Annotated in this window: 79 protein-coding genes (2 of these 79 running past the window's edge); 46 read left to right on the top strand and 33 right to left on the bottom strand. The window is 58.4% G+C overall.

The features are described from left to right. A protein-coding gene (locus tag EC9_RS01060; RefSeq protein WP_231745839.1) for a 3'-5' exoribonuclease YhaM family protein crosses the window boundary here: on the bottom strand, positions 1-111 show its 5' portion. 861 nt of this gene lie to the left of the window's left edge; the window shows 111 of its 972 coding nt (coding positions 1-111); its start codon is at positions 109-111; its stop codon lies off the left edge, out of view. 358 nt (positions 112-469) lie between these two features. On the opposite strand from EC9_RS01060, the gene proS reads away from it, so the two are divergent. Next, positions 470-1,984: a proline--tRNA ligase gene (gene proS, locus EC9_RS01055; protein ID WP_145341622.1), complete on the top strand. Its 1,515-nt coding sequence runs from the start codon at positions 470-472 to the stop codon at positions 1,982-1,984. Positions 1,985-2,160: 176 nt separating this feature from the next. On the opposite strand, the gene EC9_RS01050 is transcribed toward proS, so the two are convergent. The 4 genes from EC9_RS01050 to EC9_RS01035 form a co-directional block, all read right to left on the bottom strand. After that, positions 2,161-3,846 carry a glutamine--tRNA ligase/YqeY domain fusion protein gene (locus EC9_RS01050; protein ID WP_246105902.1) on the bottom strand — a complete coding sequence of 562 codons (1,686 nt, stop codon included), beginning with the start codon at positions 3,844-3,846 and terminating at the stop codon, positions 2,161-2,163. Between the two features lie 88 nt (positions 3,847-3,934). Then, positions 3,935-4,525, bottom strand: a complete 591-nt coding sequence (locus tag EC9_RS01045; RefSeq protein ID WP_145286216.1) for an RNA polymerase sigma factor — start codon at positions 4,523-4,525, stop codon at positions 3,935-3,937. A gap of 51 nt (positions 4,526-4,576) precedes the next feature. Beyond that, on the bottom strand, positions 4,577-5,662 hold the full coding sequence (locus EC9_RS01040) for a protein arginine kinase (RefSeq protein ID WP_145341617.1): 1,086 nt from the start codon (positions 5,660-5,662) through the stop codon (positions 4,577-4,579). A gap of 27 nt (positions 5,663-5,689) precedes the next feature. After that, positions 5,690-6,211 (bottom strand): UvrB/UvrC motif-containing protein, encoded by a 522-nt coding sequence (locus EC9_RS01035; RefSeq protein ID WP_145341615.1) that lies wholly within the window; start codon positions 6,209-6,211, stop codon positions 5,690-5,692. A 257-nt stretch (positions 6,212-6,468) separates the two neighbouring features. Here EC9_RS01035 and trpE point away from each other — a divergent pair, with 257 nt between their 5' ends. The 7 genes from trpE to EC9_RS01000 all read left to right on the top strand — a co-directional run bounded on the left by trpE (position 6,469) and on the right by EC9_RS01000 (position 20,267). Then, a complete protein-coding gene (gene trpE / locus EC9_RS01030) occupies positions 6,469-7,974 on the top strand; it encodes an anthranilate synthase component I (RefSeq protein ID WP_145341613.1) in 1,506 nt (501 codons plus the stop codon). A 493-nt stretch (positions 7,975-8,467) separates the two neighbouring features. Next, positions 8,468-11,884, top strand: a complete 3,417-nt coding sequence (locus EC9_RS01025) for a PAS domain-containing hybrid sensor histidine kinase/response regulator (protein WP_145341611.1) — start codon at positions 8,468-8,470, stop codon at positions 11,882-11,884. Positions 11,885-11,998: 114 nt separating this feature from the next. Next, positions 11,999-12,742, top strand: a complete 744-nt coding sequence (locus EC9_RS01020; protein WP_145341609.1) for a hypothetical protein — start codon at positions 11,999-12,001, stop codon at positions 12,740-12,742. Beyond that, entirely contained in the window at positions 12,739-14,250 is a 1,512-nt protein-coding gene (locus EC9_RS01015; RefSeq protein WP_145341607.1) for an ATP-binding protein, read from the top strand. Before EC9_RS01020 ends, EC9_RS01015 begins: the two co-directional genes overlap by 4 nt. A gap of 98 nt (positions 14,251-14,348) precedes the next feature. After that, entirely contained in the window at positions 14,349-15,605 is a 1,257-nt protein-coding gene (locus tag EC9_RS01010; protein ID WP_218934497.1) for a response regulator, read from the top strand. 108 nt (positions 15,606-15,713) lie between these two features. Next, positions 15,714-16,061 (top strand): ASCH domain-containing protein, encoded by a 348-nt coding sequence (locus EC9_RS01005; protein ID WP_218934496.1) that lies wholly within the window; start codon positions 15,714-15,716, stop codon positions 16,059-16,061. A gap of 204 nt (positions 16,062-16,265) precedes the next feature. Beyond that, positions 16,266-20,267, top strand: coding sequence for a PAS domain S-box protein (locus EC9_RS01000; protein ID WP_218934495.1), 4,002 nt, complete (start codon positions 16,266-16,268; stop codon positions 20,265-20,267). 228 nt (positions 20,268-20,495) lie between these two features. Here EC9_RS01000 and EC9_RS00995 read toward each other — a convergent pair whose 3' ends face one another. Continuing rightward, on the bottom strand, positions 20,496-21,626 hold the full coding sequence (locus EC9_RS00995) for an HD domain-containing phosphohydrolase (RefSeq protein WP_145341599.1): 1,131 nt from the start codon (positions 21,624-21,626) through the stop codon (positions 20,496-20,498). A 190-nt stretch (positions 21,627-21,816) separates the two neighbouring features. Beyond that, positions 21,817-24,495 (bottom strand): hybrid sensor histidine kinase/response regulator, encoded by a 2,679-nt coding sequence (locus EC9_RS00990; RefSeq protein WP_145341598.1) that lies wholly within the window; start codon positions 24,493-24,495, stop codon positions 21,817-21,819. A 619-nt stretch (positions 24,496-25,114) separates the two neighbouring features. Between EC9_RS00990 and EC9_RS00985 the strand changes: the two genes are divergently transcribed. From EC9_RS00985 to EC9_RS00970, 4 genes are all read left to right on the top strand, one after another. Then, on the top strand, positions 25,115-26,482 hold the full coding sequence (locus tag EC9_RS00985; protein WP_145341596.1) for a DUF1501 domain-containing protein: 1,368 nt from the start codon (positions 25,115-25,117) through the stop codon (positions 26,480-26,482). A gap of 63 nt (positions 26,483-26,545) precedes the next feature. Beyond that, on the top strand, positions 26,546-27,538 hold the full coding sequence (locus EC9_RS00980) for an aminoglycoside phosphotransferase family protein (protein ID WP_145341594.1): 993 nt from the start codon (positions 26,546-26,548) through the stop codon (positions 27,536-27,538). Between the two features lie 211 nt (positions 27,539-27,749). Beyond that, the gene (locus EC9_RS00975) at positions 27,750-30,137 is read left to right on the top strand and encodes a protein-disulfide reductase DsbD family protein (RefSeq protein ID WP_145341592.1); all 2,388 of its coding nucleotides are present in this window, start codon (positions 27,750-27,752) and stop codon (positions 30,135-30,137) included. Between the two features lie 159 nt (positions 30,138-30,296). Further along, positions 30,297-32,903 carry a TolC family protein gene (locus tag EC9_RS00970; RefSeq protein WP_145341590.1) on the top strand — a complete coding sequence of 869 codons (2,607 nt, stop codon included), beginning with the start codon at positions 30,297-30,299 and terminating at the stop codon, positions 32,901-32,903. Here the strand turns inward: EC9_RS00970 and EC9_RS00965 are convergent. The 5 genes from EC9_RS00965 to EC9_RS00945 form a co-directional block, all read right to left on the bottom strand. Next, positions 32,897-33,619, bottom strand: a complete 723-nt coding sequence (locus EC9_RS00965) for an RsmE family RNA methyltransferase (protein ID WP_218934494.1) — start codon at positions 33,617-33,619, stop codon at positions 32,897-32,899. The two genes, EC9_RS00970 and EC9_RS00965, sit on opposite strands and share 7 nt — an antisense overlap. After that, on the bottom strand, positions 33,616-34,572 hold the full coding sequence (locus EC9_RS00960; RefSeq protein ID WP_145341586.1) for a ThuA domain-containing protein: 957 nt from the start codon (positions 34,570-34,572) through the stop codon (positions 33,616-33,618). The genes EC9_RS00965 and EC9_RS00960 overlap by 4 nt, the downstream gene beginning before the upstream one ends. A gap of 88 nt (positions 34,573-34,660) precedes the next feature. Then, entirely contained in the window at positions 34,661-36,115 is a 1,455-nt protein-coding gene (locus tag EC9_RS00955) for a neutral/alkaline non-lysosomal ceramidase N-terminal domain-containing protein (protein ID WP_218934493.1), read from the bottom strand. Positions 36,116-36,161: 46 nt separating this feature from the next. Next, the gene (locus EC9_RS00950; RefSeq protein ID WP_145341584.1) at positions 36,162-36,950 is read right to left on the bottom strand and encodes a dienelactone hydrolase family protein; all 789 of its coding nucleotides are present in this window, start codon (positions 36,948-36,950) and stop codon (positions 36,162-36,164) included. Positions 36,951-36,982: 32 nt separating this feature from the next. Next, complete coding sequence (locus EC9_RS00945) at positions 36,983-37,180, bottom strand: hypothetical protein (RefSeq protein ID WP_145341582.1); 198 nt, start codon at positions 37,178-37,180, stop codon at positions 36,983-36,985. Positions 37,181-37,725: 545 nt separating this feature from the next. On the opposite strand from EC9_RS00945, the gene EC9_RS00940 reads away from it, so the two are divergent. From EC9_RS00940 to ilvA, 4 genes are all read left to right on the top strand, one after another. Beyond that, positions 37,726-38,775 carry a DUF1559 domain-containing protein gene (locus EC9_RS00940; RefSeq protein WP_145341580.1) on the top strand — a complete coding sequence of 350 codons (1,050 nt, stop codon included), beginning with the start codon at positions 37,726-37,728 and terminating at the stop codon, positions 38,773-38,775. A gap of 32 nt (positions 38,776-38,807) precedes the next feature. After that, a complete protein-coding gene (locus EC9_RS00935) occupies positions 38,808-39,302 on the top strand; it encodes a hypothetical protein (protein WP_145341578.1) in 495 nt (164 codons plus the stop codon). A 113-nt stretch (positions 39,303-39,415) separates the two neighbouring features. Further along, positions 39,416-41,320: a glycoside hydrolase family 97 protein gene (locus EC9_RS00930; RefSeq protein ID WP_218934492.1), complete on the top strand. Its 1,905-nt coding sequence runs from the start codon at positions 39,416-39,418 to the stop codon at positions 41,318-41,320. A 490-nt stretch (positions 41,321-41,810) separates the two neighbouring features. Beyond that, complete coding sequence (gene ilvA / locus EC9_RS00925; RefSeq protein ID WP_145341574.1) at positions 41,811-43,331, top strand: threonine ammonia-lyase, biosynthetic; 1,521 nt, start codon at positions 41,811-41,813, stop codon at positions 43,329-43,331. A 103-nt stretch (positions 43,332-43,434) separates the two neighbouring features. Here the strand turns inward: ilvA and EC9_RS00920 are convergent, their stop codons facing one another. The 3 genes from EC9_RS00920 to EC9_RS00910 form a co-directional block, all read right to left on the bottom strand. Continuing rightward, a complete protein-coding gene (locus EC9_RS00920) occupies positions 43,435-43,770 on the bottom strand; it encodes a type II toxin-antitoxin system RelE/ParE family toxin (protein ID WP_145341572.1) in 336 nt (111 codons plus the stop codon). Next, on the bottom strand, positions 43,767-44,036 hold the full coding sequence (locus EC9_RS00915; protein ID WP_145341570.1) for a hypothetical protein: 270 nt from the start codon (positions 44,034-44,036) through the stop codon (positions 43,767-43,769). The genes EC9_RS00920 and EC9_RS00915 overlap by 4 nt, the downstream gene beginning before the upstream one ends. Positions 44,037-44,132: 96 nt before the next feature. Continuing rightward, complete coding sequence (locus tag EC9_RS00910; RefSeq protein ID WP_145341567.1) at positions 44,133-45,263, bottom strand: pyridoxal phosphate-dependent aminotransferase; 1,131 nt, start codon at positions 45,261-45,263, stop codon at positions 44,133-44,135. A 164-nt stretch (positions 45,264-45,427) separates the two neighbouring features. Here EC9_RS00910 and EC9_RS00905 point away from each other — a divergent pair, with 164 nt between their 5' ends. Beyond that, complete coding sequence (locus EC9_RS00905; protein ID WP_145341565.1) at positions 45,428-45,991, top strand: DUF4416 family protein; 564 nt, start codon at positions 45,428-45,430, stop codon at positions 45,989-45,991. Here the strand turns inward: EC9_RS00905 and EC9_RS00900 are convergent. The 3 genes from EC9_RS00900 to EC9_RS00890 form a co-directional block, all read right to left on the bottom strand. Continuing rightward, positions 45,954-46,874 (bottom strand): hypothetical protein, encoded by a 921-nt coding sequence (locus tag EC9_RS00900; RefSeq protein WP_145341563.1) that lies wholly within the window; start codon positions 46,872-46,874, stop codon positions 45,954-45,956. The genes EC9_RS00905 and EC9_RS00900 overlap by 38 nt on opposite strands. 1 nt (position 46,875) lies before the next feature. Further along, a complete protein-coding gene (locus tag EC9_RS00895; RefSeq protein ID WP_218934491.1) occupies positions 46,876-47,484 on the bottom strand; it encodes a YceI family protein in 609 nt (202 codons plus the stop codon). A 154-nt stretch (positions 47,485-47,638) separates the two neighbouring features. Then, a complete protein-coding gene (locus EC9_RS00890) occupies positions 47,639-49,249 on the bottom strand; it encodes a 3-keto-disaccharide hydrolase (protein ID WP_145341559.1) in 1,611 nt (536 codons plus the stop codon). 106 nt (positions 49,250-49,355) lie between these two features. Here EC9_RS00890 and EC9_RS00885 point away from each other — a divergent pair, with 106 nt between their 5' ends. The 9 genes from EC9_RS00885 (at position 49,356) to EC9_RS00845 (ending at position 58,445) form a co-directional block, all read left to right on the top strand. Beyond that, complete coding sequence (locus EC9_RS00885) at positions 49,356-51,359, top strand: BatA domain-containing protein (RefSeq protein WP_145341557.1); 2,004 nt, start codon at positions 49,356-49,358, stop codon at positions 51,357-51,359. A gap of 531 nt (positions 51,360-51,890) precedes the next feature. Beyond that, positions 51,891-52,382 carry a hypothetical protein gene (locus EC9_RS00880; protein ID WP_145341555.1) on the top strand — a complete coding sequence of 164 codons (492 nt, stop codon included), beginning with the start codon at positions 51,891-51,893 and terminating at the stop codon, positions 52,380-52,382. A 66-nt stretch (positions 52,383-52,448) separates the two neighbouring features. Beyond that, a complete protein-coding gene (locus EC9_RS00875; RefSeq protein WP_145341553.1) occupies positions 52,449-54,692 on the top strand; it encodes a vWA domain-containing protein in 2,244 nt (747 codons plus the stop codon). Between the two features lie 266 nt (positions 54,693-54,958). Beyond that, positions 54,959-55,171: a flagellar FlbD family protein gene (locus EC9_RS00870; protein WP_145341551.1), complete on the top strand. Its 213-nt coding sequence runs from the start codon at positions 54,959-54,961 to the stop codon at positions 55,169-55,171. A gap of 38 nt (positions 55,172-55,209) precedes the next feature. Then, the gene (locus EC9_RS00865; protein ID WP_145341549.1) at positions 55,210-55,971 is read left to right on the top strand and encodes a motility protein A; all 762 of its coding nucleotides are present in this window, start codon (positions 55,210-55,212) and stop codon (positions 55,969-55,971) included. Between the two features lie 30 nt (positions 55,972-56,001). Next, positions 56,002-56,781: an OmpA/MotB family protein gene (locus EC9_RS00860; RefSeq protein ID WP_145341547.1), complete on the top strand. Its 780-nt coding sequence runs from the start codon at positions 56,002-56,004 to the stop codon at positions 56,779-56,781. Between the two features lie 2 nt (positions 56,782-56,783). Next, positions 56,784-57,335 (top strand): flagellar basal body-associated FliL family protein, encoded by a 552-nt coding sequence (locus EC9_RS00855; RefSeq protein ID WP_145341545.1) that lies wholly within the window; start codon positions 56,784-56,786, stop codon positions 57,333-57,335. A 24-nt stretch (positions 57,336-57,359) separates the two neighbouring features. Further along, positions 57,360-57,815: a flagellar motor switch protein FliN gene (fliN, locus tag EC9_RS00850; protein ID WP_145341543.1), complete on the top strand. Its 456-nt coding sequence runs from the start codon at positions 57,360-57,362 to the stop codon at positions 57,813-57,815. A gap of 3 nt (positions 57,816-57,818) precedes the next feature. Beyond that, positions 57,819-58,445 (top strand): FliO/MopB family protein, encoded by a 627-nt coding sequence (locus tag EC9_RS00845; RefSeq protein ID WP_145341541.1) that lies wholly within the window; start codon positions 57,819-57,821, stop codon positions 58,443-58,445. Between the two features lie 74 nt (positions 58,446-58,519). Here the strand turns inward: EC9_RS00845 and EC9_RS00840 are convergent, their stop codons facing one another. Then, positions 58,520-59,791 carry a toxin-antitoxin system YwqK family antitoxin gene (locus EC9_RS00840; protein WP_218934489.1) on the bottom strand — a complete coding sequence of 424 codons (1,272 nt, stop codon included), beginning with the start codon at positions 59,789-59,791 and terminating at the stop codon, positions 58,520-58,522. Between the two features lie 378 nt (positions 59,792-60,169). Here EC9_RS00840 and fliP point away from each other — a divergent pair, with 378 nt between their 5' ends. The 5 genes from fliP to EC9_RS00815 all read left to right on the top strand — a co-directional run bounded on the left by fliP (position 60,170) and on the right by EC9_RS00815 (position 64,348). Further along, complete coding sequence (gene fliP, locus EC9_RS00835) at positions 60,170-60,988, top strand: flagellar type III secretion system pore protein FliP (protein WP_145285212.1); 819 nt, start codon at positions 60,170-60,172, stop codon at positions 60,986-60,988. Between the two features lie 85 nt (positions 60,989-61,073). Continuing rightward, positions 61,074-61,343, top strand: coding sequence for a flagellar biosynthetic protein FliQ (locus tag EC9_RS00830; protein ID WP_145123813.1), 270 nt, complete (start codon positions 61,074-61,076; stop codon positions 61,341-61,343). Between the two features lie 40 nt (positions 61,344-61,383). Further along, positions 61,384-62,169: a flagellar biosynthetic protein FliR gene (locus tag EC9_RS00825; RefSeq protein ID WP_145341537.1), complete on the top strand. Its 786-nt coding sequence runs from the start codon at positions 61,384-61,386 to the stop codon at positions 62,167-62,169. Between the two features lie 81 nt (positions 62,170-62,250). Further along, positions 62,251-63,327, top strand: a complete 1,077-nt coding sequence (locus tag EC9_RS00820) for an EscU/YscU/HrcU family type III secretion system export apparatus switch protein (RefSeq protein WP_145341535.1) — start codon at positions 62,251-62,253, stop codon at positions 63,325-63,327. 376 nt (positions 63,328-63,703) lie between these two features. Then, positions 63,704-64,348, top strand: coding sequence for a peroxiredoxin-like family protein (locus EC9_RS00815; RefSeq protein ID WP_145341533.1), 645 nt, complete (start codon positions 63,704-63,706; stop codon positions 64,346-64,348). A gap of 35 nt (positions 64,349-64,383) precedes the next feature. Here the strand turns inward: EC9_RS00815 and EC9_RS00810 are convergent, their stop codons facing one another. Further along, complete coding sequence (locus tag EC9_RS00810) at positions 64,384-65,256, bottom strand: hypothetical protein (RefSeq protein WP_145341531.1); 873 nt, start codon at positions 65,254-65,256, stop codon at positions 64,384-64,386. 252 nt (positions 65,257-65,508) lie between these two features. Here EC9_RS00810 and EC9_RS00805 point away from each other — a divergent pair, with 252 nt between their 5' ends. The 3 genes from EC9_RS00805 (at position 65,509) to EC9_RS00795 (ending at position 73,412) form a co-directional block, all read left to right on the top strand. Beyond that, entirely contained in the window at positions 65,509-70,872 is a 5,364-nt protein-coding gene (locus tag EC9_RS00805) for a non-ribosomal peptide synthetase (protein ID WP_145341529.1), read from the top strand. A gap of 16 nt (positions 70,873-70,888) precedes the next feature. Next, positions 70,889-72,607, top strand: a complete 1,719-nt coding sequence (locus tag EC9_RS00800; protein WP_145341527.1) for an NAD(P)-binding domain-containing protein — start codon at positions 70,889-70,891, stop codon at positions 72,605-72,607. Between the two features lie 589 nt (positions 72,608-73,196). Beyond that, positions 73,197-73,412: a DUF4339 domain-containing protein gene (locus EC9_RS00795; protein ID WP_231745885.1), complete on the top strand. Its 216-nt coding sequence runs from the start codon at positions 73,197-73,199 to the stop codon at positions 73,410-73,412. Positions 73,413-73,462: 50 nt separating this feature from the next. Here the strand turns inward: EC9_RS00795 and EC9_RS00790 are convergent, their stop codons facing one another. After that, positions 73,463-74,695 (bottom strand): glycosyltransferase, encoded by a 1,233-nt coding sequence (locus tag EC9_RS00790; RefSeq protein ID WP_246105900.1) that lies wholly within the window; start codon positions 74,693-74,695, stop codon positions 73,463-73,465. A 137-nt stretch (positions 74,696-74,832) separates the two neighbouring features. Between EC9_RS00790 and EC9_RS00785 the strand changes: the two genes are divergently transcribed. Further along, positions 74,833-76,170, top strand: a complete 1,338-nt coding sequence (locus EC9_RS00785; RefSeq protein ID WP_145341524.1) for a hypothetical protein — start codon at positions 74,833-74,835, stop codon at positions 76,168-76,170. On the opposite strand, the gene EC9_RS00780 is transcribed toward EC9_RS00785, so the two are convergent. The 6 genes from EC9_RS00780 to EC9_RS00755 form a co-directional block, all read right to left on the bottom strand. Continuing rightward, positions 76,167-85,040, bottom strand: a complete 8,874-nt coding sequence (locus EC9_RS00780; RefSeq protein ID WP_218934488.1) for a type I polyketide synthase — start codon at positions 85,038-85,040, stop codon at positions 76,167-76,169. The genes EC9_RS00785 and EC9_RS00780 overlap by 4 nt on opposite strands. A gap of 173 nt (positions 85,041-85,213) precedes the next feature. Beyond that, on the bottom strand, positions 85,214-86,491 hold the full coding sequence (locus EC9_RS00775; protein ID WP_145341520.1) for a glycosyltransferase: 1,278 nt from the start codon (positions 86,489-86,491) through the stop codon (positions 85,214-85,216). A 73-nt stretch (positions 86,492-86,564) separates the two neighbouring features. After that, on the bottom strand, positions 86,565-87,479 hold the full coding sequence (locus tag EC9_RS00770; protein ID WP_145341518.1) for a hypothetical protein: 915 nt from the start codon (positions 87,477-87,479) through the stop codon (positions 86,565-86,567). 5 nt (positions 87,480-87,484) lie between these two features. Beyond that, a complete protein-coding gene (locus EC9_RS00765) occupies positions 87,485-88,552 on the bottom strand; it encodes a glycosyltransferase family 8 protein (protein ID WP_145341516.1) in 1,068 nt (355 codons plus the stop codon). Beyond that, positions 88,549-89,847 (bottom strand): hypothetical protein, encoded by a 1,299-nt coding sequence (locus EC9_RS00760; protein ID WP_145341514.1) that lies wholly within the window; start codon positions 89,845-89,847, stop codon positions 88,549-88,551. Before EC9_RS00760 ends, EC9_RS00765 begins: the two co-directional genes overlap by 4 nt. 103 nt (positions 89,848-89,950) lie before the next feature. Then, entirely contained in the window at positions 89,951-91,219 is a 1,269-nt protein-coding gene (locus tag EC9_RS00755) for a glycosyltransferase (protein WP_145341512.1), read from the bottom strand. Positions 91,220-91,267: 48 nt separating this feature from the next. Between EC9_RS00755 and EC9_RS00750 the strand changes: the two genes are divergently transcribed. Then, on the top strand, positions 91,268-92,122 hold the full coding sequence (locus EC9_RS00750) for a sulfotransferase domain-containing protein (protein ID WP_145341510.1): 855 nt from the start codon (positions 91,268-91,270) through the stop codon (positions 92,120-92,122). A gap of 7 nt (positions 92,123-92,129) precedes the next feature. Here EC9_RS00750 and EC9_RS00745 read toward each other — a convergent pair whose 3' ends face one another. Both EC9_RS00745 and EC9_RS00740 read right to left on the bottom strand, forming a co-directional pair. Continuing rightward, positions 92,130-93,023: a glycosyltransferase gene (locus EC9_RS00745; RefSeq protein WP_145341508.1), complete on the bottom strand. Its 894-nt coding sequence runs from the start codon at positions 93,021-93,023 to the stop codon at positions 92,130-92,132. Next, positions 93,020-94,147, bottom strand: a complete 1,128-nt coding sequence (locus tag EC9_RS00740) for a glycosyltransferase (RefSeq protein ID WP_145341506.1) — start codon at positions 94,145-94,147, stop codon at positions 93,020-93,022. Before EC9_RS00740 ends, EC9_RS00745 begins: the two co-directional genes overlap by 4 nt. Before the next feature lie 219 nt (positions 94,148-94,366). On the opposite strand from EC9_RS00740, the gene EC9_RS00735 reads away from it, so the two are divergent. The 3 genes from EC9_RS00735 to EC9_RS00725 are packed head-to-tail and all read left to right on the top strand — an operon-like array spanning position 94,367 to position 99,336. Then, positions 94,367-95,971, top strand: coding sequence for a cyclic peptide export ABC transporter (locus EC9_RS00735; RefSeq protein WP_246105899.1), 1,605 nt, complete (start codon positions 94,367-94,369; stop codon positions 95,969-95,971). Continuing rightward, positions 95,968-97,233, top strand: a complete 1,266-nt coding sequence (locus EC9_RS00730; protein ID WP_145341503.1) for an efflux RND transporter periplasmic adaptor subunit — start codon at positions 95,968-95,970, stop codon at positions 97,231-97,233. Before EC9_RS00735 ends, EC9_RS00730 begins: the two co-directional genes overlap by 4 nt. Positions 97,234-97,284: 51 nt before the next feature. After that, positions 97,285-99,336 carry an ABC transporter permease gene (locus EC9_RS00725; protein ID WP_145341501.1) on the top strand — a complete coding sequence of 684 codons (2,052 nt, stop codon included), beginning with the start codon at positions 97,285-97,287 and terminating at the stop codon, positions 99,334-99,336. Here EC9_RS00725 and EC9_RS00720 read toward each other — a convergent pair whose 3' ends face one another. Together EC9_RS00720 and EC9_RS00715 are read right to left on the bottom strand one after the other, a co-directional pair. After that, positions 99,337-101,214: a TolC family protein gene (locus EC9_RS00720; RefSeq protein ID WP_145341499.1), complete on the bottom strand. Its 1,878-nt coding sequence runs from the start codon at positions 101,212-101,214 to the stop codon at positions 99,337-99,339. Between the two features lie 367 nt (positions 101,215-101,581). Beyond that, positions 101,582-103,297 carry a DUF1559 family PulG-like putative transporter gene (locus EC9_RS00715; RefSeq protein ID WP_218934487.1) on the bottom strand — a complete coding sequence of 572 codons (1,716 nt, stop codon included), beginning with the start codon at positions 103,295-103,297 and terminating at the stop codon, positions 101,582-101,584. Positions 103,298-103,625: 328 nt separating this feature from the next. On the opposite strand from EC9_RS00715, the gene EC9_RS00710 reads away from it, so the two are divergent. Then, a complete protein-coding gene (locus tag EC9_RS00710; protein ID WP_145341497.1) occupies positions 103,626-104,057 on the top strand; it encodes a hypothetical protein in 432 nt (143 codons plus the stop codon). A gap of 365 nt (positions 104,058-104,422) precedes the next feature. Here the strand turns inward: EC9_RS00710 and leuS are convergent, their stop codons facing one another. After that, the gene (gene leuS, locus EC9_RS00705; RefSeq protein WP_145341495.1) at positions 104,423-107,260 is read right to left on the bottom strand and encodes a leucine--tRNA ligase; all 2,838 of its coding nucleotides are present in this window, start codon (positions 107,258-107,260) and stop codon (positions 104,423-104,425) included. Positions 107,261-107,703: 443 nt separating this feature from the next. Between leuS and EC9_RS00700 the strand changes: the two genes are divergently transcribed. The 5 genes from EC9_RS00700 (at position 107,704) to EC9_RS00680 (ending at position 113,020) form a co-directional block, all read left to right on the top strand. After that, on the top strand, positions 107,704-108,030 hold the full coding sequence (locus tag EC9_RS00700) for a hypothetical protein (protein WP_145341493.1): 327 nt from the start codon (positions 107,704-107,706) through the stop codon (positions 108,028-108,030). A gap of 21 nt (positions 108,031-108,051) precedes the next feature. Beyond that, entirely contained in the window at positions 108,052-108,891 is an 840-nt protein-coding gene (locus EC9_RS00695; protein WP_197452956.1) for a M48 family metalloprotease, read from the top strand. 207 nt (positions 108,892-109,098) lie between these two features. Continuing rightward, positions 109,099-110,373, top strand: a complete 1,275-nt coding sequence (gene glgC, locus EC9_RS00690) for a glucose-1-phosphate adenylyltransferase (RefSeq protein WP_145341491.1) — start codon at positions 109,099-109,101, stop codon at positions 110,371-110,373. Between the two features lie 137 nt (positions 110,374-110,510). Continuing rightward, complete coding sequence (locus EC9_RS00685; RefSeq protein WP_246105898.1) at positions 110,511-111,434, top strand: GGDEF domain-containing protein; 924 nt, start codon at positions 110,511-110,513, stop codon at positions 111,432-111,434. A 188-nt stretch (positions 111,435-111,622) separates the two neighbouring features. After that, positions 111,623-113,020 carry a POT family MFS transporter gene (locus EC9_RS00680; RefSeq protein WP_145341489.1) on the top strand — a complete coding sequence of 466 codons (1,398 nt, stop codon included), beginning with the start codon at positions 111,623-111,625 and terminating at the stop codon, positions 113,018-113,020. 311 nt (positions 113,021-113,331) lie between these two features. On the opposite strand, the gene EC9_RS00675 is transcribed toward EC9_RS00680, so the two are convergent. Further along, positions 113,332-114,288 carry an amidohydrolase family protein gene (locus EC9_RS00675; protein ID WP_145341487.1) on the bottom strand — a complete coding sequence of 319 codons (957 nt, stop codon included), beginning with the start codon at positions 114,286-114,288 and terminating at the stop codon, positions 113,332-113,334. A gap of 45 nt (positions 114,289-114,333) precedes the next feature. Here EC9_RS00675 and EC9_RS00670 point away from each other — a divergent pair, with 45 nt between their 5' ends. After that, positions 114,334-115,343 carry the 5' portion of a M20 family metallopeptidase gene (locus tag EC9_RS00670; protein WP_218934486.1) on the top strand. The gene runs 175 nt beyond the window's last position, so only the first 1,010 of its 1,185 coding nucleotides appear in the window; it begins with the start codon at positions 114,334-114,336; its stop codon lies beyond the right edge, outside the window.

The raw sequence follows: 115,343 nt of genomic DNA, 5'->3' as shown, positions 1-115,343 counted from the left end.
AATGTACTTGTTCCCCTGCCGATTGGCTCGCAACTGCTTGTCCGCAGCGCGATAAACGTCGTCGACTTGGGTTTGTTCCGAAAGCTGGTTGATAAAAAGCCGCTCAGACACCGATCGCTCCTTGGATATTCTTGTAACGTTTCCCGCCGCCCAACGTAGAACGCCCCACCGCCGCTGCCAAGTGCTGGCCCGATCAGAATCAGCCGCAGACCGCTGATTTCGGGGACAGAAGGGGCCGGAATCGGCCTCTCCCAAGCCTAGCCTTTGCCCAATTCTGCGCTTGTGTTTGGGCAAATCAGCCGCCACGCGATCGCTCGCCGTTCCCTCGGACAAACCGGACGCCAGCACCAGCCGGCGGATACCTCAAATTGAAACGCCGATTAGGCCGGGGCCTAGTCCCCCAACCCTCAGAATGTTCCTACAATGTTCGCTTTGACCAATACCCTCTTTATCCGAAGCCGAACCTGCCGTGAATAAAGCACCGAAAACCGCGATCACGCCCACCCGCGTCGACGATTATCCCGAATGGTTTCAACAAGTCATCAAAGCCGCGGATTTGGCAGAGGTGTCGCCGGTTCGTGGATGCATGGTGATCAAGCCGTGGGGATACGCGCTGTGGGAAAACATGCAGCGTGTTTTGGATGACATGTTTAAAGCGACAGGTCACCAAAACGCCTATTTCCCGCTGTTCATTCCGATGAGCTTTCTGGAGAAAGAAGCGGAGCATGTCGAAGGTTTCGCCAAGGAGTGCGCTGTCGTTACGCACCACCGCTTGGAACCCGACGGCAAGGGCGGCCTACAGCCAGCCGGCCCATTGGAAGAGCCGCTGATCGTTCGCCCAACCAGCGAAACGATCATCGGGTCGATGTATGCGAAGTGGGTGCAGAGCTATCGCGATCTGCCGATCTTGATCAACCAATGGGCAAACGTCGTTCGCTGGGAACTGCGGACGCGGCTGTTCCTGCGCACGGCCGAATTCCTGTGGCAGGAAGGGCACACCGTTCACGCGACCTCCGAAGAAGCGTTGGAAGAGACGCGGAAGATGATCGACGTCTACGCCGACTTCGCGGAGAACTGGATGGCGATGCCGGTGATTCAAGGCGAAAAGACCCCCGCCGAACGCTTCCCCGGCGCGGTTTCGACGCTTTCGATCGAATCGATGATGCAAGATCGCAAAGCGTTGCAGGCCGGAACCAGCCACTTCCTGGGACAGAATTTCTCGAAGGCTCAAGAGATCCAGTTCCAAGACCAAGACGGCAACATGCAGTTCGCCTGGACGACCAGCTGGGGCGTTTCGACGCGACTTGTCGGTGCGTTGATCATGACCCACAGCGACGACGACGGCTTGATCCTGCCGCCGAAGCTGGCCCCATCGCACATCGTGATCCTGCCGATCTATCGTGACGACGAACAGCGTGCTGCCGTGCTGGAATACGTCGGCAAGCTGCGTGAAGAACTGTCGGCGCAATACTACAGCGGCCGACGGATCAGCATCGAAGTCGACGACCGCGAAATCCGCGGCGGTGAAAAGAAGTGGCATCACGTCAAGCGTGGCGTGCCGTTGCGATTGGAGGTCGGCCCCAAAGACATCGACAAAAACGCTGTCTTTGTCGGCCGCCGCGACACCGGCGAAACCAAGTCGATGGACCGCGACCAATTGGTCGCCGATGTCGTCGGGATGCTCGATTCGATCCAGACGAACCTGTTCGACCGGGCGCTCAAAATGCGAGAAGAGAACACCCGCGATATCGACAACGTCGACGATTTCCGGGCCTACTTCACCGCCAAGAACCCCGACCGCCCGGAGATCCACGGCGGCTTTGCCAGCTGCTACTTCAGCAATGAAGACGACCTGGAACCACTGCTGAAAGAACTGAAGGTGACGATCCGCTGCGTTCCGCTGAAGGACAACGACACGCCCGGCACCTGCTTCCTGACCGGTAAGCCAGCCGAAAAGAAAGCGATCTTCGCCAAGGCCTATTAAGCAGCAAGAGAAGAGCTATCGAGTTTAACCGCGAGGGCATCGCCCCGCGCTTTTCAGGACCACGCGGCCCGATGGGCTCGCGGTTAAACGAAAAAACACAATGCGATCTGCTAGCGCGTGGCGGCTGATGTCACCCGCCGATACGAGGAACCACGTGCGTCGCGAGACGGGGCGGCTTAGCCCTTAGCTTTTGCCTTGGCCCAGCTGTCGCGGAGGCCTACGATCTGATTGAAGACTGGCTTTTCAGCTGTCGAATCCTTGTCGACGCAGAAGTAACCCTTGCGTTCGAATTGCACGCGATCCTCCGGCTTCAGCTCGACCAGGCTCGGTTCAACAACCGCGGTGATCGTCTTCAACGAGTCTTCGTTTAGGTGATCCAAGAACGATCCGCCAGCATCGTTCTTCTCGGGGTTCTCGACTTTAAACAAGCGGTCGTACTGACGCACTTCGATCTCTTTGGCGTGCGGAGCACTGACCCAATGGATCGTTCCCTTGACCTTCCGGCCCGACGTGTCGGCACCACTTTTTGTTTCGGGATCGTACGTGCAGAGGACTTCGATCACGTTGCCGGCGTCATCTTTGACGACATCGTGACAATCGAGGATATAGCCGTAGCGCAGTCGCACGGCGCCACCCTTCTTCAAACGGAAGAACTTCTTCGGCGCCTCCTCTTGGAAATCGTCCTGTTCGATGTAAAGCGAACCGCTGAACGGCAACTGCCGCGTGCCGGCGGTGGCGTCTTCGGGATTGTTGATCGCGTCGACCATCTCGACCTTCCCCTCGGGCCAGTTAGTGATCGTCAGCTTCAACGGATCGAGGACTGCGTTGCGGCGCGGAGCAACTTTGTTCAAGTGCTTGCGGAGCGCATTTTCCAGTCGCCCGGTGTCGATCATCGAGATGAACTTGGCGACGCCGATGTCATCACAGAAATCGCGAATCGATTCGGGGGTGAAGCCGCGGCGGCGGAGGCCACAGATCGTTGGCATCCGCGGATCATCCCATCCGCTGACATGCCCCTCGTTGACCAACTGCAACAGCTTTCGCTTGCTCATCACCGTGTAGGTCATGTTCAGCCGGGCGAATTCGATCTGCCGCGGATGATGAATCTCCAGCGACTTGCAGAACCAATCGTACAGTGGGCGATGGTTTTCGAATTCCAAGGTGCAGATCGAAAACGAGATCCCCTCGATCGAATCGCTCTGTCCGTGAGCCCAGTCGTACATCGGATAGATGCACCACGTGTCGCCGGTGCGATGATGGTGAGCCCGCGAGATGCGGTACATGACCGGATCGCGAAGATTCAAGTTCGGCGATGCCATGTCGATCTTCGCCCGCAGCGTCTTGCTGCCGTCGGGGAACTTTCCGGCTCGCATGCCGCGGAACAATTCGAGGTTCTCCTCGGGCGTGCGGTCGCGGCCCGGGCTCGGTTTTCCCGCTTCGGTGATCGTGCCGCGGTATTCGCGCGTCTGCTCGGGAGTCAGATCGCAGACATAAGCCTTCGAATCGGCGATCAACTTCTCCGCCCAATCGTACAGTTGTTCGAAGTAATCGCTGGCGTAGTGCAGCGAATCCCACTGGAACCCCAGCCAACGGACGTCGTCCATGATAGCGTCGACGTATTCGGTCTCCTCTTTCGACGGATTGGTATCGTCGAAACGGAGGTTGCACTTGCCGTTCATTCGCTGGGCCAAACCGAAGTTCAGACAGATCGCCTTGGCGTGGCCGATGTGCAGATAGCCGTTCGGTTCGGGGGGAAACCGAGTCTGCACAGTCGTGAAGCGACCGGCGGCAAGATCTTCTTGGATCGCGGTTTCGACGAAGTTCAGCGGACGGGCTTCAGGTTCGTTAGCCGAATCGTTCACGAGGGGACACTCCAGGCGGGGTCGAGCAGACGTAAAATCAGTACAGATCGGTAGATTATGACGACTGGGGCAGGCGTTCCGAAGGGGACTACCGCAGCTCGCCGGTCGCCCCGCCCTGCGACTCTTGCTTGGTTTCGATCTCTTCGAGAACCAGCTTCAAGGCAGCCCGAGCGCGACTCAACCGACTGCGGACCGTGCCGATCGAGATCTCCAGAATCTGAGCGATATCTTCGTACGCACAGTCCTGCATTTCACGCAATACCAAGATCACGCGATGGTCTTCGGTCAACTGATCCAACGCCGTGCGAACCGTCTGCACGCGGTCGTCGCGGATCATCGCGGCGTCCGGCGCGTCGACCTTATCGACCGGTTCGATCCCGCCCGATTCGCGAGCGTGTTCCAACGAAACCGTGCTCCGCTTGCGACGCCGGTGGCTCAAAGCGCTGTTGAACGCGATCCGGTACAGCCAGGTAAAGAACTGGCTCTGCCGTTGGAACGTGTGCAGTTTGACAAACGCCCGCACAAAGGCGTCTTGGACGACATCCTCCGCGTCGTCGGACGACCCGGTCACCTGCAGCATCGACGCGAACAAGCGATCCTGGTAGCGGCGTACCAATTGCCCAAAAGCCGCTCGATCACCCGCGAGCGCCTGGTCGATGAGTTTTGAATCGTCGTTCACGCGCAGAGGAGAGGTGGCCGGTACGGAAGGGGGGAGCGGACGTTACCTGCTTTAGTTTAGTTCCGCCGCGCCGTTGGAACCACTATCGCTTAAATGACGCTGCAGATAAGAGGCCCGTTCGACGTTCCGGTCGGCCGAACCAAGCGTGCGGCCGCGGAGTTTCTGCAGGTGCGCCGGCTGGGTGTGGATAAACAACTTATTAATCGTCGTGATCGGCAGGTCGTCGATCAGCCCCAGATTGATCCCCATCCGGACCTTCGACAGATAGTGCATCGTCTCTTCACTGCTGATCTTCTTGGCCGTGGTCAAAATCCCGCGGGCCCGACTGACATCGTCGTGCAGATCCTGCTCGCTCTCTTCGACCAAAAATCGCCGCGCCCGTCGTTCGTAATCGATCAACACCGGGATCACTTCGCTCACCTGTTGGACCAATTCTTCTTCGCTGCGCCCCAACGTGATTTGATTGCTGACCTGGTAGAAATCGCCCATATATTGCGATCCCTCGCCGTACAGACCGCGAACCGTCACGCTGATCTTTTGCAGGCTGCGGAAAACCTTGTCGATCTGACGGGTGATCACAAGCGCTGGCAGATGCAGCATCACGCTCACCCGCAGGCCGGTCCCAGCGTTGGTCGGACAGGCTGTCAGATAGCCAAACTTGGAGTGAAACGCATACGTGATCTCGCCTTCGATCAGATCGTCCAAGGCGTTGACCGTCTGCCACGCCTCTTGCAAACTGAGGCCGCTGTGCATGACCTGCATCCGCAGATGATCCTCTTCGTTGATCATCACGCTGAACTGTTCTCCGGGATCGATCGCAACGGCTCGCGCCCCTTCGGAATCGGCCAGCTCGCGGCTGATCAATTGGCGTTCGACGAGGAATTGGCGGTCGACCTCCGAAAGATCGTCGACCATCAGATAGCGGACATCTTTCCACTGGGCCAATTTTTCCATCTTGCCCCGCACGGTCCGTTCGATCGCTTGGCGGTCTTCGGGGCTACATTTTTTGATGAACGGAAAACCGGCCAGATTGCGAGCCAGCCGAATCCGGCTGCTGATCACAATATCCGATTCCGGCCCGGTACCGCGCAGCCATTCGCCGCATTGTCCCGCCAATTCATCCAACTTCGGATCCATGTCCACGTGCGTACCTTCAGTGATTGATTAGAGATCGCTCGATGTATCCGATTGACCCGATTCCAAAGTGCGAATGCGATCGCGAATCTCCGAGGCTCGCTCGTAGTTTTCCTTCTCGATCGCTTCCTCCATCTCGCGGCGCAGCTGAATCAATTCGGCTTGCCGATCGGCCGATGGAGCCAAGCGGGTGGGGCGTTTCCCCTTATGTTCGCGCGACGCATGGATGTTGATCAACAGCGGTTCGAGATCCTTCTGGAAGACCGTGTAGTCATACGGACACCCCAGCCGTCCGGCGTTGCGGAATTCATAGAACGTGATCCCACAGACCGGGCATTCCTGTTGGTCCAATTCCGCCAACTCCTCAGCGGTCTGCCCCAGTTTCAGCTGCTTTTCCAGATGATCGGCAACCAGGCTGGTAGGAGTCGACTGCTCCTTAGACAGATAATGCCGCGCGTGTTCTTCGCAAAGATGCATCACCTGGGGCCCACCTGGCTCGGTCAATTCGGTAATGTGAAAGGTCGCTGGCTTTTCGCAGTGTTGACACTTCATTGTTCACACGCCTTTCTCAAAACACCATCCTTATTAAGATATCACCTGCAATAACAGGCTTGCCGATTCTAACTGTCCCCCTTGAACCGTCAACCAACGCAACCGGCTGGTAGCGACCGGCGGCATTTCGCCCTCGCCGTTGTCTATTGTACGGGGCCGGGACGAATTACACGATCAGTCTTCAATCGAATCTCTCGAACCCGCCAGGCGGTCTGACGCTCTATGACAGCAAATTCCGCCAATCCTCGGTAAACGCAATGCATACGCCCAACGAAGATCAATTCACCCATCTGGCCAGCACCCACGATCTGGTCCCGGTCTCCCGCCGTCTGCTCAGCGACAGCTTAACGCCGGTGAGCGCCTTTCGGCTGTTGGACAACGGCCGCAGTGCGTGTCTGTTCGAAAGCGTGATTGGCGGCGAGAAAGTCGGCCGCTTCAGTTTCCTCGCCGTCGATCCGATCATGCGGTTCTGCGCCCACGGCCAATCGGTCTCGATCACGCGAGGCGACGCTTGCGAAACAAAAACCTGCGACGATCCGCTGGATGAATTCCGCGGACACTTGGCTGGCGTGACCTTTGCCGACACCGGCGATCTGCCTCCCTTTGTCGGCGGAGCGATCGGATACGCCGGCTACGATGTCGTCCGTTACGTCGAAAACCTTCCCAACGCTCCCGAAGACGATCGCCAGCTGCCCGACCTCGATTTCGGTTTCTACCACACCTTGGTCGTTTTCGACAACGTCACCAAGACGATGACGATCGTCGCCGTCGCCCGTCCCGCCGATTTTGATTCCCCCGCGGAAGCCTATCGCGACGCCAAGCAACGGATCGATGAAACCGTCGCCCAACTGTCGCGGCCGGTGCCGCACCTGGAAACCGCCGACGTCGAACAGAGTCACGACGAGCAGCTCGATATCTCATCGAACTTCACTCGCGAAGGTTTTGCCGACGCGGTCGAGAAGTGCCGCGAATACATCCGCGCCGGCGATATCTTTCAAGTCGTCCCCAGCCAGCGGTTTGCTGTCGACACGTCGGTCGATCCGTTTGAGATCTACCGCTCGCTGCGAGTCGTCAATCCAAGCCCGTTCATGTTCTACATGCGGACTCCCGAATGCACCCTGATCGGTTGCTCTCCCGAGATCATGACGCGCGTCGTCGACGGCGTCGTGACGGTCCGCCCATTGGCCGGCACCCGCCGCCGCGGCGCCACCGAACAAGAGGACCTGGCGCTAGAAGAAGAGCTGCTGTCGGATCCGAAGGAGCGCGCCGAACACGTGATGCTTGTCGACCTGGGGCGCAACGACATCGGCCGGATTGCAAAATTCGGAACCGTCGAATTGACGGAGGTGATGGTAGTCGAACGGTATAGCCACGTGATGCACATCAGCAGCGAGGTCCGCGGCGAATTGCGAGACGGGCTGGACGCGTTTGATGCGTTGAAAGCCTGCTTGCCCGCCGGAACCGTTTCGGGCGCCCCGAAGGTTCGCGCGATGGAGGTGATCGACGAACTGGAACCGCATCGCCGCGGCCCCTACGGCGGCGCCGTCGGTTATATCGATTATCGCGGCAACATGGATACCTGCATCGCACTGCGAACGATGGTCGTGCAAAACGACAAGGTCTACGTCCAAGCCGGCTGCGGCGTCGTCGCCGACAGCAATCCCGATGCGGAATACGAAGAAACGGTTAACAAAGCCAAAGGCATGGTCCGCGCGATCAGCCTGACTCTTTCTCGATTGAACGCAAACAAGCGGAACTCTTAGTCGACCGCGCCGCCAAGGCGGCCGCTTTTCCAAACTCTCGCTGCGGCAAACTCTTCTCGCTGCGGCAACCGGCTGTTCTCCAATACACATGGCTTCCCGCCGCCCCCTCCAGCGGACAGCAAAGCCCGTCATCGGGAGCGTATTAGGCGCAGACCTTCTTTTTTGACGCGCCCGTTTACGACGGCGCAACTAAACGTGTCCTATCTTTGCCAGGACCTTGATTCACACTGCGACGCTCCGACGGACCGGTTCGTTCGATTGTGATGATTGTCGGTTGGCACCTGCCCTGGCTGCTGCCGTCGATCGCAGGCCCGCCCCCCCTTCGTCGTAACCGTAGAGTAAATAGGCCGCTTTGAGCGAAGCACTGATTCACTGCTTTCCGAACCGCATTTGCAAACCGCCGTCAGGCAGTCTGTTGTGCGTCGGTTGCAATGGCGCAAGCTGGACCCAGAGTCGACCATAATTTTTCGCCGTTAAGACAATAAATGACGTAATGAATAGACAAACCACAGGCATCATGTGCCTAGCTGCCGCGTTCCTAGCGAACGCAGCAGCCGTAGTTGCGTCGGACGGGGCTGCTGCAAAACACAACCGATCGCATCTCGATCTCCCCACGGCAGCGATGCCGATGGCGGGAGAATTGCGCGCCGCCGGGCTGTTTCCCGATTCTTTGATCGGCTTGAGCGGATGCCATTTCGTCGCCCATTCGACTGCCAACATCGGTTCGTCAAACATTGTCGGACGCTCTCGAGTTTCCGACTTCTCGGTTTTCTTAGCCTATCTCGCGATTCCAGCCACCCTCGGTTTCTACCTGCTGTGCCGCAAAGACTGTCCGGTCTCCAGCGCGCTGTGGATCTTTGCCGGCTTCATGCTGGTGAGTGGTCTCAGCCACCTGGCGCAGACCGGCCGTGGATGGTGGCCCGCCGATCGACTCTCCCAACCATTGGAGACGCTGACCACACTGGCCTCCTGCTGCACGCTGATCGCCTTGGCTTGCCTGATGCCGAAACTGCGTCCTCTATTGTCCCAAGCCGAACAGGTCCGGCAGCTGCAGCGTCGGATGACGAAGCTGGACTTCGCCATCGAAGCGGGCAACTTGGGAGTCTGGGAATGGAACATCACCGAAGACCAACTGGACTGGGACGCCAAGACGCGTCAATTTTTCGACACCGATCCCGAAGCAACCACCTTCAAATACCAAACCTTCCTCGATTGCTTGCACCCCAGTGAACACGAACAAGTGGGCGTTCAGGTTGCCAAATGCATCGCATCGGGAACTCACTACGACACCACGCACTGCGTCGTGCATCGCGACGGTTCGATCCACTATGTGCATGTTTTAGGGAAACATATCGCTGACAAGGGAGAGCCAGAAAAGTTCATCGGTGTCTGCATCGATTGCACCGAAGCTCAACGCCAGCGCGACACGCTTCAGGCGAGCGAAAGCAACTTCCGAATGACGTTCGAAAAGATCGCCTTGGGGATCGCCCACGTAGCACTCGACGGGCGGTGGATTCGCGTCAACGAAGGGATATGCAAAATCCTCGGCTACAGCAGCCAAGAACTGCTGGCCAGCTACTTCCAAGACGCGACTCATCCCGACGACCTCGGCAAATGCTTGAACTTAGTGGAGCAAGCGATCGCGGGGCAGCGTGATTCGTTTTCGACCGAAAAACGCTACATCCGCAAAGACGGCTCACCGGTCTGGGTAAACGCAACGGTATCGCTGGTCCGCGACAGCAGCGGCGCTCCGTCGCACTTGATCGGCGTGGTGGAGGATATCCAACGCCGCAAGGACGCTGAAAAAGCGTTGTGCGAATCATCCGAAAGGACCCGCGCGATCTTAAATTCCGCTTTCGACGGGATCTTGACGATCGACCGATGCGGCACGATCGGGATGGTGAATTCGGCTGTCGAACGGATCTTCGGGTTCACCGACAAGGAATTGATCGGCACCAACGTGAGCAAGCTGATGACCTGGCCGTTGCCTCCTGAACACAACAAGACGCGCGAGATCGTCGGCACGCGTCGCGACGGCAGCACGTTCCCGCTGGAGTTTAATACGACCGAGGTGGGGCTGAGCGGGTCGCATCTGCTGACCGTCTCGGTCCGCGATATCACCGAGCGAAAGCAGGCCGAAGAAGCACTGCAGACCGCCAAGAAAGCCGCCGAAGATGCAAGCGTTGCCAAGAGCGAATTCCTGGCCAGCATGAGCCACGAACTGCGGACTCCGCTCAACGGCGTGATCGGAATGACCGAATTGTTGGCCGATTCCTCGCTGGACGACCGGCAACGACGTTTCGTGACCGCATGTCAAAGCAGCGGCAACGCGTTGCTGACACTGATCAGCGACATTCTGGACCTGACCAAAGTCGAAGCGGGCCGGTTGGAACTGGATGAACATCCGTTCGACCTCTTGCAATTGCTCGACGATGTGATGGCCTGCACCCCATTGCGATCGGAAGACAAGAATGTCGAGTTGCTGTACATGCTCGACAGCCCGACCACGCTGAACCTGATCGGCGATAGCCATCGGCTGCGGCAAGTGTTGATCAATCTGTTGGGCAACGCGATGAAGTTCACCGACGAGGGACAGATCACGCTGCGAGCTGAACCGCAAAAACTGACCGACGATCGAGCCACGATCCGGTTCTCCATCGAAGACACTGGAATCGGCATCCCGCAAGACCGATTGGACAGGTTGTTCAAATCGTTTTCCCAGGTCGACAGTTCGATCAGTCGCAAATACGGTGGATCGGGACTGGGGCTTTCGATCAGCAAAGCGATCGTCGACGCATTGGGCGGCCAGATCGGCGTCGAGAGCACCGAGGGGGTTGGATCGAAGTTTTGGTTCACCGTCACGTTTCGACACAGCGAAGAAGCTCCCGATTCGACGCAAGATTGGTCGCTCGGACGACTGTCGAATCTCCGCGTCCTACTGATCGAACCCCAACCGGCAGCACGGAAAATGCTGGCCCAGTTTTTCCGTAACTGGGAGATCCACGTCGACCCTGTGGCGACAACTGAACTCGCAAAACGACGCCTGGAACGCGGCTCCGGAACCGGCCAACCCTACGACCTGGTCCTCGCCGACGATGCGATCTTCAGCGATTGCGATGGCCGGTTGATCGAACACCTCCAGGAACATCGCCGACAGAACAACGCCCCGGTTCCACTGTTCGTGAACGGATCGCCCGATCGCGACGCGAGGATCGATGCCGATCAATACGAACGCTGCCTAGCGAAACCCGTTGGCCAATCCCACCTGCTCGATGCGTTGGTCGACCAATTCTGCCGCGGCCCCAACAAACGCGAGGTTGCCGTCGCGAACAATATTGTGCAGCAGGAACAACAGCGAGACGAGGCCAAAACCGCGACGCGAATCCTGCTGGCCGAAGACAATGCGACCAACCAGTTGTTCGCACGGGAGATCCTTTCGCGAGGCGGCTTTACATGTGACATCGTCGAAAACGGCGTTGAAGCATTGCAAGCAGTCGAATCGAAGCGTTACAGCGTGATCCTGATGGATTGCCAAATGCCAATCATGGACGGGTTTACCGCGACACATGAAATCCGCAAACGCGAAGCCGACGGACGGATCGGATATTCGCCGGCGATCGTCGCGTTGACCGCCAATGCGGTTCAAGGCGATCGCGAACGGTGCCTGCACGCAGGGATGGATGATTATGTCTCCAAACCTTTCAATCCGGCGCATCTGAACGCGGTCACGCAAAGCATGTTGGAACTGGCAGATAAGCGCTCACAACGCGCTGCGTTGGGAAACTGCGACGCCCCTCAATGCGACAGCCAACCGGCGGCACTTACCAACTGGCCGCTGGCGCCGCCGATCCCCCAGCCCACCTTGCCCGCAGCAACCGTTTGCGGCGAGAGTCCCAGCGAACTGGCATAACCCATAGCGGCAGAGAACCTGCGACGCTTGCCAATGCCAAGCGTTCTCGCCCCGACGTACGATCGTTTTTCATAGAAACGGCACGCTTCCCTTTCAAAACATTCGAGACGAACAATGCTCAAAACCACAGTCGACGGCCCACTGGCCGCAGATCGATCGGTTCTATGTTTGTCGCCCCAAACGCGTCGGACCTGGTTCTTGGTAACGATTGGCTGGTTGGTCGCGGTTGCCGGATGTTTCGCTTGGATAACCGACTATGGCCTGCGAACCAACCCTAGCAATCTCAGCCAAGATGTCGCCAATTGGCCTTCGCAGTCATCGCTTCCGCTGGCGGATCAGTCGCCAACGCTTGTGCTGTTTCTGCATCCGAAATGTTCATGCAGCGAGGCCACGGTCGGCGAATTACAGAAAATCTTGTCTGCGGTGGCAACCCAATCCAGCCCGCTGCCGAACACTTTGATCGTCGCCAGCATGCCGACCAACGAACCGTCTGACTGGCGCGACAGCCGGCTGAATCAACGGGCACAAACCCTGCCTAATTCGACACTGGTACCCGACCATCAAGGTATCGAGTGCGCACGGTTTGGCGTCAACACCAGCGGAACGGTGATGCTGTTCGATCCCGCCGGCAAACAACTTTTTTCGGGCGGCGTAACGACCGCGCGCGGCCAGGCTGGAGAAAGCCGGGCTGGAGGTTGGTTGCGGACTCTACTGACCCAACACGATGCCACACACCACCCCCACCCCGATCGCGACATGTGCGTGGTCCAACCGGCTTTCGGATGCAAGTTGTTATCCCCGCCCGCATCGCTGCGGTTGACAAGTTCGACATTGCCGACGAGGGAGTCTAACCGATGATCCACCCGACGCAATCGATTCGCGAGCAAAGGTTCCGACGCTCCCAACACGTCCATTTCCAGCGGCACGCGTTGGCGATCTATCGACGCACCGACCGCATGTTCGCCGGCCTGATGGTTCTGCAGTGGGCTGCAATAATCATCGCGGCCTGCTGGTTTTCGCCGCGCACCTGGGATGGGATGCAAAGTGCGCCGCATCCGCATGTATTGATGGCGATCTTCGGCGGAGGACTGCTGGCCAGCCTTCCCATCGCGATGGCGCTGTTGAAGCCCGGACGATTGAGCACCCGGTTTGTCGTCGCCGCTAGCCAGTTGTTGTTCTCGTGCCTGTTAATTCATGTCACCGGAGGCCGGATCGAGACACACTTCCATATCTTTGTTTCGCTTGCATTCCTGGCCGCCTACCGCGACTGGAAAGTGCTCGTGCTGGCGACGTTGGTAATGATCGCCGATCATGCCATTCGCGGCATCTGGTGGCCTGAATCGGTCTTCGGAGTCGCCAACACGTCGCCGTGGCGATGGACGGAACACGCCGCATGGGTGTTGTTCGAAGACCTCGTTTTGCTGATCACGATTCGACAAAGCGTTCGCGAAATGCATGCGTTGGCATTCCACACCGTACAGTTGGACGAAGCCCGACGGGCGGCCGAAGAGGCGAATTGTGTCAAAGGAGAGTTTTTGGCCAGCATGAGCCATGAACTGCGCACGCCCCTTAATGGCGTGATCGGAATGACAGAGTTGTTGGCCGATTCGCAGTTGAGCGATCGACAACGTCGGTTTGTCAACGCGTGCCGAAGCAGTGGAACTCTTTTATTGCGATTGATCAACGACATCCTCGACTTTTCCAAACTTGAATCGGGTCGGATGGAGTTAGACGAACAGCCTTTCGATCTACGACAATTGCTGGACGATGTGATGGCTGGCATGCCGCTGCGACTGCAGGAGAAAGACGTCCAGCTACGATGCCACTTGGACAGTTCGGCGCCGCGACATCTCGAGGGTGACAGCGACCGCCTTCAGCAGGTGCTTGTCAATCTAATGGGCAACGCGCTCAAGTTCACCGAGTGTGGTGAGGTCGCGTTGCGGGTGGAAGTTCAAGAAGCGTCGGCCGATCGGGTCGCGCTACTATTTTCGATCCAGGACACCGGGATCGGAATCCCCCGCAACCGATTGGATCGGTTGTTTCAATCGTTCTCTCAGGTCGATGGATCGATTCGCCGCAAATACGGCGGGTCAGGACTTGGATTGTCGATCAGCAAATCGATCGTCGATGCGTTGGGGGGACAGATCGGCGTGGAGAGCGAACCGGGCGTTGGATCGAGGTTTTGGTTTACGGCGGTCTTTCGCCGCGAACTTGCTGCTCGAGAAACCGACATCGGGGCATCGGCAACTCAACCGACCAATCAGCACGCCCTGCCGGATCGCACCGAATTGCAATTCGCGGACTGCCCGTTGGATGCAGACGTTCCCGACACCCTCCAGTGCGGGCACTCTAGTTCGACTTATTAGTAGCGATTCACAAACCCCAACGGGCACCAGGTCGCCGCAAACTTCATTGGATGCGAAGCAAACGAATACAGAATATCGACAGCTCAAAACCTGCCATCATGAACAAGACGCCATCTCCACCGCAGCACGATCCCAGCAGGGATCTGCGTCGCGCCTACCTCCGGTCATTGTGTGTGATCCTCGGCCTATCGATCACCGCGCAGTTTGTGATCCCATGGGCTTTGCAAATGCCGGCAGCCCCTGAACGAACGATCTTTGTATTGACGATGCTGGCGATTTTCATCGAAGTCGTGTTTGTATTTGAACCGGCCGTCCGTGGCGTTCAATCACAGATTCACGGCCTACAAAAAATGTTGTCCACCGCCCAAGAACTCTCCAACCCACCCGCCCCCAATCCACCCCAAACCACACAAGAGGTGTTCGCTGTGTACCGCGACGCAAACGAACCGACCCGCCACACAACACGAGAAACAACCGCCACAGACACTTCACACCCCGATGCAGCGACCGATTCGAACTCCGCCGCCATCAGCGTCCCTGAAGCCGATGGGTTGCAAACCCTTGCAATCCCGGGAACACCCCAAATCCTGCTGGTCGAAGACAACGAGATCAATCAAATGCTGGCCCACGAGGTATTGATCGGCAATGGCTGGCAATGCCAAATTGCTGCAAATGGCAGCGAGGCGCTGCAGGCGATCGAATCCCAAGCGTACGATCTGATTTTGATGGATTGCCAAATGCCGATCATGGACGGGTTTTCATTGACTCAAGAAATTCGCAACCGCCAACTGGATGGCCGCGTCCGCTCACCATGCCCGATTATCGCTGTCACCGCAAATGCCTTGAAAGAGGATCGGCAGAAGTGCATCGATGCCGGCATGGACGACTATTTGGCCAAACCATTTAATCCGAAACAGCTGACCGAAATCGTCCAACAATGGCTTCCGCAAACGCTGCATAATCGGACAACACCCACCGTGGATACTCCACAGCCCGAGACTCAGTTGCCATTTGCCCGTCAAGAGTTCATGGAACGGTGCATGGGAGACCTTGGATTCGCGGAATCGTTGTTGGAATCGTTTGAATCGGACAGCCGCGCCCGCGTCGACGAGATCGTTATGTACGCCAACCAACGCGATGCAACCGCCGCCGGAAACGCCGCGCACACACTCAAGGGAATGGCGGGAATCCTCGCCGCCCATCCGTTGCAATCGATCGCGGCGGAGATCGAACGCGCCGGACGGCAAGATGACCTCGAAGACATCGTCGACTTGATCGACGATCTCCAAAGCGAAGTCTCCCGCTGCCTCGCTTTTATCCCTTCGCTGACCCAACGCGAACTGGAACGCGCCTGATCGCCCCCGCCGACCGCCACGATGTTAAAATTGCCGCGGGACCGGCACGACGCTGAGGTGCTCAGACAACGCCTGACAACATGGACGGGTTCATACGAAAGACAAGACATGCCCGAACCAACACGTGCCCTGAGCGTGAGGCAACCGCATGCCGAAGCGATCATGCGGGGCATCAAGAAGGTCGAATATCGTTCCTCGACCACCAAGATCCGCGGCCGCATATTTATCTACGCAGGACTGGGGCGGTACGATGCCGCCGAAGAATCCGATTGGATGGCGGAATACGGTATCCGCGATGTGACTTGCGATGACCTTCCGCGAGGCGCCATCGTTGGAACGGTCGAATTGTTCGATTCGAAGGAGGGCCAATGGTATCTGTGCAGGCCCGAGCGAGCGGCAACATTGCGGAAGCCAGACAATCGCCCCAATCCCGTTTGGTTCAAGCCGTTCAACTGACCTAACCCTCCCCCCACCACACGACGCAGCAGCAAAGCCTCTCCAGAGGGGGGCAAGGCGTCTATGGCAGCCCCCCGCTGGTTGTTTACCTCAAGTCGCGACCGGCTGCCACCGATCTGATTGAATAAACACGATTGCAATCCGCGATGCGATCGCCACCCAATGGATTGGGCCGAACATCGCCTCTCGATTCGCACTGAAGCAATGAATTTTCAATCACGCCCAGCAACTGGCAGCGTGCTTCGCGATGCACAGCGACAGCAATGGATCCTTCCGCTGCTGGTCCTCGTCTCCGGTGTGATTGCTAGCTTTGCCTTGTGGAACGTCATGCGTTCGCTCGAACTCCGAGCGATACGCAAGGAGTTCCACGCCTCGTCGATCGAGCGTGCCGAAGTGTTTCGCGCCGGCTTGGCCAGGCCAGTCGATCTGATTCGGTCGGTCGAAGCGATCTACAACAGCTCCACCAAGGTCGACCAATCCGAATTCGACAGCTTCGTCACCACGGTCAAACCAGCAGCCGTTGGCATCGACAGCATTGCCTGGCTAGCAAATGTATCGGGAGAGGATCGCGAGGCCTACGAAAACGGCGAATTCGCTCCGCCCAACGGGATCGTCCAACGCCAATCCGATGGGAAACTTCGGCCGGCCGAGGAGCGCGATCGCTATCTGCCGGTCACGTTTGTCTATCCCCAGGGCGATCCGATGGTCGCATTGGGGGAAGACTTTGGCGTCAATTCCGCGCTCCAACAATCGCTCAACAACGCGATCACGACTCCTGGCCTATCAGCGGCACCGGCCCGGCAAATCTCCCACACCAGCCCAGGACTGCGAGTCCGATTGCTCCGCCCGATCTTTGAACGCGAATCGGCGACAAACGCCATTGCGGGGAAACCGCCCGTACTGCGAGGGGTTGTCGTCGGTGGACTGCGGATCGACGAAGTGCTCGAATCGGCGATCGATTCGCTGGTCCCCGTCGGAATCCATATTCTGCTGCACGAACGAGGCACGCCACAAACCGGGCCGATTGCCTATGCGAGACAGCCCCGCCTGGTCGATGCTTCCGACCACCTCAACAAAACGTCTACTGGTCCCACCGCAGCATCGATGCTGGTCTACGAAGGCAACATCCAACTGGCCGGTCGCCACTGGACCATGCACTTCACAGCAAACAACGACTATGTCGCCAAACGTCGCAACAACACGCCGACGATGGCCTTGGCAGCAGGCATCTTGGCCTCGCTGCTTGTCAGTGGTTTTATCGGTGTGCAATCCCGTCGAACCGAACACGTTCAGCGGCTGGTCAAGACGCGAACACAGGAATTGCAGGCGGCCAAACTTGCCTCCGACGAACAGATCGAGCGGCAACTGGCCCTGGAAGACGAACTGCAGCTCAGTCGCGAGCAATTGAACCTGGCGGTCCGAGGCAGCAACGACGGGATCTGGGACTGCAACACCGAAACGCGCGAGATCTATTATTCGACGCGCTATCTGGAGATGATGGGCTACACGCGAGACGAACTGGGAACCGATCCGGCGGACTCTTATTCGCTGATCCATCCCGATGATCAACCTCGCGTCCGAGAGGCGATCCAGCGGTGCCAAAACGGTCTGGCCGATACGTTTGAACTGGAGTGCCGGGTCCGCCACAAGGAAGGACACTATCTGCATGTCCTGTCGCGCGCCGTCGCCGTCCGCCGCGCCGCCGAAGCGCGTCCCTATCGAATGGTCGGCACGCAGGTCGATCTGACCAAGTGGAAGCAGCATGAACTGAAACTGAATGAATTCAAGACGACGCTCGACCAAACCTATGATTGCGTCTTCATGTTCCGCCCCGACAATTTCCGGTTCTATTATTTAAATCGCGGCGCAATCGAACACCTCGGCTATACCGTCGAGGAACTGGAGCAGATGTCGATCTTCGACATCGATTCGACGATGTCCCGAGATCAACTGAGGGCGTTGTTCGACGAATTGATGGCCGATTCGCAATCCTCGCGACGCTTCGAAACACATCACTGCCGCAAGGATGGCCAGGAGGTCCCCGTCGACGTCTTGATCCAATACGTGGCACCGGTCGATGAACCACCCCGTTTTGTTGCGATTGTGCGCGACATTTCGGAGCGGAGGCAGGTCGAAGCGCGACTTGCCGAACGGACCCAAGTCGCCAACTTGATGGCCGACGTGGGGATCGCCCTATCGCGTGCCGAACACCTGCGCCCCGGTTTGCAGCAATGCTGCCAAGCGGTCGTCAACCGCCTTGGCGCCAGTTTCGCCCGGATCTGGACGATCGATTCCTCCGAAAAGATACTCGACCTGCAGGCCAGTGCCGGGATGTATACCCACATCGATGGTGGCCATGCGCGCGTTCCTGTCGGCAGCTTCAAAATCGGACGGATCGCCGCTTCGCGACAGCCGCATTTGACCAACGATGTGCCCAACGATGGTGAGATCGGCCATCCGCAATGGGCAAAGCGCGAAGGGATGGTTGCGTTTGCGGGCTATCCGTTGATTGTTGGCGACCGGGTTGCCGGTGTCTTGGCCCTCTTCGCCAACCAGCGCCTGGAAGCGAAGACCCTCGAGGGGCTGGCGGCGATCGCCGATACGATCGCTCTGTTTGTCGAACGCAAACGAGCCGAAGACAAGCTTCGCGATTCCCACCGCGAGATCTCCAAACTTTCGCTGGTCGCCAGCAAGACCCAACACTCGGTCTTCATCACCGATGCGTTGCGGCGAATCGAATGGGTGAACCAAGCGTTTACGCTGCTGACCGGTTACACGCTGCAGGATGTTGTCGGTCGGCGACCGGAAACGATTCTGCACGGGGCAGAAACCGATCCTGAAACGGTCGCCGAGATCATCCACACGCTGGGACAGCGGAAGAGCGTGGCAGCGGAAATGTACAACTACAACAAGTTCGGTAAAGGCTATTGGACCGATCTAAAAATCGATCCGGTTTTTGACGGCGAGGGCGAGGTCTGCAATTTCATCGTCACCCAAGTCGATGTCACCCAACGCAAGGAGAGCGAACGGTCGCTGCTAGCCGCCAAAGAGGAGGCGGAACGGGCCAGCGGTGCGAAGAGCGAATTTCTGGCGACGATGAGCCATGAGTTGCGAACGCCGCTCAACGGAGTGATCGGGATGACGGAGTTGTTAGCCGATTCGCCGTTGGATGCACGCCAGCGACGGTTTGTCAGCGCGTGTCAGAGCAGTGGCAATGCGTTGTTGACTTTGATCAGCGACATCTTGGATCTCTCCCGCGTCGAAGCAGGAGGACTGGAACTGGACGACCATCCGTTCGATCTGCTGCAATTGTTCGACGATCTGATGGAATCGATGCCGGCCCGAGTGGGAAAGAAAGATCTCGAACTGCTGTATTACCTGGACCACCCCAACACGTTGCATCTGATCGGTGACAGTCATCGGTTGCGACAGGTGCTGGTCAACCTGATGGCCAACGCGATCAAGTTCACCGAGCGCGGCGAGATCACTCTGCGCGCCGAACTGCAACATCTAAGCGACGAAGAAGCGACGATTTTGTTCTCGATCCAGGACACGGGGATTGGAATTCCGGAAGACCGCCTGGACCGCGTGTTTCAGACGTTTTCGCAAGTCGATGGTTCGATCAGCCGCAAGTACGGCGGATCGGGGCTGGGCCTGTCGATCAGCAAGGCGATCGTCGAAGCGATGGGGGGCCAGATCGGCGTGCACAGCAATGTCGGAATCGGTTCGCAGTTCTGGTTCTCGACCAGCTTTCGCCGAACCGATGTGGCAACCGATTGCCCGCCCCAACGCGTTGTCCAAAGCTTGAAGTCTCGCCGTGTGTTGGTGCTTCAGCCGCATCCAGCGGTTCGAAAAATGATCGTCGATTCGATGACCGCCTGGGACATTCAGGTCGATGCGGTTAGCGATTTTGACGCCGGGCTCGAGCAACTGGGGCAGGCAACAGCGGCGGGTTGGGCGTACGATCTCGTGATCACCGACGAAACCCTCGCCGAACCGTCCGACCCGCCACGGGACTCCGCCATCGGGCAGCATCCCGCCGCGCGAGACGCCGCAATCTTATTGGTGGTGTCGGCGGTCAGCCCAACGTTGATCCAAGAAACCACAGAGATCTGCCACCTGCCAAAACCGGTTGGGCAAACGCAGCTGCACGACGCATTGGTCGAACAATTCTGCCGCGTCGAAAAAATCGAAGCGCCCCGCTGATAGGTCGGTTGGTTGTCATCGACAACCAACATCTTTGCCGATCCACGGGGCACGGTCGCGGCAGCATCTATCGGTTGATTCTTGATACGACGACTTCGGACAGATCGTTGCCAAACGAATGAGCAACGATGACCGGACCTGGCGCGTCTTCCCACAACGTGCTCTGCAACACCGATTCATCGGACGTTAGACCTACCGAGACCGTCGACCACCAAGACGTGCTGTCTCTTAGACATGTTCCAGACTTGGCCTGATTTCGCTGGTCTCGGCAGCGTTGTCACTGGCAATCGAACCGACCACCGGAACACTCGGGTCACTTTCTGAGCGGCTGGTCGGATCGGGTGAAGGGTCCGACGGAGACGCTTCTGCAAACTGTGCGGCGATCTTCACAAAGTCATCTTCTAACGCAACAAACGCGTCGACCATGTCGGGATCAAAGTGGGTTCCCGAATCGCCAACAATGATCGACTTGGCCCGTTCATGACTGAACGCATCCTTGTACACACGTTTCGATGTCAACGCGTCGTAGACATCGGCAATCGCCATGATCCGTCCACACAACGGGATCTCCGACCCCGACAGTCCATGCGGATAACCGCTGCCGTCCCATTTCTCATGGTGTGAAATGATGATGTTCAACGCCATGTCCAAGAAACAGGTGTTGGGGAATTCGTGCAGCAACGATTCGATCGTGTCGGCACCACGCGTGGTGTGCGACTTCATCACCTCAAACTCTTCTTTGGTCAATCGCCCCGGCTTCAACAGAACGTTATCGGGGATCGAAACCTTGCCGATATCGTGCAAGGGACTGGTGCGGCAGATCAGATCGACGTATTCATCGTCGATCTGGTCGGCGAACCGCGGGCATTTCTGCAGGTGTTCGGCCAGGATCCGACAGTACCGCTGCACGCGCTCGAGATGGGCACCGGTTTCGGGATCTCGCGACTCAGCCAGTTTGGCCAAGGCGAAGATCGTCATGTTGGCCGATTCCAATTGAACGATCCGGCGGCCCACACCAACCCGCATCAACAGTTCATGTGGATTGAAAGGCTTGGTGACATAATCATCCGCTCCACCAGCAAATCCCATCGCGGTATCGGCCGCTTGGTCGCGAGCGGTGACGATGATGCAATAGATGTACCGACGTGGACTCAGCCTACGAATCGCCTTGCACAATTCGATGCCGCTGATGCGCGGCATCTCCCAGTCGGTCACGACCACCTGGAAATTATGTTGGTGAAATAATTCAAGCGCCATCTGCCCGTCGTTTGCTGTGGTGACTTGATAGCCCCCTTTTTCCAGCGTCCGAGCGATTGCGGTTCGCGAGATGTAATCGTCGTCAACAACCAATACGTTCATGGCTCTGCCCCTTTCGTCTTCCGAAGACTAGGTCACATTCCCCACGTAGCATCATTTCATGACACGATTCCGCAGCGCGGTTTCCAACGTTGTATCACGTTTACCAGATATCCCGACAAGCAACGTGATCAAACGTGCTCGCCTAGACAACCACTGCCACCTATAGACACGTTCGCATCTGGGGCGACGGCTAATCGAGAAAACGGCTCAGCATCTCGCGCAACCTTTCCAACTTGATCGGCTTGCTGAGATATTCATCCATCCCAGCCTCCATACATCGATCACGATCCCCTTTCATCGCGTTGGCGGTTAAGGCAACGATCGGCATGTGACCAGAACGTTCACCTGTCCTCTCCAGCCGGCGAATTTCGCTCGCCGCGGAAAAGCCATCCATCCCGGGCATCTGACAATCCATCAGCACCAAGTCGTAGCGGTTGGATTCGAGCGCCGTCAGTGCTTCGTCGCCGTTGAAGACGATATCGCAGGTGCAGCCCATCCGAGTCAGCAACTCGTGAATGTACATCTGGTTGATATCGTTATCCTCCGCCACCAGAATGTGGGCCGACAACGTTTTCCTTGACGCCTCTGTGGCCGTTGAGATCGTTGCCGCCGCGGACATGGAGTCCTCGGGAACCGCGATCGCCGTGGCGAGCGCATCGAACAGCGCGCTTGGTCGGACCGGATCCAAGAGGACATCTCCCACCCCCATTTCCGCCAAACGCTTCTGCAACGCGTCGTCCAAATCGGCGGCCAAGCCGATGATCGGCAACCGGCAGGCTTGTGTAAAACGTTGCAATTCGCCACCACCATCCGCAGCGACCGATTGACAATCGACCAGAACGCGAGAGAACGGCTTGCCCTGACGCTCGGCGACTTCAATGGCTTCGCGAGCTTCGGCTAACGATTGGAAGCGTTCAAAAGGACACTCCCACGCTTGCAGGCTATCGAAAATTTGTTGCCGCGCATCGATCGTTTTGTTGACCGACACAACACAAATACCCGCCAACGCGTGGCGGCGATCCGCGACCAAGCCGTTCTGGGGTTCGGTCTCAACGGTCGCCTCAAACCAAAACGTCGAACCGACCCCAGGCTGACTTTCCACCCCGATCGATCCTCCGATGAACTCCACCAACTGTTTACATATCGATAACCCTAACCCCGTTCCGCCGAACTCGCGTGAATCGGAACGGTCGACCTGCGAAAACGGTTTGAAGAGTCGATCCAGGCGGTCGCTGGGGATTCCGATCCCCGTATCGATCACCGAAAATCGCAACCGCATCTGGTTGGCTTGCTGGTCGACGCACTGAGTCCGCAGCGTCACGCTTCCCGACTTGGTGAACTTGACGGCGTTGCTGACCAGGTTCACCAAAATCTGCCGCAGACGATTCTCGTCGCATCGCACGTTCGCACACGCCTGCGAATCGATCTGGCAATCCAACGGGTAACCTTTCTTTTGTGTCGAATACGAAAAGACCTCAGCCACGGAATAGACCAACGTTTCCAAATCGCACCAACGGATATCCAACTCCAGCTTGCCCGCTTCGATCTTCGAGAGGTCGAGGATATCGTTAATTTGTTGCATCAACGCCTTGCCACACGTATCGCCCGCTTGAACAAATTGCCGTTGGCGATCGGTCAGCGACGTGTTCAACAACAACTCGTTCATCCCCAAGATGCCGTTGAGCGGCGTGCGCAGTTCATGGCTCATCGATGCCAGAAATTCGCTTTTCGCCTGGTTGGCCGACTCCGCCGCCTCGCGGGCCTGAAACGCATCGTCCATCGAATCGAGCGTTTGTTCCAGATCTTCCTGGCTGCTGCGCATCGCATCGGTCGCCTGCTGTTTCGACCGGTACATGCGGTAGGCGACCATCGTCAGCCCCAAAAGAACAAGCGTCAACAACCCAGCTAACGTCTTCAAGTGAGACAACAGATCGGCATATTCCTCGTCGCTGATCTCCGATGCGAAGATCAAGTACTGTTCTTCGGCGACCACCGAATCGGCATCCGTGGCGATGCTCTTTCGCAGGTCAACCTTTTGCCACGTCAACGTCCCCGATGAAAATTGGACCTGACCACGAAGCTCCGATTCCACCCGCTTCCAAAGCGCTGAGTCCGTTTTTGAAAGCGGTAGGATCTTGCGATCGGGGAACATAAATCCCCACTCCCGCTCCGGACCGGAGGCTTTCAGCCAATAGCCGCGCTGATTCAGCAGACGCAACCGATGAGCGACGTCGGGACGCACCTCTTCGATGCAGTGCAACATGCCACCAGCAAAGTAGTTGATCACACAGACACCCCGCCGCATTCCCGATTCATCGAAGATCGGCATCGCAAATCGCAGCATCGGACGAAACGGCTGCTCGATCTGGCCGTGTTCGACATTCAGATCGATGGCGGACAAATAGATCTGCCCCGGTTCCAACCTGGACGCCTTCTGAAAGTAATCGCGGGCCGATTTGTCTTGCAGTTCCTCCTCGGGCACGACCCGCCCGTGTTGATTGACCCGCAGCACTTCATGACCCTGTTGATTCAGATAGCGGATCTGATCGTATTCGGGTTTCAATCGGCTGAACACAACCGCCTGCTGCGTCGCTCGATGAAGCGATTCGGAGTCGCCAGCGGTCGCGTAGTCGATCAGGCTGGCGTCGTTTCCCAGTTGGCGCAGGTCGTCGGCGACCGGGCGAAGATTCGATTGAACATGCTGCGCCCAAGCATCGATTCCTGTCCGCTCGTTCGCCAGCAAAGCCTTCTTTAGATGCCCCGCTTCGCGAAGATAGAATCCGCCACAGCACAATACAACGATCCCGCCGAGCAATACGCAAGGGACGGCGGCTGCGAAGCGGCGGTTGCGAGGGGGATCGTGTGGCATTTCTAGAGAGCCTTTTTCAGATGAAGTCAGATCCGAACTCGATCTGGGAAAGTTGTCGACATGAAAAACTCTCAAATTGGAAAACCTGCCACCCCCTATCCGACGTCTTGCGACATCCACATTGCCCACCTACTGACCTGCTATGAATTTCGGCAGCAAGGGGCGCGGATCTGCAATCGCAACCGAAGCGATTGACCGAAGTTGGCCACACGTCGCTGCAGGACGAGCAGGAATCGGTCCGCTGGGCGCCCTAATCCATGCGAGCACGATCGCCATGTGGGCGCATGCGTAAGTTGTGCAGGGACGTGACACCACGTCAACTATCAAGCCTGGCTAGTGGTCCACAGGCACCTGAACTAGCGTCTACGTGGCGATTCATGGGGGGCGGCGAGTGGATACCGATGGATGCCCCGTTTCGTCGCTCCCAACCGTGCTATCGATGCTAGCACTCGCAAAATACAGTGTGAATCTGCAAGTTTCATTTGTTGTACGGCGGGCAAGCGACCGTTACGATATGCGTTAGGTTGTCCGCCCCCCAACGTGCGGTCAACGCAAACGACCCTCAACCACGCGCGAACGACATCGATGTTGTTCGTTCCTACCTGTGGAGCCTTCTGCGATGTTAACGATTCTCGGCCGATCTGGCGGTGCTGGTCAGTATTGTGATGGTGTCTCGCGTCGTAACTTCATCAAAGTCGGCGGGATGACGCTCGGGACGCTTTCGTTGCCCCAGTTGTTGCAGGCCGAAGCGGCCAAAGGCGAGGGGCATCGTCCGCACAAAGCGGTGATCAACGTCTTCCTGCCCGGCGGCCCGCCCCATCAAGACATGTGGGATCTCAAGCAGGATGCCCCCAGCGAAATCCGCGGCGAGTTCCGGCCGATCGGGACCAGCGTGCCGGGGATCGAAATCTGCGAGTTGTTTCCCAAGCTGGCCAAGCAGATGGAGCATTGTGCGATCATCCGTTCGGTCGTTGGCGCTAAAGGGCCGCACTACAGCGACCAATGCGTCACCGGTTGGGACGCTCGGAACAATGAACCGGCCGGCGGCTGGCCGTCGATGGGCGCATGGGTCAGCAAGCTGCAAGGCCCTGCGGGCAACGCGATGCCGCCGCACGTGAGCCTGATGTACAAGACGCGTCATGCGCCATGGGGAGAACCTGGCGCTGGCGGCTTCCTGGGCTTGGCTCATGCACCCTTCCGATTGATGGGTGGCAAAGGCGAAACCTCCAAGATCGACAACATGGTTCTAAAAGACATCACGCTCGAACGACTGCAGGATCGAGCCGGTCTGTTGAAATCGATCGACTCGCTGCAGCGCGAACTCGACAGCACTGGCGCGATGGACGGAATGGATGCCTTCACCAACCAAGCGTTGGGGATCCTGACCAGCAGCAAATTGGCCGACGCGATGGATCTGTCGAAAGAGGATCCCGCGATCGTCGAGCGATATGGCACCGGGGATCCACAGTTCCGCGCCGACGGGGCGCCGAAGATGGTCGAGAATCTGTTGATCGCACGGCGGTTGGTCGAAGCGGGGGCCCGCGTCGTGTCGCTGAACTTCAGCCGTTGGGATTGGCACGGTCAGAACTTCAAACGCGCCCGCCAAGACATGCCGATGCTGGATCAAGCTCTGGCCGCACTGATCCAGGATCTCGTCGAACGCAATCTCGATAAAGATGTCTCGGTCGTCTGCTGGGGTGAATTCGGTCGCACGCCCAAGATCAACGCCAACGCGGGACGCGACCACTGGCCTCGCGTTTCGACAGCGTTGTTGGCCTGCGGTGGAATGCGTACCGGCCAAGTGATCGGTTCGACCAACCGTTTGGGCGAACATGCTGTCGACCGACCGATTCAGTTCCAAGAGGTGTTGGCGACGCTGTATCACAACCTCGGCATCGATCTGAACACGGTTCGCGAGTTCGATCTCCGCGGGCGACCTCAGTATCCTGTCGCTCAGGGAATCGAACCGATCCGCGAACTGGTCTAAGCGTCGGCGGTTGCGATCGGTAGAATCAAGGCTTTGCCCTGGCTCCGCAACCAACTTGCCCGCATGAACGAAATCCCCGAATCGATTCTCCACCAGTTGCTCGCGCCGCGGGGAGCCACACAGATCGAACCGGCTGCCAGCGGCTGGGGACTCAGCGGCGCGAGAGTCTATCGCGTCGAGGCCGATGGGACGAGCTATTGTCTGCGTCGGTGGCCGCTGGGAACCGAGATCGCGCGGGTCGATCAGGTGCATCGCTTTATGTCCGCCGCGCGAACCGGCGGATGCATGCTGGTCCCCGAGGTCGGTTGTCGCCCAGGAACCACCGCGCGGATCGCTAGCGACAACGGTGTCTGGGATCTGACGCGTTGGATGCCCGGCCGATGCCTTTCGCGCGACGAACTGTCCCTTCCGCGGATCGAACAGGCGGCCGCAGCGATCGCCTCGATCCATCGATCCCTTGCCGCTGTCGATTGCCAAGACCAGGTCGCTCCGGCGGTCTTGGCTCGGATCGCGCGGATCGACCAACTGACTCATAACAATCCGTTTGATCGCGTGCTCGCCTCGCCACCGCCGCTGCAATCGCTGGCCCACCGCGCGATGGCACTCTGGAATGCGAACCACGCTGCGATCCGCTATCGCTTGAACGAAGCGGCGGCGGTCCGGGTGAAAACCCAATGGGTACTGCGCGATGTCCACCTAGAACATCTGTTGTTCGACAACCTTGGCAGCGCAACGGAATCGGTTTCAGCGATCGTCGATTACGACGCCGTCCGCATCGACACGCCGGCGACCGACCTGGCCAGATTTCTAGGAAGCTGTGGGGAAATACCTCCCCAGTGGTATAATGCAGCTATCGCTGCGTACCGTCGGATCTGCCCACTGGCTGACGATTCGGAGCGTCTGATCCCCTTGTTGGACGCCGCCACGAGTTTGATAGCGTCGGCAAATTGGACCCAATGGCTGTGCGTAGAGAACCGCAGGTTTGATGCGGGAGCAGAAAAAGCAGTCGATCGGTTCCGAGAAACGATCGATCGTGCGGAAATGCTGTTCCCGTAGCCCCCGCAGCGCAGATATATGTCAGTTGCTGCAGGTTGGTTGGATTTTCGGGCCGCGAGTGAAACGTAATGTGTGCTAACGCACACTAAAAACGTTCGATCGCGCCGACTAAGCTGTTGACCCTGTTTTTGTCGGCACCGTAAAATTTTCTGTCTCTGTAGGGGCAGAGTCGAACACCCAGGCTATCCAGTCGTCTCGGGGAATACACAATATGAAGTGTCAAATTATGGTAAACCACGGATCTCGATTGGCAACGCTGATCTGCTTGCTCGCACTCGCTGTCCCTGCTCTGGCTCAAACCGATCGACGATTTAACCTCGCGCCTCAATTGCCATCGGGCTTGAAGTTGGGGGCTGTCGAAAAAGAGGTGCAACTGACAGCGACCTTCGAACAAGCCGACGGCACCGACCGCGGTCGCGTTCATGTCAAAGCGGTTGTTGCCAAGGACTGGCATCTCTATTCGGTTACTCAGCCCGCCGGCGGTCCCAAGCGAACGCGATTAGAACTGAGCGAAGGCAGCCCGGTCAAGCTGCTCGGTCCGTTCACGCCCAACACCGCTCCGCAGAAATCGAATCCCGAGATCTTCCAAGGCGTGACGGTGGAAGACCATGTGGACGAAGTGATCTGGACGGCGCCGATCCAATTCGCCGATCCAGCGAACTTATCGTCGACCGAATTCGAAATCATCGTCGACGCCCAAGCTTGCAAAGACGCCACCTGCCTGCCAGTCGAAGAGACGCTGACGGCAAAGTTCACCGGCAGCTACGCCCCGCCGATGGCCGGCGGCGAATTCCGCGATGAAAAATCGGTCGTCTCTTGGAGTGCCGAGCTGCTACCGGGCAAGGTGCGCCCCGGCGACGATGCTCAATTGATCGTCCGCGCGACCGTCGATGACGGCTACCATCTGTATAAGTCCTCGACCGTCGACGCCAATTTCTCGACCGTTATGATCGTGACCAAGAAGACTGCGTTGCGCGTTGGCCCGCCGACCGCTTCGACCGAACCGGTGCTCAGCGATCAACAAATCCCCGGCCTCGCCGAGATCGCGTATCACGAAGGGGATGTGACCTGGACATTACCGATTCAAGTCGACAAGACTGCCGAAGCGGGCGAATATCCGCTGGAAGCGATGATCGGCTATCAAGCCTGCACCGACACCAGCTGTTTGGAGCGTCGCGGAATTCGCTTAACCGCCACGATCGCCTTGGGCAAAGAAACTTCGGACGCCGCAACGCCGGTCGCTATCACGTCGATCGAATACAACCAGATCGCTGAAGCGGCCGCTGGGGGCGACTGGGTCGACGATCTGTCGGCCAGTGTCAATCCGGGCAGCGGCAGCGGATTCAGTATCCCACTGGCCCTCGCCTTTGGCTTGTTGGGCGGCGTGATTTTGAATCTGATGCCCTGCGTCCTGCCGGTGATCGGTTTGAAGGTGATGTCGTTTGTCGAACAAGCCGGCCAGGATCGCGGTAAAATCCTCTCGCTGAACCTTTGGTATACCCTTGGGTTGCTGTCGGTCTTTTGGTGCTTGGCAGCCGTCGCAATCGGGTTTCGCACCTTTTACGGCGAATCGTTTTCGTGGGGTGAACAATACACTTACATCCAGTTTCGACTGGGGTTGATGGTCTTCGTCTTTGCGATGGCACTCAGCTTCCTGGGCACCTGGGAGATCCCGTTGCCCGGCTTTGCGACCAACAGCTCCGCCGGCGCGCTGCAGCGGAAAGAGGGCCCCGCCGGTGCGTTTTCCAAGGGCGTCTTTTCGACGGTCCTGGCCACGCCCTGCAGTGGACCGTTCCTGGGCCCCGTCTTTGGGTTCATGCTGACGCAATCGAACTTCGTCGTCGTTGCCGTCTTCACGGCGATCGGACTGGGAATGGCGTTGCCCTATCTGTTGATCGGACTGTTCCCCAGCACGATCGCTTGGCTGCCCAAGCCAGGCGAATGGATGGAGACCCTGAAACAAGGGCTCTCCTTCTTCCTGCTGGGAACGGTTGTTTATCTGTTCGCGGGCGTTCCGGATGAATATCGCGCCGCCGTGTTTGGCATGCTGATCGCCGTCTGGTTCGGTTGCTGGATCATCGGCCGCGTACCGAACTGGGAATCGATGCAGAAGCGGTTTACCGCTTGGTGCACCGGTGCGAGTGCGGCGATCGCGCTAACCCTGTTGATGTTCCACTTGTTGGTTCCCGCGGCGGAGATCATGAAGTGGGAATCGTACAGCGAAGCGAAGTTGATAGCATTGCAAAAGCAGGGCAAAACCGTGATGGTCGACTTCACGGCCAATTGGTGCCCGACCTGCATCTACAATTTTAACAGCGTGCTGAATACCGAATCGATGGCCGAAGCGCTTCAACAGCACAACGTCGTCCCGATGAAAGCCGACTGGAGCCAACCGAGCGACGAGATCAAATCGAAGCTCAGCGAATTGAAAAGCGCTTCGATTCCATTGCTGGCAATCTACCCCGCTGGCGATCCCAAGAATCCGATCGTGCTCCCCGACATCTTGACCGACAGCCAGGTCAAAGCAGCGCTGAAGGCGGCAACCGGATCCGAGTCGGTTCCTCAATCGGCATCGCGCGACAATGGCTTGGTGCGATAACCGGTAAACTTGCCGCAATCCGGACACGCCTCAGTTCCCGGGCAAGCACTTCGATCAGCCCGGTAGAATTGATGCAATCGGTTCGCGTGGTAATCGATAACAGAATGGACACGATTGTCGGACACCAAGTTCCGCTGGGTCTATTCTGCCAGGTTATCGATGCAGGTTATTCATAAGATCATCGCGACGTTCTCGATCGCTCTGCCGCTAGGTTTTGCAGCGGCTGGCGATCCAGCCAAACCGTTGGCTCCGGTGATCGGTTCGGACCAGAGCATGCAGCTTTGGAATCGTGCCGCCCCAGTCAACGGGCCTGCCGCGGCACGAGCCGCTCTGGGACGTCCCGCCCCCGCGCCGCCGCGGCTCGCGGCAACAGCGCTTGGCAGGCCCTTTCCTAAAACGGTTCAACGGGTCTGCGAACCGGTGGCGCCCAAGCCGTCTGCCACCATCGCTCCGGCAGCTGTGCGTCTATCGATCGCTCTCAACGGGCCAACGCCTCCTGAGGACCAAACGCCTTCGCCCAGTGACCGGTTGCCCGATTCGGTGCTGATGCAAGACAATACATCGCAGCCGCAGGAAGTGGCTCCGTCGCAGCCTGTTGAAAACGAACAACCATCGGCCGATGAAGCGCCCGCAATCGATCCGCTGGAACCACCGCCGCTTATCGAAATGCCGGCGATCCAGCTGCAGCCAGCGGAAAACGCCGACGCTTCGCAGAAACCGCTGCCCGATTCGCCAGCGACCTCGTCTAACGATGTCGACGAGGTGCCAAGCATCATCCACACCCAGCGGCTGCCGAAGGTTCAGAAGCCCCAGCGTCTGCCGCACATCATCGGTGAATCGCAGGGATCGGGGCCAAGTCTATACGATGCGTTTCGGCTGCCCGATCTGGACAACCAGCCTCACGAACCGTTGCAGGTCTCGCCGCTGCCCCCTCGGGCCGATCCGCGGCTCGACAGCGAGATCACCGGGATCGCGATCCCCGATGTACCGCCAATGCGACGCGAGACGATCGATCCGCCCCGGACCGAAGCGCTGGCCGAAGACCTGCCCCGCCCCGCAGCAACTCCGTCTCAGCCGCTGCCCCAGTTTGAAGCGCTTTTGGAGAGTATCACCGAGACGCCTGCCGCGGACCCGCAGCCGACCGCTCCGATCGAAGCGATCGCCCCGCCTCGCACCGCGACACCACAACCGGAGGGAGCCAGCGTCGTTGTCGATCGCGTCGATCCCCAGTCGTCGCTGCAACGCGATGGCAAGTGGTGGGATGATGAAGTTCGCAAACCTTTGTTGCGGTTCGATCGATCTCAAGCGATGACGCTGGAAGATGCGTACCGAGCGGCGCTGCGGTTTTCACCCGAGCTGTTGTCGTTGACCGCGGAGGTCGACAGCCGTGGTTACGAGGTCGCTCGACTGGACGCCGGATTCGACTGGACGGTGTTTGTCGAATCGATCTGGGCTCACGATGACGACCCCGTGGGGGACGCGTTGGCTGGTGCCGCCAGCCGTTTGGAAGTCAACGATTACGGCACCCGCTTCGGCGGCCGTCAGCGAAATCGACTTGGCGGGGATCTCGAAATCGCACATCGGACAGGTTTCCGCGATTCGAACTCCAGCTTTTTCACCCCGCCGGATCAAGCCAACCAACGCTTGTCGATCGATTACACACAACCGTTGTTGCGCGGTGCTGGTTACCAAGTGAATACCAGTCCGGTCGAACTGTCCAAGTTCGCCCATCAAGTTTCCGTCGAAGATCTGCAGGCCGGAATCGAGCAGCAGTTGCAAGTGGTCGCCGTGGCGTACTGGAATCTGGTTGGCGTCCGCGGCCGGTTCGTCCAAACCCGAGCATCGTGGCACCGCGCCGACAAACTGTTGAAGATCGTCGAGAAGCGTCAGCAGATCGATGCCGGCAAGGACAACATGAACCGCATCCGCAGCGCAGTGGCGTCTCGCTATGCGGCGACGGTGTCGGCTGAATACGATGTGGTGCGGGCTCAGGAAGCTTTGCTCCGCGAGATCTTTGGTTCCAACTACGCTCAACAGCAAGGCTTTGAATTCGTCACCACGACGCTGCCGCCCGAAACGGGTGTAGCCAGCGACGTGCAGCAAGATGTCGAAGTCGGGTTGGCCTATCGCCCCGAGGTGCGGCGAGCGTTGAAGCAGATTCAATCCGCGGCGATCGAAAACAACGTCGCCGACAACGAGTTGCTGCCGGTTCTGAACCTCGTGTTGTCGACCTATTCGGCATCGCTCCGCGGTGACAAGAACTTCGGCGACGCGTTCCGCGATCAGTTCGTCGATTCCAATCCAGGGATCAGCGGCGGGCTGACGTTTGAGGTCCCCGTTTACAACCGCGCCGCAAACGCTCGGCAACGTCAAACGGTCGCCAATCTAAAACGCTTCGAAGCCGATCTGCAGGGCGTGGCGGCCGATATCGCTTTGGAAGTTCGCGATCGCTGGCTGGCGACAGCCCAAGCTGCCACCGATCTCGACCTCAAAGGACGCGCTCTCGTCTCGGCTCACGAAGATCTCAACTACGTCAACGCTCGGATGCGTTATCTCGCCGACGGGACCAGCTTTACCGATCTCTATCTGGACAACATCCTCCGCGCTCAGGACCGTCTGCAGGCGTCGGAGAATTCGCTGCTGCAATCACAAATTAATTATGGCGTCGCCCAGATCGATCTCGGCCGCGCGACAGGTACGCTGCGGCAATCGTTGATCGGGCCGCCCAATGTCGCTTCGTTTGCCCAGCCGCAGTTGGTTCACTGAGCGATCGACAACAGCGCGCCGACCGCCGTTTCGACTCGTAAAATCCGCGGCCCCAGCGAAATCGTCGACCATCCGGCATCGAGCGCCGACCGAATCTCTTCGGGATCGAAGCCCCCTTCGGGACCGACTGCAAACATCACGGGGTGCTGGCCGCTCGGGTCGGCTGAAACGCCTGTCGGGTCGGCCACGATCCGCTGCACATCGGCCGGCGGATCGATCGTGGAGCCGTCGAACAGCGCGCTTGCTTCGGAAGTGACAAACTCGGGCCATGCGATTGCCGGGGCGATCTGCATCAAACGATTCCGCCCGCACTGTTTGCTGGCGTCGATCACGTACCGCTCAAGCCGCTTCCGTTGGCCATCGCTGGGCTTGGCGACCGAACGGCGGCAGACGATCGGCACGAAGCCGTGAGCTCCCAGTTCGACAGTTTTTTCGATCACGCTGCGAGCGCGATCCCCTTTGGGGAGCGCCACAGCGATCAACAGCATCCGCGGCGATTCGCGATCGACCTCGCCGATCTGATTGATCCGGCATTCCACTCGCTTGCGAGAAACCGATTCGACGGTCGCGAGAGCTTCGTTGTTTTGACCGTCGAACAAGGTCAGCGTCGCCCCCGGTTTGACTCGCATCACGCCGGCGGCATGATGCGCTTCATCGTCGGTCAGGGCGACGCTTGAGTGGCCGATCAGATCGGGAACTAAATACCGTTGACTCATTCGAACGACCGCTTGCTCGCCGTTTCGAAGGTCGGGAAGTCCTTGGGAACTTCGGTCAGCGTGACGTCCCCCGTCGCAGCCCATTCGGTTCCGCGGATCAGTGTCGTGATGAACCCGACGCATTCCATCGAATAATCGGCGTGTCCCATCGGCGTGTGGTAGACGCGTCCCTTGCCGTAATCGATCGTCATCATGATCGGTTCGTGGCGTCCGGTCCCTTTGAAATTTTCGGCGGCAAAGGCGGTTGCCAGGATCGTCATCTTGTCGGCTGGACCCCGCAGTTGTTGATACAGTTCATCTTTGGTGTGCATCCACGAACGGGGCAAACCGCGGGTGATCGGATGGTCGGGATTGCGGACGACGATCTGGTACTCGTGCTGCGGTCCGTGAGCTCCGCCGCGCCCTGGCGACGTATCGCGAACCGTCTTGCCTTCGGCGTCGATGAACACGTAAGGCCCCGATTTCTCATTGCGGCCGCCCCAGCCACCCAGGCCAATCATCTGGTTGTACTGTGGCCATTCGGAGAACGCGTTGTCCGCCGCATGCACCACGACCAACCCGCCGCCAGAATGGACAAACTTGTCCAATGCCGTCTGCGTCTCCTTGGGCCAAGCCGCTGCGCTGTGACCGAAGTTGTTGATCACGACGTCGTAATCGGAAAAGGTTGGCTTGAAGTCGGGGTCGGACTTCGGCTTGCTGAGGCTTTGGTATTTGCGTCCGTCGTTCAGCGGATATTCGTCCAGCAGCTTTCCGCCGTTCCAGGTGTATTGGGTGCGTCGCACGTCGACGGTGAACCGCCCGGTCTCTTCGAGATACCGCTTCATCATGACCGTTGTCTTGGGCCAGTCTCCGTGGTTGTTTTGACCATCGACGATCAACGCTTTCAGCTTTTCAGCAGCTCCGGCGGACAGCGGGACCAGCGCCAGTAACAGCAGTAAAAGGGTACGCAGCATGGGAATTACTCTTGGGTGTTGTTGGGGGAGAGCGTGATCGTCCGGCGGACGATCACGCAAATTATAGCCGTGTCGCGGCAAGGGGTCGCTATTGGCCTGGCGTCGCCAATTCTCGCAACTGTGTCAACGCCGATTCGATCAACATCTCTCCGCTGCCAGGTGCGACCGCAGAGTTGATGACTTCATATCCGCCCCCCGCGAAAGCGCCGCGAGTGGGGATGTACATCGTCTCGTTACTGTTGGCCAGTTCGACGACCAATGTCGTTGGATAGGGAGATCCGCGTTTGATCGCCAGACCGATGTCGACGAAGACCTCACCGGGCAGGAAGACGATCGCCGCTTGATCACCCAACGCGATCGTGGTCACATCGACCGGCAGCGACGCCCCGACGCCACGCAGGCTGTGCACCTGGCGGCGAGGCGTGATATCGGGAACGGGGTCCCCGTGCCGCAGTTGATACAAATGCAACGCTCTGTAGGCCGCGACCCGATCCATCATCGCGATCTTTTCACCCGCTTCGGCTGCGGGGATCAATTGCTGGGCTCGTTCGATTTCCAGTGGCGAAACCTCTTGCAACGGCAACTGGACCACGGCGTGCGAGACTTGCAGACGCGGCGATTCGATTTTAGTAAGCGTTGGCAACGCGTCGACGATCGTTGTCGCCAGCGAGCCGCCGATCATATCGCACTTGTTCCGTTCCTTTTGGTTCGGGTTGGAGTGATTGATGTCGCCACAGGTTCCCGCACCAAACAGCGAGATGGTTTGCGGGCCCAAATGCTTGCGGAGCGCTTGTTCAATGTAAAACGGGAAATCGGCACTCCACTGAGTTCCGCCGACAGTATCCAGGTGCAACGCAAAGTTGCTCATGACGCCCAGCGGTTGATCGTCGGCTGCCGAGCGAAACATCAGCAATCCGATCTCGGGATCGATCGGGCCCGCGGCGCGGACGACTTTCGGATTGCGATGGTTTTGCCATGTTGCAACGCTGCCGTCGCGCATCACAAACCGACGATTGAACGAGACCGGGGTCTCTTGATTGGTTTGGCCTGAGGAGATGCTGGCCGGCACTGCCGCAGCGTTGGCTTGCACGATCGCCGCGACGATCTGGTTGCTTAAGTATTTCGCATAACTCTTTTTCGAAGCTTCGGAATCGGGTTGCTGTTGAACCCGATACAGTTCGGCGAAGTAGTCCGGCGCTGTGTGCGCATGTGTCGCCGAAACGACGATTCGACCGGGCTCGATCCCCGTCGCTTTGGCCGCTTGATCGCGGACCTCTTCGTACAGGTCGCGCGAGACACCGAGCATGTCGCAGAACGCAACCGCACAGGCTGTCTCGCCGTCACGCATCACGATCGCCTTGGCACGCAGCGGATCCCGCTGGCCAGTCGACAACCGCTCGTGGAAATATCCCGCCATCGGATACGACTCCAAAGGCGTGATATCGACATCGGCCACTCCCACCCGCAGATCGTCCGCGGCGCAGGTTGTGGTGACAAGAAACAGGAACGCTGCAACGCGGAGCAACTTGGTAGGCAGAGGCATTGGGTGGGATCTCGTGCGGGGACTCAGGTGGGAAGAACGATAGCTTCTATTTGCCGGCGAATAGTTCCGTGAAGAAGACTCGCATTGCATTCCATGATCGTTTGTCGGCGCGCGGATTGTAAGCCGCACCGGCCGAATTGTCGTTGCCCGCCATCGGCTGCGTGAACGAATGGACGGCACCGGAGTAATAAACCATCTGCCAATCGACGTCGGCGGCGTTTAATTCGGCTTTGAAGGCTTCGATATCGTCAGCCGGAACAAACGGATCGTCCGCTCCGTGGCAGATCAGCAATTTGGCTTCGATGTTTTTCCCGTCCGCTGGCGTCGGGGAATCCAAGCCGCCGTGGAAGCTGACGACGCCACCGATCTTTGCGCCGCTGCGAGCCAGTTCCAACGCGCCGGTGCCGCCGAAGCAGTACCCGATCGCGGCGACTTTGTCGGCCGAGACGTTCTCGATTTTCAGCAGCTGGTCCAGCCCTAGGTTCAAGCGGCGGCGATACAGTTCGCGGTCATTTTTGTAGACGCCCGCTTGCTTTGCGGCGTCCTGGCGGTTGGCGGGACGAATCCCCTTGCCGTAGATATCCGCGGCGAACGCGACGTAGCCCAGTTCGGCCAATTGTTTGCAGCGTCCCTTTTCGTAATCGGTCAGTCCCATCCACTGATGCACGACCAACACGCCGGGAGCATCCGCCTGAGTCTGCTCCGGATCCCAAGCGACAAATCCTTCCAGCGTGACATCGCCATCGGTGTACTGGACAGTCTTGGTTTGGACTTCGGCAGTCGCCGTGTGCAAGCTGACCAGGGAGGCAAACAGAACGACAAACACGTATCGCATGAGAGAGATCCTGAAGGGGGGCGTGAGGTGAGTTAGTCGAGACGCAAAAACGCGAGATCAAGTTTAACGGAAGATGCGGCCCCGATCGAGAATGCGTCCGCCGAAACAGCGGTCGCGTTGCGTCCAACGTTCCCGCAGGGATCGCAAAAGGTTGCCGAGGGTTTGAGCGCACCGAATACCACCGGACGCATCTCGATCTGCTCTGTGATTCCTCCGGGAACATCGAACATGTCGGCCCTCGGCGATCCGGTAGGTGCGCCGCTGCGCGACAACCTCCCGCTACTGTCTTGGATCCCTTCGGGATGATCACATGCGCCCCACAATCTCCGCCCAGTCCGCTCTGGCTCCCATCTCCCGTTAACAGAGGTTGTCTGGTTTCCAGGCTGCGGTTTGTGTCGGTGCGTTCGCAGGAGTGTCCACCCGGAGGTGGGTTTTTGTTGCGCCGAATGAAGGAGGGGGCTTCCGTAGGAAAGGCTCCCGTTCGGATGGATTGTTTGTATTAAGTTGCACTCGTGGAAATTGACTCTGTTTTCGTTAAAGGTACAATCGAAGCCGATCGTTTGGGGTTGCGGGCGACTCATGTTGCGGTGTTCTTATTTTTCTTTCCCCCTCGCCTGCCTGTTGGCTTTGTGCTGAGTTCCATTTTCTTTTGATCAAAGCTCTTCCGGGGCTGGGCGGCTTGCTGGCGCTTGATTGCCCTGTTGCGATCCGTGGGGAAGGTCTCTGCGATCTGTGCGAGTCTATATTTTCCTATTTTGTGATTAAAGGTTGTAATATGGTTCAAAAACTCGAATCGGATTTTTCGTCCACGAAGGGGCGCTCTCGTCGTGGCTTTACATTAGTGGAGCTACTGGTTGTGATTGCGATCATCGGCATCCTCGTCGGTCTGTTGTTGCCGGCGGTCCAAGCGGCTCGTGAAGCGGCTCGGCGGATGAGTTGCTCCAATAACTTGAAGCAGCTTGGGATCTCGCTTCACAACTATCACGACACCTATCTCGCGATGCCAGCGCGGCAGGGAGGTCCAAACTGGACCGGTGGAAGTGCGACCGGAGTGCCGCGTTGGAGCGCTTTTGTCGGTCTGCTGCCGTTTATGGAGCAGCAGCCGCGATATGACCAGATCGTCTCGGGTGGGTACCACGCCTGGCACAACAACGCCAACTCGGGCTATGTCGGCCAGATTGACACGTTTGTCTGTCCATCGGATGGATTGTTTTCGTCGACGGGGCCCGATCGAAACGCTATGTATTCGCCACTCAACTACGGCTTGAATATGGGAGACAACTATGCGATTTCGGTCGATGCCAGCCGTCCCGACCAGGGCATTCGCGGGCTCTTTGGCTATCTGCTGTACCTGAACTTCAGTGCGATCACCGATGGTCTAAGCAATACGATTGCGATGTCCGAAGTCTTGATCTCGCCCGAAAGTTCGCGGCTGGGTCGCGCCGTGGCGAATTCGACCAATGATCCTTTGGCCTGTCGCGGCTATTTGGTCAACGGTCAATACACCTCGGGTTCGGTGATCGCGCAATTCCGCTGCCATGGGCAACGCTGGCAGGACGGGCGTCCAGGTTATTGTGCGGTCACGACGATCTTGCCTCCGAACCAAGCCACCTGCAGCTCGCAAGCTGGTGGCGGAATCTACACCTCTTCCAGTCGTCATCCAGGTGGTGTCCAGGTTGTGCTGGCCGATGGGGCCGTTCGTTTCATCACCGAAACCATCGATTCGGGAAACCTCTCTCTCCCCGCGGTCACATCGGGCACCAGTCCTTATGGCGTTTGGGGTGCGTTGGGCTCGCGCGATGGTGGTGAAGTCAATAAATTGTAGATTCGCCTTTATCACGTTTAATCCAGCCTGTTGTGAAAGTGCTTTTGATGATGCTTTTCTCTCTTCGCCCCCTTGGGTTTCTGCTCTGCGCCGCACCGCTTGTTCTTTTTGTTGGGTGCGGTGGTCGTAAAAGCGACCGCTGGACGCGGGATCGCCCGCCGGTATATCCCGTTTCGGGACAGGTTCTTCTGGATGGCGAACCGCTCCCGCAAGCTACTGTGCTCTTCCAACCCATAGCTCCCGAGGGAAAACCGGGTTCGGCGGTGACCGATGACCAAGGACGTTTCGAGGTGCAAACGTTTGATCCCGGCGATGGCCTGACCGAAGGGACGCATCGCGTTGCCATCAAGAAGATTGCGATGGTGGATAAGGCTGGGAACATCGTTGCAGAAGTCGGCGAACCAGGAAGTGTGACGGAGAAGAACTTCGTTCCTAAACAGTTTTCCGATTTTGAAAAGTCGGGACTGGAGATCACCGTTTCTACAGATGGTGAGAACCAGCTCGAGGCGTTCCAGTTGACGGAGTAGCTGCTTTTACATACGCATTCGCAAACGCATTGTGAATGTTCTGATTGACGTCTTTCGTCCCAATCAATGAAAGGCGTTTTTGTTTTCTGCTCACACTCAATATGGTTTCTCGAATGCTTCGTGTTGGTTTGCTTCGGACGCTTCTCTTCAGCTTGGTAGGACTTGGGGTTCACGTGAATCTGGCGGCGGCTGATCCGCAGCCTCAGTCGGTCGCTGTCGCTTCGCCCGACGATCGATTGTCGCTACGGTTGGATTGTTCCGACGGCACCCTTCGCTATTCCGTACTCGCATCGGGCGAACAGGTGATCGAGCCGTCGCGTTTAGGGTTGGCGCTGCGAGCCGCCCCGTCGCTGTCGGATGGGTTTCAGGTTCAAGCGGTGCGAACCAGTTCGCACGATTCGACGTGGAGTCCCGTCTATGGCGAGCGGAGTTCGATTCGCGACAACTACCGCCACGCCGAGATCGATCTTATCGATTCGCAACAACCGCCGCGGCGGATGACGCTGCGTGTCCGCGCCTACAACGCAGGAGTCGCCTTCGCCTACCATATTCCCGACCAGGATGCCTTAAAAGACTTTGTGATCCAGCGGGAGCAGACCGAGTTCCGGTTTACTGGAAATCACAAATGTTGGCCCGTCTATTCGGCACAAGGCGTCTACGAACAGACGAAGTTGCAAGAAGTGAAGAAGGATTGCGAACGCCCGTTGGTTCTGTCGGCTCGCAAAGATATGTACCTCGCCGTCGGCGAAGCGCGGCTTGTCGATTACGCTCGTATGCGGTTGGAACCTGTCGAAGGTGTCGACAACGCGTTGCAGGCTCAACTGGCCAGCGAAGTTGTTTGCAAGGGAGGCGTAACGACGCCCTGGCGTTACGTGATGGTCGCCGATTCGCCGGCGGAGCTGCTTAACAACAACGCCTTGAGCTTGAACTTGAACGATCCCTGTGCGATCGAAGATACCTCCTGGATTCGCCCCGGCAAAGTCATCCGCGAGGTGACGTTGACTACCGCCGGCGGAAAGGCCTGCATCGATTTCGCGGTAGCCAACGGGTTGCAGTTCGTCGAATACGACGCCGGTTGGTACGGACATGAATACGACGATTCGTCGGACGCGTCGACGATCACCGTCGATCCAAAACGATCCGCCGGGCCATTGGATCTTCACGAAGTGATCCGGTACGGCAAACAGCACGGGATCGGAATCATCGTCTATGTAAACCGGCGAGCGCTGGAAAAACAGCTCGACCAAGTCCTCGACCTCTATCAAGAATGGGGCATCGCGGGAGTCAAATACGGATTCGTAAACGTCGGTCCGCAGAAGTGGACGCGGTGGTTGCACGACGCGGTGCGCAAAGCCGCCGACCATCGATTGATGGTCGACATTCACGATGAATACCGACCGACCGGCTATGAGCGGACCTATCCCAACCTGATGACTCAGGAGGGAATCGGCGGTGACGAAACGTCGCCGTCGAACCAGCAGACGCTGCGGATTCTGTTCACGCGAATGATCTGCGGCGCAGGGGATCATACGATCTGCTACTTCAACAACCGCGTGACGCGGAACGCCAATCACGCCTTTCAATTAGCCAAAGGTGTCTGCTTCTACAGCCCTTGGCAATTCCTCTACTGGTACGATCGCCCCGCCGGTCCCGGGGCAACGGCAGAAGGCCGGATCGGCGACGAACCGGAACTGGAGTTCTATCGGGAACTGCCCGTCGTCTGGGACGAGACCCGCGTCTTGCAAGGAGAGATTGGCGAGTTTGCCGTCATCGCTCGTCGCAGCGGAAAGGATTGGTTCTTGGGAGCGATGAACGGCGACAAACCGCGCACCTTGTCGGTACCGTTGGACTTCCTCAACGACGAGCAGTCTTTTACGGCCCGACGCTATTCGCACGACCCGCAAGTCACCACGCGGACCCACGTCGCGATCCGCAACGAACCGGTCGCTGCCAGCAAAACGCTCGAGATCCCCCTGACCGCTCGAAGCGGCGAAGCGATCCATTTCATTGCTCAGTAAAACCGGAAAGCAGCGAGGCCAGTGTCGCCACACCGCCTTGCGGTTACCCGCACATCTAGTATTGCCATCCAGGCTCTTCAGGGTGGTGTCTGCCAACGAGACAGTAAAACAATTCGGGGGCAGAGCCTGTTTTCAGGTGGTACAAAACTCGCTCTCTGGACGGGCAGGCGTTCTCCCCGAAAATGTAGACTGTCCCCGCTGGGACTGAAAACAATTCGGGGACAGAGCCTGTTTTCAGGTGGTACGAAACTCGCTCTCTGGACGGGCTGGCGTTCTCCCCGGAAATGTAGACTGTCCCCGCTGGGACTGGGATTTCCTGCTGGGATTCCCCACTGAAAATTCTCAAGCAATGGATTTGGCTTGGGGACCAAGGCCCCCAATCGCTCGGGGGCGATTTGGCATATGCTGGGATTGTTTGAAGGGCGGTTGCCCGAGGAGAGGTGCAACGGGAGCGAGTGCTCCGAAGAGATGCAAACTGCGAGAGCCCACGATGGATAAACGCTTGTTGGAATATTTACAGCGGATACTCAACGCCCGCGTCTACGATGTCGCGATCGAATCGCCACTGGAACTGGCGAACAAATTGTCCATGCGGTTGGGCAATCGGGTCTGGCTGAAACGCGAGGATACGCAACCGGTCCACAGTTTCAAATTGCGCGGCGCGTACAACAAGATGTCACGACTCTCCTCGGCGGAGCTGGCACGCGGCGTGGTATGCGCTTCGGCGGGAAACCATGCGCAAGGGGTCGCACTCAGTGCCCGCCAGCTAGGGTGTCAAGCTGTCGTCGTGATGCCGGTGACAACGCCGAAATTGAAGTCCGACGCCGTCCGCGACTTGGGAGCTCAGATCGTTCTGCAGGGCGACAGTTATTCCGACGCCTATTCGCACGCGCTGGAGCTCGAAAAACAACATGGATATGTCTTTGTGCATCCCTTTGATGATCCCGATGTGATCGCGGGTCAGGGAACGATCGGGATGGAAATCCTGCGTCAGCACCAGCATCCGATCCATGCCGTGTTTGTGGCGATCGGCGGTGGCGGGCTGATCTCTGGCGTCGCTGCCTATATCAAAGCGGTTCGCCCCGAGATCAAAGTCATCGGCGTACAGATGGGCGATTCCGACGCGATGATCCAGTCGATCGATGCCGGCAGCGTGGTCCCGCTGCACGATGTGGGACTCTTTTCCGATGGCACGGCGGTCAAAATCGTTGGCACCGAAACGTTCCGATTGACGCGGGAATTGGTCGATGGTTTTGTGTCCGTCGATACCGACGCGGTCTGCGCCGCCATCAAAGATGCCTTTGAAGATACCCGCAGCATCTTGGAACCTGCTGGGGCGATGGGGATCGCCGGAATGAAGCAATACATCGCGCAGCACGGTCTGCAAGGCGAAAGTCTGGTGGCGATCACCTGTGGCGCGAACATGAACTTCGACCGGCTGCGGTTTGTCGCCGAACGGGCTGAAGCGGGTGAAGAACGCGAAGCGCTACTGGCAGTCACGATTCCCGAGCAACGGGGCAACTTCAAGCGATTGTGCCAGACGATTGGGCAGCGGAATGTCACCGAGTTCAGCTACCGCATCTCCGATGAACGCGAAGCCCATGTGCTGGTCGGTCTGGCGATCAGCAGCCGCGAGGAGCTGCCCGAGATTCAACAATCGCTCGCCACCGAAGGCTTCGCCGCGTTGGACCTGAAGGATGATGAACTGGCCAAAGAGCACTTGCGTTATATGGTCGGCGGCCGCAGCCGGCTCGTGGGAAACGAGCGGCTCTATCGCTTCGAATTTCCCGAACGTCCCGGCGCGCTGGTCCGGTTTCTGTCCAGCATGCATCCGAGCTGGAACATCAGTCTTTTCCATTACCGCAATCAAGGCGCCGATTACGGTAGGATCCTGGTAGGCATCCAGGTTCCCGATGAAGAACTGCAGGCCTTTGCCGACTTCATCGACACCTTGGGCTACCGCTACGCCGACGAAACGGCCAACCCGGTCTATCATCTCTTCTTACGATGATCCACGCTTCGGTACTCCTTGCCCCCGTCGCGTGACCGGCCATCGTGCTCTTTCGGACAAGCAGCAGCGGCCTCCATGTGCGCCGACGATGCAGCATTGCGTTTCAAGCATCAAAGCCGACTTGGTCTTCGGTGAGCCGATTCTGCTCGGCGGCTCGAATGGCCAGTACGCAGATCGCATCATCTGCGAGTGTGAAAACGGCGCGGTATCGCGGGCGAGCTCCCAGTCCGACGCGTTTTTCACGAATCTCGTAGGCGAACTCATCATTTTCAGCCGCGAGCGAATGGCTTTCCGGAAATTCAGCGATCGACTCCAATTGCGATTGGACCGCATCGAGCCACCGTGCGGCTTGTTCCGATGAGTGATGCATTGCCCACCACAAAGCGTTTCGCTGGACGTCGGCCCGAGCCTGCGGCAGAATGATCAGGCGGTGGTTCACTGCCTTCGCTGCGGCAGGTTGAGATTTGCCCGGATCTCTTCGAAGGCTTCGTCGACCGAAGTCCCTTCGCCGGCTTCCATTTCTGCAATCCCCAGCGCGATCGCTTCTCGGTCTTGCTGACGACGCAACGCCTCCATCGCCTGTCGATGAATTTCAGCATCGACGACGAAATATATGCGGTTGCTGTCGGGATCGACAACTTCCAATCCGTTGCTGCCGTTCGCATGCAACGCATCCGATAAGTCTTTCGAAAGCTTGAGAGTCATAACAAAAGTTTACCACAAAGTCCGGAAGTCGCGGGCAAGAACATTGGCTAATCCGTTTGTCGACTCGAGGCATCCGCCGCCACGATCGATCGAGTTTTACGCCTTGGGGCCCGATCGGGCGAGTTGCTTGAGGACTTCGATGCCGCGATCGATCGTCTGGTCGCTGGCGGCGTAAGAGATCCGGAAGTGGGTGTCGCGACCGCTGAAGATCCCGCCGGGGATGATCAACAGCCCCGCCGCGATCGCCGCTTCGACAAATGAAGTTCCCGTTCCCCAAGGGACTTTCGGGAAGATGTAAAACGCGCCGCCAGGGACTTCGATTTCGTAGTCGTCTTTTAGAGCGTCGATGATCCGATCGCGTTTGCCTTGATATTGTTGGCGGTAGTCGTCGACATCGACGTCGATCGCTTCGAGCGCCGCCCATTGAGCCGGCTGCGGGGCGCAGACAAACGAATATTGCTGCAGCTTGGTCATCGTCTCGACGACTTCGGTTGGGCCGTGGACAAATCCAACCCGCCATCCGGTCATCGCGTGACTTTTGCTGAAGCCATCGATCACGATCGTTTGATCGTTGAATTCGGCGGGCGAAATGAAGCGGTCGGCGTAACAGAAGCGGCTGTAGATCTCGTCGGATACCAATGCGATCCCACGCTCGGCAGCCAACGCCGCCAGCTCTCGTTGCTCCTGTTCGGTCGCGATCACACCCGTCGGATTACCGGGGCTGTTCAGCAGGATCATCTTGGTGCGAGGCGTGATCGCATCGGCGACCTTTTGGATGTCGATCTTAAAGTCGGGATAGGTGTCGATCGGAACCGGCACGCCACCAACCAGCTTGATCAACGGCGGATACATGACAAAAAAGGGATCGAAGAAGATCACTTCGTCTCCCGGATTAACCATCGCAAACATCGACAGCACCAACCCGCCGCTGGTGCCGCTGGTCACGAAGACCTTGCGATCGGCATGGCCGTATTGGGCGTCCAGCTGCGATTGCAGTTTGTCGCGCAGCGGCGCGATCCCTTGAGTCTGGGAGTAGCTGTTTTTGCCAGAGTTGATCGCAGCGATGCAGGCTTGCTTGACCGGGTCGGGGACGTCGAAGTCGGGTTGACCGATCGACAGGTTAATTGGATCCTTCAGCGTGGCCGCTAGATCGAAGACGCGGCGAATGCCGCTGCTGTCGAAAGCCGCCGTGCGATCGGCCAGCCAAGGGTGCGTTGATTTGGTCATCGGTGAAAGGGCCTTTGTTCTACTGCCGATCGGTCGATACCACGCGGGGCACCTTCGCGTCGATAGAAACGGATCGTGTCATTTCGGGTCGCACGAAGTCGCGAGGTTTCGTCGACCGAGTACTTCAAAACGTCTATTCTATCCAAGAAAAGGTCGGTTCAGTAATGGGTGTTGTACGAATGCCAGAGAGCGTGATGCCGTTGTGCGCGATCACGACGCGATACGACGACGCGCTCGATTGGTCGGTCGAAACGTTTGCCGCCGCCGGGTTCCAGGTGCGGCTGAAGAGCGAGCTGTTCGCCTTCGATATGACCAATTATTACCAAGCCGAGATGGGCGAAGATCTGAAGAAACAGATCTTCGCCTTTGAACCGCTCCGCGATCCGCAACAGCTTGCCCATTGGAAGCTGCTGACCAATCAATGGGAACTTGATTTCAAGGCCCAGAACAGCTATCCCGAAGACCGCCCGTTGAACCTCGATTCGGGCTACCTCACGCTAGCCAAGTTTGTCCTGGCGACGACCAAGGACCGCGACCATCGACTGTATCTCCGCGACGGTATCTTTGCCGAAGTGACGATGTCGTTCACCGGCGGCAGCTGGAAGATGCATCCATGGACCTATCCCGATTACCAAACCGAGCCAGCGATGAACTTCTTGAACGCCGCACGCGAGGAACTGAAGGCGTTGTTTAAAGAAGCGCGTCGAGCTGAAGCGGAGAAGGGTTAAGTCGCTGCGGGAGTTGCCGCATGCTGTAGTCCATCTCATCGGAACCGGCTTCGGCCGCGATCGCCAGCCCCACCGCAACGCCAAGCAACAGGATCGGCAACGCCAAGCGAAACGCGACGCCTTTGAAGCCTTCGACGCGGGAGAGCGGACCGGCGAGACTGGCAAACAAAGCCAGCGGTGCCAGCGGGATCAACAGGTACGTTGCCAGCGGCACTTCGCTGAACGAATTGACTCGGCCAATCAACAACGATCCCGCGGCCAGCACTGCGACGGCGAAGCCTGATCCGACCAGCGACGTCCTCGCCGGACGAAACCAGGCGAGGATCGCCAGTCCAAACATCGCTGCCGCACCGGCCAACGCAATCTGGGCGAAACGTAGAGAGCCCGAGAGGGCCAACGCGACAGCGGTCGCGCTGAGCGTCATCCAAAGCGTTGCGGGTAACAGCGGTCCGGGCATCCGGCGGGCCAGCGATTCCAAACCGCCGGCTAGGCAAGCGATATAGATCGTTAAGATGCTGGCGTGAACCGCCCACGACGGCTGCAAATCGTCCCACTCGGGAACCAAGAACCAAGCAAACGTTCCGCCGAGGATGGCAAACAACAGCCAGCGTTCGACCGCGTGCACACCCTCGGCCGCGGCGATTGGTCCGGCGACCGATGCGACCAGCAGCGCGTAGGGCAGCCAGTGCCAATGCGATTCCGCCGCCCAAGGACCGAGTGCAAGCATCGCGTATCCGGCGAGAAAGCCGAGCGTCAACGCGGATGCTGACGCGTAACGCAACCCGACTTGTTCGGGCAGCCCACGCGACATGACAACAAATACAAGCACCGCAACCGCGGCGGGTAAGCACCCGCCGTAGAGGATGTCCTGGATCGAGAACACTTTAGCGTCCGGCTGCTTCGGTCGGCTGACCGATCGCAACAGTCAACTGAACGGCGTTTGTCACTTTGCCTTGACCGTAGTTCATTCCGAACTGCGTGCGGTCGATCTCGAATTTGCTGTGCAGCGTCAGTCCTTCGGCGGAGACGTCGACCGAAACGGGGATCTTGATCGACTTGGTCGCCTTCAGCAGCGTCAGGTCACCGGTGACGATGTAGTTCCCTTCACCCGAACCGGCGGCGACGGAAGTCGATTGGAACGAAGCCTTTGGATATTCGCGGACGTCAAAGAAGTCGGAGTTCTTTAGATGTCCGGTCAGCTTAGGAATCTCGGTAAACAATGATCCGGTTTCGATCTCCCAGGCGATCGATTGCAGCGAGCCATCGGTGGCAACCTTCGCTTGGCCAGTGAACTTGCCGAAGCCACCTTTGCGTGGATCGGGCTTTTCGCCTTCGTGCTTGCCGACAAAATCGATCCGCGAGTTCGCGGGAGAGATCGTCGCGGTTCCGGCTTGCAAAGCGACGGGCTTCAGAGCCGGCGCGGTCGTTGTCGCTTGAGCGAAACAGCTGGTCGATAGCAGGCAGATTCCAAGCAGGGAGGCGAGTTTTTTCATCGTGGAGCTTTCGTTAAAGGAATGGCCTCGATCCAGACAAACCAATCGAGGGCCGATCATTATAAAGGGCTGGTCCAGCCCGCCGCGACATCCCCCGATTTGAATCGATCCGCTCGCCCCTGGCCACTCTCGCCCGGCAAAACGCTCGCCCGGCCTACTCCTTCGTTTCTTCCGCCGTCTCAGGCTTGGCCTCTTCCTTGACTTCTGGCTTCGCTTCTTCCTTGGCTTCCGGTTTTGCCTCTTCCTTCACCTCGGGCTTTTTCTCTTCTTTCGCTTCAGGCTTTGCCTCTTCCTTCGGCTCTTCCTTCATTTCCGGTTTCGGCTCTTCCTTGGCTTCTTCCTTGGCTTCTTCCTTGGCTTCTTCCTTGGCTTCTTCCTTGGCTTCTTCCTTCGCTTCGGGTTTCACTTCTTCTTTGGCTTCGGGCTTCGCTTCTTCGACGGGGGCGGCGAGGGTTGCGACGGCCAGTTGGCGGATGTGGATATCGGTCGTCGGATCGTGAGCTTGCAGCATCAACGTACCGGCTTCCAGGCGTTGGCCCTTGCGCGGGTTGGCGTCGGGTTCGCGATCGTCGCTCCATTCGCTGACCTGCAATCCGTTGACCCACGTGGCCATCGTCGATCCATCAGCGATCAATAGCATCGAAAACCATTCCTGATCGTCGGCGGCAACGATCCGAGCATCCTTGCGACGGAAGAATCCGCCGGTTCCGCAATCGGCCGGGAACATCGGATCGCCTTCGATCGTGGCGTTGGAGATCTGGCATTCGTAGCCCATCATCACGTCGCCGGGGATGCAGCGGAAGAAGATCCCCGAATTTAAAGCTGCCGCGTTGGTGCGGACTTCGGCCAGCAGGGCAAAGTCGTCGTATTGAGCCTTCGATTCCAATTGGGCTCGGCCGCCGGTGATTTGCATCCCGTCGTCCGTCATCTGGTAATCCCCTTCCATCTCGGGATAGCGGACCCAGTGGTCTTCGATCGTCTCGGAGATCAACGAATCGAGTCCCAACGGTCGGACGCGGATATCGCGAAACGCTGCCGGGCCGCCGTTGTATTGCAGACCGATCAAGCCGGCGGGCAATGGGTTGGGATCGACGTAGTTGAGGATTTCCACGCCGTCGAGCTTCACGTTGACGGTCGCTCCTTCGACGCGAATGTCGTATCGATGCCACACGTCGTAATCGAATGCGGCGATGTCGGCGCTGCTTTTCGGTTCCCGCTGCACCAAGCTGCCGGTCGGGAAGGGGTTGTCGGCCGAAGCGATATTCAATTCATAGCAGTCGACCGTCGGATCGGTTGGGAACAGATTCGTTCGCAAGAAAACGCCGCTGTTGGTCTCGGGAGAGGCTTTGAATTCCAGCGACAGTTGATAGTCGCGCCAACGCATGGTGGTGCAGATCAGACCCTTTTCGCCGTCATCGACACTCAGCACCCCATCGTCGATCTGCCAGTTCGCTTGGCTAGCGATCTGCCATCCAAAGAAGGTTTGGCCGTCGAACAGTCGCACCCAACCTTGGCTCGCCTGTTCGGCGGGCAAGCGGTTGGCTAGCAACTGGTCGGCGTCCATCACGATCACGCCCGGCTGCGATTCGGGATCATCCATCGCGGCAGTCGCTTCCGATTCGGCAGTCGCTTCCGATGCGGGAGTCTTTTCGACCGCTTCGGCTGGCGTTTCCTCGGGCCGATCGGCGGGCTCGCTCTTGCATCCGACGACGGTCCCGATCAGGGCGATCAGAAACAATACCTTGAAGCTGCTAGTGTTATTCATTGCAATTTGAGAGAATTGGAAATGGAGTCGACGCCAGCAAGCCGGTGCTTGTGGTATTGCGAAGCAGTCTATTTTCTTTGAAACCCCCTTCTCGACAACCAACACGATGGGAAATGAGCTGCTTTTTTTAGGCCTTTTTACAAGCAGCTGGATGTTGCTGTGGGCGGCCGCAGCAGCGATTCCGATCGTGTTGCATCTGCTTTCGCGTCGCCAGCGGCGTTCGATCCGCTGGGCTGCTGTCCAGTTTGTGATCGCGGCGCAACAGAAATCGCAGCGAAAGTTTCGACTGTGGCAATGGCTGCTGTTGGCCTTGCGGGTGCTGGCAATCGTGCTGTTTGCGATCGCGCTCGCCGATCCGGTGATCGATGCCTCGGCAGACGTTCCGCTCGAGCGCAGGCCGCGTTTGCAGATCCTAGTGATCGACGGATCGATGTCGATGAAGACGCGCCGCGACGATGGCACCCGCTGGTCCGACGCGATCGCTGCCGCATCCCAACGGTGCGACGATGCGCACCCCGGCGACGGGTTCCTGTTGCTGCAGGTAGGTGCCCAAAACGACTGGATCGTCGACACGATCACCTATGACCCTGTCGAGATGCAGCAAACGCTGGCGTCGCTGCAAACGACCGACAGCGAAGCCGCATTTGGCCTGGCGATCGAAAACGTCTCTCGGCGGATCGATGAAATCAACAGCGATCGGTTGTGGTCGGGCGCCGTCGAGGTCGCGATCTTCGCCGACCTGCAAGCTCTTTCCTGGCGAAGCGTCCCCGCGCAGACGAAGCTCTCGCCGCATGCGAGTTGGACGATCGTCGACGTCGGCAACCGCGACGTCGATAACTCGCACATCGACGCCTTCCACGCCGACCCCGGATTTTTTGTAGCTCAGCAACCGCTGCAGCTCCACAGCCGGATCGCGCGATCGCCGCAGAGTGGCAGCGATCCGATGTTGGTACAGTTATTGGTCGACGACGTGGTCCGGGAGAGTCGCCGGATCGCGATCGATCCGGGGGCTCGCAGCGATGTCGCGTGGCAGATCGCGTTGCCCGCCGGGGAACATGTACTGGCGGTCAAGATTCCCGACGACGATCTGAACGCCGACAACGTCCGACGCCTGGTGGTCGAGATGCGGTCGCAGTTGCGAGTGGCTTGCATCGGTGCCGACGCGGCGGCGACGCGGTTTGTCGCGACCGCGCTGCGGAGCGGCACGGCCGGGCAATTGGATGTCCAACAGATCGCCTCGCAACGGCTGAGTCAATTGCCGCCGGACGGCTTCGATTTCATCGTGTTATGCGATTGGGGACCGCTGCGCAGCGAGGACGCTCGCTGGCTGCGATCTGATCTGCGACAGGGGCACAGCGCGATGCTGTGGCTTGGCCCGGGCATCGACCCGCAAACGTTTAACCGAGAATTTTCATCGGGCGACCCGGGCGATCCGCTTTCGATCGGGCGGATCGAATCGCTCGCCGATGTCGATCAATATCCGATCGATCCCAAAGGATACAGCCATCGGATCAGCAAACCGTTTCAATCGCATCCGGACAGCGGATTGATCACGACGCCGATCTTTCGCTACTGGAAGATCGATCCGGCGGCCGATTCCAACGTCGCGACGGTGCTTGGCATCGGCGACGGCGATCCGTTGTTGCTGTCGAAGCGGCTCGCGTCGGGAGCTCATTTGATGGTCATGACAACCGCCGTCAATCCGCAAGCTGACGCCGACGGCGAGGCTTGGAATGCGATCGCTCTATGGCCCAGCTTCATCCCGTTGCTGCAGGAATCGGTTGCGGTGACGCAGACCGAAACCGGTGCGGCTGACACTACGGATGGTTCCACATCGCGCGATGCGGGCGTCTATCCAGTCGAGCGCGACGGGAAAACGGTTGGCCAGTTTGTCATCAATCCGCCAGTGGCGGAGAGCGACCTTGCGATGATCGAGACCGCACAACTGCCGGAGCGGTTGCGTGGAGCCGACGACGCATCGGTCGAAACGAAACCGAAACCGCAAGCTTTGGAAACGACAGGGGTGCCGCTGTTCCAAATTGCGATCGCCTGTTTGATTGGATGTTTGGTGGCAGAATCGTGGGTCAGCCGTCAGTTGCGACTGCGTTAGCGCATGACGCACCCCAGCAGACGAGGCGGCGAAATCGATCGCGACTTCGAATCGACCACCAACGAAAAAACGAGTGGTCTCCAATCACTGGAAACCACTCGCTGGTAAGGGTCGAATCAAATTCTACCGTCGCATCTGCTGGTCCGATCTGAAACAGGGGCAACATTCAGATGGACCAACAGATCGATGCGACGGCACTAGGTTAAAAAAGCGAGGTCCAAAGCATCAAGTCGTTCCTCTGGTGGCGTGCAATCATTAAAAACTCACGGTTCAGTGGCACGGCGGAATTGGAAACCGATGGGGGAGCAAAGGGATTCCATAGCGATCGGTTGCCGTGCTCACCTGATGCTTGTAATAATCGGATCGACCACGGGATGTGTTGTAGCGATTTCCACCCTTTTAGAGGCAATGGAATCGCACGCCACGGAATTATAGAAACGACTGACACACCTTGCTTAGCTTGCCTAGGGTTTCTTTGCCTGATCGCATGCAACTTGCCTTAATTCGCTTTCATGAGGACTGAATTCTAAAGTGCCCAAAAAATCACCGCGCCGCGAAGATGCCGCGTCCGCTTCCACAACATCCGCTTCCGAATCGTCGACCGCAGCCGTCGCCCCCGAGTCTGGTGATGCAGCCGATTCGGCGACCGCAGCAGAGGACCAAACCGACGCGCCGCACCGCGACGAAGAGAAATCCAGCGACGACGAAACCGAGACTGTCGGCGACGAGAACCTTCCAAGCGAGAGCGGCGAGGTGGAAGCGTCCGAACCGGAAGTCGACGGCGGCAGTGGTTCGCTGCTGGACGACGTGCAGGCGTTCTTCGATCAGCGGGAGGAGTTGGCGCAGCGTTTGACCGACGAGATCGAAGCGACTCAGGCGAAGCTTGCCGAATTGCAAGAGACGCTTGCCCAATTACATCCCGAGCGTAGCGGCAGCGCCGGCAAAGAGCGGCGTCCGAAGAAGGCGAAGAAACCGGCGGTTCGCAATTCCGGCAGCGCTGCCGAAGCGAAGCCCGATGCGTAATCGCTCGCCGAGATCGCCGGCCTCTTGGAATCCGCCAGACGCTAAACTGTGGGAACGTTTCAACGGATGATATTTGCCGTCGACATCAGCTGGGAATTGCAACACGCTTGGCCGCTGCCAGCGTGGGGGCTGGCGGTGTTGTTCCTGGCGATCGCCGGTTGGACGACGTGGTTGTTGTTCGCCCAGCAGATCGCGTGGCGGAAGACCGTTGTGTTGTCGACGCTGCGGCTGGCGGCTTTGGCTGGGCTGTTTCTGATGCTTGGCGGTTGGCGGCTCTCGTTTTTCGAGACCGATCTGCCCGACCTGCTGATGCTGGTCGACGATTCGGCCAGCATGCAGTTGCCCGCGGGAGACTCGGCCAGCGATGTCGGGACCAATCGGCTGGCCCGCGCCCAAAAATTGTTTGCCGAGCCCGATTGGATGCAGACTCTCGAGCAACGGTATCGTTTAAAGATGTACGCGGTCAGCGAACAGATCCGCCCGCTCAGTTCGGTCGCCGAACTGCAAGCCGATGGCCAATCGAGTCGCTTGGGAGACGGGCTGCTGCAGTTGACCAATGCCCAACGCGGCCGGTCGACGGCGGCGATCGTCTTGATGTCCGACGGGATCGTCACCGACGGTGCCAGTTTGCGCGTCGCAGCGGATCGTTTGGCGGCGCAGAACATTCCGCTGTGGACCGTCGGCCTGGGCGGAGAGCAACCGCCGCCGGAACTTGCGATCGACGAAATCGTTGCCGACGACCGGGCTTTCCTGGGGGATGAAGTGCAGGTTCGCGTGCTGCTGCGTGGCACCGCCCCGGCGGGAAGCGAGGTTGCTGTCGAGCTGCGCGATCGCGATTCCGATGCGCTGCTGGCTCGCCAACAAGTGCGGATGGAATCGTCGCCGACGCGGACCGTCATTCCGCTGACCTTCGCCGCCGACCGGCCGGGGAGCTGGAATCTGCAGGTGGTTGTGCCGCCGATCGATGGCGAGATCTTTACCGACAATAATCGCAAGCCGATGCGATTGGTGGTTCGCGACGAACCGATCGGCGTGCTGCTGATCGCTCAACAGCCGAGCTACGAGTTCCGCTTCCTAAAGCACTTGCTGGAACGGGCTCAAGGGCAAGGCAACGCGGCGGAAAATCTGATCCGCTTGACCAGCGTGCTGCAGGATGGCGACCCGAGGTACGCGGAACAGGATCGTTCTGCGGCGGCGCTGCCACCGGTCAAGTCAGACGAATTGGAAGCCTTGGACGTGGTGATCTTATGCGATGCCGACATCGACCAGTTGGGCGAATTGATGCTCGGGCAGATCGATGAACTGGTGCGATCCCGCGGGACGGGATTGGTTGTTGTCGCAGGCCCGGAGAATCGATTAGCGATCCCAAACGGATCGGCGTTGGCCGATCTGATCCCGGTCGATCCCCGCGGTCTGCGAGCTCCCGCCGGTCCGCAATCTCGTCCGCTGGTGGTCGAGCGAACGCGGTTGGGACAAGCCGCCGGCGACCTGCCGCTGCCCGCTGGGATCCGGTGGTCGCAACTGCCGCCGCTGTATTGGCTGATGCGATCGGCCGAGCTCAAGCCGGCTGCGCAGGTAATTTTGGCGACCGGCGACGCGGCTCAACAGACAGCTTCGCTGCCGGTGGTTGTAAGTCAGGTTGTTGGGGCCGGACAGGTCTGGCTGCAATTGAGCGATGAGTCGTTTCGCTGGCTGAGCGGATCGTCGACGCACAATCTGCACGAGCGTTATTGGTTGCAAGTCATCCGGAAATTGGCGCGGCGCAAACGGACCGACGTCAACGAATCGGCTCGCCTGCAGGTTTCGGGGAGTCGGTTTACCGAAGGGCAACCGCTGCCGATCGAGTTGACGCTACCCAAATCGGAGAGTCCGCGACAGGCTCGCGTTGCGATCGGCCGCGATGGCGATTCGCCGCGATTGGAGACGTTGTATCCGACAAGCGATCCGCAATTGTTGCGGGGGACGGCAAGCGATCTGCCACCGGGCGACTACTCGATCCGATTGATCGATCCTGTGCTGCCCCAACCGCCCGACCCGGTCGCCGTGCGGATCGAATCGCCCTCGAGCGAATTTGCCGAGGGACACGCGGCGTTGATCGCGTTGGATGAAGCGAGCCGGATCAGCGGCGGCAAATTGTTGACGGCAGAACAAGCGGCCGATTCGCTGTTGGCCGAATTGCCTGCCGGGCGAACGATCCGGCTCCGCGAACTTCCCTCTCGCCCGATCTGGAATCATTGGGTCGCCGCCGCGATGGTGGTCGCGCTGTTGAGCGGCGAGTGGATCTTGCGGCGCCGCTGGGGACTCGCCTGAGCCACGCCGGAACGATCCCTGGGGCATCGAGCATTTGCCAGACGCTTCGCTGCGATCGCCACAATCGCAACAAACCGACCACGGGAGCGTGGCGACCGATGTTCGCACCGGCCCCATCGGGCACAATTCTCACCGATCCCAATGCATTTGGGCCAGCGTGTTCTACAGTTGATCAGAGGGTTCGATGTTGTATTTGGGCATCATCGGTCAATTGACTCCGTTTGTCGACGACGAAAAACGTCGACTCACCGATCGGCAATTTTTTCATGATCAAGCTCACGCGGATCGATGGCGAAGCATTCATTTTGAATGCCGAACTAATTCGTTATGTCGAGAATCGCCCCGACACGTTTGTGACCCTGACCACCGGGGAACGTTTCATCGTGCGCGAAACGATGGATGAAGTCGTCGATCGAACCATTGGTTACCAACAACAAAAGCAACTGCTGCCGACAATGTCTCCCCATTGCGGCGCGTAATTCGTCAACTTTGACTGGAAACAGACGGCACCCTGATTATGGATATTGCAAGTCTTGTCGGCGTAATCCTGGCACTGGGCCTGATCTTGGGCTCGATCGCCCTCGGTTCAGCGCCGTTTAGCGCCTTCATCGACCTCCCCTCGTTCCTGGTTGTAATCGGTGGTGCGGTGGCGGCTGCTTTGATCTGTTTTCCTATGAAAAACATGGTCGGTTCGCCGATGGTGGCGATGAAGGTCTTTTTAAACAAGGCTCCCGATCTGCAGTCGTTGATCAAACAGATCGTCGAGTTGGCCGAAACGGCGCGACGCGATGGGCTGCTGGCACTGGAGAGCAAGATCGCCGACGTCGATCATCCGCTAGTCAAATCGGGTTTGCAGATGGCGGTCGACGGCAGCACTCCCGAAGGTGTCGAAGAGGTGTTGCGAACCGAGGTCAGCGCGATCGCAATCCGCCACAAAGATGGCAAAGCCGTGATGGATCAACTGGGACGTTTTGCACCGGCTTACGGAATGATCGGAACCCTGATGGGGCTGATCATGATGTTGAGCAACATGTCCGACCCGTCGAGCATTGGTGCCGGTATGGCGGTCGCGTTGATCACCACGCTTTACGGCGCGATCGTGGCCAACGTCTTCTTCTCGCCGTTTGCAGAGAAGTTGGGTCTGATCAGTCGCCAGGAAATGGTCTCGATGGAGATTGCGATCCGTGGCGTGTTGGCGATCCAATCGGGCGAAAGCCCCCGTGCGATCGAACAGAAACTGCGGACCTACCTGCCGCCAAAACAGCGCGACTCAGAATAACAACTCACAGATCAACGGGACAGATTCGAAATGGATGACGACGGCGGTGGCGATGACGCAGCAGCGATCCCAGAATGGGTCGTCACGTTTGGCGATATGATGTCGTTGTTGTTAACGTTTTTCATCATGTTGGTTTCGCTCAGCGAGATCAAGGAAGAAGAGAAATTCCAAGCCTTGGTCGAATCGATGCGACAACAATTTGGTCACGAACGATCGACGGAAAGCATGTCGCCGGGGGACGCAAAACCTCGCGACACCGCGTTTGAAGTCCTCGCGACGATGGGGCGTGCCAAACGACTCGATTCACACAACGGTGGCGTCAAAGCCAAAGCGCCCGTCGGCGAAGAACCGACGGTACGGATCATTCGCCCCGGTCGACTGACAGCGGTCGGAACGGTCGTCTTCTTTCCCGAAGGGGAGGCGGAACTGAGCGACAACGGGAAAGCGGCACTCGATGGGATCGCGGAAGAACTCAAAGGCAAGCCGCAGAAGATCGAGATCCGTGGACACACGTCGGCCCGCACTGCGGCCAAGGCTGTCTCGATTCGCGAACCGATGAACCTCGCTTATTCGCGGTCGGTGCGCGTCTACGACTACCTGGTCAATCATCACGGCATCGATCCGCGACGTTGTCGAATTGCCGCGGCAGCCGACAGCGAACCGATGAGCGTCGCCGCCGACCCAGCCAAACAACAACAGAATCCGCGTGTCGAAGTCTTCCTGTTAGACGAAACGGTCTCCGACCTGATCGGAACCAACGTCGAACGCCAAAAAAACATCATCCCTGAATCCGACTCGGCGAGGCAATAACCATGGCAGACCCCCAAGAGATCGAGGGCGAAGAGGAAGCAACTCCCGCCGCTCCCAAAAGTAAAAAGCTGGTGATCGTCGGCTTCGTGTCGGCGGTGGTTGTCATCGAAACGCTGCTGTTCTTCTTTATGGTCCCGTCGGCCGACGAAGTCGCTGCGATGGCCGAATCGCAATTGATCGAAGAGGTCCAAAACGAAAGCGAAGTCGAGATCCAAAAGGAAGACGACGAAAAGAAGGTGATCGAATTCCAGCTGGGCCCGTTTGGCGAAACCTTTTCCCCGCTGGGGACCGAACGCCAGTACGCCGTCGAATTTCGCCTGTTCGGTACCTTGCGACAGAAGAACAAGGAACTGATGACCAAGGAATTCGAAGAGAAAGAGGGCCGGTTGCAACACGGGATTCGGATGGTCGTCCGCAATTCGCGGCTGGAAGAACTGCAAGACAACCAATTGGGCTTGATCGAAAGGCGTATTTTGACGACATGTAATGCCTTGCTTGAAGAACCGATCCTGCTGTCGGTCGGCTTCAAACAGTACAAAGTTCGCGAAGAATGATAGCAACCTAGCGAAGGCCGTTCGATGTCAGATGATGGATCGCAGACACAGAACCCACCGCCGTCGAGCGAGGTGGATGAAGCCAGCGACGCCCGGTCGACCGCTGGGATGGAGCAACTGCTCGACCAGGCCGAAGCCGATCTGGCGGCTGCCGACGCAGTCCCCGCCCCTTCGACCGCCAATCCACACCCTTTTCCGCTCGACGAACTGCAAAGCGAACCGGGAACCGACGATCTCGTCTCGCTGAACATCCTCAGCGATGTCGACCTCGACCTGCGAATCGAATTGGGCCGCACCCACATGCGGCTCGAAGACGTGCTGCAACTGCGCAGCGGATCGGTCGTCGCCCTCGATCGTTTGGCGGGCGACCCAGTCGATGTGTTTGTCAACGATCGCTTGGTGGCCCGCGGCGAAGTCCTGGTTTTGAACGAGAGCTTTTGCGTTCGGGTCACCGAACTGGTGACCGGAGGCAACGCCTGAACGATGTTCCGCCACACCGCCCTGTTGCTGCTGACCCTTCTCTGGATTCTCCCCGCTGCGGCCCAAGATTCGTTGCCGCGCGTGGTCTCCAATCCCAGTTATTCGATCCAACCGCTGACCGAACCGGCGGCATCGGAACCGCGTGAAGCGGCGGTGCGAACGTCGATCCCATTGCCACCAGCAGGCAGTAGCGCCGATCCGACCGCCCCCGAAGATAAAGCCTCCACCGGACCGATGTTCACCGTGATCAGCAGCCTAGCGATCGTGCTGGGGCTGTTCTGTGGATTCGTCTGGCTGACTCGGAAGACCTCGGGTCGCCAAGGGGGAGTTCTCAACAAAGATCTGTTTACCGTGCTGGGAACTTCGCAGATCGATCCTCGCCACCAAGCGGCGTTGGTGAAGTGTGGCGATCGGGTACTGTTGGTCGCATTGACGCAAACCGGCGTCACAACCCTGACCGAATTCACCGAACCGGGCGAAGTCAACGACCTCATGGCTCGCGCCACCGGCAAAGCGGGAACCACATTTGCCGAAGCGATGAAAGATGCCGGCGATGGCCACCGCGCCAACGGCTTCGTCGATTCGCAGACCGCCCCACGCCGCAGCCTGTTCAGCCACAGCGCTACCTAAAAGGAAGCCTTGTTGCTTGCAAACCGGCAAGCCGATCGACCGCGATGGTTGATCCGCAATGCGACGCGCCATTGCTAGCGTTGCACGCGAGGTTGTGCATTGGCGGAACTTGGCCGTCTCGGAGCAGGGTAACGATTCCTGGCAACTCCCCCGCGTTTCGCGTCGGAATAGTTTTGTCGCTTGGCGACTCTCCCCTCCGGAGTCCAACTGGTCCACTGGCCATCGGGAGCACCATTGGCATAGCTCCCCTCGGCCCGTCGCATTCCATTGGAATGCCACCAAGCCCAAGCCCCCGAGGCGATTCCGGTCTGATAATGCCCCAGCGTCTCGCGCTGACCATTCTCGAACCAGCTAGCAAATTCGCCGGTTAGTTCGCCCTCTTCATATGTTCCGGTAGTCTTCTTTTGACCGTTGGCGTGGTACTCGACAAAACTGCCATGCTTTAAACGCTTGCCCGCCGTCTCATAGACCGCCGGCTTGGCATTCCACCAATCGTCGCGTTGCTTGAGCGTCTGTTGGGCCGACAGATAACGAAACTCGGTTTTGGGCTGTTGATTCCGGAAGTACTCGACTTCGCGTTCGACGCGGCGACCATCCTCGAACGTGTGGTTGGTCAATTCATTCCCCATGGCGTCGTATTCGGCCATCACCCCTTCGAGCAGCCCGTCGCGGTAAGTCGCTTCATACATCCGCTGGCCACCGGGATGATTCCAAACCGCTTTGCCATGTCGCAGCCCATCGCGAAACGGAATCTCGCTGACCGTTTCCCCCTGGGCGTCGCTGATCACCCAACTGCCGTTGAGGTTGTCCGCATCAAAGGTCGCCTTGGAAACGAACGGAGCCTCGAACTCGCTGTACGGATAAGCGCTCAACAAGGTCGCATCGGCGGTTTCATACACTCGCCGCCATTCCCCCTGGCGGGCACCCATTTCAAAACGACCTTCCGCCACCAATGTGCCGGTGGGACTGTACATTCGATAGGCACCGTCGTTGACGTAATTGCCCTTTGCGTCCTGGGTTACCGTTCGTTCCACCTTCACCGAACCATCGTCATAGCGCTCGCGGACCATCTCGGTTTGGCTTGCATGGACTGCCGAACCAGCGGACAACGCCTCTGCAGCCTCTTCGATTCGACGCGCGATATAGGGCGTGTCGACCGTCAGCACGCTGTCGGCTGGGAAATCATCTAAGGAAGTAGGCTCGTTTGCTGGCGCCAGCAACATTGGCGGTGCGCTCGGTGGTACCAAAACGCTCTCGTCACCCGAAAGGTTCCCCAGGGAACCGAGAGTGACACTGCCAAACAAAATCGAATGGATTGCGAAACGTGTCGCCGATCGATTCTTCATTAGATTCCTCGTCCAGTTTATACGGGGCATTGCGGGAGGTGAGAACTTGGGTTTCGCATGGAGGGGGCGGGGACGATGTTCGGACGACTCCCTAAAAGGAAATCGGTTTGCCGAGATCATCGCCCATCGATTCAATCCACCAGCGGCGAACCCTTGTTTATCTACACATCCCTTCGTCGACTATGGAATCGGTGATCCATGACTTCCCTTTCTTCGGCTGTGATAGTCGCCAAAATCGACAAAGATTCGCTACTTTGCTAGCAGAGGCGGAACTTGAACCAAAGTTTGAATTTCTCCTAACTTCTCTTCCGCTGTGAGCCTCCGTTTTCTACCCTCGACCAACCCAAGGACGGTTTCCTCTCCAGGCGGTGTGCACGGATGCGACGAGGTTGGATCACCACTGTTTTGCTCGGCTGCGTTGCTGCGACGATCAGCACCGCCGACCTGTGCGCGCAGGAAGTGATCACGCAGACGCCGATTCGGTTAGACGATCCGATGGACTTTGTCCGCCAGGGCCCCGAGCATTGGACCAGTCCCGAGGGGCTCAGCAGCAGCCTGCAGATCATGCTGTTGCTGACAGTCCTCAGCCTGGCCCCGGCGATCCTGTTGATGACCACCTGCTACGTGCGGATCATCGTCGTGTTTGGATTGTTGAAGCAAGCGATGGGGTTGCAGCAATTGCCTCCCAGCCAAGTCATGACCAGCATCGCGATGTTCATGACGCTGTTTGTGATGGGACCGATTTGGCATCAGGTCTACAAAGACGCGATCCAGCCCTACACCGACCCTGCGGTCGAGATGAGCCTTGAAGATGCGTGGGATATCGGCAAGGCGCCGATCTGTGAATTCATGAGCCGCCAGATCGCGGCGGCCGGGAATTACGACGACGTCCATCTCTTCTTCCGCTACGTCGACGGACCGCCGCCAACGGAGATGGCCGATGTGCCGATCCGCGTGCTGCTGCCGGCCTACATGCTCAGCGAATTGAAGGTCGCGTTTTTGATGGGCTTCAAGATCTATCTCCCCTTCTTGATCCTCGACATCGTCGTCGCCAGCGTCACGATTTCGATGGGTATGTTGATGCTTCCGCCGGGAGTGATCTCGCTGCCCTTTAAGTTATTGCTGTTTGTTCTGGTCGACGGATGGCGTCTGGTCGTGCAAATGTTACTGGACAGTTTCGGCACGATCCCTGGTTGACGACGCGACCACCCACCACGACGACACACATCCAGCAAGCGACATCGGGCGAAAGCCCCAACGGAAAGACATCACAGGAAGAGACATGGACGCAAACTCCGCCGCCGATTTTGTTCGCGAAGCCTTGCTGCAAGCGGTGATCATCGCATCGCCGCTGCTGTTCATGGGGATGGCTGCCGGTTTGATCATTGGGCTGGTGCAAGCGTTGACGCAGATTCAGGATCAAACCGTTTCGTTTGTTCCCAAGATCTTGGCGATGGCGACCACGATGATCGTCTGCATGCCTTGGATGATCCAACGGATGGTCGAATTCGCGAGGGAATTGTACATCAGCGCCGGTCAGATCGGCCCATAGCGACCGTTGCCGTTCCCAAGGATTATCAAAGGCTCGCCCGATGGATTTGCTGACAGAAATCGGCCAAAACCAACTGCTGCTGTTCATGCTCGTGTTAACGCGTCTGAGCTTGATGCTGATGGGGATGCCCGGTATCGGTGCAGGAGTGCCGCGGCGAGTGAAAGCCTTCTTGGTGTTGGCGCTGACGGCGATGCTGTTGCCGCTGTTGGGCGATCTGCCCGTTCCGCCAGTCAACAGTATCACCGACCTCACGATCGCGATCGGCCGCGAAGCGATCGTCGGTCTGTTTATCGGGTTGGTGGTTCAATTGTTGATCACCGGAATCCAATTGGCGGGCGAACTGATTAGTTCGACCGCCGGTATGCAATTGGGTGCTGGCACCGATCCGCAGACCAAAGCGGCGATGCCGATCCTGGGCAACATGATCGGGATGATGGTGACGGTGATCTTGATGTCCGTCGGTGGTCAGCACATGATGTTCGACGCTTTGGTCAACAGCTTTACCACGATCCCGCCGGGGCAGGTTCGCGTCGAGATCGGTTGGATCCAATTGCTGACGTATGAGTTGACCCAAGGGATGGCGACCGGCGTTCGCGCGGGAGCTCCGGTCGTAACCGGTCTGCTGCTGTCGAATCTGATTACGGGACTGCTCAGCCGCACGCTGCCGCAATTGAACATTCTTGCCGTCGGTTTGAATGTCAACGCGATCGCGATGATGGCGATCTCCGCGATTGCGTTGGGTTCGTGCGGTCTGTTGTTCGAGACCGAGTTGCTTGCGGTCTTCGAACGGCTTGGCGATCTGTTGGCCTCGGCCAGGCCGGACTGATCGAGTCGACAAAACGTCGACGGATTTGAGTTTTGATTTAGTTTCCACTGCAACAGTTTTTGAAAGGACGCGTCAGACGCGATGGCGGACCAGGACGGCGAAAAGAGGTTTTCAGCCAGTGAGAGCCGGCGACAGAAAGCCCGCGAACAGGGACAAGTCGTCCGCAGCCAAGACCTGGCTTCGGCGGCTCTGCTGTTGGCCGCGCTGGCGGTGATCGGATATTTCGGGCGACCGATGGTGGCCGATGTTGCGGAGGTGTTAGCCAAATCGCTAGCCGATTCGGAAGTCGAAGCGTTTACTATCGAAAGTGCCAGCAGCTTGCTGACCCAAACCGGCTACTTCACCTTGATGGCCGTCGGGCCGATCATGGTCTGCATGTTCATCTGCGCGATCCTCGTCAACATCTTGCAGACCGGCCCGATGTTGTTGCCCGATAAACTGATGCCCAAGTTCAGCAACATCAGCCCGATGCAAGGGATCAAGCGTCTGCTGGCCCTCCCCAACTTCATGCGTCTGGGCTTTGGCATCTTTAAGCTCGCCGTGATCTCGGTCGTCGCGGCCATCTGTCTCTATCATTGGTACGAAGCAGTGTTGGCTGTTAGTCAATTCGGCGTCGCCGCGGTTGCCAAAGTGATCTTCGACGCCACCTTTTTCACCTGCCTTTGGATCGGCGGAGCATTGTTTGTTCTGGCCGCTTTCGATTTCGCCTTTCAATGGTGGAAGCACGAGCAGGACTTGATGATGACCGAACAAGAGATGCGCGATGAGATGAAAGAGTCTCAAGGCGATCCGCAGGTCATCGCCCGCCGACGCCAGGTGCAACGCCAACTGGCGATGCAGCGGATGCAGTCGGATGTTCCCAATTCCGACGTGATCGTCACCAACCCAACCGAACTGGCGATCGCGATCAAATACGATCCGCAAACGATGGCCGCCCCGATCGTCTCTGCAAAAGGAGCCGGTCTGTTGGCGCAGAAGATCCGCCGCATGGGACTCGAACACGGGATCGCGATCGTCGAACGCAAACCGCTAGCTCAAGCGTTGTACAAAAACGTCGAAGTTGGCCACCCGGTGCCATCGGAACAATACCAAGCTGTCGCCGAAGTCCTCCGCTACGTCTATCAATTAGAAGGCCGCGCGATGCCCGACGCGGCATAGGCCAGCGCTGCCAAGAGCGGTTTCTCCACCGGACAACTGAAACCAGCGCTCCCCTGAAAAGCCCGCAGGGCGTCAGATGGACGGCGTTCTTCCACCAAGCCCGGAGGGCGACACAAGCTTTCCGGTCCCTGTGCCACCCTCCGGGCTTTTTCTTCTCTATCAGCCCGCTCGCCTACCGGTGACTGACGCCACCGGCATTAGATATGTCGCCCGCCGGGCTGCGTCTTTCTTCCAGCATCTTCAAATGCAGTGACTGCCCCCCCGCTGGTATTCGATCTACCGCCGCGACAACCCAACAGGGGGGTTGGTCGACCGAACGGCACGTCTACCATGGAACAACGTTTACGTATCAAACATTTCTCTGGAGAGTATTTCGATGTCGCTGAAAAAATTGTTGCCCCTGCGTTTGAGTCTTGGGCTGGCCGCGATCCTGTCCTGTTCGGCATTGGCAACAGCCGATGATGCTGCGATTGCTAGCGACGCGACCCAAACGAAGCCTTTGGAAGTTGGCGCGGCGCTTCCCGATGTTGCTGTCAAATCGGTCGATGGCAAACCGGTCAGCATCGCTTCGCTGCACAAAGACAAGCCCGTTGTCCTGGTCTTCTTCCGCGGCGGTTGGTGCCCGCTCTGCACGCGGCACACGCAAACCTTGATCCAGGCCTATCCTGCGATCAAACAACTGGGAGCCGAATTGGTCGGCATCAGCCCCGATGATCCTCAGCACTCGCAGACCAACGTCGCCAAGAATTCGATTCCGTTTCCGATCTTTTCGGATTCCGAGCTGACAGCAACCAAAGCGTTTGGGCTGGCATTTCAAGTCGATGCGCCAACCCTGGAACGCTACAAAGGATTTGGAATCGACCTCGAGAAGGCCTCCGGATACAAGCACCACGCGCTCCCCATCCCCGCGGTCTATATCGTCGACAAAAGCGGCCGAATCGTGTTCGCTCACAGCGATCCCAACTACCGCGAACGGCTGGACACCGGAAAGATCGTCGCTGCATTGCAACAGATGAAATAACGTCGGCAACGCGGTGACCGCACTGCCGGCCCCGCCTACTGGCGACTGGCAGCCGCCGACAGATACTGAGCCAACGACTTGAAGTCGTCGATCGTCAACGGCGTCGCACAAGCTGCGGCGGCGTGGGGCGCAGCCAACGGAAACGGCTTCCCCGGCGGCAAGCCTTGCATCGCAAAGGCGTTGGGTCCGGGGATGCCCAGGAAAAATTCGCCGACGTCGACATGTAAGTGTCGCGTCTCGCGGAAGTTTTCGGGTAAAAACATCCCCTGCCCATCGACCACTTCGGGCGACTCGCCACCGCGGATGAACCAGACGGCCGAACTGACCGAACCCGACTTCGGTTGCACCCAAATCAGGTGCCTCGCGACTACCTTTTCGTGCTGCTTGCCGACTGCCACCAGCGCGGGGGAATCGATCACGATTGCCGTCGCCAATCGCAGTGCAACCGTCACGCGATCCAGCGACTGTTCGGCAGCTTGCAACACCTGCCTCCCGATCATTCCCAGCCCCGCCTCCCCATCGCGGTCGCTGACGATCCGGAAATTTTCTCCGTCGGCAACCGCCATCCCGATCCCAATCCGTCGCAGTTGATACTGCCCCTGGACCTCGTGGGCATCCGCTGCAATCACCGTCGTCAGCATCGCTGCATAACGCAGCACCATCTGCGATACCTCGGATACCTCCCCGTCGGTCACCTTGGGCGTCGCTACCAGAACGACATCCGACCAACCCCGCAAGCCGTCGGGAGAAATCAAAGTACCGGCAGCAATCCTCGAAATCGCAGATTCATCATCCGCATCGGCACGGCAATCGCACAGAGCCGTGCCGACGGTTATCGCAACGCAGGCCATCGCTACTGTGACCGCTGGAGAACTCCATTTCGTATCGCCCCAATGGAGTCGTTGCATGATGCTTAGGTTCGTCAAAATCGCTCTCCCCACAAATGACCAAACACAAAGCCAAGCAAAGTGTACATACAAATCGTCGATCTGTCACCGAACCGCACTTTCGTGGAAAATAGATTGTAGAGTGGCCGCTACTTGTAGACGACCTATTCTACCGTATAGGCCTAAACTTCAGTTTTACAGGCTTTTGGACGACAGTGACCTAGCAGAACGGCCCCTTCCGCAGGCGTTGTGGGAACCGGGGAATACACCCACATGGTGTCGCTCCGTGACGTGAAGCTCTCGCGAGAATGGATAGGTACAAAATTGTTGGACGCGACGGAAAACAGCATCGACCACAATCCGCATCACCAGGGCTTCTCGGCACCTGTCGCTACCTCCGCGCCGAAAGAGCTGCCGACGCTGGTCCATCGCTTGCGTTGGTACGGGCAAACCGAACACGCCGATCGCACCGCGTTCACGATGGTCTTGGATCATGACTTCAACGACACGCAATTAAACTATCGCGATCTCGACCATCGCGCCCGCGCGATCGCCGCTCGCATCCAAGCCCTTGGTGGCGCGGGCCAGCGCGTGCTGATCGTTCTCGATCCCGGCATGGACTACGTCAGTTCGCTGTTCGGGTGCATGTATGCCGGTGCGGTTGCGGTCCCCGTCTATCCGCCCAGTATGCTGCGACTGCAACACACTCTGGGCCGTCTGCAAGCGATCATCCAAAACGCCGACGCCAAAGTGATGCTCTCCAGCCGTGAGATCATTGGTCCGCAACTCAGTCCACTCTGGAATCTCGACAACGCCGCGGCGATCGCTGTCGATGAGTTGTCGCTGTCGGCCGCAAACGATTGGCGTCCCTCGGCACCGGCCCCCGACGAACTCGCCCTGCTGCAATACACTTCCGGTTCGACGGGCATCCCTCGCGGCGTCGCACTGACGCACGCCAACTTGATGCACAACCTGCGAGCCCTCGTCCGGCACTACCACTTTCCCGGCGCCAAAGCGCTGCACTGGCTGCCTCCCTATCACGATATGGGGTTGATCGGCGGGATCCTGTTGCCTGCCTATGAAGGTGTCGAGACGGTCATCCTGACGCCCAAGAACTTCATCTCCAATCCGCTGCACTGGTTGCAAGCGATCGACCGCTACCAAGGGACCAGCAACGGCAGTCCCAACTTTGGATACGAGCTGTGCGTTCGCAAGATCAAGCCGGAGCAGTGCGAGGGGCTCGACCTGAGCAGCTGGAAAGTTGCGGTTTCGGGCGCCGAACCGGTTCGCGCTGCGACCGCAAAACGATTCACTGAAAAGTTCCAACCGTATGGCTTCGATCCATCCGCCTTCTCGCCCGCGATGGGGATGGCTGAAACGACAGTCATCATGACCGGCAGCCCGCTGGGTAAGATGCCGATCATGTACGAAGTCGACAGCCGCGCGCTGGCCGCTGGCCGCATCGAACAGGTTGACGCACCGGGGCCTGGCACGCAGACGTTGGTCAGTTCCGGCGAAGCGGTTTTGGGAATGGAAGTCGAAATCGTCGACCCGCAAACCTGTCGTCTGGCGGGGCCAGGCCAGGTCGCCGAGATCTGGGCGCGCAGCGGTTCGATCGCCGCCGGCTACTGGAACCACCCCGAACTAACGCAAGCCACCTTTCACGCGACGATCGCCGACACCGGCGAATCGGGCTACCTGCGGACTGGCGATTTGGGCTGCATTATCGATGGGCAACTGATCGTCACCGGGCGGATCAAAGAATTGATCATCATCGGCGGACGCAATTATTACCCGCACGACATCGAAGCGACAGTGCAATCGATCAGCGAAGCCTTTAAGCCCGATTCGGGGACGGCGTTTTCGATCGACCACGATGGGCAGGAGCAGTTGGTCGTGCTGCAAGAGGTTTGGCGGCCGGGCAAATTTGCCATCGACAACCTGCTGCCCGAAGCCTTGGAGGCGATCGCCGAAAGTCATCAGGTCACGCCGCATGCGATCGTGTTGGTGAAGTCGGGATCGTTGCCCAAAACATCCAGTGGCAAACTTCGCCGTCGCGATTGCCGGCAGATGTTCCTCGACGGAGAGCTTTCCGAAGTCCGACGCTGGCAAGCCGGCGGGTTCGCCGCAACCCAGGCGGCTGCTGAATTCGAAGCTCCCGAAACGGAGACCGAAGTCGCGCTGGCATCGATCTGGAACGAACTGCTGCATGTCGACGAGATTAGCCGACACCACGACTTCTTCGATCTCGGCGGCCAGTCGCTGCTGGTCGGCCAGTTGGTTACACGGATCGGCGAACAGTTTGGTGTCGAGATCGGACTCTCCACCCTCTTCAGTCACAGCACACTCGGTCGGCTTGCCGCCGCGATCGATGCGGGGGAAGGACGTCTTAAAGACGAGGTCACGCGACGAAGCAGCGAGGCCAAGGTGGCGCCGCTGTCGGCCGCCCAGCAACGCTTTTGGCTGCTGCAGGAACTGGAACAGACCAACGCGTTTTTGCACGTCCCCGTCTCGCTGCAAATCACCGGCGACGTCGACGCCGATCGATTGGAAGCCTCGCTCGCCGCGATCTGCCAGCGTCATCCGGCGCTGCGGACGATTATCGAGATGTCGGGCGATGTGCCGATGCAACGCGTGCTCGATGAAGCGCCGCTGAGTCTTGGGCGACTGACCGCGTCGCCCGAAAACCTCGCCGAGGTCCGAGCCGATTTCGTTCGCCAGCCGTTTGATCTGCAAACCGCTCCGCTGATGCGAGCGGCACTGATCGAAACCGGGCCGTCGCAATATCAGCTGGAGATCGTGTTGCATCACATCGTTTGTGATGCCAGCTCGGTCGAGATCCTGTTGCGCGATCTGATCGCCGCGGCTCCGGTCGATCCAGAACAGCTGACCTATCTCGATTTCGCGTGTTGGGATCAATCCGAATCGCACATCGCACAGATCGATCAGAAGGTCGGCTATTGGCAAACGCGACTTGCCGGAATTCCCGAGCGTCTACAACTGCCGGTCGCGGAATCCGATCTGGCCGCCCCCGACGAATCGCCAGCGATCACGCGAGCCTTGGATGGTTCGCTCGCTCGCGATCTCGAAAGCGTCGCTCGCGACCACGGCACCACCGCGTCGATGGTCTACCTGGCCGCCTACCAACATGTCCTCTCGCGATACACCGGATCGACCGATCTGCCGATCGCGATGCCGACGACCGATCGCCCCTCGTCGCAACTGGCCGCAACGGTCGGATGCTTCATGAACCCGATCATCTTCCGCGGCCAAATCGATCGCCAAGCTTCGTTCCTGCGATTGCTGCGCTCGACACGAGATCATCTGCTGCACGATTTGGAACATGCCAACGTGCCGTTCCAACGCGTGGTCGAATCGATCGATCATCAGCGGTCGCTGGACGCGATGCCGTTGGCGCAAAACATGTTCCTGTTCCAACAACCGCTGCACTCGAGCGAGGCCCCGATCGAGATCGCTGGCGGCACGCTGCAAGCGGTCCAACCCGACTACGCCGCCGTCACGGCATACGACCTGTCGATGGTCATCCATCCGTCGTCGACGACCGAGATCACGGTGGTGCACAACGATCACATCGATCGCGCGACAGCGGAAGGCGTTCTGGATCTGATGGAAGCGACGCTGCAAGCGATCGCCGCCAATCCCGCTTGTGCGCTGATCGACTTGCCCAGTGCATCGCCCGCTGATCGCCAAGCTTTCGATCAACTCAATCTCGCCACCGCCGCGGAATGTGATTCGGCAACGCTCTGCCAACGGCTGGGTGATGTTGCCGCCCGCGCGGCCGATAAGATTGCGATCACCGACGACCATCGCGGACTCAGCTACAGCGATCTCGACGCGCAATCGACAGCCTTGGCCAAGGTTCTGCGGCAGCGAGGCATTGCGGCCGGGAATCTGGTTGGCGTCGACATGCAGCGATCGATCGAAATGCTTGTCGGGATGCTGGCGGTTTGGAAAGCGGGAGCGGCTTATGTGCCGTTGGATCCGGCGCTGCCGCAAGAGCGACTGGCGATGATGATCGAAGACGCCGGGCTCGCCGCGATCCTCTCCGATACAACATCGATGCAGGCCGGCGTTCCCGTCTGGCAGTTCGCCAAACTGAGTCGATTGGATGCGCAAGATCTGTCGCTGGACGGACCTCTGCCGACGGATCTCGCTTACGTGATCTATACATCCGGTTCGACGGGCAAACCCAAAGGCGTTGCGATCGAACATCACAGCGTCGCCAATCTGTTGAACAGCTTCGCCGCGCGGCCCGGCTTCACCGCCGACGATTCGATCCTGGCTTTAACCACGACTTCGTTTGACATCTCGGTGTTGGAGCTGTTCCTGCCGCTGTGGACCGGCGGCCACGTGCGGTTGACCGCAGACCGAGCGGCGACCGAACCAGAGTCGCTGAAATCGATCCTCGAAACCGAACCGATCACTCACCTACAGACGACGCCCTCGACGCTGCGTGTCTTAATGACAACTGGTTGGACGCCCAACCAACAGTTGCGGGTGTTCAGCGGTGGCGAACCGTTGCCAGCCGATCTCGCGAGCCAGTTGTTGGCCAGCGGATGCGAGCTGTGGAATGTCTATGGTCCGACCGAGACGACCGTCTGGTCGACGATCTCGAGAGTCGAAGGCGAACGCGTTTGCATCGGCCAAGCGATCGACAACACCACGATCCATCTGCTCGATCCCGAATTGCGGCCCGTGCCGCGGGGCGTATCGGGAGAGTTGTGCATCGGCGGATCCGGAGTGGCTCGCGGCTACTGGAATCGCCCCGAACTGACTCGCCAGCGTTTTGTCACGCTGCCGACGACGTCGTTCTCCGCCGACGACTCCCTCACAACCGACCAGCCCTCGCCGCGCGTCTACCGGACCGGCGACCAAGTGCGAATCGACAGCCGAGGCCAGCTGCACTTCTTGGCTCGCAACGACCGACAGATCAAACTCCGCGGCTTCCGGATCGAGCTGGATGAGATCGAATCGGCGATCGAATCGGTCGCGGGAGTTCATCGGGCGGCGGTCGTCGTCCGCGGCGAAGCAGCTCAACAGCAGATCGTCGCCTTCTGTCAAACCGACGTCGATGTCGATGCGATTCGCCAATCGATCGGCGGTCGGCTGCCGCAATACATGCTGCCGTCGACGATTTGTCGGCTGCCAGCGATCCCGCAAACTCCCGCCGGCAAGACCGACTACAAAGCGTTGCCGCTGCCGAACACGGAGCCTGTGGCGGTCGCAGCGATTGCGCTGCCGCAGACGCCGCTGGAACATGCGGTTGCCAATCTGTGGCAGGAAGTTTTGCAGACCGGGCCGATCGGCCGCGACGTAAGTTTCTTCGAGCTTGGCGGCAACTCATTGCAAGCGGCACAGCTGTTATCGCGGCTCCGCGACCAATTCGAAGCGAAGATTCCGCTGCGGCTGCTGTACGATTCGCCAACGATTGCAGCGATCGCCGAATCGATCGTGCAGGATCAGCTGCAGCAGGCCGATATCGATGAAATCCGCATGCTTGAAGAACTGGAGAGCCTCTCGGACGAGGAGGTGCAACGACGACTGGGCAGCTTGGATGCCAGCGGTGACGACGACGCAGGTCGCGACCGCAACGACAACTTGAGCGATTCCCAATAGCGAACGAGCCCGAAACATGACCACGACAGAAACCATTCGCGACATCGACCACTTGATCCTCGGCGCCGGCCCTGCAGGGCTGCAGCTTGCCTATTTCATGGACCGCGAGCAACGCGATTATCTGGTCCTCGAAGCAAACGATCGCGCCGGAGCGTTTTACGAACGGTTCCCGCGACACGGCAAGCTGATCTCGATCAATAAAGTCTACAACGGCTATACCGAGCGACGGGCCCAGTTGCGATACGACTGGAACTCGCTGTTGTGCGATGACGATGGTTTCAACTTCCAGAACTACACCGACGCCTATTACCCAAACGCACAACTGTACGCGCAATACCTGCGTGATTACGCAGCCCGCTTCGATCTGAAGATCCAATACAACACCTGGATCAGCGACGTCAGCCGTGCCGAGGACGGGTCGGGCAGGTTTATCGTTCGCGATGCCGACGGCAACCTCTACCGTTCGCGAACGTTCACCGTCGCGACGGGAGTTTCCAAGCCGTACGTTCCCGAAATCCCCGGCATCGAACTGACCGAAAACTACTTCGACATGTCGATCGATCCCAAGGATTACGCCGACCAGCGGCTGTTGATCATCGGCAAGGGGAACTCGGCGTTTGAGACGGCGAACCATCTGCTCAACGCCACCCGCGTCACGCACCTGGCCAGCCCAGGGTCGATCAAGATGGCTTGGCAGTCGCACTTCTTCGGCCACCTGCGAGCTGTCAATAACGAGTTCCTGGACACCTACATTCTGAAGGGACAGAACTCCGTCCTCGACGCCAACATCGACAAGATCGAAAAGGTCGACGGGGAATACCGCGTCAATATCACGTTTACGCATGCCGAAGGGCAGCGGGCCGAAATGGCTTACGATCGCGTGATCTGTTGCACCGGATTCCGCTGGGACCCGAAGTTCTTTGGCGAGAACTGCCGCCCCGATATGGCTTGCGAAGACCGCTTGCCCGCGATGACAAGCGGCTGGGAATCGACAAACATTCCCAACCTGTATTACGCCGGCACGATCATGCAGATCCGCGATCTGAAGAAGACGATGTCGAACGTGCTGCACGGTTTTCGGTTCAACATTAAATCGCTGTACAACATCATCGCACAGCGACACGAATCGACGCCCTATCCGTCGCATCGCTTGCCGTTGGCTGCCGAACCGCTCGCCGACAAGATCATCGACCGCGTCAGCAGCGACGCCGGGCTGATGCACCAACCGGGCTTCTTGGGCGATTGCATGGTGGTCGACCGCGAGACGGGCGAGGCGCGGTATCACGAGGGACTGGCGGTCGATTACATCTTGGACAGCGAATTTGGCCAACAGCAAGACTATTACATCATCACGATGGAATACGGCGACTTTGAAGGGAACGTCTTCAGCCTCGAACGCGAGCCGCATCCGGAGAAGGCTTACAACGACGCCTACCTACATCCGCGGATCCGCCACATGCGCGGCAACGCATTGATCGCCGAGCATCACATCAGCGAATCGCTTGAAAACGACTGGCGGCTGAACGAACACTGCGGCAAACGCAAGCTGATTCGCGCGATCGATTTCGTCGGCCAAGAGGATCCGACTCAGTACCAGCAGACCCATTTCCAAAAGTTGGTCTGTTTCTTCGAACGGCAGCTAGCCGTCGACACCGCGTCGGCAACGCCGATGTGCCACGAGTCGAGCAGTCCCACAGCGTGCTCCACCGCCTGCGAAGTCTCCGAAAAAGCGTAGCGCGATCAACGCATACTAGCACGAAGCGCAAGCGAGTGATTCATACCACTCGCGACAGCGTCGCGCCCGTATGCGAAAATCACGAGGATTCACTCGCTTGCGCTTCGTGCTGGTATTTGCGAGGAGCCTTACGACACCGCGTCGGCAACACCGATGTATCACGAGTCGAGCAGTCCCACAGCGTGCTCCACCGCCTGCGAAGTCTCCGAAAAAGCGTAGCGCGATCAACGCATACTAGCACGAAGCGCAAGCGAGTGATTCATACCACTCGCCGCCGACGATTCGTGATTGTATTTACAGTCGCCAAAGATTCACTCGCTACAGCGTCGCGCCCGTATTTGCATGTCGCGAGGAACCACTCGCTTGCGCTTCGTGCTGGTATTTGCAACGCAGCTTAACGCCCAGGTGAGATATTTGCTGGGGAACGTCTGAACACCGCCACGCAATGCACTTGTCCGCAAGTGCCTGGGTAATATCGGCAATCATCGGGATAGTTTTTCAATGCCCCATCCAAACTGGCTATAACCGGTCGGGCAGTAGCCGCGGGGCTTCGGTATCGTAATTCTCGATAAACGAAGGGACGCCGAGTATGTCAGTGAACTGGTATTACATGAAACGTGGCTGGTTGGGTTCGAAACGCGTTGGCCCGATCCGGGAACCAGAATTTCTGCACCGGATCGATTCGGGGGAGATTCGTCCCGAAACACTCATCCGTTGCCTCTCTAAGACGCGTGGTGCTTGGGTCTTTATGAGAACGATCACGCCAGCGATGAAGCGTTGGAACGAAAAACATCCAACCGTGTAGACACTCGCATCGCAGCCTGCTCAAGTCCACGGTCCACAAGCCCCGCGCGGTCACAACGATTGGCTGGCGTCAGTGTTGGGGCGGTAGCTTGAATGCGGATGTTTTGTGATCCTCAGGCCCGCTATGTCATAGCGAACTGCCCGCCACTGGATGCTTCGCGCCGTGAAGCATTTCCAGTAGAAGACCGGCGAGATCAGCTGGCTCAGCAGAACCCAAAACGGTAGTGCGGCAATGGACCTCCAGCCCCAGGACTTCCATTCCGCGGCCCGACTGGCCAGTCGTCGCCGGACGCCCCACTGGCAAAGTCCGACCAACAGCGCGTTGGAGACTTCAAAGGCCGCAACCGCCACAAGCACTCCCATCGTCTCCCGCAAGTTTGCTTGTATCGCGGTGACGACGATCAGTAGCGCTGCCAAGAAAGGGACGATGATCGAGATGCATCCGTAACCGACGGTAGCTGGCCAGCTGGGGTGATACAGTTTCGCCAGCAGCATTTGCCGAGGGACCCAGTCGAGCACGCTGCCCAGCGTCGTCGATTCCCGGTTGACGATCATCGCGTCGGGAACAAACGCTTGCCGAAAACCATGTTTGCGTAGCAGCCGATACAAGATGGTGTCTTCGCACAGTGCACCGGACCAGTGGGTCAGCAGATCGGTCTTGTCGATGACATCCCTGCGGATCGCGAGGCTTCCGCCCCAGGCGATTTTCAGCAGAACCATATTCACCGCGGCGGGAACATTCCAGAGATAACGTATCATCGATCCGGGGGAGTTGGGCTGCGGCACGTACCAGCGATTCCCGGTGGCAACACCGACATCGGGATCGGCAAGCGGTGCCGCGAGATCGGCCAGCCAGTCGGGACCTGGGACCGCATCGGCATCACAAAGGGCAACGATCTGGAACGACGCATCCAAGTTCCCGATCGCTTGAATCAGGCTGCTGCATTTCAAGCTGCATGTCGGTGGCGGGTTTTGTAAAACCTCGATCTGCAGGCCATCACGCCCTTCAAATTTCCGCAGCACCGACCAAGCGGGATCTTCGTCGCTGTCGACGACCACGCAAAGCAAGTAGTCGCGATAGTCTTGTCTCAGCAAGCTCTGCAGGCAATCCGACAGGAACGGATCCGCACCGCGAAGGCAAAGGACAATCGCAGCCTTCGGTTGATCGGACGCTTGCCGATCGCGGCCGCTTCGCGACATGAACCAAACAAAACAAACCGCCGCTGTCGTCTGGATTGCAACAATCACCGCGATCAAACAATAGAGAGCGGAGACGATCGTCACAGAGCATTTTTCCTAAGAGTTGGTTCGCCGGCTGATGCGTCAGGATTCGACCTGGGTAGCGGTCGCACGCCATCGTCGATACGAGCGAGCGGGATTATACTACTTCGATTTGTGATCGCAGAGGATGCTTCGAGAAGATGGCAAAGTCTTTGCCTTTGACGCCGTTTGAACGATGCATGTTGTGGAGTGATCGGGACGATTACCCTTGTCTGTGCATCGGTCGTGTCCTGCTGGAAGGCCAATTGGATCGGCAGGCATTCGAGTCGGCGCTGCTCAAGACGCTGGAAGATCACTGGCTGTTGCGAGCGACCGTTTCGGATGGACGGCGGAAACGATGGATCGTCCGCAACACAGTTTTGCCGCCGATCGAGTGGCAGCAGGGACCAACGGGCAGACCGCTTCCTCCGGCACCGCGAATCGATCTCGATCGCGAAACCGGTTTGCGGGGTGTGGTCGTTCAAGACAGCCACCGGGTCGAATTGACTCTCCAAATGCACCACGCCTGCTGCGATGGTGCTGGGTTGTTGCGGTTCTTCGAGGACTTGCTGTTTCACTACGCCACCGACCAGTCCGGCTGTAGGCCAGCGACCGCAGTATTGCCCATCGATCCCCACAGGTTGCAATCGCGTGGCAGATACGGCCTCACGATGCCAAAATCGCTGAAGATTCTGCCTCGGCAATCGGTTGGCTTGATCGGTGCGCTGCAATTCTGGCGGCGCCGGCCCGCACCACTCTCTCTACCACAGACACCAGGATCGATCTCGGCCAAGCCGGTGTCCCCAGCGTCAACGGCTCTCGCCGTTACAACAGAACACACGATCGAGTTGCGAAAAGCGGCCCGCCGCCGAAACGTTTCCCTCAACGAATTATTGGCTCGCGACTTCTTCCTTACCCTCTGGGATTGGCAGGCAGCCCATGGCGTGCGCGAAGATCAAGCGTGGTTGCGGATGATGGTTCCAATCAACATGCGCGATAAGTCGCACGCGACGCTGCCCGCGCTGAATGCTGTCAGTTCGATCTTTCTGGATCGTCGCCCAGGCGACGTTGAAGATGAAACACAGTTGTTGCACAGCATTCGAGATGAGATGGAGATCATTCGCAGGTTCGAATTGCGCTACACTTTTCTGCTCAGCCTGTGGTTGATGCAATGGATCCCGGGAGCGCTCCGTCGCTCGGCTACCAACAACGGCCGCACGATATCGGTGATCTTCTCAAATGCAGGGAAATTGTTCCGCCGCTGCAAGCTTCCCCGAATCGACGGGTTCCATCACGCTGGCAACCTAAAAGTTCTGGATATCGAAGGGCTGGCCCCCATCACTTCACAGACCGCCGCTACGCTGTTTGCGTTCGAATACAACAAGCGTTTGAAGCTGAATCTCCACTTTGATCCTCGCGTCATTAACCAGCCGCAGGCGGAACAGTTGCTGCAGATGTTCCACCAGCGAACCGTCGCCACGACCGCATCCGATACCTAGCAGACGGCGGACGAATCATCGACGGCTCCGTTTTCTAGCAGGTAGGCATAACAGGTCGACAACAGTTGTTCGTCTGCCGGCGGACAAAGGATCCCCGATCCGGCTAACGCATCCAGGGTTCGCTTGCAATCAAATTGCGGGTGGATTCCACGTTTGCCGCCCGACGTCAGCCGCGGCATCAGGACTTCGGTGAGAACTTCTAAACTGGCGTCGTGATCGGATGTTTTGTCATCGATCCGTTGGCACCACTCTTCGTGCGAGATCAAATCGACTTGGGATCCGATGCTGTGCATCCAGTTCACAAGGACTTCGTCGCTGAGCGGTTGAGGGTTGGTCAGATGAAACGTCTGGCCCAGGTTTGCGTCGTGCTGCGACAACGCCACGATCGCACGGGCGACGAAATCGACAGGCGTGATGTCCAGTTGCAACGACCGGAAGGGAGCCGCCCCGACCGACACACACGCTCGCACGATCGTGTGCAGCAGATCGTCGACGTTTGCAACGCCGGTTTCGCTGTGTCCGGTCACGTGTCCTGGGCGGTAGATGGTCACGGGCAGCCCACGTTGCCGCGCCGTTTCGATCATCTTTTCCGCGACCCATTTGGTTTGGGCGTATCCGTAGATCAAGTCTTCACAGCGAGGCAGGAGATCCGATTCCGCCACGTCGCAACCGCGGTTGGCATCGGTCCCGTGCACCATGAATGTCGAGACGTAGTGCAGCGGCTTCGTCTTGTTGTGGCATGCCAAACGCAACATCTCTTGAGTGCCAACCACATTGGGGCCGTGCAACGCATCATAGGGAAGCATTAGATTGGGGCTAGCCGCGTTGTGGTACAGCACGTCCATCTCGTCGGCCAGGCGAGAGAACGCTTCGGTCGACAGCCCCAGCTGAGGTTGAGCGATATCGCCAAGCTGGATCTTCACGCGGTCTGCCGCTCCGTTGGGGCAGAGTCGATATTTTGCCAGATTGTCGACGATCCGTTGCATCCCCGATTCGAGATCACGTGCGCGAACCAAGCAGGTAATTTCCGAATCGGTCGTTTCCAGCAACTCGTGCAAAAGATGGGCTCCGATAAACCCGGTTGCTCCGGTCAACAGGACCTTCGCAGGCGGGCCGCAGGAACAATGCTTGGCGGCTGGCAAAACCGAATCGTCCAAGGCTGCATCTCTTTCAAAATCGATCCCTTTCGACGGAACCTCTGTTGGCGTCGGTCCCTCGCCACGCTGTGGCTCCACCGCGATCCGCTCAAGCAATTGCTGCTGCAACAACACGCTTAGCTCACGAACGTTGACGCCGCCCAACAGACCTCCCATCGGGATGCGGATGCCGGCAGCGGTTTCGAGTCGATTGACCAATTCGACCGCCATCAACGAATCGATGCCCAGCGTGGTCAGCGAACGCGTTCGGTCGACATCTTGATCCTGGCTTCCGAAGACTCCGGCAACCTGTTGGGCAACGAAATCTTCAAGGAACGCAGGCCACTGATCTGCCGGCATCGCCTTGAGCTCTTCCGGTAGCGACGAACCGCAGCGGCTGCTGCCACGTTCATTCACAACGCCAGCGTAGACCGGCAGCCGGGTGATCGCGGGGCTCAGCTTGCTCAATCGCTGCCAGTCGACGCGTGCTGCCGACAACAAAGGCACATCGCGTTGCAGAAGTTGGCCCAGCAGATCCAATGCCTTGCCCACGGGAAACGCTTGCATCCCCAGAGTATCCAGATATTCGGCCGTCTTCTGATTCCGGTCGACAAAGCCAGCACCGAGGATGGCGCCCCAGTTCACCGTCAGTCCAGGCAGGTTGCGGGCGTGGCGATAACCAGCCAACGCATCGAGAAAGCTGTTGCCGGCGTTGTAATTGGATTGCTTCGGAGCACCGATCACGGCGGAAAACGAGGAGAAACAGATGAAGTGATCGAGCGGCAATTCGAGCGTTGCCTGGTGCAGGTTCCACGCTCCGAGCATCTTGGGTTGAAGCACGCGATTAAATCGCTGCACATCCAGTTCGCTGATGAACTCATCGTCCAGCACCATCGCCGCATGCAGGACTCCTTTGAGCTCTGGCATGTCTGCTTGAATCGTATCAATCACGCGGTTGGCAGCTTCTGCGTCGGTGACATCCCCGCGGGCATCGACTACACAGATGCCTTCGTCACGCATCCTTTGGATCGCATCGGACGATGCCTGGTCGGGGCCCGAACGACTCATCAAAACAAGATTTCTTGCACCTTGGCTGGCCATCCATTTGGCAACTTCAAAACCAAAACCTCTTGCACCGCCGGTGATCAGGTAGGTTGCGTCTGCTTTGAACAGATGTCCTTCCTGGGTGCACGGCCCAACGATGCGTCGCCCCGTTGCCGCGTCGGACGCTGGACTTTCGAACGACAATATATTTTTGCCAATGTGTTGACCTTGAGCCATATACCGGAAGGCTTCGGCCGCTTCGCTGATCGGGAACTGGGTCAGCGGCAGCGGTTGGTAATCTCCCGCCGCAAAACGGTCGCTCAGTTCTCGCAGAACGTTTGCGATCTCCGCTGGCCGCTGGTCGATGATTTGCGCCAGGTCGATCACATGGTACGAGATGTTGTGCTTGAGCGCAGCCAGGCCGATCTTGGAGTTCCCGTAGACATCCACTTTCCCAATTTCCAGGAAGCGGCCAAAGGGAGCCAACACCGAAAGGCTCTTCGGAACAAACTCGCCCGCCAATGAATTGAGAACCGCGTCGACTCCAGCGCCGTCGGTCAACTGCATTATCTCGTCGGCAAAGCGAACGTTCCGCGAATCCATCACGTGAGCAACGCCCATGCGTTTCAACAGCTCTCGCTTTTCGGGCGTCCCCGCCGTCGCAAAAATCTCCAGCCCCAGGTGCTGTGCAGTCTGCACGGCGGCTTGCCCGACCCCGCCGGCAGCAGCATGGATCAGGATTTTCTCACCAGCCCGCAGCCGCGCGATCCGGCCGATCGCAACCTCCGCCGTCATAAACGCGGTCGGCACCGTCGCGGCTTGCGCGAAACTAAGCTCCGGTGGCAGCTTGAAGACCATCCGATGATCGACGACCAGATGCGACTGGAAGCTGTAGCCCGCGATGCCACACACGCGATCGCCCGGTTGGATCGAGTCGACGTTTTCACCAACACGCTCGACGACGCCGGCAAAGTCGTCGCCAAACCACAGCAGATCGATCGAGTTGCCAGGGTACATCCCCAACGCCTTCATGACGTCGCGAAAGTTGATCCCTCCCGCCATCACTTGGACTTCGATCTCATCGGGTTGCGGGCTGCGGCGATCGGTTTCGTTGAGCGAAAGGTCTTCCAGTACACCCGTTTTTTGCATCTGCAATCGATACGCTCGGCTGGTTGGCCCGCCGGCGTTCCAATCGAATTGTCGGGTTGGTAGACCGGCAGCGTTGGCTCGATGCAAGCGGTTGACCAACCGCGACGTTCCACGCAGCGCAACTTCCGCTTCCGGTTCGGCAGCCCTCAATTCATCGACAGTATTTGCGACGTCATCCGCATTGGGCTCCACGTCCAAATCGATCAATTGCCAGCCAAGGTCGAAGACTTCGCTGCGCGCCACGCGGCAAAAGCCGACCAATGGCGAGGCGGCAAGCCCGTCGACTCGATCGGTATCGGATGTCGATTGCGCACCACGGGTCAAAACGTGAACGCGGGGTTGAGGACTCAGGTTCCAATCACCCAGAGCCTGAGCCAGATGCATGCAACTCAGCACGCCAACCTTTTGTGCATCCAGCAGCCGGTCGATGTCCAGTGCCGATGCGGCCGTTGAAAGTCCCCAGCCGTGAACAATTTTTTCAACGGTTCGGTCGCCCAGTCGCGCGTCGTGGAAGAGGCGTTGAAGTTCGTCGACGGAACCGTCCACAACAGTGAATTCGTTTTCGCTTGTTTGTTGGTACTGGGCACCTCGTCGCACTCGGACGACTTCCCCCAACTCACGATCCCACTGGAGGGCGAGCTCGGTCGAGACAGGATCCTCCCCAACGAACATCAAAGTGATCGCATCGCTGCTCGGTTCGACATCGTCTTGTCTTGCCATCGAATCCGCGTCGGCCGATACGGATTGCGTCTCGGGAGCGTGCGCAATGAAGACCGCCTGTTCCGCGTCATCGGCGCATTTGAACGACGCAACGTCCTGGAAGCCACTCTGCTGCAGCAGTGCTTCCCAAGCGTCGCGGCTGAGCAACGGCGAATCGCTTCGGTGCGCGTCCTGGAACGACCACCAGCCTTTCAGCAATCCGAACACGTTGTCCCAGATCGGCCTTCTTTCGACGACCTCCAGGAAGATGAACAGTCCTTCGGCCGCCAAACAAGACTTGGCGTTCGCGAGCGCTACGGACAAATCTTCCGTTGCGTGCAACACATTGGTCGCGATCACGATGTCGAAACTGTGCAGTTCGATCCCCTGATCCTCAGCCGGTCGTTGGAGATCAAACAGCTGATATTCCATCGCAGGACAATCGTCGAATCGCTGCTTTGCATCGGCGAGAAACGCGCCGCCGATGTCGGTGAACAGATATTCAAACCGATCTGCGGGGAGCGTCTGGACGATTTGTCCCGTCAACGATCCCGTCCCGGCACCAATTTCCAGCACGCGGACGGTACGCCGCGGCGGCAGATTGGCAACGCTCTGCCCGACGACCGATTTCAGCAATTGATTGAACGCGGGAAAGTCGCATCCCTGCGTATAAAAATGATCGACCAGGTGACTCGATCCGCTGGGGAACAATAGCTCCAGCGGATCGATCTCACCCGACATCACATCAGCCAAACGCAGGCACGACGCGGTCACCAGATCGACTTCCGCAGCAAACCGCGGATACTCTTCTGCCAGATCAGCGAGCAACTCTTTCGTGTCGCGTGTCGCCAATGTTGTGGTTGCTCGCCAGCCCGATCCATCTGCTGCGATCACACCCGCATCGGCAAGCCAGTGCAGTTGAGCCTGCAGCAACTGAGCGTGCTCTTCGACGATCCCCAACGCTTCCATCAACTGGTCGGCGGTGAAGCGATCCCCTGCCTGATACGACCAACCGAGTTGTCGCAGCGCGTTCACGATGCAAGCGATCACGACCTGCTGCATCCGTGGCAGGAAGTCGGCATAGTAGTCGCCAAGCCCATACTGATCGACCAGGTCGGCAGCCTGCGATTCGACGGGCCGCAGCAATTCGCTGGATGTTGGGAAGTCGCATGCGCCGGTGGCTTGGGTTCCTCGAATCCGTTGCGGTTGCCACTGGAACCGATACAGGCAGTCATCGATTGGGCGAGTGACGCCAGTCCGCTGGACCTTCGCGACGCGGAAACCTTGGATCTCCGCGATCGTTTGTCCGGCGCTGTCGATCACAAAAAGATCGCATTCAAAGCAATCCGACTCGGCAGCCGTTTGAACCGCGTGAACCCAAAATTGCAGCGGCAAGCTGTTGCAGTACAAATGCACTCTGCGAATGGATTCGGGCAAGTAAAAATCGTCGCCTTGTTCAGCATCCGCTTCGGCGTACTGCGTGCCATGAGTTGCTTGCAGGCAGGCGTCTAAGATCGCCGGGTGCCAGCGATATTCGGTGGCCGCCGAGGCGCCCAAACCCGAAGCGTCGACCCAGGCCAGCGATTCTCGCCGCAGCGGCGAACCATCGAATGAGGTCTCGCTAAGTGACGCTGGTTCACCATGCCTGAGATGTTGAATCAACGAGAACGCATCGCCAAATCCATATCCCGACCGATGCAGATTGTCGTACAGGTTCTCGTGCGAAACAGAACATGGCAGCCGGCTTTCGATCGCCTGCAGATTTGGCTTGGGCTGGATCGGATCGGCCGGCAGCAACACCAACCTCCCGCAGGCATTGGTTTGCCAATTCTGTTTATCGGTGGAACTGTGGATAGAAAACGACTTGGTCTGTTCTTCGAACACGACTTGAATCGTCGGCATCAGATCCGGATCGACAAACAATGCCTCCAGGCATTGCAGGTCTTCGACAACATACGCATCGCCAGGAAGCATCGCGTCGGCGACCGCAAAACCGATCTCTGCAAAACCAGCGGCCGGGAACACGATGCCATCCCAGATTTGGTGATCTCGCAAGTACGGAAAACGGTGTGGGTCAAGCGTCAATTGCCACGTCGGATTTGCCGATTGCAGACGTTTGCCCAACAGCGGGTGCAGTGGTTTGTCGAGCCTGGCAAGGTCGCGGCCTTTGTCGAGCCAGTATTCTTGGTAGGTCCAAGGATAACGGGGCTGGGGGACAAAGTTGCCCGTGCTTTGATTCAAGACTTGCCAATCGACCGAGAGCCCAGCGACATGCATCTGGGCGACGTTCTTGAGCAGCGTGGTTGTCGAATCGGTTTGGCGTGCGAGCGAATGGAATACTTGAGCGGATGCATCGAGAGATGCGAGGCATTCGCCCATCGAACTTCGAAGTGCAGGATGGGGGCCAATTTCGAGAAAGTTCCCGTGCCCGGCAGCGACCAAGGCGGCAAAGCCTTCGTCGAACAGAACCGGTTGGCGAACGTTATGCCACCAATATTGAGCGTCCATCGTTTGGCCGTCTTGTGGCCGTCCGGTGACCGTCGAAATGAACGGGATCGTCGACGGTTGCGGATTCAGGAACTCCAACGCCTGCAGCAACGGTTCCTTGATCGCATCCATCTGGTACGTATGGAAGGCATAATCGAGTCCCAAGTCGCGGACAAATTTCCCGACTTGTTTCAGTTGGACTTCCAGGTCAGCAACCGTCTGGGCGTCGCCGCCAATCGTGACCAACGAGGGACTGTTGACCGCGGTGACTTCCGCCGCGGCATCGCCGATCAACGCACGCGCCTCGGCCACCGTCATACCAACGGCCAACATCTTGCCCGCGCCACCGGTCCCATCCTGCAATCGGCTGCGATGATAGACAAGCTGCGTCGCTTCATCCAACGTATAGATGCCCGCACACCACGCGGCCGCAACCTCTCCCACGCTGTGACCGATCACGCTGTCGGGTGTGATCCCCCAAGTCTTCCACAGTTCGACCAAAGCGACCTGAAGCGCGAAGATCGCGGGCTGGGCAACTTGCGTGCTGTCGATCTTCGATTCGCTGGCATCGCACAACATCGCTTCCTTCAGCGACCATCCGCTGACCTGTTGGAATAGCGTGTCGATCTTGTCGATGGTTGCTGCGACGATCGGTTCGCGCGCGATCAAGTCTTGCCCCATCGTCGCCCACTGAGACCCTTGGCCTGTGAAAACGAACGCGTTGGTTCCAGGCTGCGTTTCCGCATGGCCAACCACAACACTCTCTTCCACGTCGTCACCACGCAACCACGCTCTTAGGTTGCCCGCGAGTTGTTTGGCGTCGCGACCACGCAGCACCATGCGTTGCGAGTGTTGCTCTTTGCGCGTTCCAGCTGAATAGCAGAAGTCGGCAAGTGCGGCTGAATCATCACCGCCGAACTCCTTCAACTGGCGACTGTATTGTTTGGCATAACCACGCAGTGCTTCATCGTCGCGAGCTGAAATCGGCAACAGGAAAGGTCGCGTTGCAATCTTCTCGGAACTGGACTTGTGTTGCTTCGTTTGCGGAGCCGACTGCACCACGGCGCTGGCATTGGTGCCACCAAAACCAAATGAATTGATCGCCGCACTGATCGGTTGATCCTGCGTCGCGATCGGTTGCAATCCGTCGACGACTTTCAATTGCAATGAGTCGAAGGGAATCGCCGGGTTGGCCGCTTCAAAGTTGCCGCTGGGCGGAATCGATTGACGGTCCATGATCAAGGCAAGCTTGAACAATCCAGCGATACCCGACGCCGGTTCCAGATGCCCGAGGTTCGTCTTGATCGACCCCAGCCAACAATCGTCCCCCGCGGCACGGCCTTTGGAGACGACCGCCCCGATCGCCGCTGCCTCGATGGGATCGCCGACCGGCGTTCCGGTTCCGTGGGCTTCGACGTAACAGACTTCACTTGGAGCAACGCCCGCTTCGTCGAGTGCCCTCCGCAACAGCTTGCTTTGCGCCGCCGAACTGGGAACCGTCATCGACGACGTGTGACCATCCTGGTTGACGACTGCCGAGCGGACGACGGCGTAGATGTGGTCGCCATTGTCGATCGCATCGGCCAGCGGTTTCAGCAAAACCATCCCCGCCCCTTCGCTGCGAACGTAGCCGTCGGCCCGATGATCAAAAGCGAAGCACTCGCCGGCGGCCGACAACATCGACGCTTTGCTGAATCCGATGCTGGCGTTGGGCGTCAGCAACGCGTTGACGCCGCCGGTCAGCGCGGCATCGCATTCGCCCAACCAAATCGATCGGCAAGCCATCGAAAATGCGACCAGCGCCGACGAACAAGCGGTGTCGACCGCCAGGCTGGGGCCACGCAAGTCGAACAGATAGGAGATCCGGTTGGCGACGATGCTCAGCGTTCCGCCGGTGTTCGAATGAACATCCAGATTGCCCAGGTCGTTTAATTGCAGGCTGCCGTAATCGTGACTGGAAGCTCCCACAAACACGCCAACGTTTGTGCCTCGCAAACTGCTGGGAGGAATTCCGGCATCTTCGCACGCCTCCCAAGCCACTTCGAGCATCCAGCGTTGTTGGGGATCCAAGCGAACCGCTTCGCGTCGCGAAAAACCCCAGAACGTCGCATCGAACTGCTTCAGTTGATCGACAAAGCCGCCGCGTCGGGCCGTCATGTGGCCAGCCGAATTGGGATCCTCATGGAAGTATCGATCGATGTGCCAGCGATCTCCTGGGACGTCGGAGATCGCACTGCCGCGGCGAGCCAACAACTGCCAAAGCGAATCGGGATCTCGGATCCCACCGGGTAGACGGCATCCCAGCCCAACCAAGGCCAACGGTTGACGCTGCGTCGTCTGATTCCTTTGCGTCATCGCCAAGCATCCTATTTCGTTCACGATATCCATTTGTGCTGGCGAGCATATCACCACTTCTCGACTCACCATACCAAAACAGCTCGGTTTTGAGAGCAAGTCGCGACACAACTTTTGGGCGGTCCGGCGGCCCTGCCCCCCTTTTTGCGAGGAAATCGCGATGGCGACTTAGACTAGACGGACAGGTTTGCCTCGGAGGGAACCTGTTGATTGTCAACGTAGGGGCGGTAGGCAACCATCTCGACTCGCCGCTGGCTGTGCAGACGATAGGTGATCCCTCGCCAGTTCACCTGCCGCACCCAAATCGCTTTGATGGTGCAAAAGACGTGCGTCAGCTGGCATACGGGGAGCAAGGCAAAGACCTGTGCCGCTTCACTCCACGACATCCGGTGCAGTGAATCGCCTCTCGTGGCGACCGCTTCGCCGACCGCAACGCGAACCGTTCGCCAGCTGAGAAACATGCAACCGTTGGCGATGAGCATCGATGACGTCAGCAATGCGGCCGCAGGCCAGTCGCCCCAGCAGATCGCGGCGATCAGAAATAACAACCAGCCCGCGGTAAACAAAGCCAAGGCAGCTGCGTGAACGACTGTCCCCGCAAATGTGGGTTCGTAGACTCGGCTCCACGTGAGCATGCGTGTCACGTAGCGGCCGACAAATGCGGTCGTGCACTGGTCTCGATTGACCATGATCAGATTGGGATCGAAATGAACTCGCAGCCCGAGCCGAGTCATCGCCGCTTTGATCGGACCGTCATCGACAACGGAGGTCTTCCAGTCGTCGACCAGCCCCGACGACAGGAGGTCGGCGGTGCGGATCGCGCAGGTCCCCGCCCAGGGGTTTGCGTTGATCGCCGTCGCTACCAACGCGCCGGAATTCCAAAGGCTTCTCAAAACCGATCCCGTATCGCGTCTGCGAGGATCGAACCATTGATTGCCCGTGACGACTCCGACCTTCGGATCCGATAGCGGTTGGACCACGCCACGCAGCCAATTGGCGTGCGGAACAACATCCGCATCCACCAACACGACCACTTGGCTAGTCGATGAGATCTGGCTTGTCGCCTGTACCAGCGAACTGCATTTCAGGCTGCACGTTGGCAACGGATTCAGCAGTTCGACGATTCGGATGCGATCCTGTGCGTCGCGTTCCGACTTGACTTGCATCGCAACATCCCATGCTGGGTCGCACCGATTGTCGACCACCACGATGACTTCGAAGTCGGGATAAGATTGCTCCAGCAAACCTCGCAACGTCTGTTCCAGGAAAGGGTCACAGCCTCGCAACGACAGCAACACCGAAGCCTTGGGGGCGAAGGGTTGGTTTTCATGCAGCCTATGATTCCCAATGCCAGGCCGGACAATCCGTGCGGCAAAGAACCAGGCGAAGCCCCAATTTGCAATCGACCACAGCAACAGCGCGATCGAATAAATTGCAGCGATCGAGATCATGGGGAACCTGTTGGAAGCATCACGCGGCGGTATCGAGGGGGAAAGCGTTTGTAGATCGATCCGGAGTGTGTCGTTAATCCGATCGCATCAGCATCCGCAGCAAAAGCCCCGCAAAACGGAAGGCATCTTTGCAGAGGGTCCACGATGTCCATCGCACTCTGCGGATTCCGGACTTATCGAACCGCCAATTTGCGGTGCTGCCGCTGATCAGATGTCGCCCTCCGGCGAGGCGTTGGTTTTCCTTCGCCTCGGGACCGCTGACGTAGACCGCTCCCCTGCCCCCGCTGACGTGCGCGTAGCCATGTCGCTGGTGAATGACCGGCGCTACGGCCGTGATATCGACGACCGGGATGCCGTTGGACTTGCTGTGAGCGACCATCCAGTTGTCCCAATTCCCACGCCCGATCGCAAACGCGGGAAGGTCTTGAAAAAGGTCGGCGGTGAAGATGAAGTAGTCTTTGCAGACAACCGATGCCAGTTCGCCCTGCGTCTCACATTTCTGGAAACAATCGTCGAGCCAGCCAGCCGCGGGATGTTGCACTGCGGCGGGAACATCCAGCTCGGTTCGCTGCCCAATCGCCAGCCACGACGCGAGGTCGGAATCTTGCAACCGTCGCACCGACTGGGTGAAACGCTGGTCTAGCACGATATCTCCATTAACAAAGGCGCGGACGCTGCCGCGTGCGATGTCGGCTGCGACACGAAACACATCGTCCAGCAATGGAGTGCCAAATTCATTGGTCGCGATGCACGGAAGGCACGTAAAGCGAGCGCGAAGATCGTCGGGGATCGATGTGTCGGAGAACAGCAGGATCTCCACGTCCGGTCCCAGCATCTGCCAGCTGGCCAGCGCATTGCGTTGGTGCGTGTCGGCTTCGCCAACAAACGGCTTCAGCACCGTGAAGATCGTGACCAACGGACGGGCGTTAGCCTCCGCTTTCCTTAATCGGGCGCTTGGGCGTGCTGCCGGAAGTGTTGTTGGTGTCATTGGCTTTATCCTGCGGCCCACATCGAAGTCAATCGTCGGGAAGAGATCGTCGCTTGTTTGATCGCGGCAAGCACTTGCCGATTGAACCAATCCTTGAAGTTGGACCTGCTGGTATCGGGCCGCCACCCGCGCCAGGCAGTTTCATCCAGCCCCTCGTAAAAGACTTCGCTGCGAGGGTGATTGGAGTTGTGTTGCCAAGGCTTGAATTCTGTCGTGAAGTGCACGATCGCCGGATCGGTTCGCATCTGATCCCATTGGTTCACTTCGATTGGCGCGTGCCGTGCCGACGGATACTCAAACACATGCGCCCCCTGGTTCCAGCGCGGATCAAAGCGTCCCCAGTTGCCATGACAAGCCACGTTGAGCGCGTACTGATCCCAGCACCATACGTACTTTTGATTGTCGCGGAGCGTTTTCAGCAATCGCGTCGCCATCTCTTCCTTGCGCCACAAGTCAAGATTCAGAACCATCACGCCGCTATTGAAGTACTCGCTGGATCCGTCGAGCCCTAGTTCGCGGTAGTTCCGGATCGGAGAGAGCGACGCCATATAAGGATTGGCCATGCGATAGTTCGCACATCCAAGCCGCGCGTCGACATAGGGGCAGGCGACGTCGACGGTTGCCAGACAGAACTTCGCTTCGATCGGCAACGCCCACAAGTGGCCAAGGTCCTCTTGGATGAACAGGTCCGAATCGAGATAGATCACCCGTCGCACATCGCTTGGCAACAGTTCGGCAGTCAGCAGCCGGAAGTAGGCGGTGTGTGAAATATGATGCGAGATCGTCAGGTCTGCGAAGATCGCGCGATCGGGTTGGATCACATGGATATCGATCGGTTCGTCTGCGAGCGTCGCTTCGATCATCGACCAATTTGCGTCGTTGATCCCACCGGTGATGAAGAACAAACGGATCCGAGAGCCTTTGGCCAAGTTGCGGCAAGCGCTCTTGAGCGTGACTGCCAGGGGCATCGCATACGCATCGTCTGCCGCACAAACGACATCGATCGTCGCATCGGATCGATCGGCGGGCGGAGCGTGCCGCGCTGTCGCGGCGGTTGATTGTTGTGTGTTCACGAATCGTGCTCCGCATCGCCCCGTTCGGCCTTCGCAAACCAATCGATCACCTTCTGGCGTGCGCGAACCACCGGCCCAGCGACCGGATGCCGATGGATCGAATCAAAGATCGCGTGGGCCTGGCCCAGTTCATCGCGCAACCCATCGATCATCCGATGCAGCAGTTCCGTTTCACGCTCGGCATCCGCCAGTTGCGTTTGCAATTTTTGAAGGTCGTCGTTTTGGAAGACGCCACGCGTCGGGTAGGCTGCTGGCAAACAGAGCGACGGCGGTGCAGCGTCCACCGGCGGCAAGATCGCTTCGGGAAACCGAGGCGTCCGATCGCTGTGAATCGCGTTTTGCGTCTGACCCAGCATCGCCTGAATCAACTGGACCATCAAATCACTGGCCGGGGATTGAAGCTGCAACGCGTCGTGTAGCACCGATTTTTGATAGTGCATGCGGGCTTCAGTTGGCCGAATCAATTGTTCTAGCGTTTGTGCGATCTGTTCCTTTGCGGTGATTCGCCAAGCGGCATCGGCATACAACGGGCTGTTGGTGTAATCGAGAATCGCCGTCGGCTTGCCCAACAGCATCGATTCCAATTGCGCCGTCGATGGCGTTGTGATCGTGGCGTCAACGCGATCGAGCACGTCGGCCAGATCGCTGTCGCTCTCCTGGTTCTCGACTCCGATCCGACGGTCCATTCCGCCTTTCAGCCGCCATGCGATTTCGATCCGTCGGCCATCGGGCAGATCGGTTTCGCGAACCGTGTCGCGAAGATCGGCTAGCGATTGAGCGATTTGTTGCCGCTGCGAATCGGTAAAGCCTGGGCATCTGGCCGTCACCACCAGGATTCGGAAGACGTTTGGATCGCGTGGGAGATTGCGAGTGGTGTCGCGTGCGGCGAGATCATCGAAGCGGGGAATCCCTACGATCTCGATCTTGTCAGCGTTCCCCCAAGACCATAGCACTCTCGCTTGCGCCGCCCCAATGCACGCGACTTTGTCCGACAGGACCGGACGCATCGTCCAAGGCGATGCTGGCTCATCCGCTCGGTTTTCCCAAGCGTTTCGCCATTCCAAGATGCCATCGATCGCATACAGCGTCGCGACACGGCGGCTTTGCAGCTGACGGATTGCCGATCGAAACCGCTCGAAGTGCTCCGAAAAGAAGATCGCCAAATCGCCCGGTACCGCAAGCTTCAGGACTTCCTCGGCTGTGGCGATGCGAATCGGCAGTCGGCCCATCAGCGGTGCCGCGTGGTGCGCCACTTCGCTGTCGGTGCCAACATAAAAAACCGTTCCACTTGCCACCGCTCGCCCATCCTTGCGCCCACCACTTCGATTGTCGTTGCGATTCTGCCGCTGCAGAAATCGATCGCACCGGCACCTACTATCCCCGATGTTTCGCAAGGGTTCAAGCGGGACGGCCGCTGGCGACACAAAGGTCGTGCTCGCGCAGCCACGCGACCAGGTCGCTGTAGACCGATTTCGCCGACAGTTCAGTCCGATCGAACTGCAACATCCGTTGCGACATCTCGCGTCGCATCGCCGCACTATCGACCAATCGCTGGCAGGCAGCGGAAAATTCCGCGGCGGTATCGGCAACCAACACTGCCTCTTTTGCTGCTTCGGAGAGCCCTTGAGTGCTGTGGGGATGGACCACCAGCGGCTTGCCAAACCGAAACGCTTCGATCGTCTTGATTTTGATGCCGCTTCCAAACCGGATCGGATTGATCACCACATCGACTTGGTCATAAAAAGCGTCAAGCGGTTGCACCACGCCCAGACAGCGAACCTGCGGTGCCCCTGAATCCGTTGGGCCATCCATCTCGCTGCTCAGCGATCCGGCCACGAGCAATTCAACATTCTGCGCCGACAGGCCGTTATTCCAGACCTCGTCGATAAACCATCGCAGGCCATCGCGATTCGCGGCATTGCCAGATCCAATCATCCCGATCCGGACGGGGGCGTCCGGCAACCGCCGCTGCGGATCGATGACATCTGGCCTCGCGTGCCGATCGTGATCGTGACCGACTTGAACGACGTCGACCTCGGGCACCATCGCGCGAAGCGTCTTCGCTTCGTCGGCTTGGGCGGCGAGAATCAAATCGAACAGGCCAAGCGCCTGTGCCTCTTCGTCGCGAGTGATCTCGATCCAATGGTCGGCTCCGTACCGCGAGAAACTCTGTTGCCGCTGGTGCAGCACGTCCTGCGTATCGACAACCGCCAGAAAAGGTCGCTGGCCGGACGGGAACGCTTCCAACAGGTTGCCCCAGATAACGTAATTGCAGAGGACCAAATCGGGATGCAGGCGGGCGACCAGTTTTTGAAACTGCGCCGCCGCAGCTGGCCAGCGATAGGTTTGCAGCGTGCCCGGCGGCGACTTTGAAACACCGGCAGCTTGAGAAGCGGGACGCTTCGCTTTGCGACGTCGTCGACCGAACATGTTCGCGATACCGTGAACTCGCTTTGCAAACCAAGAGCCATTCGGATCAAACGCAACGATTTGCAATCCGAGTTCGCGCGTCGCCAGGATGTCGCTATCGGTCAGCGGCACCATGTAGAAGCAGGTCGCGCGAAAACCTTGCGACTTCAGAAATTGCAACAGTGCCCAAGATCGCTGCTGCGATCCATTCTCGCGCCGCCAGAACGGTTGATCGGTAACGAGTAACAGAGTATTCATTGAGCGATCATCATAGCCATTGCTTCCAACCGAATTGTCAGAACATCGATGCTGCGTTTTTTAAAGCCGAAGCCGCCGGAGCTGTTTTTCATCCGTGGGTACGCCAAATCAGGGACCAATTGGTTGTGCAATCTGATGAACCTGCATCCGCAGGTGCGGTGTTGTGGCGAGTTTCATTTCCCAACGCTATTTCGTGGACTGTTGGGGGAGCAGGAAGATCTCACGGCACTCCTGAAGAAGAATGAATATCGTCCAATCTTGGAAGATCGCTTGCATCAGATGATCCGAGATCTCGTCGTCGACGTTTGCGGGCCTGCACGACTGTGCGGCGATCGCACGCCATGTCCGCTGCGGTCGTTGATCATCCCCGATTCGAAGACCCTCTACATCACCCGCGACGGTCGCGATGCGATGGTCAGTTGGACTTACCACAGCATGAATTTGGATATCGAAGAGTGGCCGGAAATGAAAGCCAAGGTAAAGCAAGTTCAAGCGGATCCCAACTACTTCGAGACCCACAAAAACGAACTGCTCTCGTGCGAGCAGAGTGTACGGGCATTTGCCGCGCAATGGAACGCGGTCGTCTGCGATGACTTCGACGTGATGCGCGCCGCCGACCGCGGCGAGATCCTACTGGACTATCACTGGGTGCGGTACGAGGATCTGCATCGCGACACGCTGGCTCGCCGCGATGAAATCTATCGATTCTTGAACCTCAACCCCAAACAGGCGCAACCGTTGACCGCGAAGACCGAAGCGGGATTTGGAAATGGGAAGACCAATCGGCCCCACCACTTCTATCGCCGTGGATGCGCCGGCACCTGGCAGGAGTATTTCACCGACGAACAACGCAATTGGTTTGAATCCGAAGCAAGCGAAGCGTTGCAGTTGGTCGCCGCATGAGTTTTTTTTAGCTCCGTGGAGCCCGGAACTCTCCCCACGAAATGCTCGCACGAATCATATGCGAGACCCATTCATCGGGCTCTACAAAACGACGCTTGATCCGATACAGCAGCATCGAATATATCGCGTCGAAGCCATTGGCCATCCGTCCTGTGACGGTCCGCCCCGCGGCGACATTCTCCATTCCCTGGCCAACGAAATAGTCGCGGACAAATTTTTCGCTGGCCCGTCGCGCGGGCACGATATGTCGAAGCGGCGCGCCCGGGACCCAGCGTCCGCGTCCTCCGCAGCGGACGATTTCCCGCAGCACTGCGATCTCTTCGCCTCCCATCATTCCCGAACCGACGCGTCCCCACCGCGGGTCGTAGCGATGGGCCTGTTGCACATCGGTGCGAACGGCGAAGTTCGCGCCGTATGGCAAACGCTCCGCCGTCAGTTCGACCTCTGCATCCCCCAGCATCCGCGGCGAAAAGGCCGGATTGCACTTGGCCCATGTTTCGGAAATCCAGTCGGGACATCCGGGCGGTTCAAACCATGGTTCGATACAACCGCCAAAAAAAGCGATGTCCGGAGCCGCCGCAAATGCGCTGCGATAGGCGTTCAGCCACTGCTTGGAAACCAAAACATCGTCGTCGGTCCAGAGAATGTAGTCGCCCGTCGCTGTATCGATCGCGCGATTGCGAGAGAGCGACAGCCCCTGCTGAGGTTCGTGAACGTATCGAATCGGCAGCTGTTGGGCGAAGCTCCCAATCACATCGGCGGTATCATCCGAAGAGTTATTATCGACGACGATCAATTCCCATTCGATGGGATCGCCCATCTCCATTTCGGCGATCGATTGAAGCGTGCGTCGGAGCAAACCGGAGCGATTCCAGGTGCAGATCGCGACGCTGATCTTCATGAACTTCCGACTCCCTGTTCGGCAGCCAATGCCATCAAATCGCTGTAGAGAACCGCAACGGGGTCCTCGTGATACCGCTGCCGAATGTGTTGTCCCGCCAATTGGCCGATCTCTTGCCAGCGATCTCTTTTTTGCCAAGCCGCTTCGAGTGCGTGGTCGATCAGTTCGGCTGTCGCAGCCGGTGCGATGAACCCCGTCTCGCCATCGCGGATCAATTCTCGATTGCGGCCGACAGCTGTCGTGACGCAAACGCGATTGCACAACAAGGCTTCGACGACTGCCAACGCGGCGCCTTCAAAACGGGAGGGGAGAACCAGACCGTGGTGATTCGCCCACAAATTTTCAATCTGTTCGGAGAAGCCTTCGTAATGAATCTGATCCTGCAATCCATGCCGCGCGATGAGGTCTTCGGTTTGCCGAAGAAAGCCCTGCGATTCGCCGTACAGATGTAGCGACAGATTCCGCTGTCGCCATTTGTCTTGCCGCAGAACGTCGATCAACAGGTCTTGGCCCTTGGAGGGAAAGTGCAATCGCCCGACACAGGCCAAACGAAAACCGTCGCGATCGGTTGGCCAGGCCGGTTGGGCATCCCAGGAAACATTAAACGGATTGTCGATGATCTTTGCCGTTTCGATCCGCATCGCCAACATCGTCTCAACACGCTCAAGATTCTCCTGGGAAACGAAATAGACTCTGGCCGCACCGGCATACGCGGCTCGGAAGGCGTCCAGGAAATACGAATCGAGATAGTCGGGGCTGGCGCATTGGACATTGATCGCGTAGGGAATTTGCCGACGCATCAGCTCCGCTGCCGGGGAGACTGTATTTAAATGATAGCCGAGGGTAACCAGGGCCAGATCGGGCTGCTCTTTGGCCAACCACCGCTGGATATGCTGGGCATCGGTCTTGGGCCACCGCGCGGGATTGAGGCTGTTGAACCACGATGGCGGATGCGGCACGGGCCGCGTGCTCACGCTCGCTCCTGCTCGACGAAGCGATTCGAGCGCCTTGGCCTCGGGATCCCAGCGGCGAAAACTAACGCAAACTTGGTGTGCGTCGGCCCGCATTCGGTGCGCGACTCGCGACCAAAGAACTTCGCTGCCGCCCCACGGCATGCCTGTCATCGTGGAATAAAACGCGAACTTCAATGGGGGAGCACCTGATCGATGACAGCGACGAAGGCAAGTGAAGCGATCGATGTCGCTTCGGCGTGAATCTGCAGCATGCTATCACAGCAAATGCTGTTGGTGAATCCGATGGGGTTTTGTTATCAGGCAACTTTCATTCGTTGAAATCGTTCAGTACCTGTCGGGACAAAATATCCGGTGAGCCTCCTTCTACTCATGTTGCGTTCCTCGTGGAGAGCGAGCCTGGCATCGATTGTCTTTGGTGGAGCCAGTGGATTGGCGATGCTTGGATTGATCACGTTGATCCATCAATCGTTCACGCAGCAAGCGGCGGCATCCAATCGCCTGGCGACTTTGTTCGCCATCGCTTGCCTGGCGGTGTTGGTTCTGCAGGTCGTCTCCAAGTGCATTTTGACCCGCCTTTCCCAGTCGACCGCGGCCCGACTGCAGTTTGAATTATGCAATCGCATCGCTGCCGCACCGCTGCCAGAATTGGAAGCCTGTGGCCCCCATCGCCTGCTGGGCACGTTGGGTGGAGACGTCGGTGCGATCACCAACGCGCTCTCGCAATTCCCAACCGTATGCGCCAATGCGATGGTGCTGATCAGCGGCCTGGTCTACTTGGCCAGTCTGTCGCTACCGCTGGCGATCGGCTCGGTGATCATGGCGTCGCTAGGCATCGCCAGCTATCTGGGCGGATTGCACTGGGCCAACTACCACCTGCGGCAAGCGCGCGAGGATCGCGACGAAGTCAGGAAGCAGTTGCAGGCGATGGTGTTTGGGATCAAAGAGCTGAAAGGGAACAATCGTCGCTGCGTTGAATTCATGTACGACGTGCTGCTGCCGGCCGACACCGCGATGCGGGAACGTTTGATCAAAGGGACCGATATTCTCGGTGCCGCACACACCTGGGGACGTCTATCGCGTTTCATCGGTATCGGACTGTTGATCTTTGTCTGGCCGCGGTTCTGGCCGGTCACATCCGAAACCCTGATGGGATACACGCTGACGATCCTGTATCTGACCAGTCCTCTGGACAGCATCCTTGGCTGGTTGCCGGCGCTGAACAACGCCAACATCTCGCTCAATAAAATCAACGCGCTCGGGTTGATGATCGATCCGTCCAAAGCGATCGCTTGCGGAACGCAGATTCCCGAGTTTCGCTCGATCTCGCTCCGCAACGTCTCTTACGCCTACCGGTCTCCGCACTCCGACCAAGAGAGCTTCCATCTGGGCCCCATCGATCTCTTGGTGATGCCCGGCGAGGTACTGTTTATTGCCGGTGGCAACGGTAGCGGGAAGACGACGCTGGCGAAATTGCTGACCGGTTTGTACACGCCCGATCAGGGCGAATTGCTGCTGAACAAACAAGTCGTCGATCAGGCGGCATTGGGTGATTACCGGCAGATGTTTACGACAGTCTTCGTCGAGGGGCACCTGTTCGACCGACTGCTGGGAATCGATGCCAATCCGATGCAGTTGAAGCGTTGGGCCAGCATTTTGGGCATCGAAGACAAAGTTGATTTCGAAACCGGGCACTTCCGGCTTGGCAAGCTCTCGCGTGGGCAGCATAAGCGACTCGCCCTGCTGGTCGCCTGTTTGGACCAACGCCCCGTGTTTGTCTTTGACGAATGGGCGGCTGAACAAGACCCCGGGTTTAAAGAAATTTTCTATCGACACATCGTGCCTGAATTGACTCGCAACGGTCGATCGGTCGTCGCGATCACCCATGATGACCGCTACTTCTTCGCCGCCGATCGCGTCGTTGAGTTGGTAGATGGGAAGATGGTTTCCAGTCGACGGCAAAGGATCGCAGCATGACGAACAAGAAACCTAAACGCTCGTGGGTGAGACGTCTGGTTCTCGGTGGGGGCATGCTTTTCAGCATGCTTGCTGTCGCAGGATTCTTCTATGTGCGAAGCGTTAGCAATGCGCTGCCCGAACTAAGAACCGTCGATATCCAGCGACGCGACCTCGTGATCACGATTGGTACCACCGGCACGATCGAGCCGGATGAAGTGGTACAAGTAGGGCCCGAGGTGGCCGGCAAGATCGTACGCTTTGGCGTCGATCCCGACGACAAACAGAAATCGATTGGCGTCGGGGCTCGTGTCTCGAAAGGGACGGTCCTGTTTGAGATCGATCCGCAACAATTCGAGATGGGGCTGCAAAAGGCACAAGCTGCGTATGGTTTGGCGCAAGCTGACATCGGGCGTCTAGAGGCACAACTTGCCCAGGCCAGCCGAAACCTGCAGCGGGCGACGCAATTGCGGGCTACCAATACGCAGAGCGCTTTCGATGAGATCCAGACTGCGCACGAGATGGCAGCCGCCCAGTTGGCGGTTGGACAGGCGAGGTTAAAGCAGGCGGAGACCGAAGTCCGCCATGCCGAGATCCATGTGGAGCAGACAACGGTCCGGTCGCCGATCGATGGGATCGTGATTGACCGTCGGGCGAACCTGGGCCAGCACGTTCATGCAGGGCATCCCGGTCTGTTTTTGCTGTCGAAAGATTTAGACCACATGCGGATCCGGGCTTCGGTCAGCGAAAGCGACATCGGCAAAGTGAAGCTTGGGCAACCGGCGACCTTCACCGTCGATGCCCATCGAAACGACACGATGACGGGCCGCGTCGAGGAGATTCTGTTCAACGCCCGCCGACAGGGAAACTTTGTTACCTACGATGTGGTCATCGGCATCGACCCGACCGACATCGAACTGTTCCCACACATGACCGCCGATGTGGAGTTTGAAGTCTTGCGGCGAGACCACGCTTGGTTGGTCCCCAATGGAGCGCTCCGTTGGTGGCCCGACTCCAAACAACTCGAAAGCGGAGATCTGCTGGTCGATCGTCCTCAACAGCAAGACAATGCACGAGGCCCCAGCGAAGGCGAACAGGCTTGCGTTTGGGTCGCTGCCGGAGACGGACGGGTCCGCCCACTGAAGGTCCGCGTCGGAGTGGACGATGGGGTGCAGACCGAGGTCCAAGGGGATGGCTTTGCAGAAGCATTGCCGATCGTGGTTGGAACCGTCGACCGCACGACCCTTGCGCGGATCATTCCGACCGCTAAGACTATTCGATAAGCCGCGTTTCGCGATTTCATTTGAGCAGCGATCTAAGCAGGGATCAGAAGATTGATTGAACTGGGCAACGTCGAAAAGACCTACCGGGTTGGCAATTCCGACCTGCCCGTCCTGAAAGGGATCACGCTGAACATTGCCGCCGGCGAATACGTCGCGCTGATGGGCACCTCCGGTTCCGGCAAGACCACGCTGATGAACCTGTTAGGTAGCCTGGACCGGTTGACCCGTGGGCTGTATCGGTTCGCCGACATCGACGTGTCGGAATTGTCGGCCGGCGAGCTGGCTATCTTTCGCAATCGCCACGTTGGATTTGTATTCCAGAATTTCAACCTGCTGCCGCGGACCTCGGCGCTGGACAACGTGCTGCTGCCAACGCTCTACGCCAGCGACGATCGGTCGCAAGCCGAGAAGGTTCAGTACGCCAAACAACTGCTAGAGACGGTGGGACTTGCCGGGCGTTTAGACCATACGCCCAACCAACTTTCCGGTGGCGAACGGCAGCGCGTCGCCATTGCTCGGGCTTTGATCAACCGTCCGCGATTGTTGCTCGCCGACGAACCGACCGGCAACCTCGACTCGAAGACCGAGCTCGAGATATTGGCATTGTTTCGTAAACTGAATCTCGAACATCGCATCACGCTGGTCGTTGTCACGCACGATTCGCAAGTCGCCAAAAGCGCTGACCGTATCGTTCATATGAAAGACGGTGTGATCGCCGCGGATCAACAGAATGAATCCGATTATTCGGCTGTCGAGCACCTCCTACCCGATCCGCCAACAAAGCTCTCCGGTGGCAGAAATCGACAGCACCTGGCGGCTACGCTCAACGCAATCATGGTCGCGATCTTGGCGCTTCGTCGCAACGCCCTGCGCACGGCGCTGACGATGCTGGGGGTGATCATCGGCGTGGCATCGGTCGTCAATGTGATGGAACTGAGCAGCGGTTCCTCGCGAGCAATCAAAGAGACGGTTGCCAGTATGGGAGCCGATATGTTGACCGTCATGTCCACGCATACCTCGTCGTCTGGAAGACGCAATCGCTACATCCCTTTGACGCCGACGGATGCCGATCAGCTGGCGGAGCAATGCCCCGCGGTGAAATTGACGGCGCCGATCGTGCATGGACAGGTGCAACTTGTGTATGGCAACCGCCGCAGTCGCCCGACGTTTGTGGTTGGAAGCACCGCCGACTACCTGCGGGGACGCCACTGGGACGATACCGACATGGGCCAATTGTTCACCGAAGAAAACGTCTTCGATGCGGCGAAGGTTTGCGTGATCGGGCAGACGGTTGCCAGCGATCTTTTCCTGGACGACTATCCCGTGGGGAAAGAGATTCGCGCCAACGGGATCTCGCTGCGCGTTGTCGGTGTCTTGTCGGCAAAAGGTGGTGACGTGATCGGCAACGACCAAGACGACATCATCGTCGCGCCCTGGACAACCTTTAAGTATCGCTTAAATGCCAGTTCGCACGCCGCGCCGCGATTCGCTGCGTTTGCAGACCAAATGCCAAAAATGCAATTGGTATCGAGCCGCCAGTCGACGCGAAATGAAAACCTGAGTCAGATCTATGTGCAGGCGATATCGCCGGAACATGTGGGCGAAGCGCGGCAACAGATCCGAGAGTTCCTTGCCCGTCGGCACGACGTCAGCGAAGACGTTTTTCAGATTCAAGATCTCACCGAGGTCTCGAAAGTTACAAATCAAGTTGTCTCCGGGCTGGCGGCACTCGGCTTCATTATCGCCGGCGTTTCGCTGCTGGTGGGAGGCGTTGGGATCATGAACATCATGTTGGTTTCGGTGACCGAACGAACGCGAGAGATCGGGCTGCGGATGGCCGTTGGCGCCGATCGCTCTGCAATCCTTCGCCAGTTCCTGATCGAAGCGACCGTGTTATGTATGATCGGTGGTCTGGTTGGAATCGTGTTTGGACACCTTTGTTCGATGGCGATCGGTTGGTTTATGTCGTGGCCCAACGAGTTGTCGCTGACCGCCGCGATCGTCGCCGTCGGTGTCGCTGCCTTTGTCGGCATCCTGTTTGGATATTATCCGGCGAGAAAAGCTTCGCTGTTGGATCCGATCGACGCCCTGCGATTTGAATAACTATCGAACAGCTGGACCCGCAGCGGCCGGAGGTTGAGCCAGTTGCGTGTTGGTTGAGGAATCGTCGCCCGATGGCGGTTGGGCGAACACCGAAGGCGCGTTTAACGCAAAACGACATTCATCCGTTGCTGGCGTTCCAAAACCAACGCCCATCGTTTTCAGCAGCGTTCCGCGAGCGTAGTGCAATTTGATAAATGCAAGGTTGTAATCGATGACGCTTCGTTGATATTGCGTTTCGGCTCGCGTGGCGCGAATCTGCGCCTCCAGCACATGTTCAACCTGAGCATCGCCGGCCGCGTGCCGCTGGGTTTGAGCGTCCAAGCGGATCATTGCCGCATCGTGGCTGAGCGCCATGTAGTGCATCGTCCCCAGGGCGCGATCGAGTTCGATGAAAGCGGTTCGCAGTTCCGATGAGATCTGCGCTCGCTGTGCATCAGCGAGCGCGTGCTCGCGGCTCAGCTGAAGTTCGGCGTTGCGGATCGCTGCGTTTTCGCGGCTGTTCTGAATCGAACGGCGATAATCGATCCCGATCTGCCAACCCTGCAACGCCTCGCTGAAGAGCGCGGTGTCGGTGGTTGGATCATCGGCCAGGCGACGGTATTGGCCAACGATATCGACCTGCGGACGGCGAAGGTTCTTGGCCGCTTTCCGTTCCAAAATACGTCGGTCGATATTCGACTGCTGGATCCTCAGCTCAAGCCGCCCGGTCGTTGCCAACGCGTTGCTCTCGTGCCAATCGAATCGGATCGCTGCTTTGAGCGGAGTTCCGCTCGGATGCAACAAGCGGCCGTCGCAAGCCGGCATGCCCAGCAGCGTTCTCAGTTTCAGTTCAATCGCATAGACGCCGGTCTGCCCATGCCCGGTCCCGGCGATGGCGTTGCGGACTGCAGCAACGGCGGAATAATACTGTTGCCGCGCGATCGCTTCGACGTCTGCGGGGCTGACATTCGCAGCGGCCCGCTCTTGCTCTCGCTGCCAGGAGTTGTGCGCGTTGTCCAGTGCTTTCTGCTTGGCCCTGAGATTTTCATAGGCAAACGCCAGCTCCCAGTAGACGATGCTCACGTCGCGCACGAGGTCTCTTACCGATTTCTCGACTTCCAGTTGCGCCTTGCGCTGGCCGATTTTCGAGATCAAGACGCCGCGATATAAGCCCGGTTTACCAAATGGGCCGGCGATGTCGTTGAATTCGGTCCCGGCTCCACGCAACAACGGGTGTCGCACCTCGGCACCATACGCAGCATAAAGACCTCCGGCCAGTTGTTTGTCGTAGCCGCCGACGCCGCCGACAGCCACCTTGGTTCCGCTGCGAAGCATCTGTCCCCAGCCAACTTTTGCCATCGTCTCGGGTTGCGAAAAGACGCCGAACTGTCCGCTGGAGAATGCCGAGTTGACGGAACTGCCCCCGCCGTTCCAAACCAGCGCGGTTTCAAACTGCGTGTCGTAAGCCGATAGCGCCGCGTCGATACCAATATTGGGATCGCTTGCGATCACGGCTGGATCGAGCGTAGTGCGAATCGCATCGGGATAGGTCAGCACGCGACCACCGTGATCCTGGATCACTTGGCTGTTCGCAAGCGCTCGCTGGACCGCGTGGTCGAGCGAGATGTCTTCTTGCGGCAGCTGCTGAAAATCATCCACGCTCGGCGGCGTGAGTTCGACCGCGCCCTGGATCGCGCTATCGCTCAGTTCTTTCGACGCCTGATAGTTCACCAGGGCGATGGCAGATTCAGCCGACGTCGGCTCGGTGGCCGGAGATGTTGCAACCGTCAATTTCTTGGAACGGATGCCGGGAAGTTTTGCTTGGGAGCGACATCCCTGGCCGCAGAACAGCAGCGGGGCAAGCAGCAACACAGCAATCGATCCATAGCTGTGTTTCATCTTCAAACTCTCAACACCTCTAATGACGCAACCCTTGCAATCCCGCGAACTGTTGGGCTACGCGACCAGGGGTAGAATGAACCATTAGCAGTATCGGAAGCACGAAGCCAGAAAATCAGCAGGACGACTACGATCCCGCTCGATCACCTAATCGTCAAAGTTGCTCGTGGGGGCCGACAACGAGGATCTCCCATACCAGCACGAAGCGCAAGCGAGTGACCCCACTTACGCTCGCGTGCTCGTATTCACGAGTGGTTGGCGTGCGCTTGGATGCGGCATATCGTTTGGCTGCACCTCCCGCCATTGCTCAAACAGCCTTGGCAACGGAGGCTTTTCCAGGCGAGGCGCATCGCTGTTCGGCATTCGCCTATTCGGGGACCTGCACGACTTCGCCGCCGTTGCGAGTCGTCAATCCGGTCAGCAGCACCTGGTCGATCGTCTCGGCAAAAAGGCGAACGCTTCCGTCGGCGAGTGCGAAGTGGGCTCCGCCTGGATGGAAGCTTGAGAATCCCTGAGGGCGGAAATCGAAGATTCCACCACCTGGCACGGTGAACGGGCCGTTGATCCCGGTGGAGGTGTCAAAAGCAGCGTAGATGGTGTAGGAGTTCGCGTTGAAGCCGCTGGTGCTTTGCCCCCTGGCGTCTCCGGTGATTTCGCCAACCATCAATGTCGAAGAGGTGCCGTCGATAACGTCTCGCAGGCGTGTTTCGGACGCGCCAAATAAGATGCCATCCCCATCGGAACGCGGCCGAACGCCAAGGGTTCCCGAGGTGTTGCAGCGCCAGTCGCGCGAATCGGCCACGCCAGCCATTTCCGTTCGCGGGTAGGCGAGGACAATTGACGATGTCCCTTGGTTGACCATCGTCTCCGACTGAGGCATCGACGGGCACAAGAAGGTAGCCACTGGCCCAAGCGCCGTATCGGGGTCGAAGTTCGGCGCGTGGACGACTGGCTGGCTGACGCTGAAATCAATCGCGTCGTAACGGTTTTCCTGCTCCATGAACGGCAGGATATGAACGCCCCAAGAGAATCGATGAGCGCCAGTGAACCCGCTGCACCCGCCGGAGATTCCGGCGCCAATGGGAAACTTGCGAAACGTATCGTGGTGGTTGTGTAGCGCCAACGCGACCTGCTTGTAGTTCGACGAGCACGACATGCGTCTGGCCGCTTCGCGTGCAGCTTGAACCGCCGGCAGCAAAAGGCCGACCAGAATCCCGATGATGGCAATCACCACCAGTAACTCTACCAACGTAAAACCATTGCGCAACGGTACGGCTTGTCTCTGTCGATTCATAGGAAAGTTCCTTCTGTAAACTTCAAGGAGGGAAAAACGAGGAGCAGATTGGAAAGGGGGAGAGGAGGTGAGCGTACAGGGGCGGAACGTTTTAACGCTGACGCTGCCCCTGGGAAGAAACGCGCCCTGGCGTTGCTTCCTTGTATGGGTGATGTGGGTTCTCAACAACTTCGAGGCGTCGCTTGGCTTGCCAGCTTTCAGATGGGCCAGGATCTCTCGATGCTCCCGCATCACAAGCTGTTCGTTTTTTTGGCGTACTTCGTCGGTGATGGGAGAGAGCGAATGGAAGTGTTGGACAGAATGAGAAAACAATCTGTTTAAGGTCTCGTTCTCTGCGAGCGCCAGCAGCGTCTGATGGAAGCGGAAATCGGCTTCGTTGAATTCCATCGTCAGCCCCGACCGATGCAGTTCCTCCATCGTGTCGCAGATTCTTTCTAGCCGCGACAGATTGCGTCGCGGTGATCCGGGCGCGAATGTCAGCTGCAGTGCACCGATCTCGATCGCGACGCGAGCATCTCGGAGCGCGCGGAAGTCGAATTCTTCAGGGTGCGGCACAAAAAATCCGCCAGTAGAACGCCGGTTCAATAAACCGTCGTGAGTCAGCAGGACCATCGCTTCACGCAACGCAGCCCTCTGAACTCCCAGTCGCTGCGACCACTCCACTTCTGCGAGACGACTCCCGGCGGGCAATTGGCCACAGGCGAGCACTCTACGGAGGGCCGTGTAGCACTTCTCGCTAGCGTTCAGCAGAACGGGGCGTCCCAGTTTGATGGTGTTGCGGGCAATCATAGATAAAAACTTAGCCCAAACTGTCGACAGAATCAAGCTTTTTTTGACTACACACATTGCACCACCAACGACTCCAGGTCGAGGGTTGCTGCGCTAACCAGATTTTCGAAATTTGCTTGCCAAACGATGCAGAAACCGCAAGCAACCACTCTTTCCCCAGTATTCCAGCACCTATTCGAGGAATGCCAAGATCGACGACATGCTGCTAACGTGCAAACAAACGAGACTTCCCTGCCTGGCAAATCGGGATATTCTGTCTACATTAAACTGCGAGTTATCGCACCACTCCCTCCTTCCGCAACGCTATTCAATCGAGGAATTTCAGGCGATGTACATTCCAGCAAGCATGCGATCCCCCGTTCTGACGCTCTCCTTAGGACTACTTCTGGTTACTGGATGCGGCGACGGGACCGATCCCAATCGGCGCACCATCTCCGGCCGCGTGACGTTTCAAGGGAAACCTGTCCCGCAGGGAGAGATTCGATTCGCTCCCGTTGCTGCCGGTTCGGCGTCGGCGGCGCGGATCACCGATGGCAACTTTGAAATTTCACACCGTGGTGGCGTCATGGTGGGCGAGTCGACGGTCAGCATTGTGGCCACATCGCAAGCCAGTTCCGCCACTCAGGAGGAACTGGACAGCGGCGTTGACCTTGGCGCCGCGATGACGATTCCCAGCAAGTACAACACGCAGACCGAATTACGCGTCGAGATAGAGCCGGGCGAAGGAACGCAAGCGATCGATTTCGACCTCGTTGATTAGCGTCGCGAGATCGTGGCTCACGATACGAGCACGACGCGCATGCGAGTGAACACACGGCGCATGCGAATGGATTTCGATCACTCGCTTGCGCTTCGTGCTGGTATTTCAGAGAACACAGCCGAAGCCGGTGGCGTTCGAAAACACGTTGTTCGTTCAACGCCACCGCGACGCGAAGGAATCTTTAACGCAGAGTCGCAGAGGACGCGGAGCGTTGACCTGCCAACCTCCCGCCGCGACACAACTCCTCTACGTCCTCGGCGGCTCTGTGTTTCCAAAACGCCGCAAGCCTAGTGTTCCCGCCGGGGGCGGAAAAACTCGACGGAGTCGAGTTTTCAACTTTGGCAAACTCAATCGCTTCGCGACGACTACTTCACGACCAAGTTGACCAGGCGTCCGGGGACGACGATCTTCTTGACAACCTGTTTGTCGCCGATCGCGGCGATCACTTTTTCGTCGGCCAAGGCGATCGCGAGGACTTCGTCTTGCGAGAGGTCGGCGGCGACTTGGATCTTGGTGCGCACCTTGCCTTGAATCTGGACCGGCAATTCGATCGTCGATTCAACAAGTGCCGCTTCGTCGTGCTCGGGCCAAGTGGCGTAAGTCAGCGTGCCGTCGTGACCCAGCAGGCCCCACAGTTCTTCACCGATGTGCGGAGCGTACGGAGCCAGCATCAGGACAAAGCTCTCCATCGCCGCGCGAGGACGGACCTTCTGCTTGCTGAAGAAGTTGACGAACTCCATCATCCGCGCGATCGCTGTGTTGAAGCCCAGCGTGTCGGTGTCGTGCGTGACCGCTTTGATCGTCTGATGCAGCACACGGTTCTGCTCTTCGGTCGGCGCGACGTCTTGCACCTCCGCAGCCAACGCTGGCGTTTCGGCATCTTCGTCGGCGATCATCCGCCACACGCGATCCAGGAATTTGCGGATACCGCCGACTCCGGCCATGTTCCACGGCTTGGTCGCTTCCAACGGGCCCATGAACATCTCGTACATCCGCAGCGTGTCGGCACCATGGACTTTGATGATGTCGTCCGGGTTGACCACGTTCCCGCGGCTCTTGGACATCTTGTCCGCCTTGGGCGTCAGTTCAATATCGGTTCCGGCTAGATAGGTTTGCCCCTGACGCTTTTCGGTCATGTCGTCCGACAGATCGGCACCGCCAGCGGTTTGCTGCAGGATGTACGAAACCTTGTCGTTATTCTCGACGCGAACTGGCGTCACACCAAGCGACGTCAATTTGGCTTCCGCCGCCTCGGCTGCCGCTTCGCTGACGTGGTACTGCGGTTGGCCCAAGATCATTCCTTGGTTCACCAAGCGGCCAAACGGCTCGGGGCAACTGACGTGCCCGCGATCGAAGAGGACCTTGTGCCAGAAGCGAGAGTACAGCAGATGCAGCACCGCGTGTTCGGCGCCGCCAATGTACAGATCGACCGGCATCCAAGCCTTTTCCTTTTCGGGATCGATAAAGGCGTCGCCGTTCTGGGGGTCGATAAACCGCAGGTAGTACCAACACGAACCGGCCCACTGAGGCATCGTGTTCGTTTCACGTTTGTAACGCTTGCCGTCGATCTCGACATACAGCCATTCGTCGGGCGATTTGCCCAGCGGCGGTTCCGGTTTTCCGTGCGGTTTGTAATCTTCCAGATGCGGCAGATCGATCGGCAGGTCGGCGACATCGACAGCGCGGATGTTGCCCGTCGGATTGCCGGCGTCGTCCAGTTCGTGCAGGATCGGGAACGGTTCGCCCCAGAATCGCTGGCGACTGAACAACCAATCGCGCAGCTTGTAATTGACAGCTTCGTGCCCGGTCCCTTCGGCTTCCAGCGCCTCGGAGATCTTCTGCTTGAAGTCGGCCGTGGGGACTCCGTTGTATGGACCGCTGTTGATCGCGTTGCCGTGCCCGGCGAAACAGGCTTCGCCCGCCAGCACCTGATCGCGCTCTTCATGCACCTCGCCCGGATCGACGACCGGCGTGATCGGCAAGTCGAACTTCTTGGCGAATTCAAAGTCGCGTTCGTCGTGCGCCGGGACCGCCATGATCGCACCGGTGCCGTAGTGAATCAGCACGTAATCGCTGATCCAGACCGGCGTCGGTTGTCCGTTGACGGGGTTGATCGCGTAGGAGCCGGTGAAGACGCCCGACTTCTCTTTGTCCTCCTGACGCTCGCGGTCGCTCTTATTCGCCGCCGCTTGGCAGTAGGCTTCGACCTCTGCTTTTTGATCGTCGGTCGTCAGGCGATCGACAAACGGATGTTCCGGAGCGATGACCATGTACGACGCGCCGTAAAGCGTGTCGGGGCGGGTCGTGTAGATCCGCAAGCTGTCGTCGGTTGGCTTTGCAGGAAACTCGCTGCGGGCACTTTTCCAAGTCTGGAAGTCATCGACATCGCCTACAAAGAAATCGACTTCCGCCCCCGTACTGCGGCCGATCCAATCGCGCTGCATCGTCTTGATGCTCTCGGGCCAATCGACCGACTCCAAGTCGTTCTGCAAGCGGTCGCCGTAAGCGGTGATCCGCAACATCCACTGTCGCAGCGGACGGCGTTCGACCGGGTGGCTGCCCCGTTCGCTCTTGCCATCGACAACCTCTTCGTTCGCCAACACAGTCCCCAGCGCCGGGCACCAGTTCACCAACGCATCGCTCTGGAAGGCCAAGCGGTGATCGTCTTGGTAGCTGCGGACCGCGTCGGCTCCCGCGGCGGTGACCTCTGCCGGGATCGGCAGCTCCGCAATCGGACGCCCCTTCTGTTGATCGGCATCGAACCACGTGTCGAACAACACCAAGAAGATCCACTGGGTCCAGTGGAAGTATTCGACGTCGGTGGTGGCGATCTCGCGGTCCCAGTCGTAACTGAAGCCGAGCGACTTCAGCTGCCGGCGGAAAGTGGCGATATTCTTTTCGGTCGACGCCCGCGGCGGCGTGTTCGTTTTGATCGCGTGCTCTTCGGCGGGCAGGCCAAAGGCGTCGAAGCCCATCGGGTGCAGGACCGAGACGCCGCGCATGCGGTTGAAACGGGACACGATATCGGTCGCCGTGTAGCCTTCGGGGTGACCGACATGCAACCCATCGCCGCTGGGATAGGGGAACATGTCCAGGGCGTACAGCTTCTTGTCGCCCGGCATCTCGGGGGCGGCGAAGGTTTTGTTCTGCTCCCAATACGCTTGCCATTTCGGCTCGATCTGGGCAGGGTTGTATCGTGGCATCGGATCTGCTGAGGAAGAGTTTTATTAAGGAAATACAGTGCGTTTCGCGTCGAGGCCCGATTTTACCGGAGCCTGCACCATGCCGATAGCCACGCACCGGCGGCCGATCTTCTGCCTCGCCACGATGCTCCAATGAGCCTCCAATGCGGCTCATCCGACAAATGGGGGAAGCCCCAACCACTCTCTAACCTCGAGCCGGAAAGAGCCTCCACAGACGGCGGTCCCTACTGCGGTCATCCATGCAGTACACAACTGTTCAGGAGCACCCGAGTTCGACATACTTGTAAAATCGGCTGACCGCATACGGTTCATTGTTTTACGCTGTTTCCGAGATCGACATCCTTTTTCAATCGGCAGGACACCACCGCCGATCCCGCTCGGCAGTGAGCGAGGCAACGCGGGGCGAGCCAAAACGCCGACTCATCAATTGGAAGGAAGATTTTGTGGACGCGATGCAATTGTTGCAGTGGGTGAACAATCCCTCGGTGATCGTTGGCCTATTTTCCACCGCGGTGATCCTGGTGGCGATCGATTTCCACTTCCCCATCGACTGGCCGGCGCATCTGGGGTACGTCGCGTTTGCGTTGGGGCTGTTTCTGGTGATCCCGCTGAATCTTGTCGCCAGCACGTTTGTGGGGGTCCTGGGTTGGTTGTTGTTGGAAATCATGCACGCGTTACTGTTCGGCCGTTTTTTGACCAACGCACCCGGAAGGGCCCGATCGCGACCGGCGGTCGACGATTCGTCGGAACCGTTGGATCTCGACGCCTGATTCGGATTGGAGGATTTGGGAATGCCTTTTGGATTTGGTCGCCGCAGCAACAGCGGTCTGAAGCTGCGGTTGATGATCGCCGCCGGGTTGGCGTTGTTCTCGTTCATCTCGTATCTGTCGACCGGGCAACGGAATCCGATCACGGGCGAAAAGCAGCGGGTTGCGATGAGCCCCGATCAAGAGATCGCGCTCGGATTGCAAGCCGCTCCGGAAATGGCAGCTCAGCACGGCGGGCTGCATCCCGATCCGCAGGCCCGAGCACACGTCGACCAAGTTGGCCAACGGCTGCTGAGCGGACTCGACGACTACGTCCGCGTGAAACAGGGAACCAATCCGTTTCAGTTTAAGTTCCATCTGCTGAAAGATCCGCAAACGATCAACGCCTTTGCGTTGCCCGGCGGACAGGTGTTTATCACTGCGGCTTTGTACAGCAGACTGCAGACCGAAGGGCAATTGGCCGGAGTTCTGGGACATGAGATCGGGCACGTTCTCAGCCGCCATGGAGCGCAGCGGTTGGCGAAACAGAAACTGACCAGCGGCCTCGTCGGCGCGGCGGGCGTTGCTGGCGGCGACATCAGTTCGGCTCAACTGGCTCAAGCGATCGGCCAGATGTTGAACATGAAATATGGCCGCGACGACGAACTGGAATCCGATCGCTGGGGCGTGCTGCTGACCGCGCAAGCCGGATACGATCCGCGGGCGATGCTGGGCGTGATGCAGATCCTCGACGAAGCGAGCGGCAGCAACGGGCCGCCGGAAATGATGAGCACGCATCCCAAACCGGCGAACCGGCAGGCATATATCCAGGAAGTCCTACGATCGGTATTTCCCAACGGCATCCCCGAAGGGCTTGATCCTTAGCGTTGCAGCGACGCACTTGCAGTTAGTGGGCTCGATTCGCCCATGGATGGCCCAAGCCACAAATTCCGAAGGATTTTGCAATCCATACGACACGCTTCCCTAGCAATCACCGTGTTGGATCGGTCGTCAACAAACCGATACATTACTTAGGAATGCTCTTGCAACCGAAGGACAGCACAACACAGAGGCGGCGACATGATTGGAAAAATGCAAAATACACTGGCGGTCATTCTGGCTGGCGGTCGAGGTTCGCGGTTGGAGCCTTTGACACGCGACCGCGCCAAGCCGGCGGTCCCTTTTGGCGGACTGTATCGGATCATCGACTTTGTCCTCTCGAATTGCCTCAACAGCGGCATGCGACAACTGCTGCTGTTGACGCAGTACAAGGCGCAAAGTTTGGACCGCCACATCAACCTCGGCTGGCGTCCCTACTTCTGCCGCGAACTGGGCGAATTCATCGACGTCGTTCCACCGCAACAGCGGATCGACGATCAGTGGTATCAAGGAACCGCCGACGCGGTCTACCAAAACATCTATGCGATCGAGCGCGAGCGGCCCGAATATGTAGTCGTCTTGGCGGGCGATCACATCTACAAGATGAACTACGAATCGATGGTCGATTTCCACATCCAGACCAAGGCCGACCTGACGATCGGAGCGTTGCAAGTCGATCGCGAATCGGCGAAGCAGTTTGGCGTGATGCAGATCAACGAGGACAACCGAGTGATCGGTTTCCAAGAGAAGCCCGAGCACCCACAAACGATGCCCGGCGACGATCACCACTGCCTGGCGTCGATGGGAATCTACGTCTTTTCGGCTCGCTTCCTGTTTGAACAACTGTGTCGCGACGCCACCCTGTCGGGCAGCCGCCACGACTTTGGCAACGACATCATCCCCGCAGTGATCGGCGACCATCGTGTCTTTGCGTTTCCGTTCCGCGACGAAAACCGTAAAAACGACGCCTACTGGCGCGACGTCGGTACGCTCGATGCCTACTTCGAAGCGAACATGGATCTGATCACCGTCGATCCACAATTGAATCTCTACGACAACAAGTGGCCGATCCGCACCTATCAACCCAACATGCCGCCACCGAAGTTTGTCTTCGGCAGCGAAGGGGATATGGATCGCCGCGGCGAAGCGCTCGATTCGATCGTTTGCCAGGGTTCGATCTGCAGCGGTGGCCATGTGCGACGCAGCATCCTCAGCCCCGGCGTCCGTGTGAACAGCTACGCCGACGTCGAAGATAGCATCGTGTTTGAAGGAGTCGAGGTTGGTCGCCGAGCGAAGATCCGCCGCGCGATCATCGACAAGGGCGTCGTGATTCCGCCCGAAACGACGATTGGTTATGACGTCGAAGCCGACCGAGCCCGCGGGTTCATGGTCACCGACAGCGGGATCGTGGTCATCGCCCGTGGCGAACACATCGACGGCGGCGGCGCGTTCAGGCACGAGTTGAGCAACCTGTCGGCGAATCAATAGACTTGTCGTTGAACTTCCAGCCCGATAACCGCAACACTCCAACATGCTGGACGGCTTCGCAACGGAGCCTTCCAGCATGAAACCTTTTTATGACGAACCGCAATTGATGACGACTCTCAGCGAGGAGGGCGTTCGACGTGCCGCTTAGCCAATCGATAATTTTCTTTACCGGCGTTGGCGTCGGCGCGTTGCTGTTTGCTCTGGGAATCTGGGGCGGGTTCGGCTGGGGGCGTCGCCGCGGGCGGCGCGATGCAACCGCGCCACTGCAAGGTGCGGAACTGTTGGGCATCATCGAAGCGCTCAGCCAGTGGACTAGCGAGTACTCGGGGAACGTCACCCGTTATCAAGACGAACTCAGTTCCGCCGCGCGCGTCGTCCAAGAGACGATCGAAACGGGGAATCCAAAGACGACGCCGATCGTCAAAGTGCTCGACGACATCATGACCAGCAACCAATCGCTCAAGCAGCGACTGGACGATGCCGAGCGTCAATTGGAAAAGCAGACGCGTTCGATCGAGGCGTACATCTCCGAAGCCCGAACCGACGCGCTGACCAAATTGCCCAATCGTCGCGCCGCCGACCAACGGCTCGATGAAATGTTCTCGGCTTGGCAAAAAGGTGGCCCCGGATTTGTGGTCGCGATGATCGACGTCGACCACTTCAAACAAATCAATGACCGCTACGGGCATCCCGAAGGGGACGCGGTGCTGCAGCACATGGCCCAATTGCTGACCAACCATATCGAGGGCGCATACATGGTCGCCCGCTTTGGTGGCGAGGAATTTGTCGCCCTGATGCCCCCGCCGCTGCGAGTCGCCGCCGATCGAATCGACCGCTTCCGCAAAATCGTGGCCGATCAAACAGTCACCGTTGCCGACCAGGAAATCGAGTTCACGATCAGTGTCGGGGTGGCCGAATGCCGGAACGACCTGCTGATCGGCCCGATCGTTCGCCGCGCCGACGAGGCGTTGTATGCAGCCAAAGGAATGGGCCGCAACCGAGTCTACTTCCACGACGGCAAACAGCCGATTCTGGTCGGCGCCCCCGAAGTCGCGGTCTAACGTGTCGTGCTGTGCCAACGCGGCTCCAACGGCTCGCCCACAGCAGCTTGGCCGACGATTCCAAGAGTTCTCCCTTCCTGTCCGCTCCCCTGTCCCGCTGCTGGTATCGCCACACGCAACTGGTCTATATTAACATCAGCATTGACGCCAAGCTTCCTGCCTGAGCCCACCTGACGATTGAGGGATCGATGAGTAACGCCAGCCAACCAACCAATCCAAAGTTCCAAACGACTCCCTATCCGATCGATACGATGCCCCCGGGCATCCCTTACATCGTCGGCAACGAAGCGGCCGAACGGTTCAGCTTCTACGGCATGAAGGCGATCCTGACCGTCTTCATGACCACGTACCTGCTGGGCGACCACGGTCTAACCGATCCGATGAGCGAAGGGGACGCCAAGTTCTGGGTCCACGTGTTTGTGATGGCCGCCTACTTCACGCCGCTGATCGGTGCCTTCGCCGCCGACTGGTTGTTTGGTAAATACAAGACGATCCTCTGGCTCTCGATCCTCTACTGCTTCGGCCACCTGGCGTTGGCGCTGAACGAAACCCGGATCGGCCTGGCGGTTGGCCTCGGGCTGATCGCATTTGGCACCGGAGCGATCAAACCGTGCGTCTCGGCTCACGTCGGCGATCAATTTGGCAGCAAGAACTCGCACATGCTGGAGAAGGTCTTCGGTTGGTTCTACGTGGCGATCAACCTGGGCGCTTTTGCATCGACGCTGCTGACGCCGTGGCTACTGGACCGCTTCGGGCCACAAGTCGCATTTGGTGTCCCCGGCATCTTGATGGCGATTGCGACCTTCCTGTTCTGGATGGGTCGAAACCGATTCGTCCACATTCCCGCGCGTGGAGCGGTTGTCTTCAAAGACGCCTTCACCGGCGACGGGCTCAAAGCACTCCTCAACCTGGCACCGATCTACATTCTTGTTGCGGTCTTCTGGAGTCTGTTCGATCAAACGGCGAGTGCTTGGGTTTTGCAAGCCAATCACATGGACCGCACGGTCTTCGGGTTTGAACTGCTGTCGAGCCAGATCCAAGCGGCCAACCCGTTTTTGATCCTGATTCTCGTTCCCACCTTCAGCTACCTGATCTATCCAACGATCACCAAAATCTTCCCCCTGACACCGCTGCGACGCGTTGGGATCGGAATGTTCCTGACCGTCGGCGCCTTTTCGATCAGCGCGTTGATCGAAACCGCGATCCAGAACGGCGGCACGCCTAGCATCGGCTGGCAGGTATTGGCCTACATCATCCTGACCGCAGCGGAGGTGATGGTTTCGATCACCTGCCTGGAATTCAGTTACACACAAGCGCCCAACAGCATCAAAAGCATCATCATGAGCTTTTACATGCTCTCGGTTTCGCTGGGCAACTTCATCACCGCCGGTGTCAACGCGGTGATCTCCAACGATGATGGTAGCTCAAAATTGCCGGGCGCATCCTATTACTGGTTCTTCACCGGCCTGATGCTTGTCGCCGCGTTCCTGTTCATCATCGTGGCCTACATGTATCGCGGACGAACCTATATCCAAGATTCTGCTCCCGAAACGGAAATCGATGCGGAAGCGTCGGCGATGAACTGAGCTTGATGCCAACGCGACCGTTCAGCCGCCGACCTGCGTTTGGTCTGCGGGTTTACACCCGCAGCTAGATGCTTTCGCAGCTTCGCGGCGGAGGAAGCGAATCGCGAAGCCCGTGACTTCATGCAAAACGGCTTCACGGCTGAGGAAATGAATCGCGGAGCGATGGCAGCATTTAGCCGTGGGCGCAGCCCACGGAACCGTACGCCCTAAACAATCGCGTCAGCCGCGGAGCGGCGGCAGCAACTCGCCGGTGACAAACGTGCCGTCGTGCGAAGAAGGCAAATCTCCCGCGCCGTGAGACCGCTCGACGACTAGCTCCAGAAAACCTTTTCGGCGGTTTTGCCGAGCATCCAGGCGCGGTCTTGGTCGCTCAAAAAGTCGAGCTTTTTGCGAATCAGATCGATCGAATCTTGATACGTGTGCCCTTCTTCGACTTGATAGGGACAATCGCTGGCCCACATCATCCGCTGGCTGCCGTAGGCGTCCATGCAGCGATGAATCATCGGCCCCAAGTCGGTATAAGGAGCTTGCTTCTTGCCGAGCGCATAGAACGCAGAGGCTTTAAGGTAGGCGTTTTCGTGGCGTGCCAACCGACAGAGCGCTTCGACTTGAGCATCTTGGATCTTGCCATCGACGCCGATCCGAGCGAAGTGATCGACGACGACGCGTGTCTTGGGATACTTGGCACACATCGCATCGACAGCCGGCAGATACTCGGGGTTCATCAACGGACAGATCGCCAGCCCCTCATCCGCAGCGATCGACCACATCTTGTGCATCGTAGGGTTATCGAGCCACTGATCCGCCGGTTGCTTACCGGCCACGATTCGGAAGCCTCGCACGCCCTGCGACTTCAGTTGCCGCATCGTCTGCCGCGGCTTGTCAGCCGGGTCGATCACAGCGACGCCGGAAAACCGGCCCGGATGCGCGGCCATCACGTCTAACATGTACGAATTATCGACGCCATAAAAACTCATCTGGATCAACACGATCCGACTGACACCCGCTGGTTTTGCGTGAGCCATCAATTGTTCGGGCGTAAAGCTAGCCGGCTGCATCGACGATTTGTCGTATGCCTTGTCCAACGGATACTTGTCGGTATCGGGCGTCCAAACATGAACGTGTGCGTCGATGTAGCCGTCCGACTTGCCATCGGCTGCGATTGCCAAACGGTTCGTCGCCGCCAGCGCGGTCGTCGCCGCCGCGGCACCGATCAACTGACGCCGCGATAGCCGAACCGCGGAGAAGACCTTATCATCAACAGCCATTGTGGCGGACGTGGTAGAACCGTTATTTCGCATGAGAGGCTTCCAGTGATTGCTAGTAAGACACCGTTGTCGATTCTGAAACAACTGATCGCGATCCCCAGTCAGAATCCGATGGGGCACGAACCGGTTGGCGACGGTTGGTATGAGGCGGGAGTCAGCCGATGGCTGTGTGAGTTCTTCAAGGAACACAGTTTACCCTACGAGTACCACGAAATCGAATCTCAACGTGGAAATGTTGTCGCTCGCATCGACGGGGATCCGAACCGCCCCACAGTTTTACTGGATGCCCACCAAGACACCGTTCCCGTCGCGGGAATGATCGTCGATCCCTACGACGCGATCGAAAAGGAAGGTCGTTTGTACGGCCGCGGCACCTGCGATGTGAAAGGTTCGATGGCGGCGATGCTTGCCACCGCGCTGCGTCTGATCCCGCTTAATGGCGACCACGCGCCGGTGATTCTGTCGTTCACGTGCGATGAAGAGCGAACGCAAATAGGAGCCGCAGAACTGGCTCGCCGACTTGCCCTGCCCGCCGGACAGCGATCGGCGTTGCTTCCGGAAAATCCTCAGTTTGCGATCGTCTGCGAACCGACCGATCTGAACGTCGTCGTGGCGCATAAAGGAACTGTGCGTTGGAAAATACGCACCAGCGGCGCCGCCGCTCACAGCAGCAATCCAGCTCTCGGCGTCAACGCGATCTACAAGATGGCGAAAATCGTCAGCTGCCTAGAGACCTACGCGGTCGAACTGCAATCCGGCGGCATCGTCCATCCGCTGTGTGGCGGTCGAACGCTCAGCGTCGGCACGATCCACGGCGGGGCGAGCGTCAATATCGTCCCCGAAGTCTGCACGATCGAAATCGATCGCCGGCTGGTACCGGGAGAGGTTGCCGAAGAAGCGATCGCCGACGTCGACCAATATCTCCGCAAAAACTGCGACGCCGACTTTGAGTTCCTACCGACCGATACGATCAGCAACCCGCTGTTGGATCGCGACAACGCGACGTTATGCCAGCGATTGATCGAAGCGGCTGAACCGACGCGGCCCAACCGCCA

Source organism: Rosistilla ulvae (assembly GCF_007741475.1).
In the GTDB taxonomy this organism is placed as follows: Bacteria; Planctomycetota; Planctomycetia; order Pirellulales; family Pirellulaceae; genus Rosistilla; species Rosistilla ulvae.
This window is presented reverse-complemented; position numbering and strand designations above follow the sequence as displayed.

What these genes read in the sequence shown, in the direction of transcription:
- EC9_RS00940 (WP_145341580.1), top strand. Translation starts at nt 37,726, where the DNA reads ATGGTTCAAAAACTCGAATCGGATTTTTCGTCCACGAAGGGGCGCTCT.
- EC9_RS00805 (WP_145341529.1), top strand. Translation starts at nt 65,509, where the DNA reads ATGGTGTCGCTCCGTGACGTGAAGCTCTCGCGAGAATGGATAGGTACA.
- EC9_RS00675 (WP_145341487.1), bottom strand. Translation starts at nt 114,288, where the DNA reads ATGGCTGTTGATGATAAGGTCTTCTCCGCGGTTCGGCTATCGCGGCGT.
- EC9_RS00720 (WP_145341499.1), bottom strand. Translation starts at nt 101,214, where the DNA reads ATGAAACACAGCTATGGATCGATTGCTGTGTTGCTGCTTGCCCCGCTG.
- EC9_RS00780 (WP_218934488.1), bottom strand. Translation starts at nt 85,040, where the DNA reads ATGACGCAAAGGAATCAGACGACGCAGCGTCAACCGTTGGCCTTGGTT.
- EC9_RS00995 (WP_145341599.1), bottom strand. Translation starts at nt 21,626, where the DNA reads ATGAACGTATTGGTTGTTGACGACGATTACATCTCGCGAACCGCAATC.
- EC9_RS00840 (WP_218934489.1), bottom strand. Translation starts at nt 59,791, where the DNA reads ATGAAGAATCGATCGGCGACACGTTTCGCAATCCATTCGATTTTGTTT.
- EC9_RS01040 (WP_145341617.1), bottom strand. Translation starts at nt 5,662, where the DNA reads ATGGATCCGAAGTTGGATGAATTGGCGGGACAATGCGGCGAATGGCTG.
- EC9_RS00795 (WP_231745885.1), top strand. Translation starts at nt 73,197, where the DNA reads ATGTCAGTGAACTGGTATTACATGAAACGTGGCTGGTTGGGTTCGAAA.
- EC9_RS00860 (WP_145341547.1), top strand. Translation starts at nt 56,002, where the DNA reads ATGGATGACGACGGCGGTGGCGATGACGCAGCAGCGATCCCAGAATGG.
- EC9_RS00910 (WP_145341567.1), bottom strand. Translation starts at nt 45,263, where the DNA reads ATGACCAAATCAACGCACCCTTGGCTGGCCGATCGCACGGCGGCTTTC.
- EC9_RS01020 (WP_145341609.1), top strand. Translation starts at nt 11,999, where the DNA reads ATGCTCAAAACCACAGTCGACGGCCCACTGGCCGCAGATCGATCGGTT.
- EC9_RS00945 (WP_145341582.1), bottom strand. Translation starts at nt 37,180, where the DNA reads ATGTTCGATGTTCCCGGAGGAATCACAGAGCAGATCGAGATGCGTCCG.
- EC9_RS00905 (WP_145341565.1), top strand. Translation starts at nt 45,428, where the DNA reads ATGGGTGTTGTACGAATGCCAGAGAGCGTGATGCCGTTGTGCGCGATC.
- EC9_RS00845 (WP_145341541.1), top strand. Translation starts at nt 57,819, where the DNA reads ATGTTCCGCCACACCGCCCTGTTGCTGCTGACCCTTCTCTGGATTCTC.
- EC9_RS00770 (WP_145341518.1), bottom strand. Translation starts at nt 87,479, where the DNA reads ATGACACCAACAACACTTCCGGCAGCACGCCCAAGCGCCCGATTAAGG.
- EC9_RS00715 (WP_218934487.1), bottom strand. Translation starts at nt 103,297, where the DNA reads ATGATTGCCCGCAACACCATCAAACTGGGACGCCCCGTTCTGCTGAAC.
- EC9_RS00810 (WP_145341531.1), bottom strand. Translation starts at nt 65,256, where the DNA reads ATGCAACGACTCCATTGGGGCGATACGAAATGGAGTTCTCCAGCGGTC.
- ilvA (WP_145341574.1), top strand. Translation starts at nt 41,811, where the DNA reads ATGGATAAACGCTTGTTGGAATATTTACAGCGGATACTCAACGCCCGC.
- EC9_RS01035 (WP_145341615.1), bottom strand. Translation starts at nt 6,211, where the DNA reads ATGAAGTGTCAACACTGCGAAAAGCCAGCGACCTTTCACATTACCGAA.
- EC9_RS00710 (WP_145341497.1), top strand. Translation starts at nt 103,626, where the DNA reads ATGTACATTCCAGCAAGCATGCGATCCCCCGTTCTGACGCTCTCCTTA.
- EC9_RS00965 (WP_218934494.1), bottom strand. Translation starts at nt 33,619, where the DNA reads ATGAGTCAACGGTATTTAGTTCCCGATCTGATCGGCCACTCAAGCGTC.
- EC9_RS01005 (WP_218934496.1), top strand. Translation starts at nt 15,714, where the DNA reads ATGCCCGAACCAACACGTGCCCTGAGCGTGAGGCAACCGCATGCCGAA.
- EC9_RS00895 (WP_218934491.1), bottom strand. Translation starts at nt 47,484, where the DNA reads ATGAAAAAACTCGCCTCCCTGCTTGGAATCTGCCTGCTATCGACCAGC.
- EC9_RS00825 (WP_145341537.1), top strand. Translation starts at nt 61,384, where the DNA reads ATGGATTTGCTGACAGAAATCGGCCAAAACCAACTGCTGCTGTTCATG.
- EC9_RS00960 (WP_145341586.1), bottom strand. Translation starts at nt 34,572, where the DNA reads ATGCTGCGTACCCTTTTACTGCTGTTACTGGCGCTGGTCCCGCTGTCC.
- EC9_RS01000 (WP_218934495.1), top strand. Translation starts at nt 16,266, where the DNA reads ATGAATTTTCAATCACGCCCAGCAACTGGCAGCGTGCTTCGCGATGCA.
- EC9_RS00830 (WP_145123813.1), top strand. Translation starts at nt 61,074, where the DNA reads ATGGACGCAAACTCCGCCGCCGATTTTGTTCGCGAAGCCTTGCTGCAA.
- EC9_RS01010 (WP_218934497.1), top strand. Translation starts at nt 14,349, where the DNA reads ATGAACAAGACGCCATCTCCACCGCAGCACGATCCCAGCAGGGATCTG.
- EC9_RS00855 (WP_145341545.1), top strand. Translation starts at nt 56,784, where the DNA reads ATGGCAGACCCCCAAGAGATCGAGGGCGAAGAGGAAGCAACTCCCGCC.
- EC9_RS00980 (WP_145341594.1), top strand. Translation starts at nt 26,546, where the DNA reads ATGAACGAAATCCCCGAATCGATTCTCCACCAGTTGCTCGCGCCGCGG.
- leuS (WP_145341495.1), bottom strand. Translation starts at nt 107,260, where the DNA reads ATGCCACGATACAACCCTGCCCAGATCGAGCCGAAATGGCAAGCGTAT.
- EC9_RS00915 (WP_145341570.1), bottom strand. Translation starts at nt 44,036, where the DNA reads ATGACTCTCAAGCTTTCGAAAGACTTATCGGATGCGTTGCATGCGAAC.
- EC9_RS00730 (WP_145341503.1), top strand. Translation starts at nt 95,968, where the DNA reads ATGACGAACAAGAAACCTAAACGCTCGTGGGTGAGACGTCTGGTTCTC.
- EC9_RS00745 (WP_145341508.1), bottom strand. Translation starts at nt 93,023, where the DNA reads ATGAAGATCAGCGTCGCGATCTGCACCTGGAATCGCTCCGGTTTGCTC.
- EC9_RS00885 (WP_145341557.1), top strand. Translation starts at nt 49,356, where the DNA reads ATGGGAAATGAGCTGCTTTTTTTAGGCCTTTTTACAAGCAGCTGGATG.
- EC9_RS00750 (WP_145341510.1), top strand. Translation starts at nt 91,268, where the DNA reads ATGCTGCGTTTTTTAAAGCCGAAGCCGCCGGAGCTGTTTTTCATCCGT.
- EC9_RS00875 (WP_145341553.1), top strand. Translation starts at nt 52,449, where the DNA reads ATGATATTTGCCGTCGACATCAGCTGGGAATTGCAACACGCTTGGCCG.
- EC9_RS00800 (WP_145341527.1), top strand. Translation starts at nt 70,889, where the DNA reads ATGACCACGACAGAAACCATTCGCGACATCGACCACTTGATCCTCGGC.
- EC9_RS00865 (WP_145341549.1), top strand. Translation starts at nt 55,210, where the DNA reads ATGGATATTGCAAGTCTTGTCGGCGTAATCCTGGCACTGGGCCTGATC.
- EC9_RS00990 (WP_145341598.1), bottom strand. Translation starts at nt 24,495, where the DNA reads ATGCCACACGATCCCCCTCGCAACCGCCGCTTCGCAGCCGCCGTCCCT.
- EC9_RS00680 (WP_145341489.1), top strand. Translation starts at nt 111,623, where the DNA reads ATGAGTAACGCCAGCCAACCAACCAATCCAAAGTTCCAAACGACTCCC.
- EC9_RS00735 (WP_246105899.1), top strand. Translation starts at nt 94,367, where the DNA reads ATGTTGCGTTCCTCGTGGAGAGCGAGCCTGGCATCGATTGTCTTTGGT.
- fliP (WP_145285212.1), top strand. Translation starts at nt 60,170, where the DNA reads ATGCGACGAGGTTGGATCACCACTGTTTTGCTCGGCTGCGTTGCTGCG.
- EC9_RS01015 (WP_145341607.1), top strand. Translation starts at nt 12,739, where the DNA reads ATGATCCACCCGACGCAATCGATTCGCGAGCAAAGGTTCCGACGCTCC.
- EC9_RS00985 (WP_145341596.1), top strand. Translation starts at nt 25,115, where the DNA reads ATGTTAACGATTCTCGGCCGATCTGGCGGTGCTGGTCAGTATTGTGAT.
- EC9_RS00970 (WP_145341590.1), top strand. Translation starts at nt 30,297, where the DNA reads ATGCAGGTTATTCATAAGATCATCGCGACGTTCTCGATCGCTCTGCCG.
- EC9_RS00975 (WP_145341592.1), top strand. Translation starts at nt 27,750, where the DNA reads ATGAAGTGTCAAATTATGGTAAACCACGGATCTCGATTGGCAACGCTG.
- EC9_RS00870 (WP_145341551.1), top strand. Translation starts at nt 54,959, where the DNA reads ATGATCAAGCTCACGCGGATCGATGGCGAAGCATTCATTTTGAATGCC.
- EC9_RS01025 (WP_145341611.1), top strand. Translation starts at nt 8,468, where the DNA reads ATGAATAGACAAACCACAGGCATCATGTGCCTAGCTGCCGCGTTCCTA.
- EC9_RS00755 (WP_145341512.1), bottom strand. Translation starts at nt 91,219, where the DNA reads ATGAATACTCTGTTACTCGTTACCGATCAACCGTTCTGGCGGCGCGAG.
- EC9_RS00820 (WP_145341535.1), top strand. Translation starts at nt 62,251, where the DNA reads ATGGCGGACCAGGACGGCGAAAAGAGGTTTTCAGCCAGTGAGAGCCGG.
- EC9_RS00695 (WP_197452956.1), top strand. Translation starts at nt 108,052, where the DNA reads ATGCCTTTTGGATTTGGTCGCCGCAGCAACAGCGGTCTGAAGCTGCGG.
- EC9_RS00740 (WP_145341506.1), bottom strand. Translation starts at nt 94,147, where the DNA reads ATGACAGGCATGCCGTGGGGCGGCAGCGAAGTTCTTTGGTCGCGAGTC.
- fliN (WP_145341543.1), top strand. Translation starts at nt 57,360, where the DNA reads ATGTCAGATGATGGATCGCAGACACAGAACCCACCGCCGTCGAGCGAG.
- EC9_RS00775 (WP_145341520.1), bottom strand. Translation starts at nt 86,491, where the DNA reads ATGATCTCGATCGCTGCAATTTATTCGATCGCGCTGTTGCTGTGGTCG.
- EC9_RS00950 (WP_145341584.1), bottom strand. Translation starts at nt 36,950, where the DNA reads ATGCGATACGTGTTTGTCGTTCTGTTTGCCTCCCTGGTCAGCTTGCAC.
- EC9_RS00890 (WP_145341559.1), bottom strand. Translation starts at nt 49,249, where the DNA reads ATGAATAACACTAGCAGCTTCAAGGTATTGTTTCTGATCGCCCTGATC.
- EC9_RS00930 (WP_218934492.1), top strand. Translation starts at nt 39,416, where the DNA reads ATGCTTCGTGTTGGTTTGCTTCGGACGCTTCTCTTCAGCTTGGTAGGA.
- glgC (WP_145341491.1), top strand. Translation starts at nt 109,099, where the DNA reads ATGCAAAATACACTGGCGGTCATTCTGGCTGGCGGTCGAGGTTCGCGG.
- EC9_RS00785 (WP_145341524.1), top strand. Translation starts at nt 74,833, where the DNA reads ATGGCAAAGTCTTTGCCTTTGACGCCGTTTGAACGATGCATGTTGTGG.
- EC9_RS00815 (WP_145341533.1), top strand. Translation starts at nt 63,704, where the DNA reads ATGTCGCTGAAAAAATTGTTGCCCCTGCGTTTGAGTCTTGGGCTGGCC.
- trpE (WP_145341613.1), top strand. Translation starts at nt 6,469, where the DNA reads ATGCATACGCCCAACGAAGATCAATTCACCCATCTGGCCAGCACCCAC.
- EC9_RS00955 (WP_218934493.1), bottom strand. Translation starts at nt 36,115, where the DNA reads ATGCCTCTGCCTACCAAGTTGCTCCGCGTTGCAGCGTTCCTGTTTCTT.